The 108,195-nt window shown below is 45.7% G+C and carries 98 protein-coding genes, 1 other RNA gene and 3 pseudogenes; 43 read left to right on the forward strand and 59 right to left on the reverse strand.

Annotated elements, in window-relative coordinates:
• Positions 1-209, forward strand: a pseudogene (locus CALK_RS13420) (hypothetical protein); the annotation flags it as partial.
• Between the two features lie 276 nt (positions 210-485).
• Here CALK_RS13420 and cas2 read toward each other — a convergent pair.
• The 9 genes from cas2 to CALK_RS06085 form a co-directional block, all read right to left on the reverse strand.
• On the reverse strand, positions 486-776 hold the full coding sequence (gene cas2 / locus CALK_RS06045) for a CRISPR-associated endonuclease Cas2 (RefSeq protein ID WP_022636782.1): 291 nt from the start codon (positions 774-776) through the stop codon (positions 486-488).
• A gap of 1 nt (position 777) precedes the next feature.
• Entirely contained in the window at positions 778-1,812 is a 1,035-nt protein-coding gene (gene cas1c / locus CALK_RS06050) for a type I-C CRISPR-associated endonuclease Cas1c (RefSeq protein WP_022636783.1), read from the reverse strand.
• On the reverse strand, positions 1,809-2,141 hold the full coding sequence (locus CALK_RS13190; RefSeq protein ID WP_022636784.1) for a hypothetical protein: 333 nt from the start codon (positions 2,139-2,141) through the stop codon (positions 1,809-1,811). Before CALK_RS13190 ends, cas1c begins: the two co-directional genes overlap by 4 nt.
• Positions 2,142-2,146: 5 nt before the next feature.
• On the reverse strand, positions 2,147-2,425 hold the full coding sequence (locus CALK_RS12855) for a hypothetical protein (RefSeq protein ID WP_155851805.1): 279 nt from the start codon (positions 2,423-2,425) through the stop codon (positions 2,147-2,149).
• A 380-nt stretch (positions 2,426-2,805) separates the two neighbouring features.
• Positions 2,806-3,498: a CRISPR-associated protein Cas4 gene (cas4, locus tag CALK_RS06065; RefSeq protein ID WP_022636786.1), complete on the reverse strand. Its 693-nt coding sequence runs from the start codon at positions 3,496-3,498 to the stop codon at positions 2,806-2,808.
• A 58-nt stretch (positions 3,499-3,556) separates the two neighbouring features.
• A complete protein-coding gene (cas7c, locus tag CALK_RS06070; RefSeq protein WP_022636787.1) occupies positions 3,557-4,426 on the reverse strand; it encodes a type I-C CRISPR-associated protein Cas7/Csd2 in 870 nt (289 codons plus the stop codon).
• Positions 4,426-6,216, reverse strand: coding sequence for a type I-C CRISPR-associated protein Cas8c/Csd1 (gene cas8c / locus CALK_RS06075; RefSeq protein ID WP_022636788.1), 1,791 nt, complete (start codon positions 6,214-6,216; stop codon positions 4,426-4,428). The genes cas7c and cas8c overlap by 1 nt, the downstream gene beginning before the upstream one ends.
• Positions 6,213-6,881, reverse strand: coding sequence for a type I-C CRISPR-associated protein Cas5c (gene cas5c / locus CALK_RS06080; protein ID WP_022636789.1), 669 nt, complete (start codon positions 6,879-6,881; stop codon positions 6,213-6,215). The genes cas8c and cas5c overlap by 4 nt, the downstream gene beginning before the upstream one ends.
• A 30-nt stretch (positions 6,882-6,911) precedes the next feature.
• On the reverse strand, positions 6,912-9,158 hold the full coding sequence (locus CALK_RS06085) for a CRISPR-associated helicase/endonuclease Cas3 (protein ID WP_022636790.1): 2,247 nt from the start codon (positions 9,156-9,158) through the stop codon (positions 6,912-6,914).
• 467 nt (positions 9,159-9,625) lie between these two features.
• On the opposite strand from CALK_RS06085, the gene CALK_RS12160 reads away from it, so the two are divergent.
• From CALK_RS12160 to CALK_RS06135, 10 genes are all read left to right on the forward strand, one after another.
• On the forward strand, positions 9,626-11,035 hold the full coding sequence (locus tag CALK_RS12160; RefSeq protein WP_022636791.1) for a HoxN/HupN/NixA family nickel/cobalt transporter: 1,410 nt from the start codon (positions 9,626-9,628) through the stop codon (positions 11,033-11,035).
• 9 nt (positions 11,036-11,044) lie between these two features.
• Entirely contained in the window at positions 11,045-12,148 is a 1,104-nt protein-coding gene (locus tag CALK_RS06095) for an ABC transporter substrate-binding protein (protein ID WP_022636792.1), read from the forward strand.
• A complete protein-coding gene (locus tag CALK_RS06100) occupies positions 12,135-13,211 on the forward strand; it encodes a FecCD family ABC transporter permease (RefSeq protein WP_022636793.1) in 1,077 nt (358 codons plus the stop codon). The genes CALK_RS06095 and CALK_RS06100 overlap by 14 nt, the downstream gene beginning before the upstream one ends.
• Positions 13,195-13,992 (forward strand): ABC transporter ATP-binding protein, encoded by a 798-nt coding sequence (locus CALK_RS06105; RefSeq protein ID WP_022636794.1) that lies wholly within the window; start codon positions 13,195-13,197, stop codon positions 13,990-13,992. Before CALK_RS06100 ends, CALK_RS06105 begins: the two co-directional genes overlap by 17 nt.
• Complete coding sequence (locus CALK_RS06110) at positions 13,955-14,983, forward strand: TrmO family methyltransferase domain-containing protein (RefSeq protein ID WP_022636795.1); 1,029 nt, start codon at positions 13,955-13,957, stop codon at positions 14,981-14,983. The genes CALK_RS06105 and CALK_RS06110 overlap by 38 nt, the downstream gene beginning before the upstream one ends.
• A 144-nt stretch (positions 14,984-15,127) precedes the next feature.
• Positions 15,128-17,179 (forward strand): TonB-dependent receptor plug domain-containing protein, encoded by a 2,052-nt coding sequence (locus tag CALK_RS06115; RefSeq protein ID WP_022636796.1) that lies wholly within the window; start codon positions 15,128-15,130, stop codon positions 17,177-17,179.
• A gap of 52 nt (positions 17,180-17,231) precedes the next feature.
• The gene (locus tag CALK_RS06120; RefSeq protein ID WP_022636797.1) at positions 17,232-17,957 is read left to right on the forward strand and encodes a DUF4198 domain-containing protein; all 726 of its coding nucleotides are present in this window, start codon (positions 17,232-17,234) and stop codon (positions 17,955-17,957) included.
• Between the two features lie 30 nt (positions 17,958-17,987).
• Entirely contained in the window at positions 17,988-20,141 is a 2,154-nt protein-coding gene (locus CALK_RS06125) for a TonB-dependent receptor plug domain-containing protein (protein ID WP_022636798.1), read from the forward strand.
• Positions 20,142-20,241: 100 nt separating this feature from the next.
• Positions 20,242-22,380 carry a TonB-dependent receptor gene (locus tag CALK_RS06130; RefSeq protein ID WP_022636799.1) on the forward strand — a complete coding sequence of 713 codons (2,139 nt, stop codon included), beginning with the start codon at positions 20,242-20,244 and terminating at the stop codon, positions 22,378-22,380.
• Between the two features lie 137 nt (positions 22,381-22,517).
• Positions 22,518-25,364, forward strand: a complete 2,847-nt coding sequence (locus CALK_RS06135; RefSeq protein WP_162146707.1) for an ABC transporter substrate binding protein — start codon at positions 22,518-22,520, stop codon at positions 25,362-25,364.
• Positions 25,365-25,566: 202 nt separating this feature from the next.
• On the opposite strand, the gene CALK_RS06140 is transcribed toward CALK_RS06135, so the two are convergent.
• The 3 genes from CALK_RS06140 to CALK_RS06150 form a co-directional block, all read right to left on the reverse strand.
• Positions 25,567-26,277, reverse strand: coding sequence for a hypothetical protein (locus CALK_RS06140; RefSeq protein WP_022636801.1), 711 nt, complete (start codon positions 26,275-26,277; stop codon positions 25,567-25,569).
• A gap of 101 nt (positions 26,278-26,378) precedes the next feature.
• Positions 26,379-27,041, reverse strand: coding sequence for a hypothetical protein (locus tag CALK_RS06145; RefSeq protein ID WP_022636802.1), 663 nt, complete (start codon positions 27,039-27,041; stop codon positions 26,379-26,381).
• Positions 27,031-27,888 carry an ABC transporter ATP-binding protein gene (locus CALK_RS06150; protein ID WP_022636803.1) on the reverse strand — a complete coding sequence of 286 codons (858 nt, stop codon included), beginning with the start codon at positions 27,886-27,888 and terminating at the stop codon, positions 27,031-27,033. The genes CALK_RS06145 and CALK_RS06150 overlap by 11 nt, the downstream gene beginning before the upstream one ends.
• 40 nt (positions 27,889-27,928) lie before the next feature.
• Here CALK_RS06150 and CALK_RS06155 point away from each other — a divergent pair, with 40 nt between their 5' ends.
• The 4 genes from CALK_RS06155 to CALK_RS12865 all read left to right on the forward strand — a co-directional run bounded on the left by CALK_RS06155 (position 27,929) and on the right by CALK_RS12865 (position 32,151).
• Complete coding sequence (locus tag CALK_RS06155) at positions 27,929-28,441, forward strand: nitroreductase family protein (protein ID WP_022636804.1); 513 nt, start codon at positions 27,929-27,931, stop codon at positions 28,439-28,441.
• 53 nt (positions 28,442-28,494) lie between these two features.
• Entirely contained in the window at positions 28,495-30,504 is a 2,010-nt protein-coding gene (locus CALK_RS06160; protein ID WP_022636805.1) for an ATP-dependent helicase, read from the forward strand.
• A gap of 31 nt (positions 30,505-30,535) precedes the next feature.
• Positions 30,536-30,879, forward strand: an RNA gene (gene rnpB, locus CALK_RS12560) — RNase P RNA component class A.
• 18 nt (positions 30,880-30,897) lie between these two features.
• Positions 30,898-32,151, forward strand: a complete 1,254-nt coding sequence (locus CALK_RS12865) for a BamA/TamA family outer membrane protein (RefSeq protein ID WP_162146708.1) — start codon at positions 30,898-30,900, stop codon at positions 32,149-32,151.
• Here CALK_RS12865 and CALK_RS06170 read toward each other — a convergent pair whose 3' ends face one another.
• From CALK_RS06170 to CALK_RS06275, 22 genes are all read right to left on the reverse strand, one after another.
• The gene (locus CALK_RS06170; RefSeq protein WP_022636807.1) at positions 32,152-32,739 is read right to left on the reverse strand and encodes a ComF family protein; all 588 of its coding nucleotides are present in this window, start codon (positions 32,737-32,739) and stop codon (positions 32,152-32,154) included. It lies immediately after the preceding gene.
• Between the two features lie 49 nt (positions 32,740-32,788).
• Positions 32,789-33,244 (reverse strand): flagellar export protein FliJ, encoded by a 456-nt coding sequence (locus tag CALK_RS06175; RefSeq protein WP_155851809.1) that lies wholly within the window; start codon positions 33,242-33,244, stop codon positions 32,789-32,791.
• 3 nt (positions 33,245-33,247) lie between these two features.
• Positions 33,248-34,558, reverse strand: a complete 1,311-nt coding sequence (locus CALK_RS06180) for a FliI/YscN family ATPase (protein WP_022636809.1) — start codon at positions 34,556-34,558, stop codon at positions 33,248-33,250.
• A 45-nt stretch (positions 34,559-34,603) separates the two neighbouring features.
• Positions 34,604-35,437 carry a FliH/SctL family protein gene (locus tag CALK_RS06185; protein WP_022636810.1) on the reverse strand — a complete coding sequence of 278 codons (834 nt, stop codon included), beginning with the start codon at positions 35,435-35,437 and terminating at the stop codon, positions 34,604-34,606.
• A gap of 12 nt (positions 35,438-35,449) precedes the next feature.
• Entirely contained in the window at positions 35,450-36,505 is a 1,056-nt protein-coding gene (fliG, locus tag CALK_RS06190; protein ID WP_022636811.1) for a flagellar motor switch protein FliG, read from the reverse strand.
• Positions 36,506-36,563: 58 nt separating this feature from the next.
• On the reverse strand, positions 36,564-38,105 hold the full coding sequence (gene fliF, locus CALK_RS06195; RefSeq protein WP_022636812.1) for a flagellar basal-body MS-ring/collar protein FliF: 1,542 nt from the start codon (positions 38,103-38,105) through the stop codon (positions 36,564-36,566).
• A gap of 18 nt (positions 38,106-38,123) precedes the next feature.
• On the reverse strand, positions 38,124-38,429 hold the full coding sequence (gene fliE / locus CALK_RS06200) for a flagellar hook-basal body complex protein FliE (RefSeq protein WP_022636813.1): 306 nt from the start codon (positions 38,427-38,429) through the stop codon (positions 38,124-38,126).
• A 24-nt stretch (positions 38,430-38,453) separates the two neighbouring features.
• On the reverse strand, positions 38,454-38,714 hold the full coding sequence (locus CALK_RS06205) for a hypothetical protein (RefSeq protein WP_022636814.1): 261 nt from the start codon (positions 38,712-38,714) through the stop codon (positions 38,454-38,456).
• An 11-nt stretch (positions 38,715-38,725) separates the two neighbouring features.
• Positions 38,726-39,232 carry a flagellar basal body rod protein FlgC gene (gene flgC / locus CALK_RS06210; protein ID WP_022636815.1) on the reverse strand — a complete coding sequence of 169 codons (507 nt, stop codon included), beginning with the start codon at positions 39,230-39,232 and terminating at the stop codon, positions 38,726-38,728.
• An 8-nt stretch (positions 39,233-39,240) separates the two neighbouring features.
• The gene (flgB, locus tag CALK_RS06215) at positions 39,241-39,666 is read right to left on the reverse strand and encodes a flagellar basal body rod protein FlgB (RefSeq protein ID WP_022636816.1); all 426 of its coding nucleotides are present in this window, start codon (positions 39,664-39,666) and stop codon (positions 39,241-39,243) included.
• 143 nt (positions 39,667-39,809) lie between these two features.
• Positions 39,810-41,825 carry a methyl-accepting chemotaxis protein gene (locus CALK_RS06220; RefSeq protein ID WP_022636817.1) on the reverse strand — a complete coding sequence of 672 codons (2,016 nt, stop codon included), beginning with the start codon at positions 41,823-41,825 and terminating at the stop codon, positions 39,810-39,812.
• A gap of 10 nt (positions 41,826-41,835) precedes the next feature.
• Entirely contained in the window at positions 41,836-42,345 is a 510-nt protein-coding gene (locus tag CALK_RS06225) for a chemotaxis protein CheW (RefSeq protein WP_022636818.1), read from the reverse strand.
• A gap of 166 nt (positions 42,346-42,511) precedes the next feature.
• Entirely contained in the window at positions 42,512-43,288 is a 777-nt protein-coding gene (gene trpA, locus CALK_RS06230) for a tryptophan synthase subunit alpha (protein ID WP_022636819.1), read from the reverse strand.
• Positions 43,285-44,475 (reverse strand): tryptophan synthase subunit beta, encoded by a 1,191-nt coding sequence (gene trpB / locus CALK_RS06235; protein ID WP_022636820.1) that lies wholly within the window; start codon positions 44,473-44,475, stop codon positions 43,285-43,287. The genes trpA and trpB overlap by 4 nt, the downstream gene beginning before the upstream one ends.
• Complete coding sequence (locus CALK_RS06240) at positions 44,468-45,100, reverse strand: phosphoribosylanthranilate isomerase (RefSeq protein WP_022636821.1); 633 nt, start codon at positions 45,098-45,100, stop codon at positions 44,468-44,470. Before CALK_RS06240 ends, trpB begins: the two co-directional genes overlap by 8 nt.
• Complete coding sequence (trpC, locus tag CALK_RS06245; protein ID WP_022636822.1) at positions 45,088-45,879, reverse strand: indole-3-glycerol phosphate synthase TrpC; 792 nt, start codon at positions 45,877-45,879, stop codon at positions 45,088-45,090. Before trpC ends, CALK_RS06240 begins: the two co-directional genes overlap by 13 nt.
• A complete protein-coding gene (gene trpD, locus CALK_RS06250; protein WP_022636823.1) occupies positions 45,876-46,871 on the reverse strand; it encodes an anthranilate phosphoribosyltransferase in 996 nt (331 codons plus the stop codon). Before trpD ends, trpC begins: the two co-directional genes overlap by 4 nt.
• A 9-nt stretch (positions 46,872-46,880) precedes the next feature.
• Positions 46,881-47,456 (reverse strand): anthranilate synthase component II, encoded by a 576-nt coding sequence (locus CALK_RS06255; RefSeq protein WP_022636824.1) that lies wholly within the window; start codon positions 47,454-47,456, stop codon positions 46,881-46,883.
• Positions 47,453-48,832 carry an anthranilate synthase component I family protein gene (locus CALK_RS06260; protein WP_022636825.1) on the reverse strand — a complete coding sequence of 460 codons (1,380 nt, stop codon included), beginning with the start codon at positions 48,830-48,832 and terminating at the stop codon, positions 47,453-47,455. Before CALK_RS06260 ends, CALK_RS06255 begins: the two co-directional genes overlap by 4 nt.
• A gap of 91 nt (positions 48,833-48,923) precedes the next feature.
• Entirely contained in the window at positions 48,924-50,690 is a 1,767-nt protein-coding gene (ptsP, locus tag CALK_RS06265; protein WP_022636826.1) for a phosphoenolpyruvate--protein phosphotransferase, read from the reverse strand.
• Positions 50,691-53,069, reverse strand: coding sequence for a glycogen/starch/alpha-glucan family phosphorylase (gene glgP / locus CALK_RS06270; protein ID WP_022636827.1), 2,379 nt, complete (start codon positions 53,067-53,069; stop codon positions 50,691-50,693).
• An 82-nt stretch (positions 53,070-53,151) separates the two neighbouring features.
• On the reverse strand, positions 53,152-53,655 hold the full coding sequence (locus tag CALK_RS06275; RefSeq protein WP_022636828.1) for a chemotaxis protein CheW: 504 nt from the start codon (positions 53,653-53,655) through the stop codon (positions 53,152-53,154).
• A gap of 122 nt (positions 53,656-53,777) precedes the next feature.
• Between CALK_RS06275 and CALK_RS12870 the strand changes: the two genes are divergently transcribed.
• Entirely contained in the window at positions 53,778-53,951 is a 174-nt protein-coding gene (locus CALK_RS12870) for a hypothetical protein (RefSeq protein WP_155851810.1), read from the forward strand.
• A 1-nt stretch (position 53,952) separates the two neighbouring features.
• Here the strand turns inward: CALK_RS12870 and proC are convergent, their stop codons facing one another.
• The 3 genes from proC to CALK_RS06290 are packed head-to-tail and all read right to left on the reverse strand — an operon-like array spanning position 53,953 to position 57,392.
• Positions 53,953-54,744, reverse strand: a complete 792-nt coding sequence (gene proC / locus CALK_RS06280) for a pyrroline-5-carboxylate reductase (protein WP_022636829.1) — start codon at positions 54,742-54,744, stop codon at positions 53,953-53,955.
• 16 nt (positions 54,745-54,760) lie between these two features.
• Positions 54,761-55,285: a metallophosphoesterase family protein gene (locus tag CALK_RS06285; protein ID WP_022636830.1), complete on the reverse strand. Its 525-nt coding sequence runs from the start codon at positions 55,283-55,285 to the stop codon at positions 54,761-54,763.
• A 43-nt stretch (positions 55,286-55,328) separates the two neighbouring features.
• Positions 55,329-57,392: a transketolase family protein gene (locus tag CALK_RS06290; RefSeq protein WP_022636831.1), complete on the reverse strand. Its 2,064-nt coding sequence runs from the start codon at positions 57,390-57,392 to the stop codon at positions 55,329-55,331.
• 200 nt (positions 57,393-57,592) lie between these two features.
• Here CALK_RS06290 and CALK_RS13425 point away from each other — a divergent pair.
• From CALK_RS13425 to CALK_RS06320, 7 genes and pseudogenes are all read left to right on the forward strand, one after another.
• Positions 57,593-57,937, forward strand: a pseudogene (locus tag CALK_RS13425) (Crp/Fnr family transcriptional regulator); the annotation flags it as partial.
• 159 nt (positions 57,938-58,096) lie between these two features.
• Positions 58,097-59,299 carry an acetate/propionate family kinase gene (locus CALK_RS06295; protein WP_034637111.1) on the forward strand — a complete coding sequence of 401 codons (1,203 nt, stop codon included), beginning with the start codon at positions 58,097-58,099 and terminating at the stop codon, positions 59,297-59,299.
• Between the two features lie 88 nt (positions 59,300-59,387).
• Positions 59,388-60,686: an LPS-assembly protein LptD gene (locus CALK_RS06300; protein ID WP_022636833.1), complete on the forward strand. Its 1,299-nt coding sequence runs from the start codon at positions 59,388-59,390 to the stop codon at positions 60,684-60,686.
• The gene (locus CALK_RS06305) at positions 60,662-61,762 is read left to right on the forward strand and encodes a putative LPS assembly protein LptD (RefSeq protein ID WP_022636834.1); all 1,101 of its coding nucleotides are present in this window, start codon (positions 60,662-60,664) and stop codon (positions 61,760-61,762) included. The genes CALK_RS06300 and CALK_RS06305 overlap by 25 nt, the downstream gene beginning before the upstream one ends.
• 61 nt (positions 61,763-61,823) lie before the next feature.
• The gene (gene ispH / locus CALK_RS06310; protein WP_022636835.1) at positions 61,824-62,687 is read left to right on the forward strand and encodes a 4-hydroxy-3-methylbut-2-enyl diphosphate reductase; all 864 of its coding nucleotides are present in this window, start codon (positions 61,824-61,826) and stop codon (positions 62,685-62,687) included.
• Entirely contained in the window at positions 62,684-63,028 is a 345-nt protein-coding gene (locus CALK_RS06315; protein WP_022636836.1) for a histidine triad nucleotide-binding protein, read from the forward strand. The genes ispH and CALK_RS06315 overlap by 4 nt, the downstream gene beginning before the upstream one ends.
• A 21-nt stretch (positions 63,029-63,049) precedes the next feature.
• Positions 63,050-63,370 carry a hypothetical protein gene (locus CALK_RS06320; RefSeq protein WP_022636837.1) on the forward strand — a complete coding sequence of 107 codons (321 nt, stop codon included), beginning with the start codon at positions 63,050-63,052 and terminating at the stop codon, positions 63,368-63,370.
• A 42-nt stretch (positions 63,371-63,412) separates the two neighbouring features.
• Here the strand turns inward: CALK_RS06320 and CALK_RS06325 are convergent, their stop codons facing one another.
• From CALK_RS06325 to CALK_RS06365, 9 genes are all read right to left on the reverse strand, one after another.
• The gene (locus CALK_RS06325; RefSeq protein WP_022636838.1) at positions 63,413-63,919 is read right to left on the reverse strand and encodes a ferritin; all 507 of its coding nucleotides are present in this window, start codon (positions 63,917-63,919) and stop codon (positions 63,413-63,415) included.
• Positions 63,920-63,931: 12 nt separating this feature from the next.
• Complete coding sequence (locus tag CALK_RS06330) at positions 63,932-64,438, reverse strand: ferritin (RefSeq protein ID WP_022636839.1); 507 nt, start codon at positions 64,436-64,438, stop codon at positions 63,932-63,934.
• The gene (locus CALK_RS06335; RefSeq protein WP_022636840.1) at positions 64,435-65,625 is read right to left on the reverse strand and encodes an FprA family A-type flavoprotein; all 1,191 of its coding nucleotides are present in this window, start codon (positions 65,623-65,625) and stop codon (positions 64,435-64,437) included. Before CALK_RS06335 ends, CALK_RS06330 begins: the two co-directional genes overlap by 4 nt.
• 80 nt (positions 65,626-65,705) lie before the next feature.
• The gene (locus CALK_RS06340) at positions 65,706-66,734 is read right to left on the reverse strand and encodes a protein-glutamate methylesterase/protein-glutamine glutaminase (protein ID WP_022636841.1); all 1,029 of its coding nucleotides are present in this window, start codon (positions 66,732-66,734) and stop codon (positions 65,706-65,708) included.
• Complete coding sequence (locus CALK_RS06345; protein WP_022636842.1) at positions 66,731-67,207, reverse strand: chemotaxis protein CheX; 477 nt, start codon at positions 67,205-67,207, stop codon at positions 66,731-66,733. Before CALK_RS06345 ends, CALK_RS06340 begins: the two co-directional genes overlap by 4 nt.
• Positions 67,194-67,586, reverse strand: a complete 393-nt coding sequence (locus tag CALK_RS06350) for a response regulator (RefSeq protein ID WP_022636843.1) — start codon at positions 67,584-67,586, stop codon at positions 67,194-67,196. The genes CALK_RS06345 and CALK_RS06350 overlap by 14 nt, the downstream gene beginning before the upstream one ends.
• Positions 67,587-67,604: 18 nt before the next feature.
• Entirely contained in the window at positions 67,605-68,081 is a 477-nt protein-coding gene (locus tag CALK_RS06355; RefSeq protein ID WP_022636844.1) for a chemotaxis protein CheD, read from the reverse strand.
• A gap of 18 nt (positions 68,082-68,099) precedes the next feature.
• Positions 68,100-70,604, reverse strand: coding sequence for an Hpt domain-containing protein (locus CALK_RS06360; RefSeq protein WP_081698038.1), 2,505 nt, complete (start codon positions 70,602-70,604; stop codon positions 68,100-68,102).
• Entirely contained in the window at positions 70,547-71,092 is a 546-nt protein-coding gene (locus CALK_RS06365; RefSeq protein ID WP_022636846.1) for a hypothetical protein, read from the reverse strand. Before CALK_RS06365 ends, CALK_RS06360 begins: the two co-directional genes overlap by 58 nt.
• 235 nt (positions 71,093-71,327) lie before the next feature.
• Between CALK_RS06365 and gyrB the strand changes: the two genes are divergently transcribed.
• The 4 genes from gyrB (at position 71,328) to CALK_RS06385 (ending at position 77,000) form a co-directional block, all read left to right on the forward strand.
• On the forward strand, positions 71,328-73,244 hold the full coding sequence (gene gyrB / locus CALK_RS06370; protein WP_022636847.1) for a DNA topoisomerase (ATP-hydrolyzing) subunit B: 1,917 nt from the start codon (positions 71,328-71,330) through the stop codon (positions 73,242-73,244).
• A 19-nt stretch (positions 73,245-73,263) separates the two neighbouring features.
• On the forward strand, positions 73,264-74,025 hold the full coding sequence (surE, locus tag CALK_RS06375) for a 5'/3'-nucleotidase SurE (protein ID WP_275574370.1): 762 nt from the start codon (positions 73,264-73,266) through the stop codon (positions 74,023-74,025).
• A complete protein-coding gene (gyrA, locus tag CALK_RS06380) occupies positions 74,022-76,508 on the forward strand; it encodes a DNA gyrase subunit A (protein ID WP_022636849.1) in 2,487 nt (828 codons plus the stop codon). The genes surE and gyrA overlap by 4 nt, the downstream gene beginning before the upstream one ends.
• Before the next feature lie 138 nt (positions 76,509-76,646).
• Positions 76,647-77,000 (forward strand): response regulator, encoded by a 354-nt coding sequence (locus tag CALK_RS06385; RefSeq protein ID WP_022636850.1) that lies wholly within the window; start codon positions 76,647-76,649, stop codon positions 76,998-77,000.
• Here the strand turns inward: CALK_RS06385 and uvrA are convergent.
• Positions 76,997-79,798 (reverse strand): excinuclease ABC subunit UvrA, encoded by a 2,802-nt coding sequence (uvrA, locus tag CALK_RS06390; RefSeq protein WP_022636851.1) that lies wholly within the window; start codon positions 79,796-79,798, stop codon positions 76,997-76,999. The genes CALK_RS06385 and uvrA overlap by 4 nt on opposite strands.
• A 147-nt stretch (positions 79,799-79,945) precedes the next feature.
• Here uvrA and CALK_RS06395 point away from each other — a divergent pair, with 147 nt between their 5' ends.
• Positions 79,946-80,305, forward strand: coding sequence for a response regulator (locus CALK_RS06395; protein WP_022636852.1), 360 nt, complete (start codon positions 79,946-79,948; stop codon positions 80,303-80,305).
• A 55-nt stretch (positions 80,306-80,360) separates the two neighbouring features.
• On the opposite strand, the gene CALK_RS06400 is transcribed toward CALK_RS06395, so the two are convergent.
• The 12 genes from CALK_RS06400 to CALK_RS06455 all read right to left on the reverse strand — a co-directional run bounded on the left by CALK_RS06400 (position 80,361) and on the right by CALK_RS06455 (position 94,387).
• On the reverse strand, positions 80,361-80,756 hold the full coding sequence (locus CALK_RS06400; protein WP_022636853.1) for an ectoine synthase: 396 nt from the start codon (positions 80,754-80,756) through the stop codon (positions 80,361-80,363).
• A complete protein-coding gene (gene ectB / locus CALK_RS06405; RefSeq protein ID WP_022636854.1) occupies positions 80,756-82,009 on the reverse strand; it encodes a diaminobutyrate--2-oxoglutarate transaminase in 1,254 nt (417 codons plus the stop codon). The genes CALK_RS06400 and ectB overlap by 1 nt, the downstream gene beginning before the upstream one ends.
• Positions 82,010-82,052: 43 nt before the next feature.
• Complete coding sequence (gene ectA / locus CALK_RS06410) at positions 82,053-82,538, reverse strand: diaminobutyrate acetyltransferase (protein ID WP_022636855.1); 486 nt, start codon at positions 82,536-82,538, stop codon at positions 82,053-82,055.
• A 247-nt stretch (positions 82,539-82,785) separates the two neighbouring features.
• Positions 82,786-84,570, reverse strand: a complete 1,785-nt coding sequence (aspS, locus tag CALK_RS06415) for an aspartate--tRNA ligase (RefSeq protein ID WP_022636856.1) — start codon at positions 84,568-84,570, stop codon at positions 82,786-82,788.
• Between the two features lie 94 nt (positions 84,571-84,664).
• Positions 84,665-85,999, reverse strand: a complete 1,335-nt coding sequence (locus CALK_RS06420) for a deoxyribodipyrimidine photo-lyase (protein ID WP_022636857.1) — start codon at positions 85,997-85,999, stop codon at positions 84,665-84,667.
• Positions 85,980-89,012, reverse strand: a complete 3,033-nt coding sequence (locus CALK_RS06425) for a PAS domain S-box protein (RefSeq protein ID WP_022636858.1) — start codon at positions 89,010-89,012, stop codon at positions 85,980-85,982. The genes CALK_RS06420 and CALK_RS06425 overlap by 20 nt, the downstream gene beginning before the upstream one ends.
• 92 nt (positions 89,013-89,104) lie before the next feature.
• Positions 89,105-90,763: a DEAD/DEAH box helicase gene (locus CALK_RS06430; RefSeq protein WP_022636859.1), complete on the reverse strand. Its 1,659-nt coding sequence runs from the start codon at positions 90,761-90,763 to the stop codon at positions 89,105-89,107.
• Positions 90,764-90,856: 93 nt separating this feature from the next.
• Positions 90,857-91,903, reverse strand: a complete 1,047-nt coding sequence (locus tag CALK_RS06435; protein WP_022636860.1) for an iron-containing alcohol dehydrogenase family protein — start codon at positions 91,901-91,903, stop codon at positions 90,857-90,859.
• A 12-nt stretch (positions 91,904-91,915) separates the two neighbouring features.
• Positions 91,916-92,683, reverse strand: a complete 768-nt coding sequence (locus tag CALK_RS06440) for an HAD-IIA family hydrolase (protein WP_155851813.1) — start codon at positions 92,681-92,683, stop codon at positions 91,916-91,918.
• A gap of 68 nt (positions 92,684-92,751) precedes the next feature.
• The gene (locus tag CALK_RS06445; RefSeq protein WP_022636862.1) at positions 92,752-93,285 is read right to left on the reverse strand and encodes a chromate transporter; all 534 of its coding nucleotides are present in this window, start codon (positions 93,283-93,285) and stop codon (positions 92,752-92,754) included.
• On the reverse strand, positions 93,282-93,851 hold the full coding sequence (locus CALK_RS12165; protein WP_022636863.1) for a chromate transporter: 570 nt from the start codon (positions 93,849-93,851) through the stop codon (positions 93,282-93,284). The genes CALK_RS06445 and CALK_RS12165 overlap by 4 nt, the downstream gene beginning before the upstream one ends.
• Positions 93,852-93,952: 101 nt before the next feature.
• Positions 93,953-94,387, reverse strand: coding sequence for a hypothetical protein (locus CALK_RS06455; RefSeq protein ID WP_155851812.1), 435 nt, complete (start codon positions 94,385-94,387; stop codon positions 93,953-93,955).
• A 212-nt stretch (positions 94,388-94,599) separates the two neighbouring features.
• Between CALK_RS06455 and CALK_RS06460 the strand changes: the two genes are divergently transcribed.
• From CALK_RS06460 to CALK_RS06530, 15 genes and pseudogenes are all read left to right on the forward strand, one after another.
• Complete coding sequence (locus CALK_RS06460; protein WP_022636865.1) at positions 94,600-94,959, forward strand: hypothetical protein; 360 nt, start codon at positions 94,600-94,602, stop codon at positions 94,957-94,959.
• Positions 94,952-95,857, forward strand: coding sequence for a CBS domain-containing protein (locus tag CALK_RS06465; protein WP_022636866.1), 906 nt, complete (start codon positions 94,952-94,954; stop codon positions 95,855-95,857). Before CALK_RS06460 ends, CALK_RS06465 begins: the two co-directional genes overlap by 8 nt.
• Positions 95,858-95,866: 9 nt before the next feature.
• Positions 95,867-96,202 (forward strand): iron-sulfur binding hydrogenase, encoded by a 336-nt coding sequence (locus CALK_RS06470; protein ID WP_022636867.1) that lies wholly within the window; start codon positions 95,867-95,869, stop codon positions 96,200-96,202.
• Between the two features lie 3 nt (positions 96,203-96,205).
• Positions 96,206-97,018, forward strand: a complete 813-nt coding sequence (locus tag CALK_RS06475; protein WP_022636868.1) for an SDR family NAD(P)-dependent oxidoreductase — start codon at positions 96,206-96,208, stop codon at positions 97,016-97,018.
• Between the two features lie 25 nt (positions 97,019-97,043).
• Complete coding sequence (locus CALK_RS06480; RefSeq protein ID WP_022636869.1) at positions 97,044-98,270, forward strand: pyrophosphate--fructose-6-phosphate 1-phosphotransferase; 1,227 nt, start codon at positions 97,044-97,046, stop codon at positions 98,268-98,270.
• A gap of 51 nt (positions 98,271-98,321) precedes the next feature.
• Positions 98,322-98,735, forward strand: coding sequence for a hypothetical protein (locus CALK_RS06485; protein ID WP_022636870.1), 414 nt, complete (start codon positions 98,322-98,324; stop codon positions 98,733-98,735).
• Positions 98,736-98,962: 227 nt separating this feature from the next.
• Complete coding sequence (locus tag CALK_RS13430; RefSeq protein WP_420806143.1) at positions 98,963-99,322, forward strand: bacteriohemerythrin; 360 nt, start codon at positions 98,963-98,965, stop codon at positions 99,320-99,322.
• Positions 99,323-99,505: 183 nt separating this feature from the next.
• Positions 99,506-99,766 (forward strand): annotated as a pseudogene (locus CALK_RS13435) (Fic family protein).
• Positions 99,753-100,766, forward strand: coding sequence for a CE1 family esterase (locus CALK_RS06495; protein ID WP_022636872.1), 1,014 nt, complete (start codon positions 99,753-99,755; stop codon positions 100,764-100,766). The pseudogene CALK_RS13435 and the gene CALK_RS06495 overlap by 14 nt, the downstream one beginning before the upstream one ends.
• 174 nt (positions 100,767-100,940) lie before the next feature.
• Positions 100,941-101,279, forward strand: coding sequence for an SHOCT domain-containing protein (locus CALK_RS06500; RefSeq protein ID WP_022636873.1), 339 nt, complete (start codon positions 100,941-100,943; stop codon positions 101,277-101,279).
• A 280-nt stretch (positions 101,280-101,559) separates the two neighbouring features.
• Positions 101,560-103,146, forward strand: a complete 1,587-nt coding sequence (locus CALK_RS06505; protein ID WP_022636874.1) for a hypothetical protein — start codon at positions 101,560-101,562, stop codon at positions 103,144-103,146.
• Positions 103,143-104,603 (forward strand): phospholipase D-like domain-containing protein, encoded by a 1,461-nt coding sequence (locus tag CALK_RS06510; protein ID WP_022636875.1) that lies wholly within the window; start codon positions 103,143-103,145, stop codon positions 104,601-104,603. Before CALK_RS06505 ends, CALK_RS06510 begins: the two co-directional genes overlap by 4 nt.
• Positions 104,604-104,641: 38 nt before the next feature.
• On the forward strand, positions 104,642-105,796 hold the full coding sequence (locus CALK_RS06515; RefSeq protein WP_022636876.1) for a hypothetical protein: 1,155 nt from the start codon (positions 104,642-104,644) through the stop codon (positions 105,794-105,796).
• Between the two features lie 919 nt (positions 105,797-106,715).
• Positions 106,716-107,486, forward strand: coding sequence for an acyl-[acyl-carrier-protein] thioesterase (locus tag CALK_RS06525; RefSeq protein WP_022636878.1), 771 nt, complete (start codon positions 106,716-106,718; stop codon positions 107,484-107,486).
• 67 nt (positions 107,487-107,553) lie between these two features.
• Entirely contained in the window at positions 107,554-108,057 is a 504-nt protein-coding gene (locus tag CALK_RS06530; protein ID WP_022636879.1) for a type 1 glutamine amidotransferase domain-containing protein, read from the forward strand.
• The last annotated feature ends 138 nt before the right edge of the window (positions 108,058-108,195 follow it).

The following is a 108,195-nucleotide window of genomic DNA, read 5'->3' on the forward strand; positions in this document are numbered from 1 at the left end:
TAACTTCGTTTCAATCCACACCCCCCGCGAAGGGGGCGACTAGCGGAATATCAGAGCAGGTGCGGGGGCTAATTGTTTCAATCCACACCCCCCGCGAAGGGGGCGACTTGCGTGGCTATACAGAGCCCTGCGAGACGGCAGAGTTTCAATCCACACCCCCGCGAAGGGGGCGACCCGTGAGTCACTCGGATTTTCCCGGGCGGTTTTGATGTTTCAATCCACACCCCCGCGAAGGGGGCGACGCCGTAGTATACAAACGCTTGATCTTCGGGGTTCCGTTTCAATCCACACCCCCGCGAAGGGGGCGACTGTCTCCTTCAAATCACTCTCAGGGAGTGACAAAAAGAAGCTCTATTCGCTAATATACATTTGTTCCAATTAAATAAAAAAATTCATTTATCAGTGTATGTTCTATCGCAAAGAATATCATAGCTTTTCAAAGAGCGCTACCCTCCCGGTAGTTAGATGTAATCTACACGTTAGCGTTATAATATTATCGCATCATCCAGATCAATCTCTTTTTTAGCACCAAAATGTTCTACACGACGCTTCCAATTTGCGCCAAGATAATAAAAACGAAGAGAATCCACGGAGGGTTTATATATTTTCAATAAACGAGCCTTGAGATTTTCCCATTGTGCCGGCTCAACATCACACTCAAATACAGAGTATTGCACCCGCTGTCCAAAATCTTCGCATGTTTTGGCTATTTTTCTCAAACGCCGGGATCCCACAAGGCTTTCGGTCTGTACATCATAGGTCACCACCACCAACATATCAGCTTCTCCATATAAAGGGTGGATAAAACTCAATATCACCCCGCAAAAATCGGCTCATCAACTGCGCCTGCAGATGAAAAAACAATCCCAATGGAGCCTTTTCTTTTAAGAAAGGGTGTATTACTTCCTCTTTTTTTCGATCCTGATAGGCTGCTAAAACAGTTTTTCTGGCATCACCCTTTAAAGAATACGCCCCAACCTCCGACACAATAAAATCTTTCGGTGTAATTTGCTGTCGATTTATAAGAGAAAGGGTGAGTCTGTCGGCTATATAACAGCGAAACTCCTCACATAAATCCAAGGCAAGGCTGTTTCTTCCTGGACGATCGCGGTGAAGAAACCCTACGGCGGGGTCAAGCCCCACTCCCTCGCATGCGGAGACACAATCCTGTGTTATGAGGGTGTAAAAAAGGGAAAGAAGTGAGTTGACTGCATCTCGGGGCGGACGTCGGTTTCTTCCGGCAAGATAGAAATACTCTTTGTTTTTTGTAATACATGAATCAAAAACAGAGAAATACTGAAGAGCCCCTTCCCCTTCATATCCGCGAACACTATCTATATCGCAACAATCCCGTATCCGATGAAGAATCTGCTTTTTCCGCTGAATAACCGCTTCTATATTTTCCCGGTTTTGATGGTCGGGATAATTGCGCAACAAACGCTGAAGAGATGTCCGTGATGAATGAATTTTTGCCCCCACACTGTTCTTTGCAATTTCCAAAACAGCCTGTGGATCTTCACTGGTTCGATACTGCGCCTTGCGTAAAAGGACATTCCCGGAAACTGCCCCCTGTACACGGGCAAGAAATTTTCCATACCATGTAAAAAAGGCCAACCCCACTCCCCGTTCCCCGCAAAACCCCATCAATGCCGGGGATACCATCACCCTGCCGAAACAATAAATATTTGCAATGGTATGTATGGGCAGTTGCGCCGCCTTCTCCCCTTCTATTTCAATAATAATTGTCTCACGCTGTTTATGAATATAGGTGCCATCTGTGGTCAGGTACAATGTGTTCAGATATTTTTTCATGTTCGGTCTCCCGTAAAACAATCATCCTTCCATTTTTCAGGGTTTGATTGTATATATTGTTGAATCCTGAAATATTCATTTCTGTTGCGGATAATATGATCATGATATCGTGGTTGCCATTTAAAATCAATATTATTTATACGCGCATATTTTGTTACACCGATTTTGTATCCGCGGATTATTGATGCCAGATTTTGTGATTGCGGTCCAAATCGATTTTGGTTCATATGATTCCACGCGGGGGATTTGTTCGCCGAAACCGTCATATCCGTCATATCCGTCATATCCGTCATATCCGTCATATCCGTCATATCCGTCATATCCGTCATATCCGTCATATCCGTAGAGACGCAAAATTTTGCGTCTCTACGTTGGTTACGTTGGTTACGTTGGTTACGTTGGTTACGTTGGTTACGTTGGTCACGTTGGTCACGTTGGTCACGTTGGTCACGTTGGTCACGTTGGTCACGTTGGTCACGTTGGTCACGTTGGTCACGTTGGTCACGTTGGTCACGTTGGTCACGTTGGTCACGTTGGTCACGTTGGTCACGTTGGTCACGTTGGTTATGGTGGTTATGGTGGTTATGGTGGTTATGGTGGTTATGGTGGTCATGGTCATCGCGTTGGTCGCGGTCGTCGTTATTACGGTGATTTTTGTTAATAATTATAATTCCGTGAACGTGATTGGGCATTACCACAAATGCGCCCAATTCGACAAATGGAAAATGGATCGGAATTTCGTTCCAACAGGATTGGGCGGCATACCCCAGGCCATTACAAACCATTTTTTTATTTCAATTTCGCCAAAATAATGGATCCTGTTGTGGGTACAAATGGTTATGAAATAACATCCGTTTCTCCCATAATCATACCCCGGCAATCGTGCTGATTCTATGCGATATCTGTTTTTGAATAATGACATAAATCATACCCCCCTATACCCGTGGGGCCGTAAAACCCCATTCCCCTATGGTATTATTATCACCCATATTATCACGGATTAAATATTGCATCGATGTAATCCGTTTTTCGACGATGTTCAAATTGTTTTGGCTGACACCGATCAATAAGAGAACACCTCCGGCATTTCTGACTGTACGCAGGCCGCGGGGTGTGCCCTGTTTCAAACAATCCATGGACTGCATCAATAACCTGCACAGTTTCCCCGCGCAGGGCCTCATCAAAACAGACATCCAGACGATGGTGCTGTTTTCCATAATAGATAGCCCCGGCATCAATATTACAATCCAGCATTTCCTCCAGGCAAAGCGCCTGGGCACACAATTGCACCGTATCACAATTATCCTTCTTGGGTTTTCCCCGTTTGTATTCCACGGGGAAAGGGATCCACCATCCGGAACGATTGGGTAATTTTATCCCTGTTTTGGGAAACGCAAAATCGTGCGCCTTTACAACAGCATCTGCATCCACCCGGTGAAATTCCACCAGATCACACTGACCGGAAAGGGAGTGTTTTTTTGAAGAGATATACAACCCCCGTGATTTTATCACTCCGCCACGTTTTTCTGTACGATCGGAATGAATATCTTCATGCATCAGATGCCCCTGTGTGGTAAGATGGTTTTCTTCCCAATTTAGTTCAACATAGGCAAGGGCACATTGCCGTGGGCAAAAAATGTAATGCTGAAGAGCAGAGAGCTGTATTAAATCCATCTCTTTTTCCATGTCTCCAACAATATATTACGGTAGAGATGTACAACAATACATCTCTACCTATGGTGTACTACAACATTTCAATAACCTCTACCCCTTCCGGAGCAGAATCGGTATCAACGGTAACCGTATAATCAGAAAAAGCGCGAGCCGGTGTTACATCATCACCATTGCGCTTCACAGAAACCAGATCAAAAAGTGTATGTGCCGGTGCATTTCCGAGCATAGAATCATGCTTGAAAACAACCAGTTTACGTGCATTTACTTTGCCCCGCGAAGCAGAATGATCATGATCAAACATATTAATCAGCGCATCCCAGAGAACTTCAAGGTCTTGTTCTGTAAAACCAGTATTTTTTGCAAAATGAGCAGAGACATATCCTTCCACCCGATATAAACCATAGGGGATTAAGGTTTTTTTACCAATAGTCCGGTTATCTCCCCCCTGTTTTTTTGCTTCCTGCGGTGTTTCCACGGCCATACGCGTGATACTCAGTTCTTCGGGCATCACCGGATCAATGCTTTTTGCAAAATTAATCTGTACCGGCCCGCGTACCTGACCGCAGTTATTTTCCTTTGTTGACATTACGGCCCCAAAGGTACGAACATCAAAAAAGTTATCACACATCCACTGCCGTGCATTTTTTATCTTTGTACCGGTATCCTTTTCATCTTTTACACGGGGATCTTCATAAGCAGGAGCCCGGTTTTCTGAAAGAACTGATTTTTCTCGGATGTAAATATTGTAATATTCTTTACCCTCACAGGCAATATCCACATAATTGCGAATCTTTCGTTTCAGGCACACATCTGTCACAATCCCCTGAGAAGTTTCCGCATCAATGCGGGGCATATTTCCTGCGTCCGGATCGCCGTTGGGGTTCCCGTTTTCCACATCAAAAAACAGGGTGAATTCATAGCGGTTTTTCAGTGTTTCCATTACATCTCTCCTTCTGTTTCAGTTATTTTTTTCTGTTTTTTCTTAAAAAAATCCTGCCGCTGGTGATAATAGCCGATAGCAAACTCCCCTTGATCTTCAAGTTTAAGAGATTTAGGAAAATCCGAAATATCTTCCATAATTTCACCAATCAGTTTTTCTTTATTCACTGCCAGGCCGGGTTTGGTGCTTTTAATTTTTTTCAGATGATTTTGTGCCAGCTTAATAATGACCGGAAAGACAACCCGCGGGGTTGCCGAAGCAGAGGCAAAATAACGGTCTTTAATTGTTGCATTCAGACTACCCCCGGAGGCATCCTCCTGAGTTCGTTCAAGTACGGCAAACAAACGTCCTAAGCTGTAGGGCGCAGTTTTACGATCTGCATCAAGTGCCACGGTAAGCTCCTTGTTAAAGTTTCTGTTTAATATTGCTTTGATAAAGGCGACTCGATAATAATTCAAACGCCGGTATTCCTGATCCGTACGCATTCGTCCGATAAGAATGGATAAAAGATTAGAAGGGTATCGTGTTCCCGATAAAATACTTCGCATAACCGGTCCGGCAATATTCGGCGGAATATTTGCACTCTTATGCTGCGATGCTGTCTCAATTAAAAGCTGCCAGATAGAAGGGGTTAAACTGTCTTTTTCCTTATTCTGAGGTATTATTTTCAGATCCTGATAATGACTTGCTACTTTTTTTCCCATTTTACTCACCGTATCAGTATGCCAGAAACGAACAGATATCCGGGCTGAGTTCGGTGCAAGACCCAATACAAAAAAACGGGAATCATCTGCAAGATCTGAGGGGAGTTTTCCTTTCTGCATCTCTTTGAGAAAGGTCTCCAATTCCTGACGGCGCTCTTCATCATCTGTATCAGGTCTATCCATCAAACCACTGAAGAAATGTTCTGCCGACCGGTTGTTTTCCGCCCAGAAAAGGGTGAGTGTATCGGCTATTCTCAGATTGTGTTTATTTTCCATTGTAAGGTAATTCAATGCGTGAGTAAATTTACCCGCACTAAATCGGTTTATCTGAGCATTCTCATTACCACTAAGATTGTAGGATTCAAAAACTTTTTCATTGAATGAAATCAGAGGGATATCGTTTTTTCCGCCATTGCCGACACCTTTTTTTATTGTTGGCTGTAAACGATAGACTGGCGCTTTCTTACCGGTTACCAAACAATATCTTTGAGGAACATCCTGATCGACAACGGCATAGTAATCCCGCCAGATCTGTTTTATTTCTTCCTGCTCAAAAACAAATCCGTCATTTTCACTATCTTCGATTATAAATGAAAGATTTACACCAGTAAGGTTTTCTTCAACTGCAGTCTTCCATTCCTCAGAATTTAAGAGTTTTTCTTTCGCCTGTCCAGATTCGAGAAATTTCATAACAGCCGTAACATCTTTATTTGAAGCCTTTGTTTCCTCTAAAATCCTCTTCTGTTTGTCGACGAAAAATGAGTGACTCTGTGGCTTCGGTTTTGTCTTTTTGTTTTTAACCTCAACACCCAGGACAAACTGCGAATTATCCCAAAGGAAATACGGACTGTTTTCATTTGCTTTCCCCGCCCGTTTACCCTCTCGTTTTGGAACTACAAAAACCGATGGATGTAATTTACCATCACTCCCAATGGTTCTGTAATCGTCTAATCCTTTAAAATGTCCTTCCCTGTCTATAATAATGGCATAGTGAATGGATTCAGGGCTGAACCCAAGCTTCCAAATTTCTGTATCTTCACTGGTCTCTAACCGGTCATACAGATTTATTAACTCCTGCAATATCATTTCAGCACCTCCCCGGAATCAGGATGGGGAACAGCAATAACACCGTCCACCATCTTGGGACGATAAAACATGGGTTGAATATTCTTCTTGTCAGAAAAGTCTATATCAAAAAGCATAAACCCCAGATCACGCTCCCCCGTAAGCTGTGAAGCAGGGATATCTCCCTCAACCAGCTCAAAGGATGAGGAAAACTCACGGGTCCCCAGATAGGGTTGATAGAAACACTGCCCCTTTTTTGCCCGACGATTGAACATATCCAGGTGTTTCCCGATATTTTCCCCTTCGCTGTTTATCGGCTCAAAATGAGCCTCAATAATGTATTCAACATCACGAAGAACCATAGCCGCCCGTTGCCGACGGTGTTTTGAGTCATCTGCAAAAAGCTGTATTGCTTCATTATTTTCCATGGCAGTAGCTATCTTACCTGCGCTAATAGAAAGCTTACTGTCCACCTCATTCCGCCTGATATTATCAAATTTCACCGGTTTCATTACATGTATGCGGTCAATTACCCACCGAATTGCAGGTTTCCAGTAGATCGCTTCAATCACTGCCCGAGCCGCCGATGGCGTAATAACATCATAGCTGACACGCTCAACTTTCATCTCCGGTCGGGTAAAACATGCGTAATCCCCCCATACTTTCACTTTCACACCAAAACTCATAGGCCTCTCCAATCCACGCACATTGTGCGACTAAAACATTAAACTATCTGTATTCATAAACTCCGGAATGTCCGGACACAAGCCGACATTCTCCGTGTAAATATCATTATTTGTAAGAATCCAGTATTGACCATCATCAAAGAGATCTTCCAGAACTCCGTCCTTTGCCAGATTCTCAAACATTCTCTTTCGCAGCTGAACAGAAAAGCGCTGAGCCCGTTTCTGCATCTCCCGCGGCAGAAAAGCAGCATCCTTGCTGCAATATTTTACTTTTTCTGACCAATCACGCAACTCCTGTATTACCTCAGCACCGTCAGTACCATAGGGTACAATAATTGATTGAGTTGCCTCTTCGATAATCCTGAATTTTTCTGCCATATCTTTAAACTGAATCTTATCGGGAGCTGCACTCAGTAATGCCATTATCTCTTTTTTATCCAGTTTATTACCACTGTTTTGCTTGTTATAAAAATTTTGGAAATAGGTGGAAACTGATTCGATTGAGAGAATATCATCGGTATATCTTTTCAAAATTCGCTTACCGGACTCAGCAGCGTGCCGTAAATGCCCGGGCGGTGGCGGTGTTTCACCATTAAAAACAAATACCTCTCCCTGTTTCAGCTTACCATTTCGGTTGCATCGTCCGGCAGCCTGCGCAATGGAATCAATCCCGGCAACAGCCCGATACACAACAGGAAAATCCACATCAACACCGGCTTCAATAAGCTGTGTACTCACCACGCGACAGGGTAAACCATCATCAAGGCGATTGCGAACAGTTTGCAGAATATCTTTCCGATGTTCCGGACACATCATGGTGGAAAGATGGAAACATTCATTTTTTTCCACATTCGTATCCGCAAGAGACTCCATAATATTACGGGCATCTTTCCGGGTATTAACAATGGCAAGCACCTGTTCCTGTTGAGCTAATCTCCGGGCAAGATCATCAACATTTAATAATTCTTCAAGATAAGATAGTTGTACCCGTTTGAAATCATTATATAATTTTTGCGGTTCCGGCATTATTTCACGTACATTCTGCAAAGCATCATTTTTCAGAAGTCTGGTGTCTGACAGAGTCGGCTGTGTTGCCGTACACAACACCGCAGAGCATCCATAGGACTCTACCAATTCACGAATAACAGTAATGGAAGGTCTCAGATATTCAGGAGGAAACATTTGTGCTTCATCGAAAATAATGACACTATCTGCCACGTTGTGAAGCTTCCGACAGGCACTGCTTCTGTTACTGTAAAAAGATTCAAAAAATTGTACATTGGTAGTTACCACAATGGGAGCATCCCAGTTTTGTGAACTTAAACGGTTTAAAGCAGTTTCCTTTTCCGGCTCAAGGTTATTGTGGTGTTCCAGTACATTCTCATCACCAAAAACAGTACGAAATACCTCTGCATTTTGTGTAATGATTGACGTATAGGGAATTACATAGATAACACGACGCAGATTATGTTTTACCGCATGATCCAGTGCAAAGGCCATGGAGGAAACGGTCTTTCCCCCACCGGTAGGTACTGTAAGCGAAAATAATCCGGAATCTCTTTTTGCAGCATCACGACACCACTCAAGAATTTGCATCCGTTTTGCATTAATTGATGAGTCAGCTTTAAACGTACTACGGATATACTGATTAAGCTGATGCTGAAGTTCAGTAACTGAGGCTCTCCGTACCTGTCGTTCCTTATTCTTTTCGGGAGCCATAAAACGCTCTGTATCCAAAAAATCAGCATCAACCAAGCATGAGTAAAGCATTCGAATAAGAAATGGAAGCTGCAGTTTTCCTCTTTTATTCTTTATAGGTGTAAAATCTGAAATATTCAGATTCTTTGGAAGAACCATGTGCGGGAGATTTTCCCGGTAAGGCTCCAAAGATTTTGTTAACCTGTGACGCAGATCAGAATTGGTGGAATCATGCCCGTTGGGAAGCCCGCCGTGATGTCCGACAATAAGATATGCCAAAACCGTTCCAATATCTTTGCCGTACTTTTCCACAAGATACTGAGCCCCCGCTGTTGAGTGATCCACATGCAAGGTTACATGAGCTTCCGGATCGTACCCACTTTGACTGGCAATCTTATTCTGAAAAGCCTCTGACGCCTTACCAAAATCATGTGTAATTCCAGCAAGGTATGCAACCTTTCGCAATCCAAAAGGGGCTGCACATTGCTCTGCGATCTCTGCCACTCCCGCAAGATGCTCACCCAACTCATGAATCTCCCATTCACCACTTTCATCCTGTCGTACATGTGCTAAAAGCATCAATCACTCCCAGAAAAAGATATCTTAAGTAAGTATATACATCCTGTGTGCCATATGATGTCTCTTAAGTATATACATCCTGTGTGTCATATGATGTCTCTAAAGAAAAATGTGTAAAAGTATGTCCATATATTACAATATATTGATTGGCTGAACAGTAAAGAAGAAATACCTCAAACCTCCATTTTTTTCAAGAAAACAATAGCACCTCGAGTGCAAAAGTCGGGTTTACAAAACCCCCACAAATGCATCACACTTTCCTCAAAAGTCGTACATACACAATAATTTACTGCTCATTTGTTTTTGTTTATCCCGTGTTATGCCTACGAAAAAACAACACAATCACGCTCACAGAGCCGGACAAAAGGATTATGCAAAGCCAGGAAGAGTTACGCAAAGAATGTTTCATATCGATAAATGGTTATATTACCACGACCAATCCTAGTTATGAAAGAACGAGGTATGCCATGAAACAAAGTGTTGTAACCGTACTCCTGCTTCTTATATCCAGTGTGTCAATCACATGGGGACATGCACAAAGCTGGAATAATTTTGATGTCCACCTTGGAGGTGACTCTCTTGTTATAGAACTTGGCATTGTAAAGGAGGATTTGGTAAGCACCCTCAATATATTCCACAGCGGGGATATTGCCTGGAAAGAGCATACTCATGAAATTATGGAGTATCTTGACAGCACCGTTACTATTCAGATAAATGACAGGGAATACTCCCTTCATACTCTTTCACCCCGTATGAAGGAGGATACATCGGATATTCTAGGGCTTTTGCCTGTAAAACTTATCTATTCACCTCCCCGTAAGATACAAACCATTACTGTTACACCCGATATTTTTTCCACGGGCCATGCCGATGTCCGATGGATGGTATCTTTTCGAGACTATAATAGAGAGTCCGTATTGTATCAAAGCAGTGGCAATGAAGAAACCCTGGTATATGACGCAGAAAAGGCTCTTTTACGGGATAGTGAGGGCTCTGTGGTGCGTTATGCTCAGGATGATACCTTTCTTAACCAAATGATCCGTACGGTTCGCATGGGGTTCAGTCAGGCTGGTGTTGAGCGGATGTTTGCCCAAAGTACCCATGGAAACTACATCTACATTTATCTCTTCCTTGCAATTATTATCGGTGCCCTGCACGCCCTTTCACCGGGCCACGGCAAAGCCCTTATCGGTGCCTATATTGTAGGAAGCAGAGGATCGGTGAAGGATGCGCTCCTCCTTGGGGTTGTCACCACGGTGAGTCATACCTCCAGCGTTATTCTTCTGGGAGTGGTGCTTCTCCTTGTCTTTGGCACTACGATTCCCGATGGGGTCATTCCCTATATAAGTCTCTTTTCCGGAACCGTTATTATTTTTATCGGCTCCTATCTTCTGGGAAAACGGGTACAGGATCTTTCCACCGACGGGCACAGTCACGATCATGGACATAGTCACGATCATGGACATAGTCACGATCATGGACATAGTCACGATCATGGACATAGTCACGATCACGGGCACAGTCATGATCATGGGCATGAACATATCTCCCTTGAGACGATTCATAAAAAGGGCTTTTGGTCCAGTATTGCCATGGGGATCTCCGGTGGGCTTGTCCCCTGTCCGGCGGCATTGGTTATACTTTTTGTTGCCATCTCGGTACAGGAGCTTACCTTCGGACTTCTTCTCCTGCTGTTTTTTAGTATCGGTCTGGCCATTTCCCTTTCCACCATCGGGATTATCTTTTCACGAGGTATGAAGTATGCTGAACGCTATGATAAAAGCAATGTTATAGAGAAACTGCCCCTTCTTAGTGCCGGAATCATTATGATTCTGGGTCTTATTATTGCGGGAAATGCCCTTATTCACATTATCTGAGAGGATGTTATGAGACAATTGCTACTGCTTATATTGCTCTTTATTTATGCGTGTACTCCTTCCAATGATACGGAAGATACGTCACGCCGTATGGTAACTGATGCTTTGGGACGGGAGGTGACTATTCCCGCAGAGGTAAATCATATTATCTGTTCCGGTGCCGGTGCCCTGCGCTATGCCACCTATCTGGAACTTCAGGATATGGTGGTGGCCGTGGACAATGCGGAAAAAAGTGCCAATCCCGCCCTGGAAACACGCCCATACTCCATTGCCACTCCGCACTACAGGGACTTACCCCTTTTTGGGGAGTTTCGCGGGGCAGACAATCCGGAGCTGATTCTCTCCCTTGATCCCGCACCGGATGTCATCTTCAAAACCTATTCCGACATGGGACATTCCGTGCAGCGTCTGCAGGAACAAACGGGAATTCCCGTGGTTGCTTTGGAATATGGAGACCTTATGAGCGACCGGGAGTCTATGTATCAGGCCTTTCGTATCATGGGTGAGGTGGCACATAGTACAGAGCGGGCCGGGGAAGTTATCGACTTTTTTGAACAGCATCGCACGGCTTTGTCAAACATGGACCTTTCCCGTGAGATTACACCCTTTCTTGCAGGCCTTTCATCGCGGGGAACCCACGGTTTTGTATCCACCTCTCCCGTCTACACACCGTTTCTCCTTCTCGGGGTGGATAATATGGCCCAGAAAGGTCCGGGGATCATGGAAAATACCCGCCATACCCTTCTCTCAAAAGAGACCATCGCCCATGAGGATCCGGAAATTATCTTCCTGGATATCGCCTCAACACGAAACCCAGAGGGCGAAGGTAATGCCCTCTACGAGATGCAGACAGACCCCCTCTTTCGAAATCTTACGGCCGTGCAGGAAAACCAGGTTTATACGGTGATTCCTCATAACTCCTACACAACAAATCACGGTTCTGTTTTGGCAAATGCCTATTATATTGCCCATGTTCTTGGTACAGATGTTGAGTATGATCCTGCTGAAAAAGCAGATGAGATATACTCTTTTCTTGTGGGAAAACCTGTATTTGAAGAGCTTAACGAGGGCTTTGACAATCGGGCCTTCCGGAGGCTGCATGTGTCACAGTAACCAGAAAACGCCCTCTGTGGGAGATACGTACGAAAGTTTCATTCGTAAAAAAAGGGTGGTACTTCTTATGGGAGTCGCCCTTTTGGCTCTTGTGGCAATAGCTTCCTGCGGTGTTGGATCGGTGCAGATCGGCCTTATGAATATCCTCACGGGAAACCTCACCCCAGCGCAGGAACGCATACTGCTTTATTCGCGTCTGCCCCGGGTAATAACCGCCATCTTTGCCGGTATGGCCCTCTCCCTGAGCGGCGCTGCCATGCAGTCGATACTGCGAAACCCCCTGGGATCACCCTTTACCCTCGGTATCTCCCATGCTGCTGCCTTCGGTGCAGCCCTTTCGGTACTTGTCCTGGGAAATTTTGTGCAGGCTGCGTCCAGCAAAGGAGTGATGCAGTGGATTGCCCCCTATATTATCACGATTTCCGCCTTCGGGGGGGCCATGATTGCCACGGCGGTGATACTCTTTGTATCCAAGGTGAAACGGGCATCTCCGGAGGTGATTGTCTTAACAGGGGTTGCCATCAGTTCCCTCTTTACGGCAGGGACCTCCTTTATGCAGTATTTTGCCGATGATACGGAGCTGGGGGCAATTGTCTTCTGGACCTTCGGTGATGTGGGTCGCAGTTCATGGTATGAGCTTGTTGCCATTATTGTCATTACCTGCCTTTCCCTGGTGTTTTTCTGGTGGAATCGGTGGAATTTCAACGCCCTGGAATCGGGAGATGAGACGGCAAAAAGCCTGGGAGTATCCGTGGAACGGGTGCGTCTTACGGGGATGCTCATGGCATCCCTTCTTACGGCGGTGGTGATTTCCTTTCTCGGGATTATCGGTTTTGTGGGGCTGGTCTGCCCCCATATTTCACGCCGCCTTATTGGCGAAGACTACCGTCACCTCATACCTTTTTCATGTCTTGCGGGGGCATTGCTCCTGATTTTAGCTGATACGGTGGCCCGTACCATTCTTGCGCCCCATGTCATCCCCGTGGCGATTATTACATCCTTTCTCGGGGCCCCCGTGTTTATTTACCTGCTTGTACGGAGGAACAGTGGATTTACAGGTTAAAAATCTTCAGTTTTCATACGGAACAGCGGAGGTCTTAAAAAAGATTGATTTCTCCGTAAAAGCCCACGAAATTGTGGCAATTCTTGGCCCCAACGGGGTAGGGAAAACCACTCTTTTAAAATGCATAAACTCCATCCACACTCCCCGGGGAGGAGATGTGATTCTTGATGGGCGTAATATTCTGAATCTCTCCCCCCGGGAGATTGCAAAAAAAATAGGCTACGTGGCGCAAAAAACATCTACGGCACGGGTAACCGTCTATGATGCTATTCTTCTGGGGAGATATCCCTATATTACCTGGCGGGTAACTCCGCGGGACAGGGAGATTGTGGATTCCATCATTGATAAGCTGCACCTGCGGGAATTTACCATGCGGTATATTGATGAGCTCAGTGGCGGAGAGCTTCAGAAGGTTGCCACGGCGCGGGCACTCGTGCAGGAGCCGGAAGTGCTTCTCCTTGATGAGCCCACAAGTAATCTCGATTTAAAAAATCAGTTTGACCTGCTCTCCTTTATCCGCAGGGTGGTGCGTCACCACGATGTTTCAGCCATTATCACCATGCACGACCTCAATATAGCCCTGCGCTATGCCGACACCTTTCTTTTTGTAAAGGATGGAGAGATTTATTGTCATTGTAGCAAAGATGAAGTGACTGAAGAGATCATCAGCACAACCTATGATATTGCTATTTCCCTTCATTATATAGACGGATATCCACTCATAGTACCCAAAGGAGATGTATATGCAGAAGATACAGACTGTTGCCGTAGCCACAGTTGAAAACAAATGTTCCACCGTGGAAGAGCTGCGGTCTCAGGATCGAACGCGCCTTGTATCAACCCTTCATTTTGATGAAGAGGTTGCTCAGGGGCTTTATAAAATTGAAGAAAACAGCCACCTGCAGGTTTTATTTAATTTCAGTGAGTCCGAAGGATATACCCTGGTGGGTAAACGCCTCCGGGACAGGGAGCTGGGCGTTTTTGCCTGTCGCACACCCTTTCGACCTTCCCCAATCGGCTCCACCGTTGTGGAACTCCTTGAGCGTCATGAAAACCGTCTTATTGTGCGGGGCCTTGATTGCCTCAACGGCACCCCTGTTCTGGATGTTAAGCCCTTTACAGCAGGTTTTGATTCTGCCCTGCGGACGGAGGGGGAAGAAATTCTCCTGAAGAAAAATCCCCGCAGAGATATTGAGATGGACCTTGCACAAAATAATCTCCATAGCCTGCTCCTGGGTGCCGGACAGATACACGGGCATTTTTGTGGAGGTGTTTCCAGCGGGGTCATGGCGTCGGCATATGGTCTTTCTGAGCTGAAAAAACTGCAAAAAAACGCCGGAGTTGACGGATTGGAAAATATCCTTGCCATTATTGAAACAAACAGCTGTTTTGCCGACGGTGTGCAGTATGCGGCGGGGTGTTCCATTGGAAATAACGGCCTTGTCTATCGCGATTTTGGAAAAACTGCCGTTACCTTCCTTGTTCGCGATAAGCAAGAAGTCTGTGCTGCTGTGCGGGTATCATCACGGGGAAACAGGATGGGCATACAGGAGCGCTACCCGGAATTTTCCAACCTTTTTCAGGAGGTGATCGTACAGAGCAATCGAACTCCTGAAAAGGTGGCGGAGTTTAAACGCCTTTCCTGCGCCGTGAGTTTTGATATGCTTGATACTCCCTTTGAAGAGATGTTTCATCTGAAAATAAACCCGGAGGTGTATATTCCCGGCTTTGCCCCTATTAAAGACAGTAAAACATGCAAAAAAATGCGGTGAGAGCTGTATGGAAACAAAGGCTGATGAAATGGGAGATGCTTTTTACTGCAAAGCCTGTTCGGGGAAATCATTTTATCAGCTTGACGGCACGGGTATTGTGTGTATACGGGAGGCGGAATAATGCATAGAAAAGGAGAATTGGCAATGAAAAGATTCTTTCCTGTGGTGTTTACGTTGCTGTGTACTGTTATAACAGTTTTGTATTCACAGGAGTCTAAACCGGAGAAGCTGGATGATATGGTGATATCTGCGACCAGGAGTGAGATTCAGGCCGCAGATGCTCCACAGAATATTCGAGTGATTACCGCTGAAGAGATACAGGAATCACCCTATGAAACGGTTGAAGAGATCGTGCAGAATACACCGGGTATGTATAATTTCAGGCACCGTTTTTTAAATCAAAATGGCATTATCAGCCCACTTCAAATGAGAGGAACGGGAAAAAACAGAGTGCTCTTTCTTATTGATGGTATTCCGCAAAATGATAATTTTAACAATACCATTGCCTGGGTTGGCTGGGGCCATATCCCCAAAGAGGCTATCAAGCGTATAGAAGTGGTGCGCGGACCGAGTTCTGCTCTGTATGGTTCAGAAGGTTTGGGTGGTGCCATCCACATTATAACCAAAGACGGTGCAGAAGAACGCAAAACAGCCCTGACGGGTAAAGCGGGAAGCGGGAGCACCCTCGGCGGAAGTTCTGTACATTCACAGCAGGCAGGCGATTTCTCTTTTGTTGCTTCAGCAAATTACTCACAAAGTGACGGTTTTTATGTTACCAAAGATCCCGGAGAAAATGACGAGAAGCGCTACAGAGATGACATCCGTCTTTTTGGTAAACTTGGATATGATATATCTGAAGAAGCACATATCAGTGCTGCCGGCCTTTTCTATAACCAGGAAGGTGGTCAGGGGACGCCGGGAGAGTATACCGAAATTATGCTTGATCAATATTGGCTCAATTACTCCCATTCTCTGGATAAGCTGGATATATCAACTACCCTCTTTCTAAACAGAGCAGATAAAGAAACGCAAAAGGTGGATAGAAACTTTGATCCTCAATTTGTTGAAGATTTTGATGGTTCGTATACCTGGGGCGGAGATTTTCAAGCAACCTTTACCGATCTTTCTCCCGTAACGCTTACAACCGGGGCGGCATACAAAAACTCCTTTATGGCGTATGATGTGACGTATCTCACCGATGATGAGCGTCGGGAGGGTGCAGAGGGAATGCAGCAGTTTGCCGCCCCTTTTGTTTCTGCCACAATGTCTACCCTTTATGGCCGTCTGATTTTTACAGTGGGGGGGCGGTATGACTGGATACAAACCAAAGACGGCGCAAACTGGGATACGCATCGTGCCTGGGATATCGGTGAAACTGGTGGCTTTGACCGGGAATACGACGAGAGAACCGATGATAATATCTCACCTTCCCTGGGTGTTGTCTGGCATACCACACCGAACACTACATTAAAGAGTTCAGCGGGTATCGGCTTTCGTGCTCCCAGTCTTTTTGAAATGTACAAAGTGCATGTTCGCGGCCAGGGAAGTTCCTTTACCCGTTCAAACCCCGATCTTTCACCGGAAAAGATTTACTCCTATGATATTGGGGCTGAACACTTCTTCATGGATAACCTTTTGGGGAAATTGACATTTTATCAATCCCGAGGAACAGATTACATCGGCTCAAAATTTATTGAAGAAGATACGGATGCAGGAATACGGTACTCCCAACGGGATAATATCAGTGAGGTTGATATTTATGGTTTTGAGATTGAGCTTGACTGGCAGCCCTTTGAAGAACTCAGTATTCAAAGCGGGTATACCTATAACAACTCGAAAATTAAATCTGACGAAGATCAGCCCGATTTAGAAGGGAATTATCTGGAACATGATCCGCAGCACAAAGGTAATTTTCGGGTGTCCTATCACAATGACCGCATTGTTAATGCGACCCTCAACGCCGCAGTGTACGGAGATAAATATTATGATTTGGAAAACACAATGAAAAGTGATGCCTATTGGAGTCTTGATGGGACCCTGTCCCGTACTTTTCTTGAAAGATTTACTGCACGACTCGCTGTGGAAAATATTCTTGATGAACAGAATGTTATTTTTCAAAGGATGCGTGCTGGAGAGATTCAGCAAACCGTAGATCCCGGCAGGATACTCACGGCATCACTTACCTATCAATTCTAACCAAAATGCGGGAAAATTTTTGTTTTTCCGCATTATTTTATAAGGAGAAATTATGTATAGTCTTTTTAACCGTGTGACACTGGTATGCCTGATTTCAATATCTGTCTTGTATTCCCATCATCTTTGGGTTTTTGAGAACGGTGTAGATACATTCACCGTTGCACGGGGGGGTATACCCGATGATGTTCATACCTACAATCCGGCACGAATAACTTCGGTAACAGCTAAAAACAGCTCTAATAAAGAGGTGGAAGCAAGAACTGAAAAACGAGGTGACCATCTGAATATCATTTTCCATAAGGATACTCCCGACCTTATTATGACAACAGCCCGCTGGGGAGATCGAGTGCAGACGGATGACGGAAAAAAGTTAATGCCAAAAGATGCCGCTGAAATTGAAGGATACACAGTACACTCAACGTTCTTTTCCACGCAATACAGCAAAACTTTTTTTTCGCCTTCAGAAGAGGTGTGGGGAAAGAATCATGCTCTGAAATTGGAGATAGTCCCCCGTAGCAACTATTCTGATATAACCACCGGTGACACCTTACACATACAAGTACTCTTTGAAGACACTCCCCTAGCAGAGACTGATATTCGTGCTTCGGGTACACGGGATGTCCTAGCCCGTACTGACGAAAATGGAAATGCAAAGGTTGAGCTGCGGGAAGATGCCCTTCAGACTCTCTTCGTCCGTCACAGTATTCCCGATACCAAGGAAAGCTGGTACGATACACTCCAGTATATGAGTTTTTTAACTTTTCAGCTTCAAAAATGAGAGAAAGTACATACAAAAGGAGGATATACCATGAAAAGACTATTAGTGGCAACATCTATTTTGACTCTTTTTTTCTGCGTAGGAGCGCACGATCATGAATTGGACGCCCTTGAGATTCGGGAGACAGAGATACCCGAAGCAGGGAGCAGAGAACGGGAAACCATATATGTCCGTGAGGAGGACCACACCTCTGCGGCCCGTACCGTGGATGATCTTCTAACGGGTATTGCCGGAGTGGATGTAACCCGTACAGCAGCCACAGGCAGTGATGGCCGGGGGAACGTACATATTCGCGGCCTTGATGACAACCGTATTACGGTAGCTCTCAACGGACGGGTGGTGAATGGCTCCGGTGTCATGGGCGGTGTCTATGTGGACTGGTCCACCCTATCTATTGATGATGTTGAAAAAATAGAGGTGATTCGGGGATATAAGGATGCCCGGTATCCAAATGCCGTGGGCGGCGTGGTGAATATTATTACAGTGCGGGAAATAGAAGAGGATCGCACGCAGGTCTTTGGCTCTCTTTCGAGCATAGAGCCTGCGGCAGATGACCCCCTTCGCACCACAGCCTATACAGCAGGGGTGGCACACCAAAAAAGAATTGGTGATTTGGGTCATCTCTCCCTGTCCCTTTCAAATACCTCGGCAGATGCCTTCCTGCGGAATAATTTTAACGACCAGATGGAGCTTTCCGGTGCTCTGAATCTCTATCTTATGGAGGATATGCACTTTTCCACCAGCCTAAAGCAGAGTATTCAAAACAGAGGAATGACCGTGGAAAACCGGCGGAATTCTGACTTTTTTGATTCCTCCTATCCCGAAGCAGGAGATGCAGGTACCGGCGGACCGGGAATCCCCTGGCGAGGTGGAGAGTACACCTGGGGAGATAGAAGCAGCGTGGAAAATATCCGTACCCAGTGGGATGTATCCCTGGAAAAGAAAATTAATGAAACCCTTTTGCGGGGAAGTTTTTTCATCACCGATCAGGATCGTCGGCAGCACTACTACGCCATAGACGACTCCACCAATCTTGTGTTGGAGCGGTTTGCCAAGCCCGAAGCGGGAACACGGGGCTGGAATATTTCCGCCGAAACTTCTTTGGGACGGCACGATCTTTCCTACGGGGCTGACGGACAGCTTCGCCGCAGTGAGTCCAATGTTATTTACACGGCGAATGAGGACTATTTTGCCCGCCCCATGGAAACCATAGCAGACCTTGACTCTCTTCCCGACCCCACCGACCGTTCCCGGCGTATTGGCCTTTTTGTGCAGGATGATTTCACCTTGCAGGAAGACCTCTTAGAGCTCAGTCTTGGTACGCGCTTTGATTACTATAAGGGATTTGAGGATACGGTTGGAGGTCGCCAAATTCAGGAAAACACTTACTCCAATATAAGTCCTACCACGGGTATTACCTATACTCCCACGGAGCAAACAGCCCTGAGTTTCTTTGCCTCCATTGCTACAAAACACCCCACAGAACCGGAGTATTCATGGTATCACAACGGTCATGATCCCGATACAAATCCCGATTTTGATATCAGCCGCCCCGATTTTTCTCCTGAGCGGGCGTATCAGCTAGATCTATCCCTTGATCAATACCTCCTTGAGGGCAGTCTCAACTGGGGGGTTAACCTCTACACCATGTCCATCGATGACTATATTACGGTTATTTTTGGCTATCCTCCCAGTCGGGTTGTCTATAATATTGACAATGTCACCCTGCGGGGGCTGGAGGTGTTTTACAGTCATCACGTGAGTGATCAGCTCAGCCTCTCGGCAAACACAAGCCTGCAGAATTCTGAAAAAAGTGGTGATATCCTTGATATGGGAAATGAGCTTTCAGATGAGCTTCTGGAACTTCCGCGGGTAAAGGCAAACGGGCGCGTATCCTACAGTTTTCGCAATGATATGCGTGCCACCCTTACCACACGTTTTGTAGGGGAGCGCGATTTTATCACGGGAAATCGGGCGCGGGAGGAGAGTCTTGCCCTGGAAACCCTGGACCCCTTTGCCACAACGGATATATCTGCGGCCGTCCCTCTTTTTCCACGTCGCACTGATATTACGGCAAAACTTACAATAACTGCCATGAATATTTTTGACACTGACTATGAGGAGGTTCTTGATTTTCCCATGCCGGGGCGTAGTGGTCGTGTGGGGTATACCATGGAATTTTAACGAATATTTTTCGCATACCCACGGGTACCTCGTATAATCATATGAGGTACCTCTTCCCCTTGTATTTGGTATAATGTATTTTTCTGCAAAAAGGATTATCATGCGGATATATACATTCATCCTTCTTACCATTCTTGCCTACACGGGAGTCACGGGCCATGAAGAAAAATACCATGAGATAGGTCCGATTACAGTTTTGGATACCTCTCTAAGCCCCCCATCTTTTATAGAAGCAACCATTCTCTCTGTTGACCATTCGAGAACCATATCTCCTGACAAGAGTGTCGCTCACCTCCTTACTGAAGAGACAGGAATAGACGCTTCACGCCCTTCCGTAACCGGTGATATGGGACGAAACATGATTTATCTCCGTGGTCTGGACGATCGTCATAGCATGGTTACCATAAATGGACATCCTCAACGGGGAAGCGGGTTTAAAGGAGGTATACATACAAATTGGGCCGCCCTTACGAGTCATGCCATCGAAGAAATTGAAATTATCCGCGGCTATCGAGATGTTCGGTATGGCAATGCCCCCGCAGGGGTGGTGCATCTCTCTATGCCGCAGGACATACCAGAGCGAAGTACTACCATTCGGGGCTCCTACGGCATACTTGATCTCACACGATCCCCACTCTTTTCCCCGAAAACATCACAACTGCAGGTTCTTCATAAACACCCGATCTCTTCACAGCTCAGCCTTACGGCGGGCCTTGCAACACAGCACAGTGATGCCTTTTTAAGAAACACCCACGCCCACCACCACTCTTTTATCACGCATCTTTCCTACCACACCCCAGAGGACCTATTCCTCTCCATCGGTCTTCAGGGAGGAGTCTTTGAACGTGGCATTACCCTCCACAACAGCCCCGAAGATCCGTGGTACGACTCCTCATATCCTGAAAGTAATGAAGCGGGAATTCCCGCCTCTGACATACGATGGCGTAGCACCATTCCGCGTAAGGACTCTCTTCAGTATGGAGAAGGAAGTCATATTACAACCACTTCTCTGTCCACCAGCATATCAGCGGAAAAAACATGGAACAACCTTACCGTACAGGGACACATAAATCGTCTCGATACAAAGCGTGAAGAGCAATATCAATCACGTAGAGACACGGCCTCAACAGTGTTCCAGAGAAGCCTTCTTCCCGAAGCCGGTACTACCACGGCAGATCTCTCAGCAGATATTGCTCTGAACCGATCCACTCTTACCGTAGGATTTGATGGCGAAGTCCGCCGCCACGAGATGGATCGAGTTCAAAAGATGGATACCACCTATGTCCTCAATCATCACACCTTCTCGTCGCTCAGTAGCACCCCTGAAAGAGAGACATCCGCCCGGCTTTGTGGGGCCTATATTCAATATTCACACTGGCTGCGTTCCGGTAAAATCTATACTTCTGCAGGAACACGACTCGATCATTTCTCCGGAACGAATAGTGAAACCTCTGAACGGGAAGCGGTCACCTTGACCCATCTCAGCCCCACCGCTCACATAAGCGTTTTTCCTTGGGAGACAACCCGCCTTACCCTTGCTACTGCCCTGGCGACACGCTTTCCGAGCAATGGAGAACATCACTGGTTTTTCAACGGACACCAGGACAATGCACGGCCGGCACTTTCGGCAGAGCGGTCTCTACAGGTTGAGCTCTCCCTTGCGCATGACCTCCCTCCCGAAAACACTCGTTTCGGAGGCTCTCTCTACTCCATGTTCATCCACGACTATCTAGAACATCTTCCCAATTTCGAAAGAACCCATTATGTGTACAATATTGAACGAGCTGATATCTTTGGATCAGAATTTTTTGTCGCCGCGGAGCTCCCCTCTCATTTCTCCACAACCGGTACGATCACCCTCCAAAATTCTGCACGTACCAGCGATTCCACCTTCGACAAAGCCCCGGAAAATACCCTCTTCGGGCTTCCGGGAGTAAAGGGAAATATGGCCATTCTCTATGACCAAAGCGAAGCATGGGGCGCACGCCTTACAGGAAGATTTATCGGAGAGAGAGAGTTTCTTCTCTCTGATTCCTCTGATGGCCCCCTCGTAAAGACAGTAGATCCTACCACCGTAGTTGATTTGGTTCTATTCCTCCATCTGTTACAAAACCATTCACGTCTTACCGGCAGCTTGACACTGGGCATATCAAACCTCTTTAATACTTCCTATGAAGAGGTCTACGGCTTTGAACATCCCGGTATCTCACCTCATCTCAGTACGTCAATCACTTTCTAAGACGCTCACTTTATCCTTGCCTGTCCCTTTCTTTTATGATACTCTGTGAATGAGTCCTTGAGTATATCCTTGGAGATACTATGCACGCACACAGAGCACTCCTTTTGTTTCTTACCCTTTTGTTACTTTTCGGAGATATGTCAACAGCTTCTGCGGAGGATTCCCTTACCCTTGGGGTTGCGTGGATGGGAAGATCCAGAATGTCAAAGCGGTATCTTCAAGGAATAGAAAACAGTCTTGCACAGGCGCCTCTACCAATTCGTCTCAAGGTAAAAGGCAATCTTCCCCATGAAGATGCCCTCGACTCAGTTATTTCTCAGTTTGAAACAACTTGTGACGCCATGATCCTGTTACGAAGTAGTACCGTACGCAGTATTAAAAATCGCCCTCGCCCAATCCCCACATTTATTGGGGCAACAACTCACCCGGTGAAACTGGGGGTTGCTCCCCGCCTCGATTCCCCGGAAACTAATCTTGCCGGAGTTTCCTACTACGTTCCCGCAGCGCTTCGCCTGAGTATGTTTCGGGAAGTACTCCCCACTATTTCTCACTACATTCTGCTGGTTGAAAAAGGCCACCCCGCAGCAGAAATAGACGTAGAACAATCCCGCCGTGCCGCCCAAGAACTCTCCCTCACTATCAAACCACTCTATTGTGATACCCTTGCAACAGTTCTACAGAGTATAGACACCGTCCCGGAAGACTACGGTATATTACTTGGCTCTCAAGCTCTACTTATGGATAACGCTAAAAAAATTATTGAAGCTGCTCCCAACACTCCCTTTTTTTCCTATGCAGATCTCCCCGTAGAATATGGAGCCCTTGCAGGATTTTCTGCCAACGACATTCATATGGGACAGAAATTGGGTTCCATGGTAGTAGATGTTCTTACAGAAGCAGTTGATATGGACTCTCTCGGGATTATCCTTTCAGAAACACCGGTTCTACACTTTAATCATGAAAGTCTTAAAAGATTCTCTGAGAACATCCCCCAGGTCATCAAGAATCTTGCGGAAACTCAAGAGTATTTGGACGGCATTCTTGCAGGGGCTCCCGTGGGGATTGGTGTTGTCTCAGAGGGAGTTATCAGCCACGTAAATACATATATTTTAGAGCATACCGGCTACTCGCAAGAACATCTCATGGGAAAGCCTAAAAGTAGTCTCTATCCTACAAAAGAATCATACCGTACAGTTATGGATACCATTTCTTCCGCCATGAAACGGGGAGATCTGGCACGAGTTGAAACAAAATGGATTGATCGTACTGCCCAAGAGTCCGACATTCTTCTGTCAGTTACGCCAACCATGAGGAAAGATCCACATAAAAACTACATCTTTACCGCCCTTGATATTACCGCACGAAAAGAACAGGAAGCATTTTTCAAAAGTGTATTTGAAAATACCGAAGCAGTAACTCTTCTTATCTGCCCGGAAACCGGCATCATTCATGATGCGAATCCTGCGGCTGAATCGTTCTATGGCTGGCCCCTAGAAAGGCTGAGACAAAAACGAATACAGGATATCAACACCCTTTCTGATGAGGCGGTGAAACAGGAAATGGCACATGCACGGTCTCGAGAGCGTGTCTACTTTGAATTTACCCATCGGCTGCATGATGGTTCTCTCCGTGATGTTGCCGTATTCAGCAGTGATGTCCATCATAAAGGAGAAACGTACCTATTCTCAATTATCCATGATATTACGGAAGTACAAAACGCACGCCACCTCTTGATACGAAGAACATACATATTTATCTTCGTTGCCATGCTCCTCTGCGTAGGTATGTGCTTGCTTTTACTTCGGTTTCTTCATACCATTGATAGACTACGAGAAACCGAGGGTGCTCTCAGGAAAAGTCAGCAGAAACTGTCAACCCTCTTTTCTTCCATGACCGAGATGGTCGTGCTTCATACACTAGTATATGACGCTCAGGGATCCCCCGTCGATTACCGTATAACCGATAGTAACGACGCCTTTATTGCCAATACGGGAATACCCCGGGAGAAATCTGTAGGACGCTATGCAAGTGAAGTCTATGGCACCACACCTCCCCCGTATCTACAGGAATATGCCGAGGTGGTAAAAACAAAAGAACCCCATGTCTATACACGACATTATCAGCCTCTGGAGAAACATTTTGCAATCTCTGCAGTACCTCTGGAACAAGACGATTTTGCCACGGTCACAACTGACATTACAGCCATGAAAGAAGTTGAAGAGGTGATAAAGCGGAAGAACCGTGAGTTAGAAAACTACCTCTACGTTGCCTCGCACGATCTCCGCACGCCCTTGGTGAATATAGAAGGATTCAGCAGGCTCGTACACACCGATATAACAACCCTCAGTACACTGATACAAGACTCTTCCCCCAGAAAAGAAGATCTTCATACGGCCCGAACAATTATTACAGAAAGTCTACCCAAAAATCTTGATTTTATTCATCGCAATGTGCAAAGTAGCAATGCCTTGATAAATGGGCTATTGCAAGTATCTCGTACGGGACGCCAGCCAATGAACATCACGGAGATTGCCATGGATACGCTTGTTACAAACGTCTTTGTCGCACAGCAGTTTCAGCTTAATCAAGTAAATGCCACCTACTCGGTAGAGATCACCCACTCCTGTTACGGCGACGAGACACTTCTCATGCAAATCTTTACAAACCTTATATCAAACTCAATAAAATACCGCTCAGAAGAACGCCCGCTTCATATTAGCGTGACCAGTAGTAACAGGTTTAAGAACAGCCTCTACACATACACCGATACCGGCCGTGGAATCTCTGAGAAACACCTCCAGCGCATATGGGATGTGTTTTATCGCGGCGACGCGGGAACAGATATTCCCGGAGAAGGTCTTGGGTTGAGTATTATTAAGCGAATTATTGAAAAGCACCGTGGCTCGATCACTTGTTATCCCAATCCCGAAGGGGGTGTTCAATTTGACATGGAATTGCCCGGAGAAGAATTTACGGAAATTTAAGAGAGTGGAACAATACGGAGGTTTCTAAAATAGGTTTCATACTCATGGGGAAGATCCGTCCCCTCCCACGTTGAGATATATTCACCCTGCAGCGTGGTAAACGCACTGCCACAATAGTAACAAACAGCCCAAAACGGCTGGGTTTCGGAAGGAAAATAGGTTCCATGAACACATCCAGGAAGATAAACCTCGTGCCATGGATCTACGGTGTCATAAATTGACTCCGTAGGAAGCCCACAGTATGAACGTATCGAATCAAAGAGAGAAAGTGTGCCCACACGTGTATCAGGCAAGGCACTTTTGGTATGATACAGTACATCAAGGGAACACCATTTTCTTCCGCGTGCATCACTGCTGATACGTGGAGAGACTTCCGCAGTATTTTCCATAAAAAATCTGTTTCAAGATCTGCAAGACTGTATTTTTCAACCTGCCTGCTGGAAAAATAGATACAGCGCTGGTCTACGCGGGGAAGCTCTTCCAAGGCATTTGGAGAAATATTTTCCGGATTACGAGGATCACCATAGGGATCAAGCAACATAAAATCTCGACCACGATGCTTCTCATCATCGAATACAAAAAATACACCAAACCAGCTATCTTTATAGAGCGATTGGGGAAAATAGAAACTCCCCTGCCAGTGGCGACCGCGACGGAGATACTGTCCTACGGTGTATGTATTAAGGATCTCTAATTCTCTCTTGCCAAAAACACGGAAGAGCTCCCGAAAATCTATGAGAAAGGGCTCTTGGTACAATCCCGATGAAAGCTCTGGATATGCCATATAAATATTCCAGTCACGGAGAGAAATACCCCGCGCCCTGGTACTATGCGGAACGATTCGTGCATACCGAGGACGAATAAGAGAGGGAATATCCCTCCACACAGCTGGAATCATTTGCCACAGGCGCATATACCCTCCCCGTATAATACCTTGCATATATAGTATAGGATATTAAAAAACAGGAAGCACTCTTTTTTTTATTTCTAATAAAAAGATCTCTCACTCAATATTCAAGGGGCTGAACAATTTTTTTCACTCTGAAAGAGACGATCTGTTCCAACCACGGCCGCACAAGAAATAGCAAGCATGGAGACACCATAGAGAAGGAGAGTATGTTCAGGAAAAAAGAACTCATAGAACAGGTATAAAAAGGAGAGGGCAAAAAGAAGAAGCAAGGTGGCAAATTGTACCAACCGAGGACGTGTAAGAATGGTAGAAAAAAAACCGCCGGCGGAGACAAGAAGCACATTTGCGATACAGAGAAACGCAAACGCTGCACCAAAGGAAAGAGGAGGAGGTGAAGAAAAGATCATCCCGTGAATACCAAAAACGGCGCTTAAGGAAAGGGCCCCCACACTTGTTGCTGCAAGGCAGCAGAAAAGAAGTTTCCCCCCAAGAATCGCTCTCCGTGAAATCCCGGAGATACAGAGGATCTCCATTGTACCGGCCATGCGTTCCCGTACAAAGCTTGGAGTTGTAAAATGAGCGGTAATAACAAAGGAGAAAAACAAGATCCATAAGACTCCTTCAACAGCAAGGGAACTGCTCATACGTAAGGCAATAAAGCCGGACCAGACAAAGGCCGTAAACAAAAGAAGTATAGCACCGGTTTTTCCCCCTTTAAAAAACGAAGAGAGCTCTCGAGATAGAACAAGGAAAAGTTCATAGGTCATGGGATAACTCCGCAAAAGAATCTTCACGACGCAGCTCATAGATGGCAACTCCCGCCTCTACGAGAGCAACCACAAGATCTGCCACTTTCTTGGGGGGTTCATGAGAAAATACGACACCTGTTTCACGTCGAAAGGAAGAAACACCGGCACGATGCAAAATATCTTGAGCTCCCCGTGGATCTGAACAAGAGAGATAAAGAGTATCTGCAGTCTCTACCCGTTTCTTCGTGACCTGTCCATCCGTAAGGTGCGCTATGGCGGAACAGTGAGGACGAATATCTTGTTGATTATGTGAACTAACAACCATGGTTGCACCCTGGGTACGATGTTTTTTTACCAATTCATGAAACCGCCTTTGTCCCTGCTGGTCGAGAGCCACTGTGGGCTCATCAAGAATAATAATGGAAGGATTTCCGAGAAAGGTACGAGCCAAACCACATAAAGAACGTTCTCCGCGGGAATACTGCTTCACCCCTTCCGGACGAGACCAGAGATCACTCCAAAATTCTTTGGCATAGAGGTCTGTCTCTGCGCGGCACATACGACGACAGCGTGCAAAAAAAAGGAGGTTTTCTGCAAAGGAAAGGTTCCCATTAAACCCATCATGTTCAAGAAGTACCGAAACAGAACGATACACCTCTGGGACACCGGGGCGATACCCCATAAGAGAAATCTCACCGTGGTCGGGACGTAAGATTCCAGTCAAGAGACGAATGAGGGTGGTTTTTCCCGCTCCATTGAGCCCCACAAGGCCACAAACCTCACCGGTTTCAACATGGAGAGAAAGGTTTTTTAAAACCTGCTTTGTTTTTCCAAAACTCTTATCTATATTTTTTATACTGATCATAGGGATAAAATAATCTATCCCTTTCCATAAAGGAGTAAAAATGATAGAGCTCTTACGAAGACGACGTACCATACGAACCTATGCAAACACTCCCATTCCGGAAGAGACCATTGTAACGCTCAAAGAAGCAGCGCTCCGATCGCCCACGTCGCGAAACCGCATGGCATGGAAATTTTGGTTTGTCCAAGATTCAGAGCTACTTCACCAACTCAGTCATTCAAAAAACTCCGGCTCTGCCCCCGTGGGAAAAGCTCCTCTCGCCATTGTGATTGGTGCTGATGAATCCCAAACAGATGTATGGATTGAAGATTGTTCCATTGCGGCAATTCTTCTGCAACTCACTGCACAAAGCTGCAATCTCGGTAGTTGCTGGATACAGATTCGCAATCGTCAATGTGCCGAAGGCGACTCAGAAAGCTATGTAAAAAAAGTGCTGGGAATTACCGCCCCCACCCTGCGTATTGAAGCCCTTATTTCTCTCGGCTATCCAGCAGAAGAACGTCCCCCGGTTTCCTTTGAAGACCTTCCAACGCGAGCACTCTTTGATAAATAGACTCCTTTTATTTTACCAGGGCGAATACTATTTTCCAGCCAAAAAGGATGGTCATGGATCTAAGCGGACTTGATACACATCAAAAAAAAGCGGTACTTCATACCGAAGGTCCTCTGCTTGTTCTTGCCGGAGCTGGATCAGGAAAAACAAGGGTTCTCACCTATCGTATTTGCAGAATAGTAGAAAAGAAACTGGCAAAACCAGAGGAGATTCTTGCTCTTACCTTCACAAATAAAGCGGCAAAAGAAATGCGTACCCGCATTGGCCGTATTGTGGGAAGTACGGCAGCTCACCGCATGACCATTGCGACGTTTCACTCCCTCGGCGTGCGTATTCTTCGTGAGTACGGTCAATATATCGGGTTGAAAGGAGATTTTAAAATACTCTCTGACCATGAGCGAATTGCCCAGCTCAAGAAAGCAATGCGCCATAGTGGAAAAACAATTGCCCGAGGAAAACCACAAGACTACGGTGTTGCCATATCTTTAGCCAAAAATGACCATCTTCACGCCCACACCTTCGACGCACTTACACCGGAAGAACGAAAAACTGCAAAGGTATATACGAATTATACAAAACTACTGCAAAAACAGCAAACCGTCGATTTTGACGACCTTCTACTTCTTCCGCTTCGTCTATTTCATGAGCATCCCCATGTACGCGACGCCTTTCGACAACGCTATCGGTATATCTCCATAGATGAATTTCAGGATACCAACACCGTTCAAATGAAATTGGCACGAATTATGGCAGAACCCCACGGGAATATTATGGCAGTGGGAGATGACGATCAGGGAATCTACTCATGGCGAGGAGCAAAAATTACCAATATTCTTCGTTTTCCCTATCTCTTTGCCGGCTGCAACACCATCTATCTTACAACAAATTATCGTTCCAGCGAAGAAATTGTCCAAGGAGCACAAGGGGTTGTTCAGAAAAATCGCGAACGCAAGGCAAAAACAATTATTTCCCATCGCGGAAGCCACGACCCCATTGTAACCTACCGCGGTGATGATGAAGATGATGAGGTACAATGGGTGGTTGATCAAGTATATGAATTTCACCGTACCGGGCAGTATTGCTACGATCAACAGGCCCTCCTCTTTCGCACCAACGCACATATGCGACGCTTTGAAGAAGAGTTGCGTCTTCGGCGGATCCCCTATCATATCCATGGCGGTACCAGTTTTTTTGATCGTAAGGAAGTGAAAGATATCCTGGCATATTTACATTTTTTTAATAATCAGGAAGATGAGCTGAGCCTTCAGCGCGTTCTAAAGGTACCTGATCGCGGAATTAGCGCAGCCTCACTAAAAGCAGCAGAAGAGCTCTGCATAGAACGGTCATGCTCTCTCTGGGAGACCTTCCTTCGACCGCGTGATATCCACGGGCTGCAAGGCATGCAGTGTGAGAAAATAGGGGAATTCGCCTCCTTTGCCCAACCATACATCACGGCATTTCAAAAAGGAGAAAATCTTGCGGGGCTTTTGGACAAACTTCTCAATCATATTCAATACCGAGAGACCGTTCGTAAAATCTATGGAAAAGAAAAATCTCTTGAACCCCGCCTTGCCAATATCGACGAGCTATGCCACGCCATGGACCAGTATGTCTATACAGCAAAAAAGAAAGGTAGCTCTCCGACCCTCGGAGAGTTCCTCCAACATTTTACTATCATTAAAGGACAAGAAACAGACCAGGGCAGCGGGCTTACCCTGCTTACGCTCCATAAGTCAAAGGGCCTTGAATTCCCCGTGGTGTTCATGGTGCTCCTTGATGATGCTGTTATTCCCAGCCCCAAAGCCCTTGAAGGCGGGGGACTTGAAGAGGAACGACGCTTATTTTATGTCGGCATGACCAGGGCCATGGAAAAACTATTTCTCACCTATCCAAAGAGTAAAGTCTTCCGAAATAAATCTCTTGAAGTGCGAGAATCTCGCTTTATTCATGAAATACCCCTTGAATATCTTGATGCGCCACCGGGAGAAAAGGAAGAAGAGGAGTTCCAAGAATTTTCTCAGAACTTTTTTAAAGAAATGCAGGAAAAATTCAGTACCCCCTAAGGGAAGATGTATTTTCTTTCGTGAACATGGAGAGAACAGTTTTGGCAGTCGCACCGTATACGGTGAGGAAAGTCCGGACACCACAGAACAGGGTACCGGGAGAAGCCCCGGGGATACTTCGGTATTACGGAAAGTGCCGCAGATAAAAGTCGGCTCTGCTAGAGCGGAGTCAGAAGTGAAACGGAAGGATAAGATCTTCCATATGGTAAACCCTGCCCGGTGCAAGACCAAGCAGAGAATTTTCCCTCAGGGGAAAGGGAGTTGTTCGCTCCCCCGTTCTCAGGTGGGTCGCTCAATGCCCCCTTTGGAGGCCAGATAAATGACTGCCCCAATGAACTATTGGAACAAAATCCGGCTTACGAACTGTTCTCTCCCTTATTTACCGGGATGGCTATGGCTTCGTGTCGTACCCATCCTTCTTTTTTTACTACCACTCCCCTCATTGGCCAGGAAGTCACACTTCATTTTGCAGACACTTCTCAGCTCTCACGTACCATGGCTGAACTCACCCATGACGTGCCCGGAGAAACTGCACATACGTATATACAACGTATGAATCACTATCGTAAATATCACTACGAACAAAAGGGAGACACGATATACTTCCACGGTATTCCAGAGCCAACAATCGTTCCCTTTGGCTTTGGAGGAGGGGCTGTCTCAAAAAAACATGGAGAATCTATCCAGGCACGTCCTCTTATACAAGGTGGTGTACAGTACTATTCCCATGAACATCTCCGGCGGTACAGCCTCCATTTACGGGGATTCTGTATGAAACGTATTCTCTTGGAACTTCGACAGATACTCTCGCTCAAATCACACCTTCACATGTCCCTTGAATCAGGGAGTTTTTTTTCGCCCTTTGAAGAGTGGGATGCAACGTATTATTCTCGCTCTGCCCTACGCTTTGTTCGGTATCATACCCCATGGTTTGGCCTTGGCGGCGGAATACAACATGGATACTATCGCTATGAAAACCACACACCACCAGATACTGTTCGGTTTCACGAAGCCCATTTGCTCCTCCTGTATCGCCTCTCCCTCGGTCATGGTCGCCATACCATGCATGTAGATGGGGAACTTGCTGATAATACATTGACAGCACCGCAGATACATGATTTTACCGCAGAGAATACGCAGTGGAAAAATCATATTACCGCAATCTATCATCTCTCCCCGCCCTCCATGATGCTCTCCGGCCGCATTGTATCAGACATAACCCTTCGCGGCTCTCGAACTCCCTACGAATATCTCTACCTTGGCTCCGAAGAGAGTCTTCGTGGCTATGCGCAAGGAGCATTGGGACAGAATGTAGGGGCGGAAAATAGACTCTTTGGCTCAGGAGAATTCACCTTTCCACTCATTCCCGTACAAACAATCTCTGTTGGAGCATTGGAAAAACGATTTTCCCGTGTTCTGCCCCTTTCTGTGTCTCTTGATGGCGCTCTCTTTATGGATGCCGGTCGTCTGTGGAATACAAATGGAACTACGGTTGAATGGGGAATCGGTGCGGGAGGAGGTCTGCGTATTCGTAATCACACCGTAAATGTCACCGGCCATATTGATGTTGCCGCCCCTGTATCCTATACAGCATCTACGCAAATGAGCGGTCCTGTCTTGCATATTTACGTGGGAACCCTCTTTTAATCATTCGACCCGTGCCACGGTACATGCCCGAATGTCCTGTGCCCCCTGACTTGCGGCTGCTTCTGCACAACTTTCCAGGGTTGCTCCCGTGGTGAGTACATCATCGATAAGAATGAGACGAGCTTCCGGACAAAACAAACGGGGGTGTGGCGCGAAGACGTTTCTCATGGTGCGATACCGCTCACCCTTGGTTTTCCGTGTTTGGGTACGGGTATATCGCGAGCGAATCATACATGTACGAGTGCGAACGCCCGTAATTTCTGAAAGAGCGCGACTCACCAGTTCTGCTTGATTATACCCGCGCTTTATCTGTCGATAGGGATGAAGGGGCAGTGGAACAAGGAAGTCGGCCTCTGCAAAAAAAGACCAGTCAATACGCGTTTCAACCTCACTCAGAAACCGCTCAATACATTTACGATCTCCCTTATATTTTAGCTGGTGAATGAGGGAGCGAATCTCGTCAGTGAAGGGGAAAAAATGATAGGAACGTACAATGGGCCCCCTTGTTTCAAGGCGCTCCCCATATAGGGAAGTGGTGTGAACCTGTTTACTACAGTGATCACAAAAACAGCGTTCTTCCAATCGCATGGCACCACAGGCTGGACAAATAGGAGGGTACAGAAAGGAGATGAGCGGATTATAGAGATGCCTCATCACGGTGTTGACGAAATTGATTTTGCGCAAGTTCATCAAGAAATTCCTGCTCTTTTCGAGCATATTTTCGTTTCCATTGATACTCCTTTTTCTCGCGTAATTTTTCAAGGATCTTCCGTTTTTGCGTAATTTCATTGAGTCGTTCCTGTGCTCGGCAAATATCCCGATGAATGTCAGCAAGCTCACGATCTTTTTCTCGTAAGGAGCTTTGTATATCCCGCCGCCAACTCACGGAGTGACGAAACGAGAGAGCACTTTGAGAGGCCCGTGCGTGACGCTGCTCTTGCAAAAAGGTAATGAGAGATTTCTCAAGGTGTGACCGTCCCTGCAGTGCCCGCTGATACTCTGCTTCCTTGGCAGCAACTTCATTCATGGCCTTCTCTTCTTCTTGAAGACGAAGATTCAACACGGTCTGTAGGTCAAAGGAAAAACGCTCCACCACCTACTCCAGAAGAGCAAGAAGATCGGAACGAGTAGCATCAAAACTGCTTTTTTCAGAGATACCCTGACGAAGGAAGGCGGTAATACGATCAATCATGGCAATAGCACGATCAACCTTCGGATCACTCCCCTTTTCATATGCCCCAATGGTAATAAGGTCTTCATTCTTTGCATACACCGCAAGAAGATCGCGAACCTGCCCTAGAACAGAATCATGCTCCGCATCAATAATCTCTTTTTGACACCGAGAAATACTGTGCAGTACATCCACGGCAGGATAATGATTTTTTCCCGCAAGCTCTCGTGAAAGAAGGATATGTCCATCTAAGATACCCCGCACAGCATCTGCCACAGGTTCATCCATATCGCCCCCCTCAACCAACACTGTATATAGCGCTGTAATTGAACCATCACGGGCATTACCGGCACGCTCAAGGAACTGAGGAAGCATGGCAAATACCGAGGGAGTATACCCCTTTGAAGCCGGTGGCTCTCCAATGGTAAGGCCAATCTCGCGTTGTGCCATGGCCAAACGGGTAACCGAATCACACATCAGCATTACCTGTTTTCCCTGATCTCGAAAATACTCAGCCATGGCGGCCCCAATCATCGTGGCCTTTACCCGTATGAGAGCCGGCTGATCGGAGGTTGCCACAACAACCACGGAACGACGCAAGCCCTCTTCGCCTAAGTCGCGTTCAATAAATTCGCGGACTTCCCGCCCCCGCTCTCCCACCAGGATAATCACATTAATATGGGCCTGACAATTTCGCGCAAACATACCAAGCAGTACACTTTTACCGACCCCACTGCCGGCAAATATCCCCATACGCTGCCCTTCTCCCATGGTTAAGGCCCCATCAATCACTCTCACCCCGGTTTCAAAAATGGAACGGACCCGTTTTCGCTGTAAGGGCGGGGGAATCCGAGCAGTAATAGAGCGTTCTTCCCTGCATAACAAAGGTCCCTTAGAATCGATGGGTTCACCAAGACCATTTACCACCCGTCCCAGTAATGAATCTCCTACGGGGGCAACCAAGGGTTTTCCCGTTGAAACAACCGTAAACCCCGGCATCAGTCCATGAATGGTTCCAAGGGGCATTAAGAGAGTGTCGTTGCGTCGAAATCCCACCACTTCAGCCCGACCGACAACCTGTCCAGACCGATCAAGAATGTGACACACTTCTCCAATGGATGCTCCGGGTCCACAAGAACGAATAAGCAACCCTATTACTTCTGTAATACGCCCACGAATTACCACGGGGTCACACCCGCGTATGGTTCGTTCAATCTCCGAAAAAAGAGTTTTCACAAAGCGTTCTCCACCGATGCATCATCACTCTCTGCACTGTTCATTTCAAGATAGGTCGCCTCTATGAGACCGGAGATTTTTTTCAAGACGCCCTTCAATCGTTGCATCGATTACTCCCGTATTTGTTTCCACAAGGCACCCACCGGGAGAAATTTTCTCCGACGAAGAAACCACCACTGAGGTGATGTATTCAGATTTTTGAGAAAATTCATCGAGTTTCTCCCGCACCCGTTCATACTCCTGCGGAGAAACCTTTATCTCTACCCGACTGTTGCCACTCAGATATTTGAGGCTTTTTTTAATTGATGTATATACAAAGTCCGGGGTCTTTACAAGACTATCTTCGACGATTTTTTCTGCCATGAGGGTCGCCACATTCAAAATATCCCGCTGAAGCGAGCGAAGCTGTTTTTCCCGATCTTCCATCTGTTCTGTCAGAGCATGAGCCATGTGCTGAGCGTGTTCCTCATTTATTCTGCCTACCCGCTCTGATAAATCATGGGAAAACTCTTCTTCAGCAGAGGCACGGCCCGCTGACACCCCTTCCTCATATGCCACTTTGCGCGTTTGTTCTACCGAATGTTGTAATTTTTCAATTTGATCCTGCAGTTCAAGAATTTGCTGTTCTTGACGAATAATCTCTTCCTCATCAGCATCAAAAAGAGAGTCTCGATCGGTGCTTGTATCTGAAGAAATACGGTAATCATCATCATCTCTCTGAAATTCTCCAAAAACTTCCGGTACATGAGGAGCATAGGATGTTTCCGGTCGCTGTGCGCGCTTCTGCTTAAGAATCTTTTTCATCCCCACTAAGGCAGGGTCTTTTTTCTGCAGAAGCTCATCAATGAGGCGACTGGTCTCCTTTCTATCATCACTCATGACCCATACTCCTTAGACAATAATCTCATCTTCACCACCACGACCGCTAATAAATATTTCTCCCTCTTCTTCAAGCTGGCGAACCTTATCAACAATCTGTTGCTGTGCTTCTTCTACATCTTTGAGACGTACAGGCCCCATAAATTCAATTTCTTCACGAAGCATATCTCCAGCACGACTCGACATATTATTAAAGAACTTCTCCTGGATCTCCTCAGAACCACCCTTTAAGGCCGTGGCAAGATTTTTAGAATCAATTTCTTTCATTAATCTACGCATGGAAGAATCATCCAGAAGAAGAATGTCCTCAAAAACAAACATGAGATTTTTGATTTCTGTTGCCAAATCGGGGCTCTCGCGTTCGAGATTTTCAAGAATATTTTTCTCCGCTGCACGGTCAACATTGTTAAGGATTTCTGCTACAGATTTAAAGCCGCCAATCTCTGAGACATCACCCCCAAAGAGGGTCTTAACTTGTTCTAACAGCACTTCTTCTACAAGATTAAGAGTACTGGGAGACACGCTTTCCATGGTGGCAATACGAGAAGCCACATCAACTTGTACCTCCTGAGGAAGCTCGGAAAGAATCTTACCGGCCTGTTCAGACCCCATATGGGCAAGTAACAGAGAAATTGTCTGAGGATGTTCATTGCGCATGAAATTTACCAACTGCGATGGATCAACCTCTTCAAGGAGATTAAATCCAGTGGTACGAATCTGCTCGTACACCCGCTGCATGATTTCTTTTGCACGACGAGGCCCTAAGGCTTCTTCAAGAATTTTTCGTGCATAATCTGTCCCCCCCTGCGAGATATACTGGTACGCCACGGAGAGGGTGCTAAATTCATCCAGTACCGCTTCACGTATTTCAGGGGACACGCTTTCAAGACGAGCTATTTCCGTGGTGAGACGCTCTACCTCATCTTCTTTTAGATGCTTAAGCACCATGGTGGAACTTTCGCTTCCCAGGGCAACCATCACGATGGCAGCTTTTTGTGCCCCCGTAACAGTTGCAAGAAGCTTACTGTAGCGTTCATTTCCTTCACCATCGGCAATATTATGCACCATACATCTCCCGTAAAATAATAATCCTCAGTATACCATAAGGGAGGCATAGAATCAAGGATTATTTCTCTTTACTCACAGCTGGTTCATTCAACCAATCCTGAATAATCTTTGCAACATTGCCCGGATCATTCTCCGCCATAACCTCTGCTTTTTCAAGGAGTTCATTCGAACGGGCTATATTTTCAGGAATATCAACAACCTCCTCTTCGCTTTGAATATCCTTGGGTAATTCTACCTCAGGCAAGGGTGGATTCATTGCATCTGACATTGCTTTGGCAATATTTACAATAACAAAGAGGGCTGCAAAAAGGAGGGCTGCTAAAATAAGGTACTGCACCATTTCCTGTACTTCAAACCCGCCAATGGTCGTCTTTTCATGGTAAAATTGCTCTTCAAAGGAGGTATCAAAGCGCATGGACGTAAGAGAAATCTGATCTCCCCGATCCATATTAAATCCAACGGCACTGCGAATTGACTCTTCAAGACTTGCCAACTCTTCATCAGACCGGGGAACAAACACACGTTCTCCCTCTTCGTTCTCCTCATATCTGCCATTTACCACCACAGCAACGGAGAGACGATTCACATTACCAACCTCACGAATTACTTTCTCTAAGGTGCGATTTATTTCATAATTACTCACAATACTCTCACTGGACTGATCCCCATCGGGAGCATTCGTAACCGCACGCTCGTTTATCTCCTGAGATCGAAGTACACGGCTGTCTGGATCATATCGTTCAGAATTTTCTTCAATACGATCGAAATTAAGATCAGCACTCACCGTAACAGTGGCGTTATTACGACCAACAACCCGTGAAAGAAGCGTTTCTAATCGTTGAGTGAGGCGGTTTTCTACCTGCTGCTGAATTTCCATGTTTTGCGAACTCATTCCAAGGGCGGAGTCTTCTTCATAGGGTGAAGTTAACAGGCGTCCATGAGAATCGAGAATAGATACATTTTCCCGTTCCAACCCTTGCACACTGGACGCAACAAGAAAGGTAATACCACGAATTTGTTCACGGCTGGGCTCTCCCCCTCCGCGAAGATCCAGCGTAATAGATGCCTTTGCCTGCTTCTGATCACGTTGAAAGAGGGAAGATTCCATAAATACAAGATGTACCCGTGCCCGATTAACAATATCTAAGGCTTCAATGGTTCGGGTTAACTCACCCTCTAAGGCACGGCGCGCCTGAATATTTTGCTCAAAATCGGTGATACCAAAACTGTTCTGATCAAACAGCTCATACCCAAAATTACGTCCTGCGGGAACTCCTTCCCGTGCAAGAAGCATCCGAGCAGCGTAAAAATCCTGGTTTTGTACATAGATATCCCGTCCGTCATTGCGAAGCTCATAGTCGTATTGCCCCGCCGTGAGCTCATCGACAATATCAGCCATATCTTCCGAAGCTACATTGCGATGTAGTACACGATAATCACGCCCTGGAGCTGTTGCCCCCATACTTCCCCACAGTATTAGGGTAAACAACCCCAAAAACATAAATACCACAAGAGAGGAGAGTATTACCCTCTGTTGAAGAGAAAGCTTTGCCCAAATCAGGGCTATCTGCGAAATTAGTTCTTTAAAAAAATCACCCATGATATATCCCCCGTTTTACTATAGTCTCATCCGCATTAGTTCATTATACGCATCAAGGACCTTTCCCCGAATCTCCATCATCATGTTAAAGGCGATTTTCGCCTCTTCCACCGTATTCATAACAGTATGAACATCAGATGTCTTTCCTGAAACAAGACGTTGTATCGAATCGTCGGCCTCATTCTGCATAGAATTTACATCGGAGACAAATCGATTTAAGGTATCCTTAAATCGTGGCCCTTCCCCTGTTCCACGAAGTTGTCCCGTTCCTTTCGGATGTACGGGAAGCCCCGAATCAGCTCCGCCCACAGAATTCAGATTCATCTCATGCTCCTTATGGCAAATTGTTTAAGCATACGTATCAAAATTACCCCCCAAAAGAACCTGTTTTTCTGCTCTACCGGAAGCGGACTGTGCCCCTGTTCCATAGAGTCGTTCATAGAGACTTCCCACGGAAGGTGCTGAAGAATAGCCTCGCGGAAGACGCGAATTAGTAGCTCCTGCCTGTTTTTTTTGTACAGAAGACGGAGATACGGGTTCTTCACGCTGACGCACCTGGTCTACCACAGAGTGAAACCGATCGATACTGTTTATTCCATCAATACGCATGAACTACCCCCTTAAATCTTTAATGCTTCAAGGAGCATGTTCTTCGTGGAATTAAAGGCTGTTACATTAGCCTCATAGGATCTACTTGCAGAAATCATATCAGCCATTTCTTCCACGATATTTATATTCGGCATAGCCACATAGCCTTCTTCATTTGCATCAGGGTGGGCTGGATTATGTACCATCCTCGGAGGACGTGAATCCTTACGAATTTCAGCAACTTCTACGCCCATACCGGTTTTTAAATTTTGCAAAGATTCGCGATAGTCGGCAATGCGGAAATGATTTTCCTGTGTTGCCACACCGCCAAGACGTCCCTCCTTATAATACTCGTCGTGAGCCACTTCACCCTGCGCCTTAAATACAGGAAAAGAGCGTTTATACGGCCCTCCTTCAGGAGTACGAGTGGTCTCCGCATTGGCAAGATTTGAGGTAATGGTGTTTTGACGAACTCGCTGAGCACGCATACCAGATGCACTCACATGTAACCCTGAAAACATACCGCGTAATTCATTCATAATTTAGCCTACCCTTGTACACTATTGCCCTGTATAGCAGCATTCATTTTTTGATGCCGCCCATTAAGAAAATTTACGGCATAACGAAAACCGATCTCATTTTCTGCCAATTCGGCCATTTCCGTATCAATATCGACATTATTAACACCGCTGGGAAGAGTGGGGTCATTGGGGCGAACCACACGATGACTCACTTCTTCAGGGCGCGTAGAGCCTAAGGGAAGATGCTTCTTTTGTGTGGTACTACCGCGAAGAGCTCGACTATCGAGGGCACGACGCAAGTGATCCTCAAAACGCACCTCTTTGCGCTGAAAACCGGGCGTCTCCGCATTGGCAATATTATTTGCAATAACGGAATTTCTCTCAGCCCGAGCGCCTAAACTCTTTGTTAAAACCCGATTTACCGGATTTGAATGTACTACTCCATGTATCATAGTCAACCTCCACGAACATTTTAAAGCAATAACAATGCCAAAAAAAACATTGTGTCCCTGCGGTGGAGATACAAAAAAACGGGAAAATTTTACCCCATGGAGTAAAATTTTCCCGTATAGAAAGATGAAAAGGGAAAAACTTCTTAAAACTTTTCGAAATCCTCATCATCCATGGGAAGCACCGTATCAGGGTGGACCTCACGAGACACCTGCTGTTTCTTCACCGGCGGGTGATAAGAACCATGGTTAGAAGAACCATGATTTTGCCGATGTTCCACACGATGGCTGGGAGCTGCAGGACGATGATCTCTTCCACGAGACGACTGTGCTTGTTGAGCCCCAACACCATAAATAAGCTGCCCAAGGTCATCAACAATGGCCGAAAGGCTTTCAGCCTGACTAGCAAGCTCTTCAGAGGAAGAGGCTGACTCTTCTGCATTGGCAGCATTCTCCTGGGTAACCTGATCCAATTGAGAAACATTACTGTTAATCTCTTCAACCCCGCGTGTCTGCTCTTCACTTGACGCATTTACCTCATCAACCAAGGCAGAGACCTTACCGGCACTCTCCATAATTTCACTAATTGATTCACGGGTTTTAGTGGATAGAGACACCCCATTTTCCGCATACCCTTGGGATTGTTCAATCAAGGCTGCCGTGTTTTTTGCCGCTTCAGCTGCACGCTGAGACAAATTACGAACCTCTTCTGCCACAACGGCAAAGCCTTTCCCTGCATCACCGGCACGGGCAGCTTCCACGGCGGCATTCAGAGCCAAGAGGTTTGTTTGAGAAGCAATATCATCAATACTCTTGATAATTTTTGCAGTCTCATCGGAAGATTTTTTAATCTGATCCATGGCAGAACTCAAATCGTTCATGGTTGAAGCACCCTTTTTACTTCGGCTTTCCACCTCTTTTGAAAGAGTATTGGCTTCCTGAGCATTTTGAGAATTCTGCTTACTCTGTGCAGAGATCTCTTCAAGACTGCTGGATACTTCCTCAATACTGGAAGCCTGCTCGCTTGCCCCCTGGGAAAGGGTCTGAGATGAAGAAGAGAGCTGTTCAGAGGCGGCAGCCACCTGTTCTGAACCACTGCCCAGTTCAGCAATTATTTTTTCAAGGGCTTTGCTAATCGTAAGAGCAAGGGTAAATCCGAGTATCAGAGCAATAACTGTTCCGGCAATCATCCCAAAAACAGCGAGAACGACGGCAATATTTGCATCCCGGCTTGCCGCAGCCATCGCTTCTTGGGCAACCCGGGAATTAACACGAACCGTTTCATTAATATACCCAAAGACCTCCTGCTGATATTCGTAGGAATCTTCCATGGTAAGCGCATAGAGTTCTTCATACAACACTTCTGCCTCTTGGGCCATTTCTATCATCTGGTTAAAATAGTCAAAGACGTCATCAGAGGCCGGCTGCATTTGGTTAATAAAAATCTGTTGTGCACGATTAGTATTTCCTGCTTCAACAGCATGCTTTATGTCATGCACCGCCGCGTGAAATCTATCATGGGGCTCCGCCATACGGGTAATCAAACGCTGGAGATCCCGATTGTTTGTCTCAAACTCCGGTATCCAGCGGCCGAAGTTACACGCCGTGGGGTCTTCCCCCCCTTGAAACTCTTCCCCTGCAGAGATAAGATTTGCCACCTGCACTTCTAGGGCGTAGTGATCTCCGCGAAACTCCTGTAAATCACTCACAAGCTCTTGTGGGTTCGTAATACCCATACCATCAAAATCACGGTGGAGATCCAATATATTATCATTTACTTCTGCCCAACGGGGAAATTCTCGTTCAAACTGCTCCCACACCCGTGCTTCTTCATCAGTCTGGGGAAGAGGCGCAAAAATATCATAGGCATCCTGATATCGACGGCGGGCATCGGCAATATCCGTATAATATTCACGACGTTGCTCCACGGTAAGACCGGGAATAAGAAGGCTTCGAAGATGGGTAGACAACTCCTCAAGGGAGGCCTCCATACGTAACACATTCTGTACAGAAGGAAGGCGTACTTCCCCCACTTCTTCAAGACGGCCATCAAGGGTATTCACACTCCACAACCCCACAGCCCCCACGATAAGAGTGATGGCGGCAACAATACCAAACCCGCCGATCAACTTCATTTTAAGGCTCATATTTTTCACTGACATACAACACTCCTTACTCTGTGATGTTTGAAACAGTTTCAATCTCTTTTGATGAGAGTACCTTGTCAATATCCAAAAGCATCACTACCTTCTCCTGTAGCTTTGCCACACCAAGAATAAAGGCAGTGTCAACGGCAGTGCCAAAGGCAGGGGTTTTCTCAATATGGTCTGAAGAAACCTCCAGAACTTCACGCACCCCATCTACAATAACCCCCATGATAAGGGTGTCTTCCTCCCGTTCTACTTGGACAACAATAATCACCGTATCATCGGTATACGCAATGGTTTCCATGTCAAACTTCCGGCGTAACTCAACCACGGGAATAACTTTTCCACGAAGATTGATTACCCCGGCAATGAAATCCGGTGTTTTCGGAACAGCCGTAATATCCTGCATGTGAATAATCTGCTGTACTTTCAAAATTCCTAAACCGTATGACTCATCTCCCAAATGAAATGTGAGATATTTGCCCGCAAGCTTTTCCCCAATCTCTGAGTCAACCCGCTGTGCATCTTCCGGCATAAAACCTCCTCAAGAAACAAATGATGTTTCTTACATTCTACCCCGACAACACGGAGGATGCAATCTTTTTCAGAAAGATTTCGTGGCGTATGTAAAAGAATAGAAAGGAAGTTGTTGATTATAAATGTGATAGAAGGGAGAAGAAATTACTTCTCCCGCAAAGAAATTATGAAAGAATAGATCGAACAAAGGAAGCAGCCTCCCCTGGCCCCCTCTTTCCAAGTTCCCGAATAAAGGCAGAGCCGATAATCGCCCCCTCAGCATAAGAGCAGGCTGTTGCAAAAGTATCTTTATCTGAAATACCAAAACCAATCAACTTTGGAGTATCACCAGCATGTTTTGCAACGCTCTGGAAATACGCTATTTGCTCAGGGCTGATACCTCCAGTACCTCCCGTTATGGCAGAACTGGAGACAACATATAGAAAGGCTGAACTCAGATTGGCAAGCATGGAAATTCGTTCCGAAGATGTTTGAGGCGTAACCAAAAAAGAAATTCCAAGATTTGCACGAGTAAAAAGATCATGGTACTCTTCTCGATACACTTCTGCCGGAAGATCTGGGATAATAAGGCCATCAACCCCACTCTCTACACAGGCAGCCACAAATGCTTCAATACCATACTGCATTACCTGGTTTACATAGCCCATTAAGACAAGAGGGACCTCTGACTCTCGGCGAATAGCACGCACCATATCAAAGATATTGTGTAAGGTAAGCCCCTGCTTCAGAGCATGGCGGGAGCTCTCTTGAATCGTCTCACCATCTGCAAGGGGGTCAGAGTAGGGCATACCAAGCTCCACAATATCAGCCCCGGCCCGGGCAATGTCTGTCACCACACGCACCGTATCCTCCCCACGGGGGTAACCAGCGGTAACATAGATATTGAGGATATCCTGCTTCTTTGTTGCAAAGAGGCTTGTCAGTCTGTTTGTTCTATTCATTTTGTTTCCTCCATGGCAGAAATATACGTAGCCATATCTTTATCCCCACGTCCTGAAACATTTACCACAATACCGTCTCCTGAAGCAAAAGAACAGATGTCAAGAATCGCCAAGGCATGGGCAGACTCCAAGGCTGGAATAATTCCTTCCTGTTTTGTGAGTAAAAATGCAGCCTGCAGAGCAGCAGCATCAGTTACTGGATACACCTCTGCCCGACCTGTTGAAATAAGATGTGCATGGAGCGGCCCAATTCCAGGGTAATCAAGTCCCGCTGAAAGAGAATAAGGCTCAATAATCTGCCCATCATCATCCTGCATTAAAAGGGTTCGGCATCCATGAATTACTCCCTCCTTGCCCAGAATTGAGGTTGCAGCAGACGCACCAGAGTCGATCCCTTTTCCTGCAGCTTCCGCTTCAATAATTCGAACAGAGGGTTCATCAAGAAAAGGATAAAATGCACCGGCGGCATTACTTCCCCCCCCTACACAAGCAATAATAGCCGTGGGCAACGCGCCCTCTTTCTCTATATATTGAGATCGTATCTCCTCACCGGTAATTGCCTGAAGGCGGGCCACCATATCCGGATAGGGATGTGGGCCAATGACAGAACCAATTAAATAGTATGTATCTTCAGGATGAGCAATCCAATCACGAATAGCCTCATTTGTAGCATCTTTTAAGGTTCTGCTTCCCGACTTTGCCGGACGCACCTCCGCTCCAAGCATCTGCATACGTTTCACATTGGGTTCTTGGCGAGCCATGTCAACTTCTCCCATGTATACAACACAGGAAAGCCCCCGCATGGCACACACCGTTGCCGTAGCAACCCCATGCTGCCCGGCTCCTGTCTCTGCGATAATACGGGTTTTTCCCATACGTTCAGCAAGAAGTATTTGCCCAACGGTATTATTAAGTTTATGCGCCCCGGTATGATTAAGATCTTCCCGTTTCAAATAGATCGTATATCCGTACAATTCTGAAAGACGGGCGGCGTAAGTAAGAGGGGTTGGACGTCCACAATATTCCTGCAAAATTGTGTGAAACTCACGCTGAAAAGACGCACTATTTAAAATTTCTGAATAACAACAACGTAACTCCTCCACATTTGCATGAAGCATCTCTGGTATCCACGCGCCACCAAACCGGCCATAATAGCCCTGTGAAGATACAGCATATTTTTTAGTCATAACCCTTATATTCCTTACAGAAAAATTCTACCTGTTCCATATTTTTGTCTCCAGGAGCCCGTTCAAAACGGCTGTTAATATCTACTCCCATCAAAGCGGGATGAGAAAAGTCACGTATCGCTGAAAGGGTGTGCGGCCCAATTCCTCCAGAGAGAAGAAACGGTGTGTCACCGCCATAGGCATGCAAGATATCCCAGTCGAAGGAACGACCACTTCCCCCGTGACCGCTACATTTGGTATCAAAAACAAAGAAATCAACCACATCTTCATAGGCAGCCACCTCGGAGAAGGAAAAAAAAGCATCAACACCGAAGGCCTTAACCACTGTAAAGGAGCGACGAAGACTCCGGCACTGTTCCGGTGTTTCTGTACCGTGTAGCTGCACCGTTGAAAAAGGGAATCGTTCACTCATGGCATAGATTTTGTCAGAAGAAGCATTCACAAATACTCCAAGGGTATTCTTTTCTTGTGCAACCTGGGAAAAGGCCGCAGAAAACCCCGGTATATCAGCGGCATAGCGCGGAGATTTTTCATAAAAAATAGCCCCCACGTAGTCTACCTTAAGAGAGCGTACCGCGTGCAGCTGTGCGGGAATCATCATGCCGCATAGTTTTATACAGCGCATTGTACTGCCCGTACAAAATCACCACACACTTTGTCGGGTCTGCTTTGTTTCATAAAGTATTCCCCCATTAAGAACCCTTGAAACCCACGAGAACGTAAGGCATCTACCGTATCCGGTGTATCAATTCCCGACTCTGCAACCACAACTGAATCCCGCGGTAATTGTTCTATCATTCTGCACGATGCGTCAAGATCAACGGTAAAAGTGGTAAGATCGCGATTGTTAATTCCGATGAGATCAACCTCGTCAGAAATTTTGTTAATCTGCTCTTCACTATGCAGCTCAAGAAGAACTTCCATGCCAAGAGTATGAGCACACTGCGTAAAACGACGAATTTCTTCAGCAGTGAGAATCTCACAGATAAGGAGAATAAAGTCTGCTCCAAGAGCCTTTGCTTCAATAATCTGATATTCATCAATAATAAACTCTTTCCGTAATACCGGAATGGTCAAACTATTTGCAATAAGGCAGAGAAATTCCGCACTGCCGCCAAAATAGCGGCTATTGGTCAGTACCGACACGGCCGCTGCACCACTCGCTTCATACCCCAAGGCTGTCTCCAGAGGATCAGCCGTCGTATTAATATCTCCTTTGCTGGGAGAACGACGTTTAAACTCGGCAATTATCCCGGAACTCCCCCGTTTTTCGAGGGCATCCCGGGCAGAAATACACTTTTTTGAAAAAAAACAGCTTTTTTCTAAGACAGATGGAGAGACAAGATTCCGACGTCGCTCCACAACTGTATACATATGTTTTGCAATATTTTGTAACACATTCATGATGACTCTCCTACCACGGCAGCTAATACTCGTCGTGCTGCTCCAGAATCAAGGGAGTGCGCCGCTTTTTCCATGGCCTGTGGAAGAGAGAGGGCGCTATTAATTGTTTGAATCGCAAGGGCCGCATTGACCCGAACAACCTCCTGTTGCTCTCGACTCCCCTTGTTTTCTAAAATGCGTAAAAAAAGATCACGGGCATCAGATAGATCGGTTTCACCATGTAATTTATCAGGAGTAATTACCTGCGCCCCCAGCTCTGATGGAGTATATTCGCCAAAACCATCCGTACCGGTAAGACGCACGGTATCAGTAAGAGAGCACTCATCATATCCATCATATGAATGGACTATGGTATATCGTGTTCTACAGGATTGTAAAATCTCATTATAGATATCACCGACAAAGGGGGCAAATACACCAACATATTGATATACAGGCTGTACCGGATTTACCAAGGGGCCAATCATATTAAAAAAAGTTTTAAAACCCAACTCCTTACGAATCGGTCCAACACTTTTCATGGAGGGGTGAAATAGGGGCGCATGGAGATAGCAGAAATTATGCTCCCGTAACTGCTCTCGTAATCGTGCCGCATCACTGGTAGGCGTATATCCACACGCCTCCAAAATTGTCGTACTTCCGCACGAACTGGACACACCGTAATTTCCATGTTTGATGACAGGATAGCCTGCTCCGGCAACAACTAAAGAAGCAAGGGTTGATATGTTAAAAGTGTTCTTCCCATCTCCCCCGGTACCACACATATCAATAGCATCACGGGTTCCAAGATCAGGTATAACAGCTTTTTCAAGCAGGGCACGGCGAAACCCATCGAGCTCTGCCGGAGTTATCTGCCGCATGGAAAACAAGGCAAGAAGAGCACCAATCTGGGCAGAGGTGTGTTTTCCCTCAGTAATCTCAATGAGAAGAGTATGAGCTTCCCCGGTAGTCAGCTCTTCTCCTTGGGTAAGACGGCGTAAAAGATCTTTCATAGGAGCTCCTTATATCTCAGTACTTATTCGTAAAAAATTCTCTATTATAGCATCTCCATGAGGAGTCAGTATTGACTCAGGATGAAACTGTACACCACGAAGATTATATTCTTTATGAGAAATACCCATAACCTGACCGGCCTCATCTTCGCACGTGCAAATTAACTCTTCCGGCAGCGTCTTCGGATCTATCACCCATGAATGGTACCTGCCAGCGGAAAAGGGACGAGGAATTCCGTGAAAGATACTATCCTCGTGAATAACATTCATCTGTGTTGCCACGCCGTGATACACCGTATCAAGATTAATGATTTTTCCTCCCAATACTTCGTTAATGGCTTGATATCCAAGACAAACGCCAAAGATATTCTTTGTCCGATAATATTTTTCTATAAGAGGCTTTAAAATGCCCGCTTCATCAGGTATACCTGGACCGGGAGAAAGGATGATTGTATCGTATGCTTCCACCTCAGCAAGTTCAATTTCATCATTACGGAAAATAGAAACTTGGCGCCCCGTAATCTCCCGTATACTGTGTGCAAGATTATAGGTAAATGAATCATAGTTATCAAGTAGTAGAATCATGGCAACTCCTCCGCAATCATAATGGCTCGTTTCAGTGCAGCTAGTTTATTGTTAACTTCATCCAATTCGCCCTCTTCACGAGAAGAAATAACCACCCCCGCGCCGGCCTGATACTCCAAAACATTCTTTGAACTCAAAAATGAGCGAATAGTTATGGCGTGATTTACATCTCCCGAAAATGAAATATACCCCAAGGCGCCACCGTAATACCCTCTCCGGTGTGGCTCATACTGATCAATCAATTCTACGGCACGATATTTCGGTGCCCCAGAAAGTGTTCCTGCAGGAAAGGTATCCCCCAAAACAGAAACTGCTGAATGAGGAGTGTTCAGAGTGCCACAAACACGGGATACTAAATGAATAACGTGACTAAAATATTGTATTTCCTTAAAACGGCGCACCGTCACATTTTTACAGTGTCTACTCATGTCATTGCGGGCTAAATCAACAAGCATCACATGTTCAGAACTCTCTTTGGGATCAGCGGAAAGTTCTAAGGCACGCTGTTTATCATATTCATCATCGCCGCTACGGCGATATGTTCCTGCAATGGGATGCAACTCCGCCTCTTGATCTTTCACAAGCACCTCAGCCTCAGGGGAAGAACCCATAATACGAAAATCTCCAAAATCAAAATAAAAGAGGTAGGGAGATGGGTTGACAGAGCGGAGCGCTCGATATACCTGAAAATCGTCCCCCGTAAAGGGCTGAGAAAAACGACGGGAAAGGACAATTTGGAATACATCACCCCGTTGACAGTGCTCTTTTCCTTTGGTAACAAGGTCCATAAACTCCGTATCGGTCATGGTTGAGTATTCCTGCCCCCTTCGTGAAAACTGACCAGAATACACTGATGCCCCATGAAGGTATTCACTTATCTCATCTATGCGAGAAGCCTCTGCCTCGGGACAATTCTCTACAAGGATACACTCATTATCAAAGGGGTTAATAGACAGGATATACCGAAAAAAAGTATAGTGCATTTCTGGAATCTGATCTCGCGAATCTCCTTGTAAGATATGCGTATCAAAATATGAGACTGAGTCAAAACCGCAATAGCCGAAGATACCATTGCACTGCTCTTCTGCTCCGGAAATATGAAAACAGTTCATAAAATCATGAATTTTTTCCGAAATATCATTCTGCACCGACCACTGCTCTTTTTTTCCATTGAAAGTTACTGAAGCAACGCCATCTTCAAGAGAAAATTCTCCCAACACATCAAAGCAGATGAGCGTTGTAGAATTTTCCCGCGCATGGTAATCTGAACTTTCTAAAAGGAACACTCGGGAAAAACGCTCCCGCAAGGCTGCAGTGCAATTAATAATGTTTATTCGGTCTCCGAGAAACCGTTTAGTTTTACAGGCTATGCGCATTGTACACTCTCCAAATAAGAAGTCATGTTTCTACACGTAGAAACAAATATATATCAACGTCACGGGGGAATACTTAAAAATAATGAAAGGATTAATCGTGTGAAACTGTATCGATCTGATATCGCTCAAAAATGTCGCTTAACAACTCCTCATTTTTCTTCTCAATCCAATCAGCAATATTGTCTATTTCAGTAACAGAGAGTAGATGCGACAATTCTTCCTGTATTTCAAGGAAGTTTATCTTGGAGACAATCTCCTTTACAATAGGAACCATGGCTGGTATAACGGAAAAACGCGTAAGCCCTAAGCCTAAAAGAATAATAGTGTACATGGGATCACCGGCCATTTCACCGCAAATTGAGATCGGAATACCCTTATCGGTACAGGCATCAATTGCCTTGTCAACAATACGAAGAAACGCCGGCTCAGCTGGATTATATAAATAGTTTACTTTACTGTTATTACGATCTGCTGCACTCAGGTATTGAATAAGGTCATTTGTCCCAATAGAGGCGAAGTCAATATCTTCCAAAAATGAATCTATTTCAAGGATTGCTAATGGCACTTCAAAGAGGATTCCCAAGGGCGGACAGGGAAGTCCAAGCTCATCAGCCACAACATGGGTAAATTGCTTTATTTCACGCCACTCGGAAAGAGAAGTGACCATGGGGTACATAATCTTATAGTTTGACCCCTGACCAGCACGAATAATTGCGCGAAGTTGCGTACGAAACAGCTCTTTGCGCTCCAGAAGAATTCTGACGGCGCGCCACCCCATGAAGGGATTACCTTCCTTTGGCATTTTCAAAAATTTCGCGGCCTTATCACCACCGATATCCATAACCCGTATTACTATTTCACGGCTATTCTGTTCTGAAATAATGTGTGAGTAGTAGGCAAACTGCTCTTCTTCATCGGGAAAGGTTTCACGTTCAGAAAGAAGATATTCCGTACGGACGAGCCCAATACCGTCAGCACCGTTGTCCTGTGCCATGTGTACATCATCCTTAAAGGAAATATTTGCCAACACAGAAATGTGTACCCCATCAGGAGTGTAGGCCGGTGCATGCCACCGTTTTGCCCCAACCTCTCGTGCCTGCAGGTAGCGCTCTCTATACGCGGTATATTCAGCACACTCATCTGAAGAAGGATGTATTATAATTTGATCTTCATAGGCATTAATAAGGACAGGTTCATGGGGGTTAATTCTGCTTTTTATATCCTCAACCCCTGTAATTACCGGTATAGAATAAGACCGGGCAAGTATTGCTGCGTGAGAAGTTCGCCCCGCACTTTTACTCACAACTCCCTTAATTTTATTTACATTATAATTGACAATATCTGAAGGGGTAAAACTGCGGTCAATAACTAGCACGACATCTTCAGAAAAGGTATATTTTTCATTTCCCCCATTATTGAGAAAGTTGATGAGGGTTTCACAAATTTCTACCATATCGCTACTTCGATCACGAAAGTAGCTGGTGCCTGCCGAATTAAATTTATCAATAAACTCTTTTGAAACCGAACGAACAGCGCTTTCAACGGTATAATTTTTTCGTGAGATATACTCCGTCACCTGCCCCTTAAAAGCAGGATCATCCATAATATGTTCATAAATTTTCATGATCGTACCTTCTCCAGACTCATCATGTCCTTCGGAGGTATCCATATTATAATTACGGTAATACTGCTTTACCTTGGTGCGAACCTCTTCAAAGGTATCAAGTTCTTCAACAACCTTATGATGAGGAATAGTCTCTACGGTAAAATCCTGTACAGCCCGGCCGATAAAATATGCTTTACCAAGTCCTTTTCCACGCACAATTGCTGTGCCTTGAATCACCTTACGCGTAGCCATTCATTTTCCCCATACGTTATTATAAAATTCCAAAATAAGGTCGTCTAAGGAGGCCAAACCAGCTCGTCCCAAGTTCCGTATTACTCGCGACATCCAGTCGCTGCTATCCACAAAGGCAGCATCAATACGATCCTGCATAGCACAATAATCCTTAAAATATTGGAGTGTTGCCAATTCGTCATTATATCGCAGTGATGAGAGAAGCGGGTAAATACGTTTTCCTCCCTCAAAATCAGGTATGCGTTTATCAAGAAACTCAAAGACAAGATTCAACACGTTATCTTCGTCTTCAATAATTTTCAAGGGGTCATAGGATGTTTCTTCTTCAGAACCATATAAAAAGACTGAATTGCGGCCCAGGATATCAGCAATTTCACGATCGGGAGGATTGATCCCCACTGCCGGTATAGCGCCATTTACCACATAACGCATTAAGTTCAGTCCGTAGGCAACACCATTTCGTGCAGAGGGCTGTTCCACCAAATCCACCGCCGGGAGAAGACGTTCATCCTGCGAAGCATTACAATTAGGAATAAAGACCAACTGCAAACGATCACTCGTGTCCTGATTGCTATTTACAATATGAGAGACAAGATGGATTAATTTGATGATCTGTTTGCTGAGAAAGTCTGAAGGAGCGGCATACCCACCAATTATATAAGTACGGGGACAAAAATCTTTCCCTTCTTTGAGCAACAAATAGCGATACAGTATATACAAAACCTGTACGGTTTGGCCACTCGTGGGATGAATTCTTCGGTTATGCATAACCACCATACTTCGCGGATCAATCCTGCACGAAAACTCTTGCAGAAGATAAGTGGCCAACCACTCTTTTGCACGGTATTTCAGAGTAACCAAATCTTTGTGAAAATTAGGATCATTAGCCTTGTTTTCAAGGGTGAGCAGTTCACGGTTATTTCCAATCCACCGCTGGCCGATGTACTTACTGACCACTTCCGCTAAATCCGGGTTGGGGATAATAAGCCATCGGCGAAGAGATATTCCATTTAACCCTGAGAAAAAGTTTTTATTAAAATAGGTATTAAATTCACTAAAAAGATTTTTACGCAAATACTGAGTCTGATAGTCAGAAATGCCCGAAACAAATTGCGAAATAAGAACACAGATGTTTCCCATTCGTACTTTCTTGACAAGCCCTTCCTCGATAAGGGAGAGATTTCGAGCAGCATCGTCGGGGAGCTGTTTTTCCCGACGAAGAAGATCAAGAAATTGCTGATTCAACTCTTTAATCAGAAGAGCATGGTACGGCAAGACCTTCTCTACCATGTACAGCGGCCACTTTTCCACTTGAGAATGATCCATGGCGGTGCTTGAAAAGATAAAAACCTTTTCTGCAATTACCACGCTCTCCTGAAGCGTAAACCCTTCCTGCTGAATAAGAATTGAGATGAACTCAATAACAGCAATCGCACACTTTGAATCTGAAATATGGATAACAATATTGTCGCCAATATCGCGTAAGGTATCACTACTATTCTTATACCGACGGATGATATCACGCAGGGAAGATGCGGCTAGAAAATACTGCTGCTTGATACGCACTTCCGTCACCTTACGTACTGAATCGTCGGGAAACAAAAACAGCGTCACATCGGTAGAGGCATGTTTTTCCTCACAGGCCCTACTGTAATCTCCGTGATTTGCATACTCAGGATGGAACTCCCCTGTTGAAAGGCCTTCCCAGAAACGAACCGTATTGACAACACCATTTTTATACCCGACAACCGGATAATCTACGGGAGATGCCGTAACAAATTGATCGGGAATCCATCGACCATGCACGGGAAGATCTTCATCATGGGCAACAACATGTCCGCCAAAACCAATCTCCTCAGTATACTCGGTACGTTTAACGACCCATGGGTAATCTACGGCCCGCCAATTATAGGGAATTTCCTTTTGTTGCCCCGCTTCTATCTTCTGTTTAAAGCCGGCAAAGTTATACCATAATCCATACCCCATAGCAGCAAGCCCTTGACTGGCAAGGGTCTCCATAATGCAGTGAGCAATCTCTCCCTTGGGAGCATTGCCAAAATCAAACTCATATTCACAGGAATAGATTTCTTCCATGGTTGCGCCAATATTTGATGCCATCTTCTCAACATCATTTTCAATACCCGCATCAACAATGTAGCGTTTCAGACTTCGACCAAAGGAGTAATCTAAGGAAAGATAATAAACGCGTTTTACTTGTTTATTGCGATACACATACTGTGTTGCTATCCACTGATCTGCCACATGAGTTCGCACCGCGTAGCTCAAGGCCATGTATTTATCATACAACGTAGCAGTTTCTTCATCCTTAGATAAGAAGTTACGCAAGTAAAGATTATAGAAATTCTTAAAATCTTCCATTAAGCCGGCCGAACTGTCGTAAAGGTTGCAATTTCATAATATACGTAATAGTCAAAAGTGTATACAAAAAGATTCAACGATTTTACTCATTTTCATCTTGATACAAAAGTTTATGTGTATTAAGAATCATAACCGTTTTCTCTTTGAGTCGCGAAATTCCTTCCATGTAGTCATCCCGCGGGGTATTTGATATTTTGGGAGGAGAAGAGATCTGCTCTTCCGTAATGGTAAACACCTCATCAACGGTGTCAACAATAATACCCACGGAAACATCATCTTGAGAAACGACCACAGTACAGGTTTCTTCATCATAGTCACGTGCGGACATATGCATACGTAAACGCGCATCAATAACCGGTATCACCTGACCACGTAAATTTACCACACCCTTCACATAATAAGGAGTATCCGGCACTGGGGTTATACGCTGCACCCCTACAATCTCAATAATATCTTCAATAGCCATGGCGTATAACTCTGTCCCCAGCCAGAAAGTGAGATATCTATCTGCAAGAGTATTCTCTTCATCGCTCCCAATATCCAAGCGCTCATCCTCATACGCGGTCATATCTTGCTGTGCGTCCATACAAACTCCTTGTAAGATGTAACATCCATAGTATGAAATAGTTGGAACAGGATGTCAAATATAAAACAAAAAGATGTGGACAAAACGTAATATGTCGATACACTATGTATATGGAGGTAGCCATGGACAGAATTGAACGACTTCGAAAAATGAAGCTGCACGCAGCACAGATACAGCGAAAACAAAGCCTACAGATGCAATACGGAAAAAAACAAAAAGGAGCCCGTCGAGGTCTTTCAGAAGAAGGAGCCCGTGCTATTGCACAAGCACTAAGCTCCCTCATGAAGGAAAAATAATTTACCCGAGACGAGCAGCCTGCTGTGCAGAAGCATTGACGGCACGAATTAAGGCTGCGCGAAGACCGTCCTCTTCAAGAGACTTTACCGCTGCAGCGGTAGCCCCACCAGCAGACATCACATGTGAACGCAACACAGCGGGAACCTCACCTGTTTCATCTACCATAGCAGCAGCCCCTCGTACCGTTTGTATAGCACAGCTCAGTGCATCGGAGTAGGAAAGACCCGCAGCAACACCGCCATCAGCTAGGGCTTCAATTACCATGTACACATAGGCGGGGCCGCTTCCCGATAAACCAGTCACTGCATTCAGCATAGATTCAGGTACAAAGAGATACTTCCCCATACTTTCCAAAATAACTTCTGCATTAGTACGATCTTTCTCGGTACACCTCGCATTCATGGTACACCCACTCATCCCCTTTCCGATAAGAGATGGGGTATTGGGCATAACCCGACAGATCTTCGATGATGTGGGAAGAACCTCTTCCAGGGAGGCAATCGTGATTCCCGCAGCAATGGAAACCCACAACACTGACGACTGTACCGAGGCAAAGACCGCACATGCTTCACGGAGATACTGTGGCTTTACCGCAAGAAGGACAACATCGGGAGTTTTCTCCGGTGAAGAAAACCACTCCTGAGCAGCACAGGGAGTTCCCACATGAGAAAGAGCGTCAAGCGCTTTGTGAGAAGGGTCGCTGAGTAATATTTCTATGGTCGGGTGTTTTTTAGCTATACCGCGCACAATAGCCCCTCCCATATTGCCACAGCCTAATACACCTATCTTCATGTCATTCTCCTTATTTCTATACAACAATTAACTGCTCATGCACTTTTTCAACTTCGATACTCCGTAGTATACCGCCGCCATATTGAAAAATATCAATGGCACAACGATTCTCCTCTAAGGAAAGCATCGCATAACTTGCGGTATTACCCCGATCTACCGCGGCTTTTAAGTGACCAGGGTTCACATACAACACATTATTAACCAACTCAAGATTTGGGGTGTGGGTGTGTCCATACATGATAATATCTGAAATAATCCTGTTTTCTGGAGTAACATCACTGAGATCATGCACTAAGAGTACCTCAAACCCCATGGTAGAAACGCCAAGCACCCCGTCAAGGATACCGCTCTTATACCCTTCATGGTAAATCCCGGGAACACGGTAGACGTAGGTATCACCCCGATCTATTTGTAAGGGGTCTTCAAAAAAATCCCCCAAATGATAAAGACACTCCACGTCATACTCACTCAGAACGCTATTCATAACCTCCTGCAGAAACGCCGTATTTCCATGTGTGTCGCTTACCAATAAAATATTCATACACTCCCCTCCCGTACAGAGCGGGTTTCCCCGCTCTGGTGAATCATTGTCCGATCTTGTTACACAGCTCCCGATATTCTTGTAGGTACGCTTCTACATGAGGCACAACCTGATCGCAGGTGTAGCCAAATTTTTCATCCAGTACAGAGAATGGAGCTGATCTGCCAAAACCATCCCGACCCATGGTCATCCCCAAGGGGCCAACCATACCGTCGAAGACAGTTTTCAGTCCGGCTGTCAAGGCAAAAACAGGTACACCGAAGGGTAAAACAGAGTCACGATACGATGTGGATTGCTCGTCCCACAAGCCCTCGCAAGGAGCTGATACAACACGCACTCCCACCCCTTTTTCTTCCAAGGCGCGGGCAACCTCAACGAGAAGATACACCTCTGACCCGTTAGCAAGAAGAACCACATCAAGAGATGTAGTTTTCTCAGGATACACCGTATAGGCTCCATGAGAAAGCTGGAACCCTTCTGTAAGACGCTCCTTCTGCTTAGGAAGATCTGCGACATTCTGCCGTGTGAGTATGAGTATCGTTGGGTGCGCATCATTATAATATGCATAGCTCCACGCCGCCAGTGTTTCAGCACTGTCTGCGGGACGAAACACCGTTATGGAACGTTCCTCTTCAAGATTCTTCATTTTCTCAAGCAATCTGATTTGCGCCTCTTGCTCTACCGGTTGGTGTGTTGGTCCATCTTCACCAACTCGAAAAGAATCATGGGTAAATATATATCGCACTGGAAGCCCCATAAGTGCAGCCAGACGGATTGCAGGTTTCATATAATCGGAAAACACAAAAAAGGTGGCACAGACAGGTATCATACCTCCGTGCAAGGCAAGACCGTTCATAATCGCAGCCATGGTAAGCTCTGATACACCGGCCTGTAGAAATGCTCCGGAAAAATCGTCACGGGTAAACTCGCCACCACAATTGTCCAGAAACCCCGATGTTTTATCACTATTTGAAAGATCCGCCGAAGAAACAATCATATTGTTTATGGTACCAGCAAGATGAGCCAGGATTTCTCCGGATGTATTCCGTGTCGCACTGTTTGGGCTAACGGAAATAGTTGAAAAATCAATCTCAATTTTTTCTCCAGCAAGATATCGGGTAAGACGTTGTGCGAGAACAGGATTTGCCTCTTCCCACTCTTTTTGGCGCAGAGAAAAATCTTTTACAGACCTACGTTTATTCTCAAGAACGCTCTCAAAATACGTCTGCACCTCAGGAAAAATCGCAAAGGGGTCTGCAGGGTCAGCACCAAGGTTCTGCAGGGTTTTATTAATATCTGCACCAGCCTTAGAAAGTGGCTGCCCATGGGAAGAGACCTGCTTTTCAAAGGAATTACCCGCTGCATCAACAGCCTTTTTTCCCATAACTGTCTTACCAATAATTAATACGGGCTTTGTGCTTTTCTGAGCAGAATCAAGGGCACCACGAATGGCAGAGTAATCGTGTCCATCGATAACAAAAACGTCCCATCCCCAGCTCTCATATTTTGCCTGAGTATCTTCACTATACGTTTTATCTGTTGTGTGAGAAAGCTGAATATCGTTAGAATCAAAGAACATGACAAGGTTTGACATTCCAAGATGCCCCGCTATACGCCCAACCCCTTGAGAAATTTCTTCTTGAATAGCCCCATCGGAAACATAGGTATACACGGTATGCCCCATCCACTCTCCAAAGCGAGCACGCAGGAATCGTTCTGCCACAGCAGAACCGAGAGCCATGGCATGCCCCATACCAAGGGGGCCGGAGCTATTTTCTATACCGTGAGCAACATCCAGCTCTGGATGCCCGGGAGTATTGCTCCCCCACTGGCGGAAAGATTCGAGATCTTCTTTTTCAAAATGCCCCGTGAGATACAAGGTGGAGTACAGCATGGGGGACATATGGCCTGGATCAAGGAAAAAGCGATCGCGGAATTCCCAGTGTGGATTATCTGGATCGAAACGGAGATATTCCGAAAAAAGGATCGACATAAAATCAGCACCACCCATGGCTCCACCGGGATGGCCCGATGATGCTTTTTCAACCATTGCAACAGTTAAGGCCCGAATATTATCTGCGGCTCTCTCAACCATACGATTCGACATTAGTACTCCAGGGAGTTATATTTTTCGTTATGCCTAAATATACTTGATGATTTTTATTTATTAAAGTACTAAGATGGAAAAACAGATGTGTTTTTTTTCACAATAACAGTGGTGGTATTTTTTTTCTCCCTATGCCAACACGAAGAAAAATGAAGTATATTCCCAAAGCAGAGTTTTATCAATAAAAGGGTTATGGTTGTATGGATAAAAATGAAATTATCGGGCTTCTCAAAGAGCAGTGTAAACTTGCCTCAATTCTTTCAGAAGATGTTCTGGAAGATATTGTAGAAGAATCACAATTGGAAACCTTTGAAAAAGGTGAGTACATACTCGAATTTGAAGAAAAAACCCCCGCCGTATTCATCCTTCTTCGGGGAAGTGTTCGGGTGAGTCTGATCTCCGATGACGGAAAAGAAAAAATCTTCGACCATTTCCATGCCGGTTCTCTCATGGGTGAAGTGAGCACAATTACCCGGGCCACCGCCTATGCAACAATCACGGCCGAAGATGTCTGTCTTGCCCTGGAAATTCCCATCCCCGTGTTCAAGAAAAAAATCCTCTCTGACATTAAGGCATTCAACCATCTTGTTGAGGTAATGTCTAACAAACTTGGGAAAGTTATTCCGGGCATAGAGAAACACACATCGTGTCAAGAAAAAAACGACCCCTATGGCTTCAAGCTTACTACAAAAACCCCGCAAAAAATATTGGTCATAAACTGTGGATCTTCATCACTTAAATATACGTTTTTTAATACAGAAGACATGGAAAACAGTGTGGATGGGCAGGTTGACCGTATTGGGACTGCTGTCCCCATGGGACTTGAATACAATGCCGGGAAAACAGAGATTGAACGAGAACTTGAACCGGGTACCCATAAAGACGCTTTTGATGCCATCATTCAGATTCTCACATCGAAGGAATTTGGCATAATCTCATCTCCTCAAGAGATAACTGCCGTGGGGCATCGCGTGGTACATGGAGGAGATAAATTCAGCCACCCCACTCTCATTACGGATGATGTATTACGCGGTATTGAAGAAGTATCCAGCTTGGCTCCCCTTCATAACCCTGTAAACCTTGTGGGGATACATGAGTCAATGCGCGTATTTCCCTCGGCAGCACAAGTGGCGATATTTGATACCGCCTTCCACCAGACAATCCCCCCTCATGCATACCTATACGGGCTTCCCTACGAATACTATGAGAAAAAGCGTATCCGCCGATACGGATTCCACGGCACATCTCACTACTATGTATCCCTTATGGCAGCCGATTACCTTAAACGTTCCTACACAGATCTTAAGCTTATCACCTGCCATCTTGGTAACGGCGGTTCCGTATGTGCTATTGAACACGGGAAATCAGTTGACACCTCCATGGGTATGACCCCCGCCGAAGGAATTATCATGGGGACCCGCTCTGGGAGTATCGACCCTGCGGTTATTCTCCATCTGATGGACTCCGAAAAAATGACTTCCGGCGAAGTGAATCAGCTCATCAACAAGCAAAGCGGACTCCTCGGCCTCTCGGGGATCTCTAACGATATGCGGGATATTGAGCACGCTGTGAAACAGGGAAAAAATCGGGCTGTCCTTGCATATAAAACCTTCTGTTACTCTATTAAAAAGTACATTGGTGCCTACAGCGCTACCCTCGGTAATGTTGATGCGCTTATCTTCACCGGAGGCATTGGGCTGTATAACTCCTTTGCTCGGGAAGAGGTTTGTAAAGGCTTGGGCGCTCTGGGGATGTTTATCGACCAAGAAAAAAGCAAAGATCTGAACGGAGCGAAGAAAGTCGTTGATATCGCAACGGTGGACTCTCCTGTTCGTATTCTGGTTATCCCCACGAACGAAGAGTTAATGATTGCCCGAGAGACCCTCAGCGTAATCTGTGCAGACTAAGAGCTCTATCCTCATTTCAGGTAGGGGAAGATACCCCCTACCACCCCTGTCACACTTCATCCAGGTACTCACATGGTTTCTCTTCCTATTGTGCCTCTCCCCCCTGCATGGAGAAGACACCCTCTCCTACCAAGCAGACAGCATTCACTACGGTCTCAAAGAAGCACGCATCGAACTGCACGGCAATGGTCGTCTCTCCCATGGCTCTGTACACCTCTTTGCTGAACAGATACACTACAATCTGGAAACGGAAATCCTTAAAGCCTACGGAACCCCCGTACTGATTGACTCCGGCGACACTCTGTACGGTGAATATATTGAATATCATATCCGTGAAAACCGAGGCAGAATTGGACAAGCACGCTTTTCTGATATACAGGATAGTGCCCTCTATAGAGGCGATGAAATGGCACGAGATTCCACAGGCACAATCTATATATCCGGTGGACGATATACAACCAGCTTTACCCGTCCGCCACAATACACTCTCTTTTCACCGCAGTTTAAGCTTATCCCCGATGAAAAAGCCCTTGCACGCCCTGTGGTTTTAGAAGTACAGCGGTCTCCCGTGGTAAGCCTTCCCTTTTTCATATACCCCCTTGATGATGATCGCAGATCAGGTTGGCTCACCCCTCGATGGGGTGTTGGTATTGCAGGCACTGGGTATGTTGATAATATTGGGTACTATTGGGGAGAAAACCCGTATATTGACTTTACCATGGCAGGGAGAATAAATGACTTTGAGCACTATCAGTTAAGAGGGGAAACACGATACCATTTAAGAAATCGCCTCCGAGGAAACCTTTCTGCCGATATGTCATTCGATGATTATTACGGTGGAAGTTCCCAAAGATGGTCTCTTTCATATGAACACTCACAACACTTCCTTCCTGACCACAGTCTTTCTCTCCGGGGAAGCGGAGAGCTTGTCTCTGACAACCGCTACTACAGCGACTACTTTCGTGATACCACCGATTTTCTGCGCCAAACAACACGCTCTCAGCTTACATTGCAAAAACGCATGCACCGCCTCTCCGGCCACACCAGTGCGTCTTGGGAGCGCCGTGAGGACTTCTACCGACAAGAGCGCACCCAAACCTTACCGCATCTGCGTTTTTCCACGGGAAACTATCCCCTTCTCCCCTTTTTAGAAGAGAGTAGCCTTACTTGGTCATATTCGGCACAAGGACTTTCACGGACCACGGAAATATATCGTGAAGAGGAGGAAGAAGAAACAACTGAAGCAGGAATACATCATACTCTGCCGGTGCAAGGACAACTCACCCTATTTAACAATCTTCATGCCTCCCCCGTTTTACGGTACAGCAATCAACCTTTTCATCATACTGGGACACCACAACCATGGTGCAAAAAGATACACTCATAGCCCTGTGGGATACCCTGTCCAGTGAAGAATATTTCAACTCACCATCTCTACATACTCCCGACGACAGTCTCATTACCAGGGACGATTCTACATTTTATAAAGTGAGTCGGGGCGATTCGTTGGCTGTGGTAGAACGCTATGATACACTTTTCCTGGGAGAGGACGCCTATGATGTGCAAGATGCTACCACAACGTGGTGGACTGCCGGTATTGATTTTCATACCAATATCTATGGCATTTTTCCGCTCAAGGTAGGACCTATCACAGGAATTCGTCACACCATAACTCCGCGAGTTGGATACACAATTGTACCTGAAGAGATCAATACCTTCCGTTATCCAGGCATTTTACCCTCTGCAAGAGCAACAGATCGACAACAAAACCTCACCTTTTCCCTCGACAACAATTTTGACGCCCGCATTCAACAAAACAAAGATCAATCTCCACGCAGGGCCACCCTTCTTAACACCTCTCTTCGGGGGCAGTATAATTTAGAAGCAGAGGAAGAAAAATTCAGCCCCATTGATTTTCGAGCAACCATACCACATTCGCACCTATCCCTAACATACCGCGGTAGATACACACCGTACAACACGTCCCAAGAGCTGATTTTTCCCGAAGCTCTCTCCCACGATATCTCCTTTACCCCCTCTGTTCCGGGCGTATCAGGAGATATATGGAGTGGCGATCTATTCACATTTCATGATGCCCTTTTTCCCGCCTACCTTGGAGGAGCCCACGCCACTGACACAGACTGGTCCTTAGACATATCTCCCACGTATCGGATCAGCCTCCGTCGTGATGACATAGACCGCCCCTTTCAGCAAGAACAAACCTATACCCTTTCAACACGGGCACGGTTTCGCTTTTCCCATCGGTGGCAAATGCAGTGGAGTGGACGTTGGTCGTTTCAGGAAAATAACTTTATAAATCAAGAAGTATCACTTCTTGCAGACCTCAACAGCTGGGACCTTCGGGTTCAGTGGAATCCCACAGGCGTAAACAGCGGCCACATTAACATGATTGTTGCAGTGAAACGACATAGGGAGATAAAGTGGGAACATGACCGCATCTAAATATCTCCTCCGCGAAGCAACAAAATAGTATTTTCTGTATAGACTAAAAAACGAGGTGGTAATGAATATAATTGTCGCAAAAACAGCAGGTTTCTGCATGGGAGTTGAGCGAGCGGTACGTCTTGCCCTCACCCACTCTGACAACGGGGAAAAACGACTTTACACTCCTGGTCCCCTAATACATAATACGCAGGCCATTACAATGCTGGAGCAGAATAATATAAAAAGTCTTACCGATGATACTTCTCCAGAGGACAAAAGCATTCTTATTCGTGCCCACGGAATTCCTCCCGAAAAAGAAGCAGAATTTGCCCGTCAGGGCTGTACGATAATAGATGGAACCTGCCCGATGGTTAAAAAAGTACATCGAGTTATTCAGAAATATATTGATCGTGACTTTACGATCGTTATCACTGGAGACAAGGACCACGCAGAAACACGAGGTCTCATGGGGTATGCAAAGGAGCGGGGCATCTTAATTAACTCTCCTCAAGAAGTTGCGAAGATACCTTCTCATAGCCATCGCCTCTGTATTGTATCACAAACCACTTTCAGTGTTGCCGACTTTGATGCCATTGTGGAAGAGATTTTTCAGACCTTCCCCGAGAGAGAAATAGCCGTTGAAAAAACAATATGTAAAGCCACAAGTGAACGTCAGAACGAGGTAATCAGTTTACGTGATATTACCGATATGATGATTGTGGTTGGAGGAAAGCATAGTGCAAACACCCTCCGTCTGGCAGAAATCGCCGGGGAGAAAAACAAGCGTGTCCTTCATATTGAAGATGCAGATGAACTGAACCCCCTAGAGCTCAAGGGGGTAGAAAACCTCGGCATCACAGCCGGTGCATCTACCCCCGGATGGGTTATTCAAGATATTGTTGAAAAAATTGAGAAAGAATTTGAACAAGGAGAGAGCTCATGAATGACTGTCTTTTCTGCAAAATAGCGGCGGGAAATATTCCCGCAAAGATTGTTTATGAAACAGACCTCTGTTGCGCCTTTGAAGACATAACCCCAGTTGCCCCTCTCCATATACTCATTATTCCTAAAAAACATATGGAAAATCTGCACTCCATGGATGAAAATGATTCGCCCATTCGTGAGGCCCTCTTTTCAGCCATATCTCATCTAGTTGAAAAAAATCATCTTACCCAGAGCGGCTACCGCCTGGTAATAAACTCTGGTGATGATGGACAGCAAAGTGTACCCCATCTCCATATTCATCTTATTGGAAAACGATCACTGCAATGGCCCCCGGGCTAAGAAAAACAAAGGATGGTACTCATGAATCTTGATGAACGAGAACAGGCACTTATCGCAGAAGCCCTCTCTCTGTACACACAGTTTGCCGCGCAGCAAATGCCTCCACAAGCTGTGGAAGAACTTTCTGCCATGGTTCAAGAAATTACAGAAAAGCTTCCCCACCTTGGGCAAACAACCACGGGAGAAAAAAATATTCCTCCAGGAATTACAGAGGAATGGTTTGATGCTGTTTGCGTAGACTGTGAATCTTACTCCCCAGCAAAGGGATGCAGTGAACCGGTTACAAAAAAGTTTCCCGGAAAATGTGACCCCATTCTACACTACGAAATGGCGAAAAAATAGCAGTTCCCCCACACTCTGAAAACCAGGGTGCGGGGGTGCGTATTATTCTTCTTCGCCGGAAAAGGTGCGCGCCGCATACTCTTCGTCAAGCATGAGTATACCGTGCCCATCACCTTTCACCAGTTTCAGTTTGTTTAGCACAGTGGAAAAGAGATCTTCCTCTTCAACCTGCTCATCCACAAACCAATTTAAGAAACTTCGTGTTGCGTGGTCTTTCTCTTCTATTGCGAGATCAACCAGTTCATTAATTGATTTACTAACAAACTCTTCATGAGAAAGTGCTATTTCAAAAGCTTCAATAAGAGAAGAAAACTCATTTTGCGGTTTTTCCAAGGGACGCAAAGAAACCTTGCCTCCACGATCAAGAATATACCGATAGATTTTCATTGCATGAAAGCGTTCTTCCTGAGTATGTACCATGAAGAAATTCTCAAACCCTGCAAGATCTTCATCTGCACAATAAGCAGCCATGGCAAGGTATTGATATTCTGAGAAAAGTTCTTTCTGTATTTGTTCATTAAGGGCTGTTTCAATCTTTTTGGAAAGCATATTATCTCCTTGTTATTGTGTCGGTGGGGTAAAAGTTCGCTGGGCAAACTCCTTGTCAAGCTGCAACAGTCCATGCCCCTGCTCACCAACAAGTTCAATTTTTTTAAGAATTGTCCGCATGGAATCTTCCTCTTCTACCTGTTCGTCTACAAACCAGTCAAGAAAACTTTTGGTGGCAAAATCATTTTCTTCTACGGCGTACCCAACAATTTCATTGATAGAGGCTGTCACAAACTGCTCATGCGCAAGTACTGCAGCAAAAACATCCTTCGGTGTTTGTGCAGTAATCTCAGGTGCATCAATCTTCTCAAGCGTCACCCGCCCATCACGCTCTTGCAGATAGGAACACATCTTCATGGCATGAAAATGTTCCTCCTGTACCTGCACAAGAAAAAAGTTTTCGAAACCAGGCAGATCCTGCTCTGCAAAAAATGCTGCATAGGCAAGATAGAGATACTCGGAGTATAACTCCTTGTTAATCTGTCTGTTTAAGGCCGCTTGAATATTCTCAGAAATCATTTTTCCTCCTGTGGTAAGACCTGTTTCATTTGTGTTACAAGGTGTTCACGTTGCTCCCGAAGATCTTCATCGTCGGGCACATATTTTGTAGAAATGCTCTCTAGAAGAGTAAACCCACATTTTTTCAACTCCTCTTCAACCAAGGAAACACTCTGCCCTCCCCATCCATAGGAACCAAAGGCGAAGGCCGTGCGTTTTTTGGGAGACAACCCCTTAAGATAGGTCAAAAAAGCTGCCATTGTAGGAAGCATATTATTATTCAGAGTTGGGGAACCGACACAGATATACTCAGCATCCAGAACTTTTGTAATAATATCAGAACGATGCGTATGTTGTACACTACATAATTCTGCAGGAATTCCAAGCTCTTCAAACCCCTGGACAATATTCTGTGCCATACGTTCTGTTGACCCCCACATGGTATCATACACAACCAAAGCTTTTTGTGACGTACAATTATTTGCCCAGGAATGATAGTTTGAAATAATATCAGAGATATGGGAACGCCAAATAACCCCGTGACTCGGACAGACCACGGATATATCTAATTTTTCCACAGCGGCCAACTCTTTTTTCACCTGACGACTGTACGGCATAACAATATTAGCATAATACTTTGCCGCCTCCTCCATGACGATATCGGAAGGAACCTCATCATCAAAACGTTCAGCCGTTGCAATATGCTGTCCAAGAGAGTCATTGGAAAAAAGGATCTTATCTTCCGGAATATAGGAAACCATATTGTCCGGCCAGTGCACCATGGGCGTAGGAATAAAATGGATATTCCGTGAACCAATACACAGGTGATCTCCCTCTTTCACTTCTACATACGAATATGTACCCTGATAATGTTCACGCAACCCAGCCACCCCCTTTTTAGGAGCATAAATGGTTGCATTGGGGCAATACTCCATGAGTTTAGGAAGTGAACCGGAGTGATCCATCTCAACATGGTTTTGAACCACAATATCAATTTTTGAGGGATCAATAATTGACGCAATGCGCTCCAAAAACTCGTCCTGCAACGTAGCTTTCACATTATCAATTAAGGTTATTTTCTCATCCAGTATCAGATATGAGTTATAGGTAGAACCACGCTGTGTCAAATATCCGTGAAAATTCCGGAGGTTCCAATCAATAACACCAACCCAGTATACATTTTCACACACTTCGTTTGCACGAAACATGGACAACTCCTCTTTTTATATAAATACTACCTGTATAATATACATAATAGACACTTCTTCTTGCGGAGTTTAAAGGAAGACTATTCAGTCACACTGTGTAAGATGGCACGAGCCATCTGCTGCAAAGGTATAGTAGTGCGTGAAACCCCTTGTTTAAATGCTTCACCGGGCATTCCCCAAACAATACTGGATGCTTCATCCTGAATAAGGGCCTTTCCCCCCGCCTGTACAAACTCCCCCATGGCAGAAGCACCATCTTTGCCCATACCAGTAAGCATAACAGCTACTCCATTTGGAGCAATATATCGAGCACCTGAACGAAAGAGAAGATCCACACAGGGACGTTGGTAAAACAAGCGTTCTTTTTGATGAAGTCTCACATAGTATCCTGCCCCACGGCGCAGGACTTCCATATGATAATTGCCTGGAGCCAGGAGCACCCGTCCCGGAAGGATCTGATCTCCATGGACTGCTTCACGCACCTGCACCGCACACATGGAGTCAAGGCGTTTTGCAAAGGATGAGGTAAACCCTGGCGGCATGTGTATAACCACGGCCATCCCCGGTGCATTGGGAGGCATGGGAAGGAGAAGTTCTTCTAAGGCAATGGTTGCCCCCGTGGAACCTCCAATAAGCACCACTTTCTGTGTTGTCCGTGCCAAGGAGTAGCGTTGAGGTTGGCGTTCAGATCGATTTCGCCGTGCCGTAAGACGTGAAATATCCGCCACAGAAGCAGCGCGAATCTGACGCACAATGATTTCTATTGCATCGGCAACACTATAGGCAACCCCCGGTTTTGTAATAATATCAAAGGCACCATACTCCAGAGCATCTAGGGCTATTTTGCTCCCTCGACTGGTGAGAGAACTTACAATAATTGTCGGGATAGGATGATATTTCATTATTTTCCGCAGAAAGGTTAAACCATCCATGCGGGGCATTTCAATATCCAAGGTCAATACGTGAGGCTTTGTCTTAATAATCAACTCACGGGCAACATATGGATCGGGAGCTACGCCAACTACCTGTATATCCCGTTCTTTTGAAAGCTCTCGCCGCAGCACCTGACGAACCATGGCAGAGTCGTCAATAACAAGTACCCGTATCATTTACTTTGTATCTCATGAAATACACAGAGCAGGGGGTAATCCTCCGATTCAAGCCATGCTCGCATTTCACTGGCTTCATCATCCATGAGAACATCCCGATCCAGACGATACGGAACTGTGAGATTAAAAAGTATATCTTCTCCATAAATAGAGCTGAGAACATTTCCAGCTACGATATTTAAGATTTCCCGAAGAGCATCATCTCCCTTCGACACAGCACGCTCGTCTCCTTCATCGATGCCAAGCATATTTGCTGCTGCAATGGTTGAAATACCCGGAGGGTACCAGAGATGAACCTCCCCATGTACCGTTTTATCTTCATCTTCATACGATACGGCAGCCCCCTGGGCGTCCCATGTTGCAACATCAGGGGTAGCCCCTTCATCAAGTAGGGCGGTAAAGAGATAGGCCGACTCTTCAAGAATCACACCAGCTGTTCTCTCAAGTATTGCTCGTATATCACTCTGCTTCATCCCAACCTCCCAAAGTAGTCAGTATAAGGGCGCGTATTTTTTCTGGAGTAAAGGGTTTTTTAATATACCCGCATACCCCCAAGGCGGTGAGTTGATCAATTCTCTTTTGACTCGCCTCAGATGATATCACCGCCGCGGGAATTTGTGCTAAATCAGAGGACTCGTGCATCCGTGTAATTAACTCAACCCCATTCATGTTCGGCATATGAATATCCGTAAAGAGGATATCAACCCACTGTTCTTGCAAAACCTTCAACGCTTGAGCACCGTCTTCCACGGAAATAATGTGTTTTACCGGTAAACGGGTCATACCGATGGTTCTCTCCAAAGACCCTCGAATAACTTCGGAATCATCGGCTATCAAGATTGTATACGCCATGGTCGCACTCCCATACTATTAAAGAATTAATTTATTGCCCCTACTTGTGATCCACGTCTCACCTTCAACCATATCCAAATAGAGGGTTCGAGGCATATTCTCTCCCACATGTTCAGCATCAATAAAAATATTGTTTTTCCAGAAAATCTTTCTGGCAACCATAATATTTCGCTTCCCGGTCTCTGTAAAAGAACTCTCATACATCATGGCCCCTCCAGCAATAACAACACGCATATTCTGCTTTTTTGCACCATGAGTATAGAGCGTACGAAACAAACGAGGAATACCCGTATCGCCAAACATGTAGGGGTTGTTTTTAGCCTTCTCCGGATTGAGCCGAGATGAAGGCAGGAGAAAGTGAAGCATTCCTCCCACCCGTGCAGCTTGATCATATACAGCAACCCCCAAACATGAACCAAGCGAGTAGGTTACGATAAGATCTGAAGCACTCGTACTGTACTTCATATCTGAGACATTTACAATTTTTCTACCCATACACCAATCCCTGAATCATTATTCTCGTCCCTTTGCCATGGCCAAAATAGCTGAGATATCAAGAATAAGGCTCACGTTGCCATCACTCATAATAGCCCCGCCTGTTACTCCCGGCATATGACCGATTCCCTGTATGGTTTTTATAACCACTTGCTGCTGTCCTATAATGTGGTCTACCCCAAGGGCTAAACGTTCGCCATTGAGATCTTCCACAACTATGATAATACCCGAAAATGTACTCCCATCACAAGAAGAGAGAAAGAGATCCTGCAAGGTGCAAAAAACAATATGTTCGCCACGAAAAAAAACCATTTTTCCATGGTTTCCCGCCACATTCTTAATCTCATCTTCCTTTGATCGATATGTTTCAACAATAGATAACTTGGGAATAATAAAACGTTTTTCACCGCACCCAATAATCATTCCGTCAATACTTGCCAAGGTAAGGGGCAAACGAATTGAAAACAGGGTACCCACCTTCTTCTCTGAATGAATGGTTATGGCTCCCCGTAACTGTCTAATATTGCGTTGTACAACATCCATGCCCACCCCACGTCCCGAGACATCCGTTACCTCACTACTGGTAGAAAACCCCGGTGCAAAAATCATCTGGAAACACTCTTTATCAGAGATGCTTTGACCGGGTTTGTACAGGTTCATCCGTTCTGCCTTTGCTAAAATAGCATCCCGATCTAATCCACGACCATCATCCTCTATTTCAATAAAGATGCTGCCGGATCGGTGAAATGCCCGTAGGGTGATGCGTCCTGTTGCGCTCTTTCCGTTGCTTTCCCGCTCATACACATCTGATTCAATGCCGTGATCAACCGAATTCCGTACCATATGTATAAGGGGGTCTCCGATACTTTCCACAAGAGATTTATCAATCTCCGTATCCTCTCCTTCCATAACAAACTCTACAGGTTTATTAAATTTCTTTGAGAGCTCACGCACCAACCGGGCCATTTTCTGAAACGTTGGGCGAATACTCACCATGCGAAGAGACATGGAAAGCTCCTGCACTTGACGCATAATACGATCTGCATGGGTTATCTTCTTTGTTAATGCAGGCAATTCTGCGTCCGCCACCTGAGAATCGGCAAACACCATAGATTGTGCAATAACAGCTTCTCCAATGGATGCGATAAGCGAATCAAGACGATCTACAGGTACACGGATTGTCTCTGACACAGCTGTCTTTTTCCTCCCTGAAGCAACACTACTTTTTTCGGCAGTAGTGGGTACACGGTCGTTTTCTGTCTTCGGTCGAACCGATGAGATATGTTCAGAGGTCTCTTCAGAGTCTGGAGAAGGGGATTCATCTATTTCAGAAGTACCATGAGAATTCTCACGGTTCTCTTGTTCTAAGGTGTTCTCCGTGTGAGGGGGAGAAGAAACGGTACCGTCCTGTTCTTCCCCACGGGCATCCGAGGTATTCTCATGAGAAAGAAAGGCGGAAAGATGCTCCATAAATTCTTCGTATTTTTCAGGAGCAGTGTACTCACCACTCTGCAATCCCTTTTCAATATGCTCAAGAAATATTTGGAGTTGTGAAATGCCGCCCAAAAGCAAATCGGTAAAGGAGTCATCACATTGACGTGTCCCCTCACGAATACCGCTCATGGCATCTTCAAGACCGTGAGCAAGCTCTTGAACCGGGGTAAAATAGAGAAACCCCGCCACCCCTTTAATTGTGTGAAAACAGCGAAAAACCGTATCAATACGCTCAAGATCTTCTTCAGCACAGCTCCCGAGAGAAAGAACTTCTCCCTCAGCTTTCTCCAAATGCTCCCGTGATTCCTCAATAAATCCAACAATTAAGTCGTGATCTCCGGAAAGAGGGTAGGCCGAGTCATCCCTTTGATCAGAAGCAGTAGTTGGCACATCCTCTTGCAGCTCTTCATCAGAAGAGGTCGTGCCCTGATCAATCTCATAAAAGCTCAACAGCTTATCTCGTTCATGAGTATAAACGTGTACCTCTTCTTTACTCTTTTCGAGCTTTCGATTAATCTGGCGCAAAAAATCAAGGAGGGTGTAAAGGGCATCTGTGGAAACCTCTTGAGAAAATCGATCAAGGACATCTTCTATCCGGTGAAGTAAATCAGCAAAATACTGTAATCCTAAGACACCAAACTCACCTTTCCAGGTATGTATAAGACCACGAATTTCTCCAAGATCAGCCCCACTGTTCTCATACTCATACACAGCAGACTCAAATGTGTCCAAGGCATCTTTTTGCGCCATGATAAACTGATACAAGAGATCCTGATTTTCTTCCGGAATATCAACAACATCATAGGAAAACCCCTCGGCGGAGGGATTGCTTTGATCAGCCACTTCAAAGAGAGCGGCCGTTTCCTCATCGCTAATTTCCTCAAATATCCCCTCTTCCAAAAGTTCAAACTTCTCTTTATACAGCAAGTACACCCGAAAGAGCGTCTCTGTATCAAAGTCTGGATTATGCTCTATCTCATTTTCCACAGCCATGAGAGGAGCATGGTACGATGGAAGCTCAAAATCCATAAATGCAGTAGAAAAAACGAAAGAATTTCCTGCACCCGTTTTACCGCCTCCGTATCGGAGAGATCCAGGTCAAAACTACGCTCAGCCAAGAGCTCAAGGCGATCGCGATGTTTTTTTACAAAACTATACACAGGACTTTGCACTTCACTACCTTCGGAAGAGACAGGCTCTTCTGCACTCGCATCATCCCGAACTTCTTTTGAAGATTCAGGGACACCTCCCAGAGATTCAAAAAGATCCTCAACCCCGCGGAAAAGCATCGTCCATGCACGTTCAGAAGAACTATCATCCTTCTGCGTGAGAGCAAATAAATTGCGAAAACGCTCCACCTTGCTGTAATAGGCTGCAGGTGCCCCGGAAATACCATCAAGTTCCTCTAGACATTCCATAATTGTATCGACGGCGATATCTTGCCCGGCAAGTTTTTCTCGTAAAAGGCCATGAAGATTTGATAAGGATGCAACAATTGCTGTATGGTGCTGTGACATGGTTTCCACCCGCATCTTAAAATGTTTTTAGCATAGTATGACTTATTATTTTTCTCTTGCAATGATAATTCCCCATTCGTCGAAAGAAAGACGCATTCAGCATATCATATTCGCCACAGTAAAAATTCCTTCTGAAGGGGCTTACTTTTTCTTCTCTCCGTATCACCTCAAACGCGTCATAACGTATATTACCGGGTAAATTTATCTTTCTTTGAACCAAAGGAATGTACCACTCATGGGGGAAAACAATTACAACGCCGAAAATATAAAGAGCCTGAAGGGGCTTGAGGCAGTTCGCAAGCGACCTGCCATGTACATCGGTAGCACCAGTAGTGCCGGCTTACACCATCTTGTTTATGAAATTGTGGACAACTCCATTGATGAGGCCCTTGCTGGATATTGTGATACAATTGATGTAACAATACACCGGGATAATTCAATTACCATACAGGACAATGGCCGCGGTATTCCTGTGGATTACCACGAAGAGGAGGGCATGTCCGCCCTTGAACTGGTGGTGTGTACACTCCACGCAGGTGGTAAATTTGACAATTCAAACTACAAGGTGTCCGGTGGTCTGCACGGGGTTGGTGTTTCCTGTGTGAACGCTCTTTCGGCTAAATTCTATGCCGAGGTTTATCGTAACGGTACGATATATGCCATGCATTTTGTGCGCGGTGAAAAAACCGAAGAATTACAAGAGATTGGCACAACTGATAAAACAGGAACAATCATCACCTTTACCCCCGATCATGAAATATTTGAAACCCTTGAGTACAGTTTCGATATCCTTAGCCAACGTCTGCGTGAACTTGCCTTCCTCAACAAGGGTATTACCATCAACCTTTTTGATGAACGTGAAGCTGACAAGGAGCATCACTTCTCCTATCCGGGTGGGCTTGTCTCATTTATCGAATACCTCGATGAAAACAAGCATCCTCTACACGAAGAACCCGTTCATTTTATCTATACGGGGAAGGATGACGCTGGTGAAGACTTAGAAATAGAAGTGGCATTTCAGTATAATGATACCTATAAAGAAAACATCTTTAGTTTTGCTAACAATATTAACACCCGCGAAGGTGGTACGCACCTCACGGGGTTTCGCCAAGGACTGACTCGAGCTCTTACGAAATACATTGATGATAATGGACTTCTCAAAACAAAGAATATTAAGATAAGCGGTGAAGATCTTCGTGAAGGCATGACTGCGGTTATCAGCGTTAAGCTTACGGACCCGCAATTTGAAGGGCAGACAAAACAGAAACTTGGAAATTCAGGTGTCACAAAACTTGTTGCGCAGAATGTTCGGGAAAACCTTGTTACCTACCTTGAAGAAAACCCGCAGATCGCAAAGAAGATCGTTGAAAAAAGTATAAACTCTGCCGTAGCCCGTGAAGCTGCACGAAAAGCACGACAACTGGCTCGACGAAAGAGTGTCATGGATGGTGGTGGCCTTCCGGGTAAACTTGCAGACTGCTCTGAAAAAGACCCGGCGAAATCTGAAATTTTTATTGTTGAGGGTGATTCTGCAGGCGGGTCAGCAAAATCAGGACGCTCCCGTGAAACTCAGGCCATTCTTCCTCTTAAAGGAAAGATTATCAACGTTGAAAAAGCACGACCGGATAAGGTTATTGCCAACGACGAAATACAGGCCATGATACAAGCCTTTGGCACGGGGTTTGGTGAAGATTTTAACATGAGCAAATTACGCTATCATAAGATTATTATCATGGCTGATGCTGACGTTGATGGAGCCCACATTAGTACCCTCCTGCTCACCTTTTTCTTCAGACACATGCCAGAGCTCATTGAAAGCGGCTATGTGTACAAAAGTTGCCCGCCTCTCTATAAAGCAAAGGCCGGAAAAAAGGAAGAGTTCCTCTTTAATGATGCTGCCCTTGAAGAGTTTAAACAACGTCACCCAAATCAAAAGGTAACGTATCAACGCTTTAAAGGCTTGGGGGAAATGAATCCAGATCAATTGGCCACCACAACCATGAATCCGGAGACACGAAAGGTTCTCCAAGTTCGTTTGGAAGATGTGGTAGAAGCTGATAGAATCTTCACCATGCTCATGGGGGAAGAAGTTCCGCCTCGACGAAAATTTATTGAAGACAATGCCAAGAAGGTGAGTAACTTAGATATATAACCATGGCCAAAGAAAAACCATACTTCTAACAAACGATGATGGATACGCTGCAGAGGGCATTCAAGAACTTTTTTCAACCCTTTCAGAGTCATATATAGCGCATATTATTGCTCCGGAAAAAGAACAGAGCGGGAAAAGTCATAGCTTTACCTATCGGGAAGGCGTGGCCTATACCACTACAGATGCCGGGTATATTGTGCAGGGGACTCCTGCAGATTGTGTCAAGATCGGCTTGGCAACTCTCCTCGATGAACCGCCTGACCTCGTTATCTCTGGAATCAACCACGGAAGCAATCTTGGCATTGCGGGCTTTTATTCCGGTACTGTCGGTGCGGCTCGTGAGGGGGTGTTTTGGCGCATTCCGGCCATCGCAATATCCGCCCCTTCAAAGGGAGCTGCCTCAATGAAAAGTCTTGCAAAACGGGCTCATCAATTAATCATGACCCTTGATGCACAGGGGTTGCTCCGTCCACGAAGCCGGCATCTGTACAACATCAACTTTCCCAGTGCAAAAACAGATCAAAATCAGTGGAAATTTTGCCGTCAGAGTCTTGCCTACTATAACGACAGTTACGAAACAAAAGATCATATGGGAGTTCCTCTGCACTTTGTGACAGGAAAAATGGTTGAAATTGAAGAGGATATTTCCTATGATATTCGGGCCAATGCCTGCGGATATACCACAGTTACACCACTTACCATTGATGCAACCTGCATGGACACCATCAATGCTACAGCTACTATTAATTTGCATAATTCCTTTGACAAGGAGACTACATGAGTGATCATCTCAATGATTCGTATCTTCTCATTGAAGATGAAATGAAACGGTCCTATCTTGACTACTCCATGAGTATGATAACTTCACGGGCATTACCCGATGTGCGGGACGGGTTAAAACCAGTGCACCGTCGCGTACTCTTTGCCATGGGAGAACTGAACCTTTCTCATACACGAAGTTATAAGAAAAGTGCCCGTGTTGTTGGTGACGTTATCGGTAAATATCACCCCCATGGTGACAGTGCTGTATACGACACCCTTGTACGTATGGCCCAAGATTTCTCGCTTCGCTACCCCCTCGTAGATGGCCAGGGAAACTTTGGCTCCATTGATGGCGACTCTGCTGCCGCAATGCGGTATACCGAGTGTCGTCTCACAAAAAGTGCTGAAGATATGCTTGATGATTTGGAGAAAGACACCTGCGATTTTCAAGCCAATTATGATGAATCAACGGAAGAGCCTAAGGTGTTGCCTGCAAAGGTCCCGCAACTTCTCCTCAATGGTTCTACGGGGATTGCCGTTGGTATGGCGACAAACATGGCTCCCCATAACTACCTGGAACTTCGCTCGGCTATCCAGCAATATATTAAGGACCCCGATATTGATATCGAGGATCTTATCAGAACTGTTCCCGGCCCAGATTTTCCCACGGGTGGTATTATTTATGGGCGAAAAGGAATTTATGATGCCTATAAGACAGGTCGGGGGAAAGTATTAATGCGCGCTCGCGCAGAGGTTGAAGAAAGTGGTGGCCGTGAGCAGATTATTATCACGGAAATCCCCTACATGGTCAATAAAACAACCATGCTTGAAAAGATTGTTGAGCAAGTACGCAATGGTAAAATTGACGGCATATCCTTTGTACGTGATGAGTCAGACCGAAAGGGAATGCGCATCGTTATCGGTATCAAAAAAGACTCCTTTGGAGATATCGTTCTCAATAAACTCTACAAATATACGCAGCTTCAGAGCACCTTCGGTATTAACAATCTTGCCCTTGTAGATGGCCAACCGCAACTTTTAAATCTTAAAGAACTAATATCTCATTTCGTAAAACATCGTTTTTCTGTGATTACCCGTCGTACCGAATTTGAGTTAAGAAAGGCTGAAGCCCGCGCCCACATACTTGAGGGATTACTGGTAGCGGTAGATAACATTGATGAGATTGTCAAGATCATTCGCGGTTCTGACAACGATGAGCAAGCACAACAATCTCTCATGGACCGGTTTTCTCTTACAGAAATTCAGTCGAAGGCAATATTGGACATGCGCCTTCGCCGACTTACGGGACTTCAGCGCCTTGAACTTGAAGAGGAATTCAAAAAACTTCAAGAACAAATTGCGGATCTTAAAGATATATTGGCAAATGAGTCCCGTGTGTATGCTATTATCTCAGACGACTTGGATACCCTTGCTGAGCATAAGGAATACCGTGGTGCACGAAAAACATCCATTGTTGATTCTACGGCAGAAGTATCCTTGGAAGATATGATTCCCGATGAGGACATGGTTATTACCATGAGCCATGAAGGGTATGTAAAACGAACATCTGCCAAAACCTACCGCACACAGGGACGAGGCGGACGTGGGGTAAAAGGGATGGATTCAAAAGATTCCGATTTTATCGAAACAATGTTTGTTGCCTCTGCTCATTCGAATCTCCTGTTCTTTACGAATTTCGGACGATGTTATTCCATCAAAGTCTATGCAATTCCTGAAACAGGACGCCAATCGAAGGGACGCCCCTTGGTGAATATTATTGATTTTCTGCCCGATGAGAAAATAGCTGCGTGTATCCCCGTAAAAGAATTTACCGAGGAACACTATATTGTTCAAACAACGCAAAAAGGAACAATTAATAAACAGAGTCTTGGTGCCTATGCGAAAATCAGACGAACTGGTATTAACTCCGTAAATATGGATGAGGATGATCGTCTGGTATCAGTATCCCTTTGTACCAATGACGCGTATATTGTCATAGCAACCCTCCAGGGGAAAGCCATACGTGTTTCAGCAGAGACGGTTCGGCCCCTTGGGCGCAATACCCGTGGCGTACGCGGTATCAGCCTCCGTGAAGGAGATCATGTTATCGGTACCGTAACCCTCACGTCGGAAGAGCAGGAAATTCTTACGGTAACGGAAAATGGTTTTGGCAAACGCACGGCCCTCTCCGAGTATCGTGTTACTAATCGTGGTGGTGTCGGCATTATTAATATCAAACAGAGCCCACGTAATGGCAGTGTGGTGAGTGTCATGGCCCCTGATCCAGAGGGTGACATTCTTATTATCACACGGAAGGGTATTATTATCCGTACGGAAGTAGCTCATATTAGTACTACCGGACGTAATACCCTAGGGGTAAAATTGATTAATCTAGCTGAAGATGACGCTGTAATTGATGTAACGTCCTGTACAAAGGAAGAAGAAGACTCATCTGGAGACGACTCCCTCAATACAGAGGAAACACCCGTTACAGAAGAATAAAGAGAAATACCGGGGAGGAAACACACTCCCCGGACTCATTTTCACTACTCATATTTTCTAAAGCCTCCAAGATATTTTTTCTTTTTGTTGCCTCATCTTGCAAAAAATCGTAGGATTTACAGAGAAAAGGGGGACATCATGAAGATATGTATAATTGATGATTCTGAAGAGATCACCGACCTTTTACGTGACTATTTGGCTGTTTCAGATATAGACTGTACCGTCGACACATATAACAATCCTGAAGAAGCAATCAAATATCTCAAGGGGTGTCACGACACGGATATCCTCATAACAGATATGCACATGGGTAAAGTATCCGGATTAGATGTAATCAAAGCGACAGGACAGAGGGCCATAAAGATGGTTATCTCAGGGAATATCTCGGAAACAGAAATTCTGCACCTTGAAACGATGAATATAAAGTTTTATGATAAACCAATCAATATCAAAGAGTTATTGAACGACATCAGCCATACTGGAATCACCTAGAGAAGTGGCGCAAGATAAGCACCAGTTGCCGATTCAGCACATGCAGCAATGTCTTCGGGAGTACCAGAACATACGATGCTCCCCCCCTTTTCACCCCCCTCAGGGCCAATATCAATAATATGATCTGCGCATTTTATCACATCAAGATTATGTTCGATGATAATAACGGTATTTCCTTTTTCAACCAAAGCCTGGAGCACAGCCAGGAGAAGACGGATATCTTCAAAATGAAGCCCCGTGGTTGGTTCATCAAGTATGTAGAGAGTCTTTCCCGTAGAAACCTTGGTTAACTCTGCCGCAAGCTTTATGCGCTGGGCCTCACCTCCCGATAAGGTTGTTGCTGGTTGACCAAGATGGATATAGCCAAGGCCAACCCGCTCGAGCACCTCCAAGCGTCGATAAATAAGCGGCTGTGCTTCAAAAAAAGACAAGGCTTCTTCCACGGTCATCTCCAGCACATCGGCGATGGATTTTCCCTTATACTGTACCATTAATGTTTCACGATTATACCGTTTCCCATGACACACCTCGCACTCAACAAAGACGTCGGGAAGAAAATTCATTTCTATGCGCATTACACCATCACCCTTACACGCTTCGCATCGTCCACCCTTTACATTAAAGCTGAAACGCCCCTTGGTAAACCCGCGCATTTTTGATTCCGGCAGCTGGGCGAAAAGATCTCGAATATAATCAAAGATCTTTGTATACGTAGCGGGGTTTGAACGAGGAGTACGCCCAATGGGTGATTGGTCGATATCAATGACCTTATCGATATGCTCAACCCCCTCTATCCGTTCGTATGAAAGGGGAGTTACCTTTGCTTTGGATACCTCCCGCGCTAACAACGGATAGAGGGTTTGGTTCACAAGAGTACTTTTTCCCGATCCTGATATACCCGTGACGCAGGTTAATACCCCAAGAGGAAATGAAGCGGTAATGTGTTTCAAGTTATTACCCTGAGCGCCGTAAACAGTAAGCTTCTTGTCAGAAAAGCTCCGCCGTGTAACCGGCAGAGAAATAGCACGTTTACCGGAAAGATACGCACCGGTGAGCGATGCTTCCACCGTCATAACAGTGCTGGGGGTTCCCGCCGCAACGACCTCTCCCCCATGGATTCCTGCACGAGGCCCAATATCGATGAGCCAATCAGCCCGCTCCAGAGTCTCTTGATCATGTTCAATAACAATAAGCGTATTGCCAAGATCACGGAGAGCAAAAAGGGTCGCAAGAAGCTTTGAATTATCCCGAGGATGCAAACCGATACTCGGCTCATCTAAAATATAGGTTACCCCCGTGAGACGAGAACCAATCTGAGTTGCCAGGCGAATACGTTGTGCTTCTCCTCCAGAAAGGGTCTGAGCCATACGGTTGAGAGATAAATACTCCAACCCTACATTCAAGAGGAAATCAAGGCGCGAATGAATCTCCCGAAGAATCTGCCGGGAAATATGCTCCTCCTTCGGAGAAAGCTCTAGGGTTGTAAAAAACTCCTTTACTCGACGAATGGTATATGAAGAGAGTGTTCCTATATCTATTCCCCCAACAAAGACAGAAAGACTCTCCTTTGATAAACGCTTTCCCTGACATGTTGGACAGGTTTTACTACTCATGTATGACTCAATCCATGAACGAATAAATTCAGACTCTGTTTCTTTATATCGTCGTAGAAGATTGGGGACAACCCCTTCGTAAGGCTTTCGATGCCCCTTCAAGGGCACTTCACGTCCCTTATTGCCAAATAAGATTAGTTCCTGCTCTTTCTTTGATAGCTCTTTCCACGGAACTGTCATATCAATATCAAAAACTGTACAGAGCCGTTTTAAAAGCCTGCGGCTCCAGAGAGTATGTTTCTTGGCACCTCTCCAAGGATCGATGGCTCCCCGGGAAAGACTCACCGTATCCCGCGGTACTACCAAAGAAGGATCCACCTCCATAATTCTTCCAAGACCGTTGCATTTTGGACACGCCCCGAAGGGAGAGTTAAATGAAAAGTTTCGTGGCTCAATACTCTCAAAGCTCACAGAACAATCAGGACAGGCAAGTTTTTCAGAAAAGACCATGCGTGATCGATCATCGGTAGGAAAATCAATATATACAGAATTATTACAACTCAAGGAAAGGGCCGTCTCTAAGGAATCAGTAAGGCGCCGTGCTACCCCCTCCTTTACCACGAGACGATCTATCACAACAAAAATTGAGTGTTTACGATTCTTTTCCAAACTCACAGATTCATCGAGAAGAAAGGATGTATCATCAACAAGAACGCGAAGAAACCCCTCTTTACGTAGTTCTTCAAAAACCTCACGGTGTTCGCCTTTTTTTCCTAATACCGCAGGAGCAAGCAATTGAAATTTCGTCCCGTCAGAAAAATCCATGAGTTTGTCACAGATCTCTTGCACGGTTTGACTTTGCAGAATTTTCCCGCAGGAATAACAGTGTGGGATTCCAATTGAGGAGTAAAGTAAGCGAAGATAGTCGTGAATTTCCGTAATGGTCGCGACGGTTGATCGGGGGTTGTGCCCCGTTGTTTTCTGCTCAATAGATATTGCCGGAGAAAGTCCTTCAATCGATTGCACATCCGGTTTTTCCCGTAGTCCAAGAAACTGGCGCGCATAGGATGAAAGGGACTCAACATATCTTCGCTGTCCCTCAGAATACAGCGTATCAAAGGCCAGAGATGACTTCCCAGAGCCGGAAAGCCCCGAAATAACTGTTAAGGAATCGCGTGGGATTGTAACAGACACATTTTTTAGATTGTGTTCATTAGCCCCAATTATTTCAATATTTTTATTCATGAATACCCATACACATTTGACAATCCGTCCATATCATGTTAAAATACATCATGGACATCGTGGAATTGATAAATCAGCATGGACATACCATTGCACAAAGACTATATTTATAAGAGTTTGAATTGGTGAGAGATAAGAGAGGTTCTATTGCATTATACAATACTATTAATAGACGATGAAAAAACAATACGCTCTTTCTTGAGTCGCTTTTTTGAAACTCAAAACTACACCTACTCCCTTGCCGAATCAGGAGAATGTGCCCTTGAACTTATGAGTAATCATTCCTATGATCTTGTGATTATGGATATGCACTTGGAGGATTTTCATGGAGCAGAGCTCTTTCCACACATTCGTGACAAACAGCCGCGAATTCCTGTTCTTATCACAAGTGGATACACGGAAGAACGGGATCTTGCATCGATTCTTCAAGATGAGAATACGAAATATCTTTCAAAGCCATTCCGCCTTACAGATATAAAACACCATATCACAAATCTCCTCTCATAAAAAAAGGGAGCATATAGATGCTCCCTCGTTCAATCGATATAAAATACCGTCGAAACTACGACTCATCCACCGGATAATATCCTTCCTTTGTATGTACCTCACGGCCAGACAAGGGCGGATTAAACGCACAGATAAGGCGCATTTCTTCTTCTGCACGCAGATAGTGTTTCTCATGCCCATTTAAGAGATACAGAGTACCATCTTCAATAGGATGTACCTTTCCCGTTGTAAGATCTTCAATTTCACCCTTCCCACCAACGCAATATACAGCTTCTAGATGGTTTTTATACCAGATATATGTTTCAGTTCCGGCGTGTATCAGGGTGTCATGAAAGGAAAACCCCATACCGTCATCCTTTAAAGAAAGGCGACGGCTGGTCCAATTTCCATTTGGTGCTTTTACTTCACGCTCTGTACCAAGCACATCTTCCTGGAGTCGACGAACAATCATTACGCCTCCCCGCCAACAAGCTCAGATAGTGATTTTTCCATAATATCAAGACCTTCATTCAAGAGCTCATCAGAAATGGTGAGAGCTGGAAGAAGCTTTAATACATCGTCTTTCGATCCACAGGTTTCGGTAATCAGATTGTGCGAAAAGTTGATCTTTGAAAATGTTCCCGCATCTGCAGGGTTCTTCATCTCAATACCCCATACCATACCACGACCACGAATTTCTGCAATATGTTCAGGGTATTTGTCAGCCATTTTCTGTAAACGAGAACGCATCAACTCACCCTTGCGGAAAATCTCTTTCTCAAAGGAATCATCAGCCCAATACTCTTGGAGCAATTGTACCGATGCAGCAAAGGCCAGGTTGTTTCCGCGGAACGTACCGGTATGCTGTCCGGGTTCCCACTTATCTAAGTCTGGGCGGAACAGAAGTAGGGCCATGGGGAGTCCTCCCCCGAGAGATTTTGAAAGACACACCATATCCGGTACAATACCAGCTTCTTCAAAGCTAAAAAACTTTCCCGTACGTCCATTTCCAACTTGAATATCGTCAATAATAAGAAGTATTTCATACTTCCGGCACAACTTCTCAAGCTTTTGGAGCCACTCTGTACTTGCAACCTTGATCCCACCTTCACCCTGTACTGTTTCAACAATAACTGCTGCAGGGGTATCAAGACCACTACCAGAGTCTTCAAGATAGCGTTCAAACACACGTAAGGTATCCATATCACCTAAAAAACCATCAAAGGGCATGTGACTCACACTACCTCGGTTATCATACGATTCATCACGATAGGACTCATTTCCCGTAACCGCAAGAGCCCCCATGGTATGACCATGATAGCCGTTGGTAAAAGCAACAATAGTGGAACGTCCCGTGGCAATACGAGCAAGCTTCATAGCAGTTTCCGTAGCATTGGTACCCGTGGGACCGGTAAATTGAAACTTATATTCAAGATTACGCGGCTCTAAGATAAGAGAGTTAAAGGTTTCCATAAAGGAACGCTTTACCTTCGTTGCCTTATCAAGACCATGTACAACCCGCTTTTCCGTAAGATGCTCAATCATGGCAGCAGTTGCTTTTTCGGGGTTGTGACCATAATTCAGTGTACCTGCACCGGCAAAGAAATCCAGATATGTTTTTCCATCTTCATCAACCATTTGAGAACCTTCCGCCGTATCAAATACAACGGGAAAAGAGCGGATATATCCGCGAACTTCTGACTCAAGGGTATTAAAAATTTCCATAATAAAATCCTTATGTAAAGGGTTAGAATTCAATTAAAATAAATTACAGTTGTATTGTGTATAAATCCTCTGCCTCATGATCACCTGCACCAAAATCAGATGCCGTAAGAAAGGGCTCTTTTGAGATTGAAGCATTTTTTGCCGCCGCATACTTTTTAAACACTGCCTGAGACGCCGTGTTCGAAGCGGTAATAGTGGTTTCTATGGCAGCAATATCCTTTGATTGCGAAGAAACAATCCAATCGAGCATTTTCCCCGCAAGCCCCTTTCCACGAGCAGCAGAAGATACGGCAACTTGCCACACAAAAAGTGTTTGCGGCGCTTCTGGGCGAAAATACGCTGATATATACCCACATATTTCTCCGTCCAACTCTGCAATAACGGAGGTCGCGGCAAAATCACGACACATCATATAGTAGTAATAGGTGGTATTGAGATCCAAAGGTGGGCACGCTTCTATTAGACGAGCCACGGAAAGACCGTCGGAAAATTCCGGCTGACGATAGGTGATAGTGGCATCAAGTCCCATCATATACTCCTTCGTATAAAAGGTATCAAAGATTGTTGTAGTATAGTAAATTCTATGTGCGTTCTGTTTGACGTACTGAGGAAATACAGCCAAGGCATATTTTGAGAAGTTTTACGAAAAGTACGTTCCAAATAGATACGGTGTATCCCGGAATAAGTTAGGTTGTGCTAAATATATATTGTTTTCATGGCTGAATCAAGGGGTAAGAGAAAAGAGGATGGAGAGCAACTCTCCATCCAAAGGTGTTTTATTCCTGAACTTCAGGAAGAACGTGACGAAGATGTAACTCGTGCAACTGCTCTTCACTTACAGGGGCAGGAGCCTGCATCAGCAAGTCTTCTGCACGCTGATTCATGGGAAAGGCAATCACTTCACGAATATTTTCTTCTCCAGCAAGAAGCATGACCATACGATCTACACCGGGAGCAATACCGCCATGGGGAGGAGCTCCGTAGGTAAAGGCTTTTAGCATACCCCCAAACTCCTGCTCCACCACCTCCGGTCCATACCCGGCAATCTCAAAGGCCTTGTACATAATCCGGGGTTGATGATTTCGAATTGCGCCAGAAGAAAGTTCCACACCGTTACACACGATATCATATTGATAGGCAAGAATATCGAGGGGATCCTGCTCTTCAAGAGCCTTCATCCCCCCCTGGGGCATAGAAAAGGGATTATGAGAAAATTCAATGGCCTTCGTTTCTTTATTAGACTCATACATAGGAAAATCAACAATCCAGCAGAACCGATAAACCCCTTCTTCCAGAAGAGAAAGGTCTTCTCCAAGCTTCGTACGTAATTTCCCTGCAATGTCTGCTGCAACATCTACCTCATCGCATACGAAAAATACCACATCTCCTGTTTCGACATCACAGGCAGATTCAATAGCATTTACTGTTTCCGTATCAAGGAATTTCAGAATGGGCCCCTTTATCTCTTCCTCTTTCCACGTGAGATAGGCAAGCCCCTTTGAACCAAGGGAATCCTGAGCATGTTTTACTAATTTATCAAAGAAACTCCGTGGCTTCTGAGCAATATTCTTCACCGGAATCGCGCGGACAACAGCACCATTCTGTACTGCCGTGGCAAAGGCCTTAAAGCCAGATTCTGCAAAGATATCCGAAGTATCGCGAATAATTATGGGGTTACGCAGGTCAGGCTTGTCCGTCCCATACTTCAACATCGCCTCTCGGTAGGGTATCCGCGTAAAGGGCGCTGTGTCAGCTTTATGTTTCCCGAATGTTGCAAAGGTGTCGGAAAGCACTCGTTCCATCACACCGAATACATCTTCTTGATCTGCAAAGGCCATTTCCATATCTAGCTGATAAAACTCACCGGGAGAGCGATCTGCACGCGCATCTTCATCACGAAAACACGGAGCAATCTGGAAATACTTATCAAACCCCGATGCCATAAGAAGTTGTTTATACTGTTGCGGGGCCTGCGGGAGTGCGTAGAATGTTCCGGGATGAACCCGGGATGGAACAAGGTAGTCTCGTGCACCCTCCGGAGATGAGCCCGTAAGAATTGGGGTTTGAATCTCCATAAACCCTTCTTTGGTCATCTGATCACGCAAATGCGAGATTACGCGAGAACGCAAGACAATATTTGAATGCACAGACTCCCTTCGCAAATCTAAATACCGATACCGCAAACGCTGATCCTCAGGGGTTTCTTTTTCAGGAAACACAGGAAATGGCAGAGGAGCACACTCCCCCAATACCTCATAGGTTTTCACCACAACTTCAATCTCCCCGGTGTGCATATCGGGATTCACATTATCATCGCTGCGTGCAGCCACTTCTCCGGAAAACTGAACAACCGTTTCCTTTTGTAAATGACCGATTTCATATTGATGGGGATTATCCGGATATATAACCACCTGCGTTATACCGTAATGATCGCGAAGATCAATAAAGAGAACACCGCCATGATCACGGCGATTGTTGATCCATCCGGAGAGTGTGACCTCGTGCCCAACGGAGGATGCGGTGAGTTCATTACAGGTATGCGTTCGAAAAGTATTCGGCATTTTTAATCCTTATTTTTATAGTACTCTGACCGCATAAAATACGTTTTTACGGACTTCCATGGGACAAAAAAATTTTCAAAACAGAGGGGCAAGATTATGTGGAATACTGGGCAAGATATGTATCCATGGAGAATTTTCGTTTCAAGCCGGCGGCATTCATATACCGAACGTTTCCATAGAGTTTTCGTTCCTGCCATGGCCGATCATGCCGCCCGAAACACCATGCAACCCCCGTATATGTATTGGGATCGTATCCATCAAGAGCATAGGTGTTCTGCAAAGACAAGGCCCGTGAAAAGGCCTCCTCAGGAGTAGAGCTCCATGCAAGAAGACATTTTCCCCAATACATACGCATATAATTATGCATGAGACCGGTCTTTCGCATCTGCCTTTGTGCTGCATTCCAGTATACATCAGCAGTTTTCCCCTGTTCTAAATCAGAATAGTCATAGATATGTTCCCGCCGATCTGTACCATGTGTTGCCAAACTCCTGCGTGCCCACGCCGGGACAGCCTCCTCGTATTGATCATAGCCGGGGGTGTAGTGAACAAAATTATAGGCAAGCTCACGACGAACAAAAAACTGTTCTATAAAGGCATCCTTGGCAGCCATGGGAGCCGTGGCGGCACACACGGCATGGTAGATAGTTACCGGTGAAATATGTCCAAAATGAAGATAGGGGCTTATATTCGATGTTACGGCTTTACTCGGGTCACGAGCATCTTTATGATAGACAGGAAGATGCGTGGTAAGAAAATAATCCAGTTGAGCACGGGCCGCGCTTTCACCACCGGTAATCCATAAAGTAGCTGCCAAAGGATGGTGCTGCTTTTCAGAAACAATCCCCGTAATAGCTTTTATCTGGGCAGATGAAAGAGGTTTTGTAGAGAAAGAAGACATACACTCTTCAAGAAAGTGCTCCTTCTGCGCATGCAACTTTTTTCGTATGGTCCATGCCATATACTCCTGCTTCTCAGACGCCTCCTGAATCGGCACAATCACATTGGAATCGACCCGATCAATTGATACATTACACTGGGATGCCACCTGTTGCTGCAATGCCTCAGTACACCGTCCATAGGGATAATCCATGACAACCAAATCGGCCCGCTCTGCCAGGGCCGTCAGCTCTCTGCACGAAGCCCTGTCTCTGAGGATAGCATAAATACTCTTCTCACAAAGGGCCGTGAATACTTCACGGGCGCCCTCAAGAAAAAAGGGGTACTGACAGAGAGAAATCTCATCTTCTACGGGAGCCATGTACACAACAAGGGGCAGAGAACAACTACGAGCATACTCCACGGCATGACACAGGGAGTAATTGTTCTTCAATCGAAAGGCATTTTGCATCCAGTACAAAACAAACCGATCTGCCGAGGGCACAGAGCATTCCCCCCGACGATATACGTCAATTCGTTGCGGATTCATCTTCCCTCCTGTGAGGAAAAGGTACTGCGTCTCTCAATTCATACAAAATACGTATAAGTTCCTGTCGTTGTACGGGTTTTTCCAGGATCATATCTAAATGAGTTTTTGCTGATGACGATATATGCCCTGCAGTCAGCCCAATCAGAATCACCGCATCTCCCGAGGATCCTTTTCGAATACGTGCAGCCGCTTCATATCCATCTATTCCCGACATTTGTATATCCATAAATATGCAACAGCACGGGTTGTCCCGATATACCTCCACGGCCCCCTCACCCGAAGAGGCAGCAAGGACGATTGTGTGCGGAAGGAGCTGTGCTAAAACAGATTTCAGGACCACACGATTTACCTTATTATCATCCACCACAAGAAACTGTTTCTTCGAATACCACTCCTGTATAGAAGAAAGGTGCTCTTCCCGGTGCGGTAGAGCGGAGGATGGTTCTGCCTGCGGCTTTCTTGGTGGTGCGATGATGCGCGCAAGGGCTTTTTCTGAAACAGGGGCAGTAAGGAAGTGGTCACAGCGATATTTTTTGAGAAGTGCCTCATTAGGCAGCGCCCCTGGGGGAAAGATAATCGCTCTAGACAACTCTCGTTCATACAAAACATGGCGCTCAATCCCCCGAAGAAAGGAACGGATATTCATGGGCAGGCTCTCAGAATCAACAAACACATGGGAAAAATGTTCTTCCTGAAGCAAGTGGATTGCACGCATGGGCGATTTTTCAAAAGAAAGAGGGATGGCATGGTTATTGCAAAATAAACGGATAGCAGGAGGTTTTTTCCCAACACACAGAACAGCTGGTTCATCCATGCATATTCTCGCTTCTCCATATTCACAGGGGAGGAAAAAATAGAAAGAACTCCCCTCCCCGGGGGTACTGCTCACGTTGATATCGCTTTTCATTCCTAGGAGGGTTTGTCGCACAATTGCAAGGCCCAGGCCAGTGCCCCCATAGCGCCGGGTCTTTGTAATATCTTCCTGCACAAAAGGATCAAAAACAGCCTTGTGTACATCCTTCGAGATACCACACCCGGTATCAGATACCACAAACTCGATAAGCCCCTTCCCCGCAGCTCCCTGCACGTTTCGAAGAGACAGGGTAATTCCTCCCTCAGAGGTGAATTTTATTGCATTTTCCAAGAGAGCACGCATCACTTTCCGAAGCTCTGTAGTATGAACCGCAATAGAAGGGGGCATCGATGAAGAAAGAGATACCGTAAGAGATAGTCCCTTTTCTTCACAGAGTGCAGATACGTCATCACAACATTCCTGAATAAATCTTTCAGGCACCACCCACTCCGTTGGTCCTAACTGCCCTTTTCCGCATAACCGTGAAAAATGAAGAACATCACTGATTACCGTATTGAGTAATTGAGCCGACTCCTGTAAATAGGACAAATAGGTACGCTGATCCTCTGTCAGAGAGGTTTTCTGGAGAAGATCGGCAAACCCCACAATACCACTCAGAGGGGTTCGAAACTCATGGGTCATATTTTCTAAGAAACTATTCTTTACCGAATTTGCTTGCTCCGCTTCTATTTTTGCAGAAATGATTTTCTTTTCATAGGCTCTCACCTTGGTTATATCCCGGAAAAAGAGTATCCCCTCATCCTGAAGAGTTTTGTACGCCCGAATTTCTACCCATATAATCTCTCCCGAAGCTTGACGAAGAGGTACCTCCTCAGAGATTTCTTCTTCCGGTTCACAGGTCTGAAAAGAAAGAAGGGGCGAATTTTCCAAGGTATCAGGAAGCACCTCCGCAAAGGAAATACCGTGGAGTTTCCGGCGGCCATACCCAGTAATTCTGCTCATTTCATGATTACAAACAATAAACCGTCCCTGAGCATCAACAACGGCAATCCCATAGGGTGCCTTTTCAATATAACTCCGCATCTGCGTTTCGGCACGGCGCAGTTCCTGGGTAATTTCCTTATCACGGGTAATATTATCCTTTACCGCAATATACCCCACCACTTCATCCTGTCGCAATATCGGCGATATTGTTGCTTTCTCCCAGTAGATCTCCCCGTTTTTCTTTTGGTTTTGAAATTCTCCCTGCCATGTTTGCCCCGATCCAATGGTCTTCCATAATAACTCATATTTTTTCCGCTCATCGGTCCGTTTTGCCTTTAAGAATCGGGGACTTTTCCCCTTCACTTCGGAAAAGGTATACCCCGTAAGGGTGGTAAAATAGGGGTTTACATATTCAATTCGCCCCTGCACATCCGTGATAATAATACTGGCATTACTCTGTTCAACAGCCTCATGAAGTTTATGCAGCTGATCTTGTACCGCCTTATATTCAGAGATATCACTGTGAATACCGGAAAAACGACGAGGCTTTCCCCGTGCATCCCGCACAACAACCCCCCGTGAGAGTATCCATGCATAGGATCCATCCCTGCGTTTCATCCGAAACTCCAGGGAAAAGCGGGACAAAGATCCCTGAAAATAGGCATTAATAGCCTGCTGTACCGTCGGTTGATCTGCTGGATGAACAAGATGTAAAAACCCAAGAAAGGTATTGGGAATTTCTTCCTCTGTATATCCCAGTATGGACTTCCACCGCGGAGAGAAATAGAACCTATTACTGGGGATTTTCCAATCCCACACCCCATCTTCTCGCGCTGCAATAGCGAGGCGAAGCAATTCCAGCTCTTCAGATTCCTCTGCATTCTCCAGGGTTTCACGACCATGGACACAAAAGACAAAGCGGTTTTCCGACAGGTGGGTCAGCGCTCCCTCATAGCCCCATGTTCCACCGGGGTATGGAAAGCTGCCTCCTCCAGCAGGAGCAGTGCTGAGACTTCGTAAGAACGACCAAAAATGGATTTCTGGGTCCCCATCTGCGGGGCACTCCTTTTCAGGAATACGGGGAAGATCAGGAAAATAGTCTGAAAACTGAGGTGTACAGAACTCACACCACACCCGCCCGTTCTCCACAGAAAAGACAATGGCAGGAAGGTTTAGTTCATCAAGGGATACCTCAGATGCGTTCAGGGCTGTCATAGCTTATTCCGAAAAAAAGAAATCACTCCCACAGAATACCATAAAAACGCAGGAGTGTAAAGCTTTTTCAGGGAGAACAGCCCCGATAGATCTTATGAACGAAACCGTTTTTTTCCACCATATTTTTTGAACGGTGGTTTTCCTCGTCGGGGTTTCCCACTTTTTGCACGAGTCACGAGAGATCGTTTTCCCCGAGCAATCTTTTGAAATGCACGCAATATGGTCTCAGCATCGTCAAAGGAAACAGTGACAAAGCAAAATTTATCAAAGAGAGTTACGTCGTCTATGCGAGGTGAAGGAACTCCGCTTGTTTCTGTGATAAAGGAAACAATGTCCGGTTTGGAATATCCTCCAACTTTTCCGCGGGCTATAAACAGGCGGGTTTTCCCCGACCGCTCAAGATCTTCCACGGGACGGCCACGTTTTTGCCGTGGAGCAACAATTTCCTCATACTTATCTTCATTGAGCTGTGCCTGAAAGGCATATTGCAACACCCCCGCGAGGACTTTTTCAGGCTCATTTTCTTGAAGCATTTGCCGTGCCCAGTCTTCATATTGTTCAGTATTGTCTTGGTCCTCCGAAAGAAACTTCTGAACAGCTCCTTCGATGTGCGCACGTTTTGCTTGAATAATATCATCAACTGCGGGAAGATCGCGTTTTTCTATATCACTCTTGGTAATCCGTTTAATAAAACCGAGTTTACGAAACTCTGAAGGAGTGATAAAGGTAATTGCCGTGCCTCTCTGCCCTGCCCGCCCCGTACGTCCAATACGGTGCACATAGGATTCCGGATCTTGTGGGATGGCAAAATTAATCACGTGGGTAATATTATGGACATCAATACCACGAGAGGCAACATCGGTCGCCACAAGAATGGTGAGACGCTTCTTTTTAAAGGCACGTAAAATATTTTCACGATGGCCTTGAGACATATCCCCGTGTAAGCCTGCGGCACTGTAGCCACGCTCGTTTAAACGATTCGCAACTTCATCAACCCCAACCTTGGTGCGACAAAACACAATGCCGAAAAACAGGGGTTCCATGTCAATAATTCGACAGAGGGCCTCAAACTTATCACGTTGATTAACTTCAAAATAAATCTGATCGGTTAAATGCTCCGTAACTTTTCTGCTAGTGGTTACATGATCGTATTCACCCATGTACTCTTCGGCAATTTTCTTTATTCGAGCAGGCATAGTGGCTGAAAAAAGAAGCACCCGTTTTGACGAATTTGTATGAGACAAGATGGTTTCAATATCATCGGCAAAGCCCATATTCAGCATTTCGTCAGCTTCATCAAGCACGAAAAAGCGAAGCTCATCAAGGGCAAGACTTCCCCGTTTAATATGGTCAATAACTCTTCCGGGAGTTCCCACAACAATGGAGACACCCTGTTTCAGTTTTTTTAACTGTAACCCCATGGACTGGCCACCGTAAATAGCAGCAATTGAGGTTGCCCGGCCAGTTTTAAAGGAATTCATTTCTTCACACACCTGCACCACCAATTCTCTGGTTGGAGCAAGAATAATCACCTGTGGTTTTTTCCGTCCCGGCTCTAATTTTTCGATTAAGGGAAGACCAAAGGCCGCGGTCTTTCCCGTTCCTGTCTGTGCTTGCGCAATAATGTCTTTTTCGTTTTTAATTACCAGGGGAATCGTAAGAGCCTGTACTTCCGTAGGCTCTTCAAAGCCCTTTCTCTCCAAGGCTTCCAAGGTTGTTTCAGAAAGCCCAAGGGCCTGAAATTTTTTCATCTACTCGTATCCTAACTACTTTAAAGAAGAGCATAAAATAGCTCATGCCGCATAAAGCAGGGATTTTTTTTGTAGCAGAGAGAAAGGTAATTTCTACCCCAACATGGTATTCATTAATTCATCCGTGCAGACAAAATCATGTAATTTTTCAATATTACCCCGTTCACTCAGAATAGTAAAAAACCCCTGTTTAATATCAGGAGCCAAAAAAAGTGCCCGTAGGAAGCATTCCCGATTCAAGGGCGTTTCTTTCATAAAATCGGCAAAGCCGGAACTGATGATATCCTGTCGAATTCTCTCATGGGTATCTTTTTGAAGATAACTCACGGCATAACTGGCAACACCTACTTGCAACCCGTGAAGTGACGGCTCATCACAGACACGATCATAGGCGTGGGAAACGAGGTGTTCTGAGCCACTGGCGGGACGGGAATTCCCCGCAATAATCATGGCAATGCCCGTCATGAGAAGGGAGCTGGCGATAATGCGCACATATTCCAGATCATCCATATTTTTATTTTCATAAAACGTAAAGGTATCAGCAGCATTCTGGCACACCGTTGCAGCAAAATCATTTACCACCTCTCCCGTATTTTTATAGGCTAATTTCCAATCGTAGATGGCTGTGGTTTTGCAAAAAAGATCTCCGATCCCGCCATAGAGAAATTTGCGGGGAGCACGCCGGATTGTTTCTGTATCAATGATAACCCCATAGGGAACTGTTGACTTCACGGTTTTACGTCGCCCGTCAACCACAAGAGAACTTGTGGGAGATGCAAAGGCATCATTGGATATCAACGTGGGAACACTCAGCAGGGGCACTTGATTGAGGAACGCAACATATTTGCAATAATCAATAACCGTCCCTCCCCCCAGGGCAACCACCACCTCACTTTCCGGAGGAAGTTTCTTTGCTGAGGCAAAGGCATTGTCAATATCATTTGTTTCAACGACCTCTTCATACAACACGCGAATTTCCGCCGACGCAAAGGAGATCTCCATGGTCTCTTGAAAAAACTCCTGGATACCGCCTCCCCAAAACAGAGAGATTTTGCGGAACCCTTCCTGTCGCAAATATTTTCCTAATTTTTGCAAGGCTCGCGGCTTTATACGAAGCAGAGATGGTACTTGTATCTCCATGGCAACTCCTCTCTACAAAGTTTCTGGAACAACTTCTCCCACCGAGGAATATATGGCATCGGGAGAGTAGGGAAAGAGGGCTAAATCTTCCTGAGAGGTTACCCCTGATAATACGAGGGCGGTATTCATTCCCGCCTCCATTCCCCCGAGAATATCCGTATCCATGCGATCACCGATCATCATGGTATCCGAGGTGTGCAAACCAAGTTTTTTCGTGGCAAGGGCCATCATGAGCGAATTTGGCTTCCCCACAATGTATGGAGCACGACCACATGCCGATTCAATACTTGCAAGAATTGCACCACACGCCGGTTCTACCCCATCTTCCGTGGGGTCAATCATATCCGGGTTTGTTCCGATAAACTTGGCACCACCACGAATCAAGCGCACCGCCGTTTTCATCATCTCATAGGAGAAATTCTGCGTTTTCCCCACAACTACATAGTCAGGATTACTTTCAGAAATAGAAAAGCCCACGTTGTATAACTCATTAATCAACCCACCGCCACCAATAACATATACCGTTGCCTGAGAGGTTTGCTGTTTGAGAAACATGGCCGTGGCCATGGCGCTGGTAATAAAGTTATGTTCCGAAAGATGCTTAATCCCCAGTTTCTCCATTTTCAAACGTAGATCAATGGGCGTCTGCTCAGAATTATTTGTGAGAAATAGAAACGGAATGTCGGCGGAAATCAGACGATCAACAAACTCCTGTGCCCCCGGAATAATACGTCCACCTCGATAGATCACCCCATCCATATCAGAAACGATACCTTTAATCATCCTCTTCCTCCGGTGAATTATCCTCTCTCTATAGTATATACTATGGCGGGAAACAAGAGATACGCCTAGACGAAAAAAAGAGCCCCTAAAATGCCACCAAGACCAATGATCCACACGGGGTTTATGCGCGACCGCACCAGGAAAAACAGAGCAAGAAGAAGCATGAAGAGAACAAGCTCAGGCACGCCCTCAATCACACGTCTGGAAAATGTCCATGCCGCAGAGGCAATCAAGGCAAGTACCCCAATTTCAATTCCCGCCATATAGTGAACAAGAGATGATACGCCCCCCTCTTTATTTTCCCGATGCGACAAAAGGGCAAGAAGAATGAGCTGGGAGGGAAGTAGCAATGCCACCGTGGCAATCACCGCGCCAGAGAAATGGCCCTGCGTATATCCGGTGAAGGTGGCAATATTCACCGCAATGGGGCCGGGAGTCATTTCGGAGATGGTAATAATATGGCTCATTTCGGAAAAGGTCAGCCACTGGTGCCGATCAACAACTTCTTTTTGGATAAGAGAAATTATGGCCATGCCTCCCCCGTAGGCAGAGAGCCCCATAAGGAAAAACGCCCCCACAAAAGATGTCCATGAGATCATGGCGAATCACCGTGAACCCCCGTACGCCCTAGGGGAACAAGAAAAAGACCTGCCAGGGTAAACAACACCACCAAGGGATGGATAGCGGTACCCATGAGCACAAGGGTTGCCCCCGCAAAGAGCAGTCCCCCTCGCCAGGAACGGATTTTTCTGTGTGCAAAGATGGAAATGGTATAGACCAGCAAGGCTCCCACAGCCAGGGCACCGCCTTGAAGAAAGCCCTGTATCAGCGGATATTCAAAGAAGGATACGGCATATATCGCCACCACCAGGATAATAGCGAACGGGGGGAGGACCGTTCCCACAACCGCGGAGAGTGCGCCGAAGAACCGACCATACCGCCACCCCTGAATACAGGCCATATTCACAATAATCGCTCCGGGGACAAGGGTTGCAAGGGTAAAGTCATCGTAAAAGGCGTCTTCGCTCATCCATTTTCGACGATGCACCAACTCAAATTTTAAAACCTCCGCCATGGCAATTCCTCCACCAAAGGAGAAAGCCCCCAGACGCAAAAAAATACAAAAAAGTGTGGTATGCCGTGGTTGCCCTACTCTCTGCTGCACAGAATCCCCGTATCAAAATAGCCCACCCTGCAATATACATTATTCAAGGGGCGGCACGGAGAAAATCTCCTCTCATGACGTGAAGCATTTCATGAGCGCTTCTATTCCATGCACACAAAGGGAACAAGCTGCTCTTGCACCGGTGTACGCTCATGAATATCAATATAAAATACGGGATAGGGTGGATTCTCTTTTACAATGAACAAGCGGGTGTTATGAACCTCCCATAGAGACGAGCCCCCACCCTCTTCCACGGTGTATGCCACGGGAATCCAAGGTGGCAAAAACCCAAGGGGAATAGCATAGGCTCCCTCAGGAGATTCCTCCTGGTACCAATGAAAGAGCGTATCGAAGGCAACATTCCGTGATACGGGCATAAAGATATCCTGAAGAAAGAGCAGTTGATCGACAAGATCCGCTGGTTCCCAGGGAAAGAGGGTTCCCCCATGCTCCTTCTGATTCGCAGAAAGATGGGAATAAAACCGACGAAACCAGACCCCGGACGGGGATTTCTGCGGTGATATGGTGTGGTTCATACATTTTCTCCCGATAGAGATTCTCTCCACTGTACAGGGTATCTCAGAGGAGGGACTTTTGCAATAAAAAAAGGAAATCGCCAAAAGATCAATTTTCAGGAATGAAAAATCAAGGCCCTCCCTGCGGGAAATGCCTCGATTCATATCAAAAAAGCATTTTTTTTGCTCCATGTGTTATATTATTCACAAAATAGCAACAAAAAGGGTTCCCCATGCGCGTACGAGAAATAGAAGAACTCCCCATGATTCAGGCCCGCCATGTTCCCGCCTCCCTTGCGGATGAAACGGTCGGTGAAATTATGGTGACAGAGCTGATGAGCGATGTACTTACCATGGATCATGAAAATCTCCTCCTGATCACGAGCCTCTGCTCTGAACAAGCCCTTACCACGGCAAATATCATTGATGCCGTGGGAGTTATTATCACCTCAGGAAAGGAAATACCCCCCAAGCTCCAATCCATGGCTGAAACATGTCATATATCCTTATGGACAACCACCCTGAGAAACTACCAGCTCATTGAAGAACTGCTCCAGCACGACCCAACCATGGGAGATACGCTCCATGAGTGATATGAAGTTTAATCAAACTGAATCCCTCGTTGTTCGTGAGCTCATTACCCGTCTGCGGGTCTACGATGTCATGTCCCGTGATATTTATGCCGTCCGCGAAACAGACTCCATGCGCAGCGTGCAAAATCTTATGAAGGAAAAAAAGGTGTCCGGCATCCCCGTAACGGATGAAGAAGATGTCCTTCGCGGTATTATCACCGTGGATGATATTATTTATGCCCTTGATTGCAAGCATATCGAAGAGCCCTGCGGATCGCATATGTCCGATAATGTCATATGCCTCAATGAACAGTACCCCCTGGCTGTGGCAATTTCATTTTTTGAAAAATACTCCTATCGCCGCTACCCCGTAACAAATGAAGCGGGCAAACTTACGGGCATGATCACCGGCCGGGACATTCTCAGTAGTCTACTCTTTGAAATCAACAATGAGGTTGATAAACTTGAAGAGATGCTCCCTGAGAAAAAGGTGAAGAGCTCAGAGTATTTCTATAAGAAACACCATGTGGAATCGCGCAATATGAGTGCCGCGGGAACGGCCTCCACGGAGATTAAAAATTTCTGCAAACGGAGTAACTTTCCCCGTCCCTTTATCCGCCGTGTCGGCGTGGCTGCCTTTGAGCTTGAAATAAATATTGTGGTGCACTCCCAGGGTGGATCATTGACCATTATCCGTGAAGAAGACTATATTACACTGGTGGCGAAAGATTCCGGTCCCGGCATTGCAGATACGGACAAGGCCATGGAAACGGGCTTTTCCACCGCCAACGACTGGGTGCGATCCTATGGCTTTGGCGCGGGTATGGGGCTTCCCAATATCAAGCGGGTCAGTGACGACTTTTCCATTAACTCCTCCCCCGCAGGTACAAAGGTTACGGCAACATTTAACATTGACTGAGGCAATAGTATGGATGTACGTGTTCTCGAAACAATTAAGGAACTTGATCTGGTCTGCAATACTGCACGAACAGCTGAGATTCATGCAGGATATACCTCCGACCTCTTAAGCGATGTCATGGCCCATGCAGAGGAAGACTCTGTTCTTATTACCATCCAGGCGCATAAAAACAGCGTTGCCGTTGCCTCCATAACGGGCATTGCCGCAATTATTTTCTGCAACAGCAGAACTGTTGACACCGAAACCATTGAGGCGGCGGAAGAGGCTGAGGTAGCCCTGTTTCAAACAACCCTGAATCAGTTTCAGGCCTCCGTCCTTATCAACTCCTATCTCCAGGGAGACTAAGCCATGTCAATTGCCCTAATAACCGGTGCATCCTCTGGCATTGGCCGGGAATTTGTGCGCCAACTGGACAGCCAGGGGTTTCATGAATTGTGGATTGTGGCACGACGCAAAGAACGGCTTGCTGCTGTTGCAGCAGAGTGCACCACCCCCACGAAAGCGATTGTGTGTGACCTCTCCCGCACAGAAGAAATTGAGAAAACCCTTCGTCCGCTCATCAAAAATGCCCCGCACCCCTTTTCCTGCGTGGTAAACAATGCGGGCTTTGGGAAGGTCGGCCGTGTTTCGCAGCTCTCACGGGAAGGACAAATGACCATGGTTGATCTCAATTGCCGTGCCGTTGTGGCTGTCACCCATCTTGTACTGCCTTATATGGACACGTCAGGAACCCTTATCCAGGTCTCCTCGGCAGCATCCTTCGGGCCCTTGGGCGGCTTTGCCGTATATGCGGCCACGAAGGCCTTTGTCACCTCCTTCTCCCTTGCCCTTTGGGCAGAACTTGCCGAAGAGAATATTCATGTCATGGCCATGTGCCCCGGGCCAACGGAAAGTGAGTTTTCCCGCGTTGCCCATGAAGAAGGCAAAAGCCCTTCGGCAATCTTCGATAGCAAATATGCCGTTGCACCGGTGGTAGAAAAAGCCCTTCGTGATGCAGCACAGAAAAAGCGATACTCCATCTACGGCAAAAAAGAGCAGTTTCTCTTTCATCTGCGAACCCTTCTTCCTGATTCTTTCATCGCACGGGCATCCCTTAAAAAAATAGTGGGAATATCCCCGTCGCACCGCAGGAAGAATACCCCCCCTGAAAAAACAACATAATCATTTTTAACAAACGAGGTTTACCATGACAGTAAAACGAGTAGCTCTTCTTACCGCCGGCGGGTTGGCCCCCTGCCTCTCATCTGCCGTTGGCGGACTTATCGAGCGGTATACTGAGATCGCTCCTGAAGTTGAAATAATCGCCTATAAGGGTGGCTATAAAGGACTTCTTCTTGGAGAGTACTACACGGTGACAGCGGGGATTCGTGAAAATGCACGATTCCTCCATGAGCACGGTGGAAGCCCCATCGGAAACAGCCGGGTGAAACTGACCAACGTAAAAGACTGCGTTGCCAGAAAGCTGGTAAAGGAAGGACAAAACCCTCTGAACGTTGCGGCGGAACAGCTTACCAAAGACGGCGTTGATGTGCTCCATACCATTGGCGGCGACGACACAAACACCACCGCTGCAGATCTTGCCAAATACCTCAAGGAAAACGAATACGACTTGACCGTTGTGGGGCTTCCCAAAACCATCGATAACGACGTATTCCCCATTCGTCAATCCCTTGGTGCCTGGACTGCTGCTGAAGAGGGTGCAAAGTTTTTTGAGAATGTTGTGGCAGAGCATAATGCAAACCCACGCATGCTCATTATCCATGAGGTAATGGGACGAAACTGTGGATGGCTTACGGCTGCCACAGCAGTGGAATACCGCTCCATCCTTCAGGGCGAAAACTTTCTTCCTGCCCTGGGCCTTTCTCAGGAACGCAAAGATGTCCACGGCGTATTCATTCCAGAAATGGATGTAGATATTAAGGCTGAGGCCAAACGGCTGAAAAAGATTATGGACACCCATGATGGCGTAAATATATTTATTTCTGAGGGTGCAGGAGTTGACGCAATTATTAAAGAAAAAGAGGAGCAGGGTGAACAAATTGAGCGTGATGCCTTTGGCCACGTAAAATTAGACACCATTAATCCTGGTAAGTGGTTTGGCAACCAATTTGCGGAGATGCTCGGTGCTGAAAAGGTGCTCGTACAGAAGTCGGGCTATTTTTCCCGTGCCGCCCGTGCCAACACACGAGATCTTAATCTGATTAAAAGCTGCACCGATCTTGCTGTTGAGTGTGCCCTACGCGGTGAAAGCGGCGTAATTGGCCATGATGAAGATCAGGATAATCGCTTGCGTGCCATTGAGTTTGAGCGTATTGCCGGAGGAAAACCCTTCGACATTGATCAGCCGTGGTTTGGCGACTTGCTGAAAAGCATCGATCAGAAAAAAGGTAAAAAGGTTGATACCAGCCATTAAGCTATTTCTGGGGAGGAGCTTCCTCCTCCCCGTTTTTTTCCTGGAGTACCCATGACCTCTCGCATACTTCTCCTCATTTTCTGTTCTCTCATGGCTGTCGGGGCATATCCGCACACCTCAAAACACGCCCTCGACTGGGCTGGAACCTATACGGGAACATGTCCTGACGAAGCAGGTGAAGTACTCCTTCGTCTCACCTTGGAATACGACCATACCTTTACAAAAGAGCGCATCACCGACACGACCCAGCAGGATATTTCCGGAACCCTGGAGTGGTTTGACGATGGATTGCGCATACGCCTCATAGGGCCAGATACAACCACCGTGCTTTCTGCACATGTTGGCGAAAACAGGCTTTTTCTTCTCACCGATGCGGGAGAACACCACGCCCCCAGCCTCTGGGAGCATCCCTCCTTAGAAAAAGAACTTCCCCAAGACTCCACGCTCCCCGAGTGTACGCAGTAACCACTCCCTCCCATTACCAGAGAAGACACCTGAGCCTGTCAAAGGAACCGGAGTATATCGAAATTGCCGGAGAATGACCATGGGGCTTCGTATGATTATTGAGAAGAAAGGGTGAAATCTATACAACAATGTAGTATACTGAATGTAATTCTTTCATATAAAAGGAGATGCTTCAAATGAACAATAACGTGTATATCATGTAGAAAGAGATAAATGATACCGGAATAATTCTTATTGATGATCAGCATAAGGGAATAGTCTCGTTGATAAACACCCTGCACTTTTCAATATGTAATAAGCAGGATCATACATTTCAAAAATCCCTTATAGATGCTATAGAGAATTACACAAAAATACATTTTCAGACAGAGGAACACCTCCTTGAAAAATCCAATTACCCGGAGTTGGCCTCTCACCGCAAATTACATGATGAGTTAGCCATACGCAGAGAACACATTAATAAAGAATTTATTGACCATGATGACTATGTAACTCTTTTACAATTTTTGAAGGAATGGTGGACAAACCATATTAATAAAGATGACATGGAGTATGTGTCGCACGTCATGGAATATATACACAATTAAGATGTGCAGGAAGTTACTACGCAACGAAAGAGTATCCCCACGGTTCTATGTTACATGGAAATCAGAGGTGTAGTAAGCAGCAGTGGTGCATTTCTGAGGAGAAACGTAATCGAATCCGGACGGTTCGGGGCACTGGCGATTCCCTTTGTAACATGTATGCTCCAAAGTATTCATTAGGCACTGTTGGAACTGGAAGTCACCCCCGAAGTCAAGAGGCTGATTGAAGCAATCTCCGGAGAGATGAGCAAAAAATCCCTTATGAATGAATGGAGGCTCAAAGATGAGAAAAACTTCAGGGAAAGATATGTAGGGCCCGCTATTAAAGGATGATTTCTTGAGAGAACAATCCCGGAAAAACCCAACAGCCGGTTACAAAAATATCGTCTCACCGCCAAAAGGATTGAGCTTTTGAAAAAGATTGAAGAAAGTTATGGTAGGTACTAAGCAGCAATACCGGGGCAATGCACACGTGAAGGTGTTGCAGTTTCTCCTTCTGACCGTGTCGGCCCTCCTCATCTGCGGATGTACCAGTTCAGGCATCGTGGATTCAGATTCCCTCCGTTTTGGGTGGCACGAAGCTGTCCTTGAGCACCAGGATCTGGATCGGGAGTTTCGTTTTTATATACCCGAATCTGTCAGCAAAACCCCTCCCGTGGTCGTGCTGCTTCACGGGGGCAGCCAGAATATGGATGCCCTGTTTGAGCCGGAGGCCGGCGGGACACAGGAGTGGGAGCATATCGCCGATGATGAAGGGGTGGTGTTATTTGTCCCCAATGGGACACAAGGTGAAAGCGGATCTCCGGCGGAAGACAGCAGAAACTGGAATGATTGCCGCCCCGAAACGCAGGGCAAACCGGGGGCGGATGACTCCGGATTTATTCTCTCAATGCTCGACTGGGCTGCGGCCCATTTTGCCGGGCATGATATCTCCTTGAATATGGACCGTGTCTTTGCCACGGGGGCATCCAACGGTGGAATGATGTCGTACCGTCTGGCACGGGAATATCCGGAGCGATTTGCCGCAATAGGTGCATTCATAGCCAATCTTCCCAGCCCGTCAGAATGTTCCGGGGCACACACCCCCGTACCAACGCTCATTGTGAACGGCACAGAGGATATCATCATGCCCTTTGAGGGCGGAAGCATACTGGGAGGACGCGGTAAAGTGATGTCCGCTGAAGCAACCAGAGACCACTGGATAGACGTCAACAATGCTGATACGTCAGATCCCGAAATCACCCGGCTCCCCGATCTGGATCCTGATGACGGCAGCGTGGTTATCTGTGAATATTACCGTGCAGAACATTTTGGTGCCCCTGTGCAGTTTTGCCGTGTTGAAGGGGGCGGACATACCATGCCGTCCATCAATCACCCCATTGCTCTGGGCAGGCAGAATCGTGATGTGGAGGGTGCCCGTTTGGCGTGGGAGTTTTTAAAAAGTTAAGTGATAGCCTATGCCATGGGGGTACACCTGTACAGCGGTCTCTGCTCAGGCAACAGCCATATCCTGTCTGTTTTGGGCTATTCAGACTTTCACGGCAGGCATGGCATACTTTTTTGTTGCAAAAAGATGTATATTGTCATACTGTATGTGAATGATTCGTGAAAGGAGCACACCATGGCCAGCAAATATTGTGTGAACTGTGAAAGACAGGTGGAGGCAAGACGGCACATAGGCTTTGGAACAGTTATATTACTATTTATTACAAGTGGGTTCTGGCTGTTGACAATACCCTTTTATCCACTACGATGTCCAATTTGTAAGGGGACAGGTTTTAGAGCCCGGCCACCGGCGAAGAAAAAGGATACCTCTGCAGCTTCTCAGCCCCGGCACACTCCCATTCAAAACCATGATCCAATGGAACAGATAAAAAAATTACAGGAATTGAAGGAAGCCGGAGCAATAACAGCAGACGAATGTAATGAGAAGAAAAAGAAGTTACTGGATACCATTTAATACCCGCACCTCATTTCTACAGGAAGCACCCCCGTATAGGGTGAACATGTACCGCATGTGGTATCTCAATATTATTTTTCTCAAAATCATAGTGGCCGGTACGTTCCAGTAAACCCTTGACCTGGTAACCCCCGTTATTTGAACGAAAGATTATTCACCCTTTAATTTCATATTTCCGAATATATTTTTCAATAATTGATTAAGTAAATATCGTTCAATCACCCAATTTATTGTCTCAACTGAAGAGCAAGTTGAATATGATAAAGGAGCATTTAAAGACATGCCAGTATTAAAGAACGGAGAATGGGAAGCGCCATTCTGGGGTTCACCAAAGAGTTTCATCACCGGACAGGACATGCTTGGCATGCAGAATACTTCCATCGCCACCTATTCAGCCTTGCTCCCCGGTCTCACAAACCTTACCCGGAGAATTCGGTATTATGGTTTCTACATGTGGCTCCTTGAGCAGTACGCCGAAACAGAGGGAAAGGTAAGTGTCTCAGCGTTTCGACAATTCATACGACGTGGGGAATTGATTTTTGCGTTTATGATGGCGGACACCCACACGGAAGAAAACGGCATTGTCGGAATCTCATACGCGCAAAATCACCTCAAGCAAAACAGCAATCCCATTAATATTGCTGCCGGTGCGGACCGTAAAAATGAAAATACCTACTGGAAATACTCTGCCGGGGCATTCGGTCAATACTATCAGGGTGCCCTATCAGCTATTGGATTGATCGCACCAAGTGAAAATGAAAGCAGGATCCCTGTATGCACAGCAGATTATGGCCGTAAGCTCGCAAAGTCGTTCGAGTCAACCATTGCTAAAGATACACGAGACCGATATATCGATGCTATTAAAGAAGGAAAAGTTACCCGGGAAGAACTGACAGACTTTGGCAAAGAATTTTCGACAACGGCAATAAAACCACATTCCCCGGAATGGGAATTCTATATCGATATGCTCTTTGGGAAAGACCTTCCAACCGTGAAAGCTCCAAGCGGGCATACAAAATTCAGAGTTGAGACGATACTGCTCTATCTGGGATATCTTAAAAAAAGCAAACAATTCGAATCTGCCGGTTCATTTCCGGTAAGTTTTCATTACCGACTGTGGAAGGAAGAACCCTTTATCGGATATACGGCATACACAGGGTGGCATTATTATGCCCTGAATGAGTTTGCCCATTATAGTCTTGAAACGATACTCTGGGCATGTCTTGTTCAACTCAAAAATGAAGGACCGGTCTCTTTATCCTTTTTTATTGAAAGTTTTACCGACAAAACACTCACCGCACTGGATACAATCTCTTCCAGTTATGGCGATGCACGCACATTAGCATTTGCATCTTTTGCGGAAAATTTATACACCACAGGATTTACACCTTCACAATATACAGACAATATCAAACATACCAATGAAGATAAGCCGTATAATGGTATAGCCTACGCCCTGCATGTGCTTGCTCAAATCTATTGGCATGACAAAACAGAAATTTCCAAATTGAACACTTATGTCCGGAAGCACGGCATGTGTCGGGACGGTGATGTCACCGAATTGCTCAAGTGGGTGGAGAAGAATGAAAATCTCCCTATACCGCAGTTTTTCCGAAAGCTGCTGCTTCAGCATGTTATCAATCGGCATATCGAAGTTGCTATGCGGAAAATGCGCAATCGCAATGAGAATACTATAAAATTCACTCTTGAAGACAACATCTTGAGCATCACAGGCAAGACAATGGAGCCGGTCTGGACCGGTCCACGGCTTAAATCATTGCACCAATTCCTTGTGGACCTGAAGCTGGTTAGGAATAATACCCTTTTGCCATTAGGAGAAAATTTACTCAGAGAGCATTTGAAATGAAAAATCGCAGAGAATATCCGATACTATCCCTTCTTCCGGCAAAGCACTTTCATTCCTGCGTACTCACAACCTTTTCATTCGATTTCAACTATTTCAACCATGATGCCCTTGCCGGATTGAGTCGTGCAGGAGTTCGAAATATCTGCATACTCCTCGATGACACCATGCTACAGCAATATCTCGGCTGTCTTTCAGGATATTCCGGCAGTGCTGCAAAGAGATATTCCCTTTCAGGTATTGTTCATCCCGGCGCATTTCATCCTAAATTAAGTCTGTTTTTCGGGCGCAACGGACACGGGTTTCTCATTATTGGTTCCGGTAATCTGACTGCGGCCGGACATGGCAGAAATCAGGAATTGTGGGGCGCATTTCATATTAAAGGTCCCCATGACCCGAAGGCTGCACTGTTTAAAGAGGCATGGGAATATGTTAAAAAATGTAGTGCAGAAACACCCGGCGTATCCCGGCAGAAGTTTGAATGGATAGAAACCCATACCCCATGGCTTCAGGATATTTCAGTTCCCGAACAAACGTACGGATACGATATCGGCAAGGGCGTTGAAGCATTCTTTTTAACAAACCAACAAACCGGCATCCTCAGCAATATTGGCTATATTGTAAAAGAAAATGTGAAGGAATGCACTATCATTTCGCCATTCTTCGATAACCAAACCGCCGCCCTTCTCGAACTGGAACATATGTACCCAAAGGCCCGAATACACGTTCTGATTCAGCCCAATACTGTAAAGGGCAATTTATCACGCAACGAGTTCAGGCGCACATCTTTTTACGACTGGAACACCCTTACAAAGGATACACAACTACGCTATCTTCACGCTAAGTTCCTGCATATTCAAACCGACAATGCAGAATATTGCCTCCTGGGGAGTGCAAACCTTACCGCCCCCGCACTCGGAACGTCGCACATAAAACCTTCCAACGAAGAAGCCTGCCTTCTGTTCAGGCGGGCAAAAGGGAATTGGCTTGAAGAGCTTGGGCTAAACAAAAAATGGGCGCCCATTCATTCTGAAGATATTAAAAACCACGAAATCGAAACCCCGAAAGACAATCAGGAAAAAGAAACGAAACAGTACCGCCTTTCTGCAATAGACCGAATTGGCACCAATCTATATGTGTATTATACCAAACCGCGCCCGGATTTTGAAAACACACGTCTTTCCCTGTTTGATGGGTGGGGGGAACGGCAAAAGCTTCTGGATTTGGCACAAACAGAATTGGAGACAAATGACGAATTCCTGAGAATTACTGCCGATTCAATAGAGGAAGATATCCTGTATGGACAATTGTTTGACACCCATGATACGGCAATTTCGAATAAGCAAATAGTTCACGACATGGCGGCACTTTCCCGCACCAATCCCGACCCGAAAACTCAACAAATAGAGGGATTGCTCGACCAAATTGATTTAATGATGTCGAAATTGTTGAAATATTAAGTTATCTCGACCCCAATGATCTTACTGATGAGCGAGTCTTGGGCAGGAGTTCTGCTAATCATCCCCGTAAACAGGAAACACAGATTGATGGTACGGGAGAAACACTCTCCTATGATGATTTTACGAAGGTATCACCGGAATATCAATTCAAGGATGGCATGTCATATCTGTACGGTGCACACCCCATAGAACGGGTTTTTGAAACCTTGCGTACCATATTTAAAAAGCTCATGATACGTGATATCGATATAGCTGAACACGATGAAGAAGCAGATAAAGATTCGCTTGAGATTTCTTCGGGACGGTTTGATGAAGAACCTCCATCAAACAATGAATCACCGCAAAATCAGCAAGATCTTGAAAAACTACAGAAGAACGTCTTTCGGTTTTTTAACAGGTATATCACAATACTCGATAAACATCGAGAAAAGAAGTACAAAGTAAATGTTCTTCATTCATCAATGTTCGCGATTGCCCTTCATCTCCTAATCGATTTGCTTGATAGGCCGATGCAAGGCAAAAAGAGTGCTGACAAGGGGAACCATAAAATACTACTCTCTACTGCGGGACGGTATTCCGACAGGAACGATTATTGCCACATAGTAACGGAAATTATCGGCAAATTTACCATGCTCTTGATAAACGGGTTTGATGATGCAAATGATGAGTATGTCAGGCAAAGAATTGAAAAGTGTCGCCGCATAGCCTACTGGCACTCTTTGAGCTGCATTGCCCGGCTTGTTCCCTATGAATACAAGGGTGAAGATTTTTCCGATTATTCATCTCTCTGGAAATGGGAACTTGGAATGAACCTTCGCCATTTCTACGCTCCGGAGAATGCCGATAACGAAATTACAGCCCGGGAAGAATTTGAGTATCGTATCCGGATGATGACATGTGGTAACAATTCAGAAATGCTTGCGCGGTGTATGAAGGTGTGGCAGGAAATCGAACATGAATACAAAAATTACAAGAAGCTTGCCGAAACACCACCTGTTAAGCAATACTATACCAAAAATGCCCGAATTTTCTGCAAACCGGCGGGTTTCGCCCATATTTTTCGGGCGCAATCGACCAATACCCCTTTTGTATGGCTTGCTCGCCCGGGGTATACTTTTTCAGAAGAAGACAGGGATTTCCAGGAGGACAGAAAATTCCTGGCAGAAAAAGCTCACGTGCTAGTCTTGGACTGATCTGTCATGAAGCTTTTTCACGGTGTCCATCATCCACAAAGATGATATCAGTAGAAAAGGTAATATTTACTGGGCGTATTTTGGAAAAACCCCGTTTCCCGTAAAGATGAATCGGAGGAGTATGTCTGTTAGCCGGTTCCTATGCGGTCATCGCTGTGGTGAAATATGACTCCGGAGCAATAATGCAGTATACAGATGTCCTTGGAGATTGTGAGTTTTATTCGGAGGGTGCGGCTTCGACGGTGCCCATCCACCGGGCGATCTTCCCCCCTCTCGTCGCAAGACGAGGACACCATTTTGCGCTCTGCCCCCTTCTCGTGGGTCCACGAGGACACCATTTTGCTTTCAGACCCCGCCTCGTGGGTCCACGAGGGCATCATTTTGTGTTCAAACCATGCCCCCGGTTTCAAACCCGTCTCTACGGAAACGTCGCACACGTCGGATATACCAGATACAACGCATGGCCTCTTTGAATGTATCCCAATCATATTCACGGGATATTGGGTATTACAAATAAAAACCATACCGGGGATCGTAATTGCACCCGTGACGGGAACCACAACAATCACCTAGAGACGCCCAAATTGGGCGTCTCTACCACGACGGGGAAATCAAGAAAAATCGGCGAAATTATAAATCAATTTAAACGTATATGCACAATCCAAATCCGTAAAAATAATCCCAAAATACCGGTGTGGCAATCCCGAATCACCTTCACGGAATTATCTGTGTTAAAAACAATACCACCGTTGATTATGGGAATACAAAATCACCCTCTGCAAAACAGAAACTGAATCATACATCTTTGGTGAATGGGGTACACGCCCTCCTCCCCCCGCACACGGTAAACTATATTTATTTATAGTACAAGACCCGGCCCAAACAAAACCACTGCACCGTGCATACCTCGGGAGGCCCTGTGAAAGACGACTATTCCCTCTACACAGAAAAAATAACCATAGGCTACAGCCACTGCGATCATACCGGTCTGGCAAAACTGCCCGTCATGGGATCATTCCTGCAGGATATCGCCATGCGCCACGACATGCTCCTCCACCGTGAGGTACTCAAAATCCCCAGGATCAAACACCTCTTTGCCCTGGTACGCCTCAATATTTTCGTCTTGGAGCGTCCCCGGTGGAAAGATGAAATTACCATCTCAACGTGGCTGCAACCCCTGGAAGGGGAAAACCGCTTTGTCTACAGAAATTTCACCTTTGCAGACAGGAGGGGAAAAGAGATTGGCCTCTGTACTATTACGGCCTTCCCCATAGATCTCAAAAAACGAAAGGCTCAAGAGCTTCCCGACGAGATAAAGACACTCCCCACACGGGAAAAAACCCTCTCCACCGGAGAAAACAGCCGCATCCGCCGTCCCCAAAAAATAACAAGTCAGACAGCGGGCACGGTGCTTCCCGGTGATATTGATATGTATGAGCACGTAAACAACAACCGCTATCTCTGCTGGGCCATTGACCACTCTCCCCTGGAAATACAAAACAGATATTTCTGCTACTCCGGGGAGATTCAGTTTAGAATGGAACTGAAGAATGGACAGGAGTTTCTCTGTAAAATGGAGATTACTGAGCTTGATGCAGGCCTTACTGCGGTGCATCAGATTGTGCGAAAAGAAGACAACAGGGAGTGTGCGCGGATTCTCACCCGGTGGAAAGAGCGAACCGTATTTTGAAAAGGGAGAGCCCTTTGAAAAATCAGGGAGCCCCCGAAAACAAATCACCGTAAACAGGAGATGAGATATGAAAAAAATACTAACCCTTTTACACGACGATTTTGAAGATCTGGAATTCTGGTATCCCCTACTCCGGGTACAGGAAGCCGGCTATACCGTGGTCATTGCCGGAGAAGCGGCACACCACACCTATCATGGAAAATACGGTGTCCCCGCCGTATCAGATATCACCTATGAAGAGGCCCTCGGGCAAGACTATGCGGGACTGCTGATTCCCGGCGGCTGGGCTCCCGACAAAATACGACGGTTTCCGGCGGCCCTTGAAATTGTTCGAACCCTGAATGAAAAGGGGCGCATCATCGGACAGATCTGTCATGCCGGATGGGTGACCATCTCTGCTGGGATTTTAGAGGGGAAAAACGTAACCAGCACCCCCGGTATTAAGGATGATATGGAAAATGCGGGCGGTTTGTGGTATGACAAAGCGGTTGTCGTCCATGACAATCTTGTTTCAAGCAGACGACCGCCGGATCTTCCCGAGTATATGCAGGCCTTCCTTGCAGCCCTGTAAGAGTAAGATGAAAATATGGCCTCTGCATGGGGCCATATCTACCGGGTTTTGAGTGGTATGTGAAGCGAGGGGGATCCGCCAACCGGTATACCCTGTGTATTATTTCCCCGCGGGGTATACACCGTAGTATATTATATG

This window comes from Chitinivibrio alkaliphilus ACht1, from assembly GCF_000474745.1.
GTDB classification, from domain to species: Bacteria; Fibrobacterota; Chitinivibrionia; order Chitinivibrionales; family Chitinivibrionaceae; genus Chitinivibrio; species Chitinivibrio alkaliphilus.

Excerpts from the sequence above, each read along its gene's own strand:
- cas2 (WP_022636782.1), bottom strand. The coding sequence starts at position 776 with ATGTTGGTGGTGGTGACCTATGATGTACAGACCGAAAGCCTTGTGGGA.
- cas1c (WP_022636783.1), bottom strand. The coding sequence starts at position 1,812 with ATGAAAAAATATCTGAACACATTGTACCTGACCACAGATGGCACCTAT.
- CALK_RS13190 (WP_022636784.1), bottom strand. The coding sequence starts at position 2,141 with ATGACGGATATGACGGATATGACGGATATGACGGATATGACGGATATG.
- CALK_RS12855 (WP_155851805.1), bottom strand. The coding sequence starts at position 2,425 with ATGACCACCATAACCACCATAACCACCATAACCACCATAACCACCATA.
- cas4 (WP_022636786.1), bottom strand. The coding sequence starts at position 3,498 with ATGGAAAAAGAGATGGATTTAATACAGCTCTCTGCTCTTCAGCATTAC.
- cas7c (WP_022636787.1), bottom strand. The coding sequence starts at position 4,426 with ATGGAAACACTGAAAAACCGCTATGAATTCACCCTGTTTTTTGATGTG.
- cas8c (WP_022636788.1), bottom strand. The coding sequence starts at position 6,216 with ATGATATTGCAGGAGTTAATAAATCTGTATGACCGGTTAGAGACCAGT.
- cas5c (WP_022636789.1), bottom strand. The coding sequence starts at position 6,881 with ATGAGTTTTGGTGTGAAAGTGAAAGTATGGGGGGATTACGCATGTTTT.
- CALK_RS06085 (WP_022636790.1), bottom strand. The coding sequence starts at position 9,158 with ATGCTTTTAGCACATGTACGACAGGATGAAAGTGGTGAATGGGAGATT.
- CALK_RS12160 (WP_022636791.1), top strand. The coding sequence starts at position 9,626 with ATGAAACAAAGTGTTGTAACCGTACTCCTGCTTCTTATATCCAGTGTG.
- CALK_RS06095 (WP_022636792.1), top strand. The coding sequence starts at position 11,045 with ATGAGACAATTGCTACTGCTTATATTGCTCTTTATTTATGCGTGTACT.
- CALK_RS06100 (WP_022636793.1), top strand. The coding sequence starts at position 12,135 with ATGTGTCACAGTAACCAGAAAACGCCCTCTGTGGGAGATACGTACGAA.
- CALK_RS06110 (WP_022636795.1), top strand. The coding sequence starts at position 13,955 with ATGCAGAAGATACAGACTGTTGCCGTAGCCACAGTTGAAAACAAATGT.
- CALK_RS06115 (WP_022636796.1), top strand. The coding sequence starts at position 15,128 with ATGAAAAGATTCTTTCCTGTGGTGTTTACGTTGCTGTGTACTGTTATA.
- CALK_RS06120 (WP_022636797.1), top strand. The coding sequence starts at position 17,232 with ATGTATAGTCTTTTTAACCGTGTGACACTGGTATGCCTGATTTCAATA.
- CALK_RS06125 (WP_022636798.1), top strand. The coding sequence starts at position 17,988 with ATGAAAAGACTATTAGTGGCAACATCTATTTTGACTCTTTTTTTCTGC.
- CALK_RS06130 (WP_022636799.1), top strand. The coding sequence starts at position 20,242 with ATGCGGATATATACATTCATCCTTCTTACCATTCTTGCCTACACGGGA.
- CALK_RS06135 (WP_162146707.1), top strand. The coding sequence starts at position 22,518 with ATGTCAACAGCTTCTGCGGAGGATTCCCTTACCCTTGGGGTTGCGTGG.
- CALK_RS06140 (WP_022636801.1), bottom strand. The coding sequence starts at position 26,277 with ATGCGCCTGTGGCAAATGATTCCAGCTGTGTGGAGGGATATTCCCTCT.
- CALK_RS06145 (WP_022636802.1), bottom strand. The coding sequence starts at position 27,041 with ATGACCTATGAACTTTTCCTTGTTCTATCTCGAGAGCTCTCTTCGTTT.
- CALK_RS06150 (WP_022636803.1), bottom strand. The coding sequence starts at position 27,888 with ATGATCAGTATAAAAAATATAGATAAGAGTTTTGGAAAAACAAAGCAG.
- CALK_RS06155 (WP_022636804.1), top strand. The coding sequence starts at position 27,929 with ATGATAGAGCTCTTACGAAGACGACGTACCATACGAACCTATGCAAAC.
- CALK_RS06160 (WP_022636805.1), top strand. The coding sequence starts at position 28,495 with ATGGATCTAAGCGGACTTGATACACATCAAAAAAAAGCGGTACTTCAT.
- CALK_RS12865 (WP_162146708.1), top strand. The coding sequence starts at position 30,898 with ATGGCTTCGTGTCGTACCCATCCTTCTTTTTTTACTACCACTCCCCTC.
- CALK_RS06170 (WP_022636807.1), bottom strand. The coding sequence starts at position 32,739 with ATGCGATTGGAAGAACGCTGTTTTTGTGATCACTGTAGTAAACAGGTT.
- CALK_RS06185 (WP_022636810.1), bottom strand. The coding sequence starts at position 35,437 with ATGAGTGATGATAGAAAGGAGACCAGTCGCCTCATTGATGAGCTTCTG.
- fliG (WP_022636811.1), bottom strand. The coding sequence starts at position 36,505 with ATGGTGCATAATATTGCCGATGGTGAAGGAAATGAACGCTACAGTAAG.
- fliF (WP_022636812.1), bottom strand. The coding sequence starts at position 38,105 with ATGGGTGATTTTTTTAAAGAACTAATTTCGCAGATAGCCCTGATTTGG.
- fliE (WP_022636813.1), bottom strand. The coding sequence starts at position 38,429 with ATGAATCTGAATTCTGTGGGCGGAGCTGATTCGGGGCTTCCCGTACAT.
- CALK_RS06205 (WP_022636814.1), bottom strand. The coding sequence starts at position 38,714 with ATGCGTATTGATGGAATAAACAGTATCGATCGGTTTCACTCTGTGGTA.
- flgC (WP_022636815.1), bottom strand. The coding sequence starts at position 39,232 with ATGAATGAATTACGCGGTATGTTTTCAGGGTTACATGTGAGTGCATCT.
- flgB (WP_022636816.1), bottom strand. The coding sequence starts at position 39,666 with ATGATACATGGAGTAGTACATTCAAATCCGGTAAATCGGGTTTTAACA.
- CALK_RS06220 (WP_022636817.1), bottom strand. The coding sequence starts at position 41,825 with ATGTCAGTGAAAAATATGAGCCTTAAAATGAAGTTGATCGGCGGGTTT.
- CALK_RS06225 (WP_022636818.1), bottom strand. The coding sequence starts at position 42,345 with ATGCCGGAAGATGCACAGCGGGTTGACTCAGAGATTGGGGAAAAGCTT.
- trpA (WP_022636819.1), bottom strand. The coding sequence starts at position 43,288 with ATGAATAGAACAAACAGACTGACAAGCCTCTTTGCAACAAAGAAGCAG.
- trpB (WP_022636820.1), bottom strand. The coding sequence starts at position 44,475 with ATGACTAAAAAATATGCTGTATCTTCACAGGGCTATTATGGCCGGTTT.
- CALK_RS06240 (WP_022636821.1), bottom strand. The coding sequence starts at position 45,100 with ATGCGCTGTATAAAACTATGCGGCATGATGATTCCCGCACAGCTGCAC.
- trpC (WP_022636822.1), bottom strand. The coding sequence starts at position 45,879 with ATGAATGTGTTACAAAATATTGCAAAACATATGTATACAGTTGTGGAG.
- trpD (WP_022636823.1), bottom strand. The coding sequence starts at position 46,871 with ATGAAAGATCTTTTACGCCGTCTTACCCAAGGAGAAGAGCTGACTACC.
- CALK_RS06255 (WP_022636824.1), bottom strand. The coding sequence starts at position 47,456 with ATGATTCTACTACTTGATAACTATGATTCATTTACCTATAATCTTGCA.
- CALK_RS06260 (WP_022636825.1), bottom strand. The coding sequence starts at position 48,832 with ATGCGCATAGCCTGTAAAACTAAACGGTTTCTCGGAGACCGAATAAAC.
- ptsP (WP_022636826.1), bottom strand. The coding sequence starts at position 50,690 with ATGGCTACGCGTAAGGTGATTCAAGGCACAGCAATTGTGCGTGGAAAA.
- glgP (WP_022636827.1), bottom strand. The coding sequence starts at position 53,069 with ATGGAAGATTTTAAGAATTTCTATAATCTTTACTTGCGTAACTTCTTA.
- CALK_RS06275 (WP_022636828.1), bottom strand. The coding sequence starts at position 53,655 with ATGGACGCACAGCAAGATATGACCGCGTATGAGGATGAGCGCTTGGAT.
- CALK_RS12870 (WP_155851810.1), top strand. The coding sequence starts at position 53,778 with ATGGACAGAATTGAACGACTTCGAAAAATGAAGCTGCACGCAGCACAG.
- proC (WP_022636829.1), bottom strand. The coding sequence starts at position 54,744 with ATGAAGATAGGTGTATTAGGCTGTGGCAATATGGGAGGGGCTATTGTG.
- CALK_RS06285 (WP_022636830.1), bottom strand. The coding sequence starts at position 55,285 with ATGAATATTTTATTGGTAAGCGACACACATGGAAATACGGCGTTTCTG.
- CALK_RS06290 (WP_022636831.1), bottom strand. The coding sequence starts at position 57,392 with ATGTCGAATCGTATGGTTGAGAGAGCCGCAGATAATATTCGGGCCTTA.
- CALK_RS06305 (WP_022636834.1), top strand. The coding sequence starts at position 60,662 with ATGGTGCAAAAAGATACACTCATAGCCCTGTGGGATACCCTGTCCAGT.
- ispH (WP_022636835.1), top strand. The coding sequence starts at position 61,824 with ATGAATATAATTGTCGCAAAAACAGCAGGTTTCTGCATGGGAGTTGAG.
- CALK_RS06315 (WP_022636836.1), top strand. The coding sequence starts at position 62,684 with ATGAATGACTGTCTTTTCTGCAAAATAGCGGCGGGAAATATTCCCGCA.
- CALK_RS06320 (WP_022636837.1), top strand. The coding sequence starts at position 63,050 with ATGAATCTTGATGAACGAGAACAGGCACTTATCGCAGAAGCCCTCTCT.
- CALK_RS06325 (WP_022636838.1), bottom strand. The coding sequence starts at position 63,919 with ATGCTTTCCAAAAAGATTGAAACAGCCCTTAATGAACAAATACAGAAA.
- CALK_RS06330 (WP_022636839.1), bottom strand. The coding sequence starts at position 64,438 with ATGATTTCTGAGAATATTCAAGCGGCCTTAAACAGACAGATTAACAAG.
- CALK_RS06335 (WP_022636840.1), bottom strand. The coding sequence starts at position 65,625 with ATGTTTCGTGCAAACGAAGTGTGTGAAAATGTATACTGGGTTGGTGTT.
- CALK_RS06340 (WP_022636841.1), bottom strand. The coding sequence starts at position 66,734 with ATGATACGGGTACTTGTTATTGACGACTCTGCCATGGTTCGTCAGGTG.
- CALK_RS06345 (WP_022636842.1), bottom strand. The coding sequence starts at position 67,207 with ATGAAGCAGAGTGATATACGAGCAATACTTGAGAGAACAGCTGGTGTG.
- CALK_RS06350 (WP_022636843.1), bottom strand. The coding sequence starts at position 67,586 with ATGGCGTATACAATCTTGATAGCCGATGATTCCGAAGTTATTCGAGGG.
- CALK_RS06355 (WP_022636844.1), bottom strand. The coding sequence starts at position 68,081 with ATGGGTAGAAAAATTGTAAATGTCTCAGATATGAAGTACAGTACGAGT.
- CALK_RS06360 (WP_081698038.1), bottom strand. The coding sequence starts at position 70,604 with ATGGATTTTGAGCTTCCATCGTACCATGCTCCTCTCATGGCTGTGGAA.
- CALK_RS06365 (WP_022636846.1), bottom strand. The coding sequence starts at position 71,092 with ATGTCACAGCACCATACAGCAATTGTTGCATCCTTATCAAATCTTCAT.
- gyrB (WP_022636847.1), top strand. The coding sequence starts at position 71,328 with ATGGGGGAAAACAATTACAACGCCGAAAATATAAAGAGCCTGAAGGGG.
- gyrA (WP_022636849.1), top strand. The coding sequence starts at position 74,022 with ATGAGTGATCATCTCAATGATTCGTATCTTCTCATTGAAGATGAAATG.
- CALK_RS06385 (WP_022636850.1), top strand. The coding sequence starts at position 76,647 with ATGAAGATATGTATAATTGATGATTCTGAAGAGATCACCGACCTTTTA.
- uvrA (WP_022636851.1), bottom strand. The coding sequence starts at position 79,798 with ATGAATAAAAATATTGAAATAATTGGGGCTAATGAACACAATCTAAAA.
- CALK_RS06400 (WP_022636853.1), bottom strand. The coding sequence starts at position 80,756 with ATGATTGTTCGTCGACTCCAGGAAGATGTGCTTGGTACAGAGCGTGAA.
- ectB (WP_022636854.1), bottom strand. The coding sequence starts at position 82,009 with ATGGAAATTTTTAATACCCTTGAGTCAGAAGTTCGCGGATATATCCGC.
- ectA (WP_022636855.1), bottom strand. The coding sequence starts at position 82,538 with ATGGGACTTGATGCCACTATCACCTATCGTCAGCCGGAATTTTCCGAC.
- aspS (WP_022636856.1), bottom strand. The coding sequence starts at position 84,570 with ATGCCGAATACTTTTCGAACGCATACCTGTAATGAACTCACCGCATCC.
- CALK_RS06420 (WP_022636857.1), bottom strand. The coding sequence starts at position 85,999 with ATGAATCCGCAACGAATTGACGTATATCGTCGGGGGGAATGCTCTGTG.
- CALK_RS06425 (WP_022636858.1), bottom strand. The coding sequence starts at position 89,012 with ATGACAGCCCTGAACGCATCTGAGGTATCCCTTGATGAACTAAACCTT.
- CALK_RS06430 (WP_022636859.1), bottom strand. The coding sequence starts at position 90,763 with ATGAAAAAATTTCAGGCCCTTGGGCTTTCTGAAACAACCTTGGAAGCC.
- CALK_RS06435 (WP_022636860.1), bottom strand. The coding sequence starts at position 91,903 with ATGGAGATACAAGTACCATCTCTGCTTCGTATAAAGCCGCGAGCCTTG.
- CALK_RS06445 (WP_022636862.1), bottom strand. The coding sequence starts at position 93,285 with ATGATCTCATGGACATCTTTTGTGGGGGCGTTTTTCCTTATGGGGCTC.
- CALK_RS06455 (WP_155851812.1), bottom strand. The coding sequence starts at position 94,387 with ATGAACCACACCATATCACCGCAGAAATCCCCGTCCGGGGTCTGGTTT.
- CALK_RS06460 (WP_022636865.1), top strand. The coding sequence starts at position 94,600 with ATGCGCGTACGAGAAATAGAAGAACTCCCCATGATTCAGGCCCGCCAT.
- CALK_RS06465 (WP_022636866.1), top strand. The coding sequence starts at position 94,952 with ATGAGTGATATGAAGTTTAATCAAACTGAATCCCTCGTTGTTCGTGAG.
- CALK_RS06470 (WP_022636867.1), top strand. The coding sequence starts at position 95,867 with ATGGATGTACGTGTTCTCGAAACAATTAAGGAACTTGATCTGGTCTGC.
- CALK_RS06475 (WP_022636868.1), top strand. The coding sequence starts at position 96,206 with ATGTCAATTGCCCTAATAACCGGTGCATCCTCTGGCATTGGCCGGGAA.
- CALK_RS06480 (WP_022636869.1), top strand. The coding sequence starts at position 97,044 with ATGACAGTAAAACGAGTAGCTCTTCTTACCGCCGGCGGGTTGGCCCCC.
- CALK_RS06485 (WP_022636870.1), top strand. The coding sequence starts at position 98,322 with ATGACCTCTCGCATACTTCTCCTCATTTTCTGTTCTCTCATGGCTGTC.
- CALK_RS06495 (WP_022636872.1), top strand. The coding sequence starts at position 99,753 with ATGGTAGGTACTAAGCAGCAATACCGGGGCAATGCACACGTGAAGGTG.
- CALK_RS06500 (WP_022636873.1), top strand. The coding sequence starts at position 100,941 with ATGGCCAGCAAATATTGTGTGAACTGTGAAAGACAGGTGGAGGCAAGA.
- CALK_RS06505 (WP_022636874.1), top strand. The coding sequence starts at position 101,560 with ATGCCAGTATTAAAGAACGGAGAATGGGAAGCGCCATTCTGGGGTTCA.
- CALK_RS06510 (WP_022636875.1), top strand. The coding sequence starts at position 103,143 with ATGAAAAATCGCAGAGAATATCCGATACTATCCCTTCTTCCGGCAAAG.
- CALK_RS06530 (WP_022636879.1), top strand. The coding sequence starts at position 107,554 with ATGAAAAAAATACTAACCCTTTTACACGACGATTTTGAAGATCTGGAA.